Consider the following 115,343-nt stretch of genomic DNA (forward strand, 5'->3'; position numbering starts at 1 on the left):
CAATAATCGTTCTGCAACTTCTTTTTTTCTTGGTGGATGAATACTATGTTCTTCACCAATATCTGTTGTTATAGCTATCCCAGAATTTGGAATTAAGTCCAAACACTCCAGTTGAGCTTGTCGCATATTTGCAGTATTGTCTTCCTTTGTTTTGTAAAATTCGTCTCCCTTATAGATATAAGGCGCAATTTGAGCATAATAAATGGGGAAATTATAATCGCCCCAACGCTCACGCCAGTCTTTCACCATTGCTGGGAAGAGTCTTTTGTAAAAATCAGGATCTTGTCTATTCGCCTCGCCTTGATACCATAACACCCCTTTTATTTTGTAAGGAATTATTGGGTTTATCATCGCATTAAAAAGTAAAACAGGAGAACGTTGCACATGTTTACTTGTAACGATTTTATTTGGCGCCTCCTTTTTAAATTTTTCTATAATACTAGTGCTCATCCAAGCCTCAATTGTACTACCTCCCCAAGAGGAATGAATAAGACCTACAGGGACATCTAAAATTTCTTGTAGTTCCTTTCCAAAAAAGTAAGCCACCGCACTAAAGTCTGCAACAGTTTCGGGTGAAGCCCCTTGCCATCCGCTAAAATCCTTAACATCTTTTAAAGGCGTTTTAGATGCTGTTTTGTGCACAGTAAACACACGTAAATTAGGATTATTTGCATGCAGTATGGCTTTAGCACCACCAAATGTTGGCTGACCGGTATACCCTTTAAGCGACTGAAACATGTTAGACTGACCAGAACATAACCACACCTCGCCAAATAAAATATTACTTAAAATAATATTCGATGCTTTATTTTTTATTGTAATCGTCTGAGGTGATTTACTATTTGTTGTTTTTACTTGAACACTCCAATTTCCAGAATCATTCGCTTTTACATCTAATTTATTTGATAACCAACTAGCCTCTAACGAAAAGGTTTCATTAGCATCTGCCCAACCCCATATCTGTATGGTAGCATCTCTTTGAAGCACCATGTTTGAAGATACGATTGCAGGTAGTTTTACCTCAGCTTTTACAGACTGTGTAATCACAGAAAATATCAAGGGAATAAGGAAAACTGTTATTTGGTTGGTTTTCATAATTGATTTTAATTTGGAAACTTAGCTCTAATTTTATCTAAAGATAGGTTATGGATGCTTCCTACATGGGTGTGCTGTTTTGAGGTATCTGGCTCATAAGTACCATCTTGTACTTGCCCACCTATTTTTTGGTAGGCCTCTCTAAAGCTCTGACCCTCCACCACTAATGTATTTATATTATCTACCGTGAACAAGTATTTATATTTATCATCATTCAAATCAATATCTTTTACAATAACTTGCTGAATGGCGTAGTTAAAAATATCTAAAATGTCTTTTAATTCCTCAAAAGCAGCAATCATATTTTCTTTTAATAACTGAAAATCTCTGTGATACCCGCTCGGTAAATTATTAGTGATTAACACCATTTCAGACTGTAATGCTTGTATTTTGTTGCACTTACCACGAATCAACTCAAACACATCGGGGTTTTTTTTATGTGGCATAATGCTACTCCCAGTAGTTAACTCGTCTGGGAAAGTGACAAAGCCAAAATTCTGACTCATATACAAACACACATCCATTGCAAATCTTGATAACGTATTCGATAAACTTCCTAAAGCTGCGGCTATAGTGCGCTCGTTTTTACCCCGACCCATTTGAGCAGCCACCACGTTATATCTTAGCGTAGCAAAACCCATTTCTTTAGTAGTTAATTCTCTATCGATAGGAAATGAACTCCCATAACCAGCAGCCGAACCTAGTGGATTTTGGTCCACCGTTTTTAAGGCAGCATTTAGTAAATACACATCATCAATCATTAACTCAGCATAGGCCGAAAACCATAATCCAAAGGATGACGGCATAGCCACTTGTAAATGTGTGTAGCCAGGCAACAATTTATCTTTATGCGTTTCAGCTAAATCTAAAAGCGTATCAAACAATGTTTTAACTTTAGATTGTACTACCTGTAAATTCTCTTTATAATATAAATGACAAGCCACTAAAACCTGGTCGTTTCTAGAGCGTGCGGTGTGGATTTTTTTACCAACCTCTCCCAAAGATTTGGTTAATTCGAACTCTATTTTAGAGTGTACATCTTCAAATTGAGTATCAATTTCAAACGTACCTTCCTCAATTTGTTGCGCCAACACCTCTAAACCTCCCAAAAGTTGTTCTAATTCTTCGGAAGTTAAAATACCAATGCTCTGTAGCATTTTTGCATGCGCTTTGGATGCGATGACATCGTACTTTGCTATATGAATATCAATTTCACGGTCGTTGCCAACTGTAAATTGCTCTATTTTATTGTCTATTGATATGCCTTTATCCCAGAGTTTCATAAATTTCTGCGAAAGCAGAAATCTCTACTTTCTATTTTAATTAATATTTTATTTCAACAAGGTCTCAAAAAACCTTGCATGACTTTTGGTCTTTTTTGATTCCTGCCTTCACGGGAATAACAGAGTTTTCTATTTATTTTATCTCATTTATGTAAAGCTAACTACCTAATGGCAACTTACTTTCTACTATGAGATTCCTGCATGCGCAGGAATTATTACCCGTTCCAATAATTCAATATATATTGTAATGCCTTCTTCTATTTCTTTTAAATAAATAAATTCATCTGCACTATGTGAACGCGTACTATCTCCAGGACCTAATTTTAAACTAGGGCAGGATAATACGGCTTGGTCTGATAATGTTGGTGACCCGTACGTGCTTCGTCCCATAGCAACACCTGCCTTTACGAGTGCATGGTCTGTTGGTATAGAAGACGAATTTAATCTTAAACTACGCGGTTTAATGCTTGTTACTGGTGCTTCTTTTTGTAAAATTTCGGCAATTTCGGCATTACTGTATGCATCATTAACACGCACATCTATCACTAAACTTAAATCGGCTGGTACGGCATTGTGTTGTTTCCCTGCGTTTATCTGACTTACGGTTAACTTAACATCACCTAAAGCTTCGGAGCTTTTATCAAACTTGTAATCTTTAAACCACTGCAAAGTGTCAATTGCTTTGTAAATCACATTGTCGTCGTTAGGATGTGCTGCATGACTTGGCGTACCTTTTAAAACAGCATCGAATACCACAAGACCTTTTTCAGCGACAGCTAAATTCATCAATGTTGGCTCTCCCACTATAGCTACATCTATATTAGGAATGATTGACAGCACACTATTCAATCCATTCGGACCGCTACTTTCTTCTTCTGCGGATGCAACAATTACCAAATTGTATTTTAAATTTTCATGCTTGTAATAATATGTAAATGTTGCTATCAGAGATACCAAACATCCGCCGGCGTCATTGCTGCCTAAACCATATAACTTCCCATCTTCAACAATCGCCTTAAATGGGTCTTTTGTGTATGCCGAGTTTGGTTTTACTGTATCATGATGTGAATTTAAGAGTAAGGTTGGCTTACCTTCCTCAAAATGCTTATTAACAGCCCAAACATTGTTCTGTGTTCTATTATAATCTATGTTATAACGTTTGAACCACTCTTCAACATGAGAAGCAGTTTGGTCTTCTTCTGAAGAAAAAGACTGGGTTTCAATCAACTGCTTTAAAAGAGCAATAGCCTCAGATGTTAATTGCTGTATCATAAATATAAAGTGGTGAACTTTTGTTCTTTATTACTTATTACAGATGGATTTCCAATAATCACTCGAGACACACCTTGTTCTAATGCGTTAAAACAATTCTCTAGTTTAGGAAGCATACCATCATGGAATACGCCATCATCTTTTAATGTTTCATAAGTTCCTGAATCCATATGTTGGATAACAGAATCATCATTATCAACCGACATCAATACACCATTCTTCTCAAAACAGTAGGTCAATTCAATTTTATATAATTTTGAAAGACCAATAGCAAGCTCAGAGGCAATAGTATCTGCATTGGTATTTAATAATTGTCCGTTACCATCGTGAGTTATAGCACAAAATACAGGTGAAAAATCCGCCTGAATTAGTTTATCTATAGATTGGTGCGCCACTTGTTTTACATCCCCCACGAACCCATAGTCAATCTCCTTTACCGGTCTTTTATCAGATTTAATACTGTTTAAATCGGCACCTGTCAATCCTATGGCTTCCACATCTAAAGCCTGTAATCTAGCTACAATATTCTTGTTTACCAACCCTCCATAAACCATAGTAATCACCTCAAGTGTGTCGGCATCTGTTATGCGTCTACCATTCACCATTTTAGATTCAATACCCAATTTGGCAGCCACACTAGTAGCGCGTTTTCCTCCACCATGAACTAAAATCTTCTTTCCTTCAAGATTGGAAAAGTTTTCCAGAAAAGTTTTTAAAGCATCTTTATCTTCAATAACATTCCCTCCAATTTTTACTATGGATAGTTTTTCCTTAGCCATTTCCCAATAGTTTTTTAAGTACTAATTGTGCCGCATAGGTTCTATTATTGGCCTGCTCAATCACTATTGAACTATCGCTATCTAATACAGCATCTTCAACAACTACATTTCGTCTTACTGGTAAACAGTGCATGAACTTGGCATTGCCTATTTTATCTTTTGTAATCATCCAATTAGGGTCAGTATTTACAACCTTACCATAATCTTCATAGGAGCTCCAGTTTTTAGTATAAACGAAATCTGCATCTTTGAATGCTTCTTCTTGATTATGATAAATTGGCGTATCTCCAGTTATTTCAGGATTTAAATCATACCCCTCTGGATTGGCTATTACAAACTCCACGTCCATTTTTTTCATAGCTTGGGTAAAACTGTTTGCCACAGCATGTGGTAGTGGTTTAATATGTGGTGCCCAACTTAATACTACCTTTGGCTTTGCTTTTGTTGCATGTTCTGAAATGGTCAACGCATCTGTTAAGCCTTGTAATGGATGTCCTGTGGCACTTTCCATATTTACAATTGGTACTGAGGCATGTTCCATAAAAGCATTCATCACTTGTTCGCTTTCGTCTTTGGCTTTATCAGTTAGCGTTGGAAATGCACGTACCGCTATGATATCACAATACTGAGAAACAACAGCCGCCGCTTCTTTAACATGTTCGGCGGTGTTACCGTTCATAATTGTTCCATCTTCAAACTCTAATCCCCAAGCATCGCCAGACACATTCATTACAATAGGATTCATCCCCAAATTCAAAGCCGCTTTTTGTGTACTTAAACGCGTGCGTAAACTAGAATTAAAAAATAACAGACCAAGTGTTTTGTCTTTTCCTAAAGTTATATGTTTTAAAGGATTTGTTTTCAAAGCCTTTGCCTCTTCAATCCAAGTGTTAATATTATCAATATCGTTTATGGATGTGTAATGTTTCATCTTATTCTTTTTATTTATGATGAGATGCTAAAATAAATTCAGCATGACATTTCATATCATTTTATCTTAGTAAACGGCACGTTGTCTTCCATAGCATTGATTATAAAATCATCTTCTAGCCCGTTTACAATCCATGTTTCTACATTAGCGTCTTTGGCAACATGTGCTGCTTCAATTTTACTTTGCATACCGCCACTACCGTGAGAGGATTTTGAACTTACCACTTCATCTGCCAATTCACTAAAATCAGTAACCTCTTTAATGGTTTTAGGGGTTCTGTTTTCTATGGATGCCTTGGTATAAATTCCGTTAGTATTGGTAGCAATGATAAATAAATCGGCATTCAATAATGATGCGGTTAAAGCCCCTAGCTTATCATTATCGCCAAATTTAATCTCATCGGTGGCTACCGTATCATTTTCATTGATAATAGGTATGTAATTGTTATTGACTAATACGTTAATGGTGTTTGTAATATTCACCTTGCTTTCTTCTTTTTCAAAATCTGAATACGACAACAAACACTGCGAGGTTAATAACCCATATTCCCTAAAAATTTCCTGATATATACGTATGAGATGCGGCTGACCAATCGAAGCCAAAGCCTGCTTAACAAACACCTCTTCTTGCTTACTCTCTAACTTTACAAATTGTTTTGCTACGGCAATTGCCCCAGAACTCACAATAATGAACTCGCAGGTATCTTGAAGTCTCGCTATCTGATTTGCAATGTCTTCAATCTTACCTCTGGAAATATTATCAGTTTCCTTGGTTAGGGTATTAGACCCCATTTTTAGTAATATGCGTTTCTTTTTTTTCATATTAGCTGTTGCTAAATTCTAAGAATACCCATTTAAGGTTTAACGAATTTGTCCGTTACCGTGAACATACCATTTATTAGTAACCAAATGTTGTAAACCAATAGGTCCACGTTGGTGTAATTTATCGGTACTGATGGCTAACTCGCCTCCTAAACCAAACTCAAAACCATCTGTGAAACGTGTAGATGCATTATGGTAAACTGCACCACAGTCTACTGCCATCATAAAGTTTTCAGCAACAGCATTATCATTTGTTACAATAGTAGCAGAATGTCCACCACTGTATTTGTTAATCATCTCTATAGCTGTTTGCGCATTTTCTATACTGCCTATTACTATTTTATAATCTAAAAACTCTTCATACCAAATGGCATCGTTATCTATTTGATTTACACTGTTATAATCACTAAGTGAAGCATCTCCTAAAATTTCAACATTATGAGATTCTAAACGTGCTATTAAATCGTTAACAAACTGTGTTTTATTTGGTAAATCGTTATCAATAATAACTTTATCTACAGCATTGCAACCTGATACTTTCTGTGTTTTACCATTCACTATAATATCTAAAGCCATAGTAGCTTCAACATTTTTGTGGATATACACAAAATTATTACCACGCCCACTCACAATAACTGGACATTTAGCATTTAGTTTTACAAATTCAATTAAACGCTCGCCACCACGTGGCACTATTAAATCTAAATTTTGAGTTGGATTTTCTAAAAAAGCTTGTGTTTCTGTACGATTATAGTTTAGATATTCTACCCAATCTGTACTTACTCCATTATCTTTTAAAGCTTTATGCCAAAGGTTTACAATAGCTAAATTAGAATTTAGAGATTCTTTACCTCCTTTTAATAAAATTTTATTCCCAGATTTAAATGCAATTCCTCCAGCCTCAATAGTTACATCTGGCCTAGATTCGTAAATAATCATCACGGTACCAAACGATGCTGTTTTATTATAAATCTGCATGCCATTGTCGTGCGTAAAACGGAAACGTTCTACTCCCACAGGGTCTTCTAATTCAGATAATTGACGTAAGGACTCAACCATACCGTCTATTTTAGCATCATCAACTTTTAAACGGTCTCGCATTGCTAAATCGCCTCCTGCATAGGCATCCATATCTATTTTATTAGCATCCAAAATAGTATCCGCATGTTCTTTTACCAATGTTTTCATGGTCTTTAACACTGCATTCCGTTTATCTATGCTTAGTATCTCGTTCATTTTTAATAGTATTTTACAAGTAACTATAGGTTATACAGTTGCTTCAATTTTAACTAAAGCTTTTTTTAAAGCCTCAAAAAACTGGTCTACATGCTGTGTTTCAATATTTAATGGCGGCAAAATTCGCAACACCTTTTTATTTGCTGCACCTCCTGTAAATATCTTATAATTATAAATTAAATCTTTGCGTAGGTCTCCCACTTCAAAATCAAACTCCAAGCCTAGCATTAAGCCTCTTCCTTTTATTTGTTTTATCTGCAGCATTGCCTTTGCTTTTTCAATAAAATAAGCTCCCATCTCGTTGACATTATCTATTAGATTTTCGTCTTCAATGGTATTTAAAACGGCTAAACCAGCAGCACACGCTAAGTGATTCCCCCCAAATGTAGTGCCCAACATGCCATATTTTGCTTCGATATCTGGATGGATTAAAACACCACCTATTGGGAATCCATTCCCCATACCTTTGGCAATGGAAATAACATCTGGTGTAACATTATAATGCTGAAACGTAAAGAATTTACCAGAACGCCCGTAACCAGACTGCACTTCATCTGCGATAAACATGGTATTGTTCGCCTTACAAAGTACATCTACTTGCTCGAAAAACTCTCTAGTACCTTGGTCTAAACCACCAACACCTTGAATAAACTCCACAATAACCGCGCAAACATCGCCTTTTTCGAGCTCTCTTTTTACACCTTCAACATCATTTAATTCTAAAAAAGTTACTTTTTGTTGTGCGTTTAACGGCGCTACGGCATTTGGATTATCGGTTGCTGCGACAGCGGCTGATGTACGTCCATGAAATCCATTTCTAAAAGCCAGTACACGAGCCTTCCCTGTTTTAAACGAGGCTACTTTCAAGGCATTTTCATTAGCCTCGGCTCCAGAATTACAAAAGAATAATTGATAATCTTTACAACCAGAAAGCTGTTCTAATTTGTCAGCTAATTGTTTTTGTAACGGATTTTGAATAGCATTAGAATAAAACCCTAAGGTTTCAACTTGTGTTGTAACTGCCTTTACATAATTTGGATGTGCATGCCCAATAGAAATCACCGCATGTCCTCCGTAAAGGTCTAAATACTCAGTTCCTTGGTCATCATATACATGAATGCCTTTGCCCGAAACTGGTGTTACATTATATAATGGATAAACGTCAAATAATGGCATTTTAACTCTTTTTTAATTGATTAATTTTCTCAAACGATGCCGTAATTCCTTGAATTAAGGCAGAGCTCAGTCCTTTGTGCTCCATTTCATTTAAGCCTGCGATAGTACATCCACTTGGTGTGGTAACCCTATCAATTTCTGCTTCTGGGTGCCTACCGGATTCTTTAAGTAAACTAGCAGCACCATAGCAGGTTTGTAACGCTAAATTATGAGCTTCGTCAGCTTCAAAACCTAACTGAATTGCACCTTGAGTTGTCGCACGCACAAGGCGCATCCAAAATGCAATACCACTGGCGCAAATTACAGTAGCAGCCTGTATTTGTTCCTCAGGGATTACCATTGTTGTTCCTAGCTGATTAAAAATACTTTTCGCTAATTCAAGCTTCAACTGCCCCGCATCATTAGCCGATAAACAGGTCATGGACTTCCCTATGGAAATCGCCGTATTTGGCATCACACGAATAATATGTTTATCATCGCCTATAATACTTTCAATTTTAGCTATTGAAAACCCTGCAGCCACCGACATTATTACATGGTCTTCGGTAATTAAAGGTTCTAATTCCTTTAAAACACCTTCAATATGTCGCGGCTGAAGTGCAAAAATCACAATATCACTATTCTCTACAGCCGTGGCGTTGCTGTTTGTGATTTTCACATAATCTTCATCTACAAAGGCATTGACTTGTGCCGTATTTCTATCACTTAAATACAACGATGTAAACGACTTATTTTTAATAAGCCCTTTTGCAATTGAGCTTCCTAAATTCCCGGTTCCAATGATGGCTATTTTCATAATACTAAAAAGAAGCCTCCCCCAACCCCTCCAAAGGAGGGGGAGTACTTACTCATATTTTAAAATTATTATATTCATTTTTAAGCCTTTCAGCTTTTTTTTCATTTTCAACTCTACTCAGACGTAACACTCCGCATGAGTAAAATCCCTCCCCTTCGGGGAGGTTAGGTGGGGCTAAAAATAAGTTCCTTTCAAACCTAAGCCCATAGTTTCTTCCAATCCAAACATTAAATTCATATTCTGTATGGCTTGTCCAGAAGCGCCCTTTAGTAAATTATCAATCGTACTTGTAATTAATAATTTATCATTATGCTTATGCAAATGCACTAAACACTTGTTGGTGTTTACCACTTGTTTCATATGCAAAAACTCATCCGACACAAATGTAAATTTTGCATCCTCATAAAACGACTTATAAATAGATTTCGCATTGTCTACAGAACCATTAAAATCGGTATAAATAGTCGCAAAAATACCTCTAGAAAAATTACCTCTATTTGGCATAAAAATAATTTCTGAAGAAAAATTGGCTTGCAACTGATGTACCGACTGATTAATCTCGCCTAAATGCTGATGCGTAAATGGTTTGTAGTACGAAAAATTATTATCTCGCCAGGTATAATGCGTTGTAGCAGATAACGAGGTTCCTGCACCAGTGGCACCAGTAACCGCATTAATATGCACATCCTTTTTAAGTAAACCAGCATCAGCCAAAGGCAATAATCCTAACTGAACAGCCGTAGCAAAACACCCAGGATTAGCAATATAATTCGCATTTACAATAGCCTCTTTATTCAATTCTGGTAATCCATATACAAAGGTTTTACCATTAAAAACTTTATCGGCTTCCAATCTAAAATCGTTACCTAAATCAATAATTTTAGTACTATCAGAAAACGTATTAGCCGATAAAAACTTAACCGAATTTCCGTGCCCTAAGCACAGAAATAACACATCTACATTTGGGTTAACAGTATCTGTAAACACACGGTTTAAAGACCCCACCAAATCTTGGTGTACTTTAGAAATTTGATTTCCTGCATTACTTGTACTATACACAAAATCTATCTCCACCTCAGGATGATGCATCAATAATCTAATAAGCTCTCCTGCGGTGTACCCTGCGCCTCCTATTATGCCTACTTTTATATTCTTCATTTCAATTTATAATTCTATTGAGATGCTGAAACGAGTTCAGCATAACAAAACGATTAAGAGTTTACCTGCTGATAAATCTTGTTTTGATTTCCTATTATTTTAATAAATCCTTTAGCATCGTCGGCAGTCCATGCTTTATTTTCTTCGCCATAACTACCAAACTTCGCACTCATTAAATCATGTTCCGATGTGATACCATCTAATGAGAAATGATAAGGCTTTAACGTTACGATAACATCTCCTGAAACTTTTTCTTGACTGTTAGATAAGAACGCTTCAATATCTCGCATTACAGGGTCTAAATACTGCCCTTCGTGTAAATGCATGCCGTAGAAACTAGATAAGTATTCCTTATGTTGCAATTGCCACTTGGTTAGCGTATGCTTTTCTAATAAATGGTGTGCTTTCACAGTAATTAAAGCCGCTGCAGCTTCAAATCCTACACGACCTTTTATACCCACAATGGTATCGCCTACGTGAATATCTCTACCAATAGCATAAGCCGATGCTAAATCATTCAATTTTTCAATATTTACCTCTGGTGCATTAGTTGTGCCATTCAAGGCTACAACCTCGCCTTTTTCAAAAGTTAAAGTTACTTTTTCCTCGCCTTCTTTTTCTAATTGCGATGGATACGCTTCACTTGGTAATGGCTTTTCAGAAGTCAATGTTTCTGCACCACCTACACTCGTACCCCACAACCCTTTGTTTACAGAGTATTGCGCTTTTTCCCAAGACATATCAATACCATTAGCCTTTAAATAATCTATCTCTTCTTGTCTTGATAGTTTTTGGTCTCTTATTGGCGTGATGATTTTAATACCAGGTGCCAGCGTTTGAAAAATCATATCAAAACGCACTTGGTCGTTTCCAGCACCAGTACTTCCGTGGGCAATGTATTCAGCATCAATACTTTTGGCGTATTCAATAATTTCAATAGCTTGTACAATACGCTCAGCACTTACAGACAATGGGTAGGTGTTGTTTTTCAATACGTTACCAAAAATTAAATACTTCACTACCTTTTGGTAAAAGGTTGCTACAGCATCAATATTTTTATAGGTAGACACACCCATTTTATAGGCATTACTTTCAATGTGTTTAATTTCGTCTTGTGTAAAACCTCCTGTGTTTACACTTACCGCATGCACATCGTATTCTTTGGATAAACTTACCGCACAATACGATGTATCTAATCCGCCACTGTAGGCTATTACTAATTTTTTCATGAATTTGTTTTAACTAATATTTTTGAGAATCTTATTAAACTGATTGATTTTAGATTCGAAATATGGATTAACGTAATACTTATATTTAAACTCATCCCTCAATTTCCCTAATTTCTCAAGTGTTTCAATTAAAACAGGAGATAAGTCTTTTAATGTAATAAACTTCATGCCTAACAACTCATTATTTAGATGCACAGTTTTATCTTGGGCTATTGAAATAAGAAATGCTTTTGAAAATTTTTTGGTCAACGCATCCATTAGTAACAACCCTAGATTGTGATTTCTATAGGTTTTATGAATCCATAGAGAGGAACGCTCGTACACAGAGTGTTTTTCTATGGTATGTCTGTGTGCGAAGATATGACCAACAATCTCGGCATCTTTCATAATTAAAAAGCAACCATTTTTCAACCTATCATGTAACATCCCAACACTGGCATGATACATGGCAGGAAGATTTTTAGTTCTTTCTGAAATGACCTGTAATTGTGTTCTGGAAATGTCGTGTGTAAAAACAACTACCAATCCTTTTTCTTTACAAAAGGTTGTTGCTTCTAGCAGCGCTTTATTAATGCTTTTTTCCAATGTCGTTTCCATGTTTAGTTGCTGTTTTTTGCAAAACATTTTTTATTTCAACAGTTAACCTTAAACCAACAGTTTTAGGTTGAAAATTATAATTCTGTCAAAAGTTTCCTTTTTAGGGAACAATTTTAATACTTCAATAAATAACGAAAATCGCGAAAGTGAATTACTTTCTTAAATAGATACACCCCACTAGGGGCGTGTTTGAGGAAAACGCACAACAACTGCTTCAGCATTTGCAACTGAAACATAAGAGATAAAAGATATGTTGTTTTCTGTTTTCACTGAATAACCATCTTAACTATTAACTCTAAATCGTCGGCGTGAGCCCCTTTCGTTAATATGAGGGGCAAAATTACAACTTATTATGAATTTAGCAACTTATAACTGTAAAAAATAAAATCTACGAAAATAAAAATTGTTTTAATCCAACGCTCTAATCCAAATATTTCTATAACTAACGCGACTGTTATCGCCATGGTCTTGTAACATTAAAGGTAGTTTACCATGTGGCTTGTACTTTGGTAAACCTATATAAGCTACAGCTCCTTGTATTTCAAAATTATCCTGAATTAACACACCGTTGTGTAATACTGTAATCGTTGCTTCTTTGATCACACGTCCTAAATCATTAAACCTTGGTGCGTGAAAAATAATATCGTAAGTATTCCAATCGCCGCTTGCAACTGACGCTTTTACCAATGGCACCGATTGTTTGTATATGGCTCCAACCTGTCCGTTAACATAAGTATTGTTGTTGTTATTATCTAAAATTTGAACTTCATATTGCCCTTGTAAGAACACGCCACTATTAGCACGGTGTTGTCCGTCTCCTTGAATATCCTTTGGCGATTTCCATTCTATGTGTAATTGTACGCTCCCAAATTGTTGCTTGGTTTGAATGTCTCCAGACTTATCTTTAACCGTCATTGAACCATCTTCATTTAAAATCCATTGTACGGTACTACCATCTTTTACGTGTTCCCAAGCTTCAAAATTGCTACCATCAAAAAGTACAATGGCATCACTAGGTGCTCCGTTTTGCCCTTTTGGATTTACTGTTGGCGGTACAGGTTTATATAGCTCTGTCTCTTCAGGAGTTTTGGGTTCTTCTTTATTGAGAGCTTTTTCTTTGGCTAACTTTTCACTTTTATCTTCAAGCAAAAAGTTACAGGAACTTATTGCAAGCAGTAATAGCAATAAGGGCAGAATTCGCTTAAAAACCATGGCTTAGATTCCTAGTATACTTTTTAAATAATCTTCATCTATATCGCCACCAGCAAAATCATCAAAACTTCTTGTAGCGGCTTCAATAATATGTTTTTGAATGAAAGGCGCGCCTTCCCTTGCGCCTTGTTCTGAGGATTTAATACAACACTCCCATTCCATAACCGCCCATAAATCGAGTCCGTATTTGGTTAATTTTGAAAAAATGGCACTAAAATCTACCTGTCCATCTCCCAAACTTCTAAAGCGTCCTGCTCTATCTTTCCAATCGGCATAACCACCATACACACCTTGTCGTCCTGTGGGGTTAAACTCAGCATCTTTTACATGAAACGCTCTAATACGCTCATGATAAATATCAACAAACTGCAAATAATCCAGTTGCTGTAACACAAAATGACTTGGGTCGTATAATAGATTCGCTCTTGAATGATTCCCACTAGCTTCTAAAAAACGCTCGTACGACACACCATCGTGCAAATCTTCGCCTGGATGAATTTCATAACACACATCTACGCCACAGTCATCAAAATGATTTAAAATAGGCAACCACCTTTTAGCCAACTCTTTAAAACCCATATCTACCAAACCAGTTGGTCGTTGTGGCCAAGGGTATACAGTATGCCACATCAGGGCTCCAGAGAAGGTCGCATGTGCATTTAAACCCAATCTCTTACTGGCAGTTCCAGATTTTTTTACAAAATCTATCGCCCATTCGGTTCTGGTTTTAGGATTGCCTCGAACAGCTTCTGGAGCAAAACCATCAAACATGGTGTCATAGGCTGGGTTTACAGCAACTAATTGCCCTTGTAAATGGGTAGATAATTCCGTGATTTCTAATCCATAAGACTGTACTTTTCCTTTAAGCTCGTCGCAATAGGTTTGACTTTCCGCTGCTTTATCAATATCTATTAAGCTAGATTCCCATGTGGGTATTTGTACGCCTTTGTATCCTAAATCGGCAGCCCATTTACACATACCGTCTAAACTATTAAATGGTGCTTCGCTACCTGCAAATTGTGCTAAAAATACCGCTGGTCCTTTTATTGTTTTCATAAATTCTTTATACCAAAAGCCCCACCTAACCTCCCAAAAGGGGAAGAACTGAGTACTTGATTATTATTTTCTTTTATATCCTTAACTGGCTTTAACTAATATTTCTCTTCGAAAAGCTCTATTTCTTAATCCTCTTAAAGAGGGAAATACAATCTCCAAGACCTGTCAGGTTTTAAAACCTTACAGGTCTGTGGTAGCTAAATCTTCGTCCAATTAGCATTGTTCTTATCACTTTCTACAGCAGCGTAAATAAATTTCATGCCACGCACACCATCTGCAATAGTTGGATAATCTGGATTTTCAATAGTTTCCCCTTCTTTTATGGCTGTTAAGTGCAATGCGAAATTCTTATATATCGTAGCGAACGCTTCCAGATAACCTTCGGGATGTCCTGCTGGAATCCTACAAACCGCCAAAGCTTCGTCGTGCAAACCGTTACCGTTCGGTGTATAAGTTGTTTTAGGTGCCTCTAGCCAACGCGCTGTTAGTTCATTTGGATTTTCTTGATACCATTCTATACTACCTTTTGTACCATATACTTTAATGCCCAAATTGTTTTCTTCACCCAGTGCTATTTGTGAAATAGAGATTGTGCCTTTTGCACCATTTTCCATACGTATCAACATATTGCCATCGTCATCCAAAACTCTGCCTTCTCCAAAGCGTCCTAAATCGGCTGCAATTTCTTCAATTTTTAAGCCTGTAATGTATTCTATCAAGTTTTCAGCATGTGTACCAATATCGCCTAAAGCACCTCCGATTCCTGAACGCTTAGGGTCTACCCGCCATGCAGCTTGTTTTTGTTCGGTTTTTTCTAATGATGTAGATAACCATCCTTGCAAATATTGCGCTTGTATTTTTCTAATGATACCTAGTTCGCCTTTAGCCACCATAGCTTTGGCTTGTTTTACCATAGAATTCCCCGTATAATTATGGGTTAGCGCAAATAATTTTCCGCTTTTAGCAACTACGTCTTGTAATGCTTCAGCCTCCTCTAAAGTTAAGGTTACTGGTTTATCGCACACCACATGAAAACCATTCTCTAAAGCCAATTTTGCAGGTGGAAAATGCATGTGATTTGGCGTTACGATGGCTACAAAGTCCATTCTAACATCTTCGGGGAGTGCTTTCTCCTTTACAATCATTTCTTCAAATGTTCCATAGCATCTTGTTTCATCTAGACCTAATGCTATCCCAGAAGTAATCGATTTTTCGGCAGTGCTACTAAAGGCACCGCACACCAACTCAATCATCCCATCTATGCCTGCAGCTTTTCTATGCACATCGCCGATAAAAGAGCCAGTACCACCCCCGACCATTCCCATTCTTAATTTTCTACTCATAAATAATTTATACTTCTGAAGTTTTATATTTTTTTCTCATATAAATATGCAATCCCAAAAATGCCACAATTAATATAGCTGGTAAAATAGACATGGTTTGTAATGCCTCGGCAGCATTAGCATCATCCATAAGTTTTCCCATAACAGGTAATACTAGAGACACAGAAAACATACCCGCACCTCCCATAATGGAGAGTCCAAGGGCACCCGTTTCTGGCAAATACTCTGCCACAAACCCAAGCATTGTAGGCCAAAAGAACGTAACGCCTACAGCAAAAACCGCTGCTGCTACAAAGGTCATTCCGCCACTGGTAATTGTTAACAACCACAACCCTATAAAGGTAAAAAAAGCCGAATATAATAACATCCCCGAAGGACTTAACTTATGCACGACTTGTCCGGCAGAAAGTCGTCCCAAAGCCATAATACCATTAATAAACGCCAACACCAATAAAGGTGCGGTTACCGATTCTTTTAGCAAGGATTCTATACGCTGCGTAGTCCCTAATTCTGAAGCGGCCGTTAAAAACATACAGGCTACCATAAATAGAAATAAAGGTTTTAATACGCTAGAGAACATTTTTTTATTGCTTATGCCCATTTGCACACGTTCGGTAACAGGAATCTTTTGTCCCCAAAACAACACCCCATAAATAACAAGCGGAATGAATAATGTTCCTACCATAACTTGCCAGCTTAACCCTAAAACATCCATAACTAGCCAACCTACGAGCGCCCCAATAACGATACCTCCTGGAAACCATACGTGAAATCGGTTTAGCATTTTGGTTTTTTCGTCCGGATACATTGAAGCCACCATAGGATTTAAAGCGGCTTCCACAAAACCATTTCCTATACCTATAAATAAGGTTGCTATAAATAGTGAGGTCATAGAATCTGCCATTAGCGTTAATACAATTCCAATAGCGTGGGTTATAAACGCCATCCAAGTAATTTTTTTGATACCCAATAAATCCACCAAAGGCCCACCAATAACCATAGCAATAGTAAACCCAAAAAAGGCTGGCGCAAAGGCATAACCTATTTGCTCTAGTGTTAAGCCTACACCTTCAGGACCAAAAACCGTTTCTAATCTTGCCCTAATAGCAAAGGTCATGGCAGTCGTAATTAAAGCCAAACAACTCCCGAGGAATAACCTATTCTTATTAATCGTTTCCATTTATATTTAGTTTAGTTAGTTGTATGTTAAGCAAGTTGTCTTCCTACTTTCTTTAACAAGTCTCGCGTTGCAGTAATACCTGCTTCTTCAGTCATACCACGGCCTTCAAACTCAATACCCACAAAGCCTGTATACCCAACTTCCTTAACTAGCTTCATTAATCTTAAGTAGTCTAGTCTCGTTTCGTTTCCTTCTGCATCAAAATGATATGATTTTGCACTTACTGCTTTTGCAAACGGTAATAGTTCTTTCACGCCTTTGTAGGTGTCATAGGCCTCCAGACAGTTTCTATCTTTGTCTTTTTGGATACAGAAATTACCAAAATCTGGCAATGTCCCACAATTTTCATGTTTTATTTGAGAGAACACCTGTGTCATCCACTCGCCATTTGAAGAAAACCCACCATGATTTTCCACTAAAACATTGATATTGGAACCCTTTGCAAATTCAGATAATTTAGACAACGAATCTATACTGGCCTTAACAGCCTCATCCCTATCGATACCGCCTGCAAGATTTACACGAATTGCATGACAGCCTAAAAAGTGAGCCGCTTCTACCCATTTGTAATGATTTTCAATAGCCTTTAAACGCTTTGGAGTATCTGCGTCGGCCAAATTCCCCTCGCCATCAATCATTATCAAAACGTTTTGTTGGCCTTCGGCATTGGCTCTAGCATTCATTTCTTTTAAGTAAGACCTGTTTTTGGCCTTATCTTTGAAAAAACTATTAACATATTCTACACCTTCACAATCAAAATATCGTGCTTTTGCAGCAAACTCTAAATTATCCATAGTACCATTACGCAACGAACGATTAAACGACCATTGTGCCAATGAAATTTTAAAATGCCATGCAGGATTTTCTATTACTGCCGTAGACGCTTCATTATTCTTGTTTCTATTTTTGCAAGAAGAGAGCCCTAATAGCGACAACGCCAATCCTGTTTGACCTGTTTTATAAATAAATTCACGTCTTTTCATTAATACAAATTTAGATGTGTTGGTAAACACGTGAAAATATGTAAATATTAATCACGTCCTGTTTATTTTTATTCAGTGAAAGATTTTGAACACAATTTACAATTCAGGATAATCGGCAAGCGATTGCTTTTTACTATATAACTCCCTATACTCGTTTGGAGAACACTTTTCATGCTTCCTAAACACAGTGGAAAAGTATTGACTTGTGGAGAACCCACACATATAAGCCACCTCTGCAACAGTCAGGTTTTCGTTCTTGAGCAACACTTCTTTAGACATCTTCAACCTGCACATGGTTAAATACCGCATTGGTGTTAAATTAGTCAATTGCTTGCAATGGTGTGTAAACCTAGTGAGGCCAACACCTGCAGACCGTGACATTTTACTTATCGTCCAGTTTTCAGCTAGGTTTTTATCCAGCTCCTTTAAAAAGTAAGCCACACTTCTAGAGCTATCGGTTAAAGATTCATTAAATTCAATTTTTTCGTTATCCAACAAGTCTAAAATCAATATGAGAAGATAGTTTATTAAAAGGCGTATCCTAGAGGCATTACTGCCATTCTCATCGGTATTAACAGCCATATTAATCCGCTTAAAACAGTCTCGCATTCTTTGATCTGTTTTCAATATCGATTTCTCATTTTGCCTTAAAAACTTGGTCAACCGAGAAAGATCAGCTTCCGTAAGGGTAATCCAATCTGGCCAAACCCAGTCTTGGTGGGGTCTACGTACCCCCAAATCTATAATAACCCAATAAAATTTCCCCATACCTATGTGCGGATTCCCAACTTTATGCGCTTCCCAAGGACGCGTTATAGTTAAATGATTTGGCGTTAACAACACCTCCTTGTTTTCTTGAGAATACGGCATAGAACCTGATTCCAAAAAGTGAAATTCTATCCCTTCATTTCTATGCCAATCCAAACCCCAATCCTGTGGTTCGTTGGCATCCCAATACCCTATACTGTTCAACCCGACAGTATTATCGTCTAACCTGTCGCCAGGATATGTATGACGCGCCAATGCCTTGAATTTTAATTTCTTTCTCCTAAAAGCATCAATTAGCGGCAAACACGTATCTGCATGATAGACCACACCTCCGGCCTCATAAGGCTCTATCTGTTGTATATTTATTTTCACTGAAATATTTTAGACAATTAACCTGTGTAAATTAGTTATTTTTCCGAATACTATAAAGAAACTAAGAGTTTTCTATTGATTCTCATATTTCTTTTTATACTTTCTACCAAATTAATAACACAACCTGCTATGGCAAACAAGTAAATTTATGAGCATAAATAATTCTGTAAAAACATTAAGTAAGTACGACGCTATCGTTATAGGAACAGGTATAACGGGGGGATGGGCCGCAAAGGAATTGTGCGAAAACGGACTTACAACTCTGGTACTGGAAAGAGGTAGAATGGTAGAACATATTAAAGACTATCCTACAGCACATCTAGACCCTTGGGATATGGAACTTCACGGTGAACCCACAGCCGAAGAACTTGCTCAACAATTCAAGCAAGCCAGAACAAGCTATGTGGTTAAAAAAGATTCCAGACATTGGTTTGTTAATGACCTAGAACACCCTTATAACGAGAAAAAAAGATTTGATTGGATGAGAGGATATCACGTTGGTGGACGCTCGATTATGTGGGGCAGGCAATCTTACCGATTAAGCGATTTGGACTTTGAAGCCAACATAAAAGATGGTCACGGAGTCGACTGGCCAATTCGCTATAAAGACTTAGAACCTTGGTACAGTTACGTAGAGCGTTATGTTGGCATTAGCGGAGAGGCATTGGGTCTGCCACAATTACCCGATAGTGTTTTTGAACCTCCTATGGAACTTAATTGTGTTGAAGAACATCTTAAAGCTGAAATGGCAAAAAACCAAGGACGTATTTTAACTATCGGAAGAGTTGCTAATGATACAGGAAGCACTCCTCGCGAAGGACGAGGCAAATGCCAATTTAGAGCAAGATGCAGGCGTGGATGCCCTTATGGTGGGTATTTTAGCAGTAATGCGTCTACACTACCTGCTGCTGCCCGTACTGGAAACATGACTTTGAGACCTCATTCTATTGCCTATGAAATTGTGTATGATGATACACATAAAAAAGCAACAGGCGTTAAAATAATTGATGCAGAAACCAAAGAAAAATTAGAGTTTGAAGCCGACATTATTTTCTGTTGCGCTTCTGCCATTGCATCGGCTTCTATCTTAATGCAATCGAAATCTTCCCGATTTCCAAACGGATTGGGTAATGATTCTGGAGAATTAGGTCACAACATAATGGATCACCATTTAGGATCAGGGGCTTCTGGAACTATTGACGGTTTTGATGACAAATACTATAAAGGACGAAGACCCAATGGCATCTACATTCCTCGTTTTAGAAACCTGGGCGACAAAGCTAGCGAACAAAAAGCATTTTTAAGAGGGTATGGCTATCAAGGCGGAGCAGGAAGACGAGGTATTTTTGAACACGTAGCAGAACTTGGTTATGGTGCAGATTTTAAAGAAAAATTACTAGAACCTGGACCATGGCGTATGGGGCTTGGCGGCTTTGGTGAGTGCCTTCCTTATCACGAGAATAAAATGACTTTGGATTATGAAAAATTAGACCAATGGGGGTTACCAACAATAACGTTTGATGCTGAGTGGAAAGAAAACGAAATAAACATGCGCAAAGATATCGTTGAGCAAGCAGCCATAATGCTAGAAAAGGCGGGTTTTAAAAATATTCAAACCTTTAATAGAAAAAACGCCCCAGGTATAGGGATTCACGAGATGGGAACTGCTAGAATGGGTCGAGACCCTAAAACATCGGTACTCAATAAGTACAATCAAATTCACAGTGTAACCAATGTATATGTAACTGATGGCGCCTGTATGACCTCAGCAGGGTGTCAAAATCCTTCATTAACCTATATGGCAATAACTGCCCGAGCAGCAAATCATGCTGTTAAACAATTTAAAACCAAACACTCATGAAACGTAGAGATGCCATAAAACAAATTGGTTTAACACTTGGGTATTCTGCCATTGCACCTAGTGCTTTAAGTATTTTACAAAGCTGTACGAATGATACCGAAACATGGACTCCCATTTTCTTTTCTATTGAAGAAAGTATAGTCATTACCAAATTAGTAGATTTTATACTACCAAAAACCCAATCTACACCGGGAGCTTTAGATGTTAATATCCCTGAATTTTTAGATCTTTATGCATCCAAAGTTTATGACATTGAAGCCAAGGAGAAGTACAGCAAAGGTATAAACAGCATCATGGAGGAATTACCAATTCCTGAATCTGGAGCTAAAGATTTAACTAACGAAGACTACACGACTATATTGGACAAGTATTTAAAACCTTCAAAAGAGGAAGAAATCTTATTTAAAAAAGAAAAAAACCTTGTATTCAAATCCTTGGTAAACTTAAGAAACCAAACGGTTTGGGCTTTTAAAACCAGTGAATTGGTTGGGGAAACCATTCTAGCCTATGACCCTATCCCTGCTGTACAAAAGGGTTGCATCTCTATTGAAGAAACCAATGGCAAAGCCTGGTCTTTATAAAAAGAAACATCACACCTACTATGAGACACTTCAAAAACACTTTATTAATACTCTTTATAACATTAACATGCTATTCCTGTAAAACCAATGAAGAAAAAAAAGACTGGGTAACATTATTTAACGGAAAGAATCTTGAAGGTTGGACCCCAAAAATAATGGGTTATGAATTCGGTGACAATTACAAAAACACATTTATCGTTGAAGATGGCCTATTAAAAGTTTCTTATAAAGCCTACGATTCTTTTAACAATGCCTTCGGACATCTATTCTACAAAACACCATATAGCAACTACAAATTTAGAATGGATTATCGATTTACAGGTCAACAAGTTTCTGGAGGTAAGGCTTGGGCACTCAGAAATAGTGGCATTATGATTCATTGTGAAGACCCAAAGGGCATGGAGATAAACCAAAACTTTCCTGTTTGTATTGAAGTCCAATTACTTGGCGGAAATGGTCTAGATGAACGCCCCACAGGAAATTTATGCACACCCGGAACACACGTGTTTTACAAAGATTCCTTAATTACTGAGCACATTATAAAATCATCATCAAAAACCTTTCATGGTGAGCAATGGGTAAATGTTGAAATTGAGGTTAGAAACGATTCCATTATCAAACACTTTATAAATGGCAAAGAGGTTTTACATTACACAAAACCACATATTGGAGGTGGTGCGGTAAACACAGGAGATAAATGGAAACCAAAAGAAAACCAACCCTTAAAAGACGGTTATATTTCACTACAGAGTGAAAGTCATCCAGTGGAGTTTAAGAATATTGAATTATTGGAGTTGAAATAAAACTCACATCTAGCTTAACTGAAACAGATAGTTTAACCAATTACAAATCTGTCAAGACAAATTAACAAAATCAATTATTGATATATCAATATATTTGTTATATTTGTACTTATAAATTTTCATTCATGAAAAAGATAGAAGATGTTATATTATTTCAAATAGACTTAACTAGCAAGGTTTCTAAACAGTACTCACAAAAAGAATTCAACAAAAACAAACTAGGGATTACTGTAGAGCAGTGGATTATACTGAAAATTATTTCAGAATCATCAAACCTTTCACAAAGAGATATAGCTGAAAAATCTTATCGTGATACCGCTTCAATAACACGTACTATTGATTTATTAGAGAAAAAGGAACTTCTGTTGAGAAAATCATTACCTAATAATAGAAGAACCTACCACGTATGTTTAACAAAAAAAGGACAACAGTTTATTGACAATAATATGAAACTCATACAATCTCACAGAAATAAAAGCATAGAAAATCTTACTACAGATGAGCTCAATCTTTTGAGCAATCTATTATTGAAAATTAGAAAAAACATGGCATAATATTTTTTTAATATATAAATTGATATATCAATAATTGATTTTATACCAAATATATAATAACTAAAGTGTGTATTGAAATGACGAAAAGTTGTTCTAAGAAAACAATCCCAAAAGAATAGAAAATTGACGAATCATAAAAAAATTACTATCCAAAAAAAAAAAAAATAAACTAATACGTCTTTAACTAGAGCTGTAAACTTAGCAAGAAAAGAGCTGCTTGTAGAAATATAAATAATAGCAAAAACAAAAAACAGATAATGATGAAACAAATAATGACAATGCTTATGGCATTACTTACTGCGGCTTGTAATGCCCAAGAAAATGAAAATAAAAGCATCACCAAAAATAAAATGACTGTAAGTTGGCATTTCAAAAATGACAGAATACACTTTGAAATGGCCGCTCCTACTAGCGGTTGGGTAACTATAGGTTTCAATACAAAAACTGGAATTTCAGGAGCGTATTTACTTATGGGAAATGTGGTTAAAGACAAAGTTAATCTTGTTGAATATTACACAAAAAGTCCAGGCAACTATGACCCAATATCAAAATTTGGAGTTAATCCACAAGTTGAAAATATTGAAGGTAAAGAACAGTTTCGTAAAACTACCATTAGATTTTCACTTCCAACAACTTCAATAAGTAAATATCAAAAAGACCTGTCAGAAGGCATGAAGTATTATATGATTATGGCATATAGTCAAGAGGATGATTTTCAGCATCACTCTATCATGAGAACATCAGTTAACGTTAAACTTTAAAAAAATTATGAAGGAAATGAATTATCATTAATCAAATTATTTAACAAAAAAGAGTATTAATTAATAAAAACAAAATTATAATGAAATCAATAAAAAAAATCGTTTTGACTTGTTTCATATTTTCTGCTTTGTGTTGCAGTTCTCAAAATTCAGAACTTGAAAATATAAAAGAAGTAATTACAGCCTTTGCAAAAGCAGGAGACAAAAATGATTCGCAAGAATTGGCTATGTATTTAGATGATAATTATCGAATAGTTATGAATCGTCTATTTGGAAGTGAGTCTGTTGTTATTATGGACAAATCTACATATCTTAAAAAAATTGAATCAAAAGAATTTGGAGGAGACAAACGTCAATTAAACTTCGAAAACATTACAATTAACGGTTCATCTGCAAGCGTCAAGGTAACCTTTAAAGGAGAAAAAATGACATTTGTTGCTATTCTTTGTTTAATACAGAATAAAGAAGGAAAATGGAAACTTGTGAGTGATATCCCTGTAATAAAATAAGGTACATTAAAACCTTAGGAAAGTGCAAATCTTTAGATTTGCACTTTTTTTACTTTAAAAATGAAATGTTAGTTTTTAGTAAGCTCCTTTTCATACTCTAACCGTAAACAACCCAAAATAAAACGAATAAAAAAAGACTGTCTCGAGACAGTCTTTTTTTGATATTTATCGATTTGGAAATTAGAGACCAAAAACCTCTTTTACCTTGTCTACATAATCTAATTTTTCCCAAGTAAACAGTTCAACATCTAGAGTTATACTCTCTCCATTTCCTTGAGTAAAAGTTTTGGAAACTACCTCGTTAGTTCTTCCCATATGCCCGTAAGCAGCTGTTTCACTATACATAGGCGAACGTAATTTTAATCGTTGCTCTATAGCATAAGGACGCATATCGAATATTTGAGATACTTTTTCAGCAATTTCACCATCAGTTAAGTCAACATTAGCCGACCCATAGGTTTCAATAAAAATACCCATTGGCTCAACAACTCCAATAGCGTAACTTACTTGAACTAAAATCTCATCAGCCACACCTGCTGCAACCAAGTTTTTAGCAATATGACGTGTCGCATATGCAGCACTTCTATCTACCTTACTAGGATCTTTTCCAGAAAAAGCCCCACCTCCGTGAGCACCTTTTCCGCCGTAAGTATCAACAATAATTTTTCTTCCTGTTAATCCTGTATCACCATGTGGTCCACCTATAACAAATTTTCCTGTTGGATTAATATGATATTTAATGTCATCATTGAACAACGCCTGAGTAGCTTCCGGTAACTGAGCCACTACTCTAGGGATTAAAATATTTTTTATATCCTCCCTAATTTTGTTTAACATGGTATCATCATCAGCAAAATCGTCATGTTGAGTAGACACAACAACCGCATCAATTCTTTGAGGCACATTGTCATCGCTATATTCTATAGTCACCTGACTTTTAGAATCTGGTCTTAAATAAGTAATATCTTTATTTTCACGGCGTAGCTCCGCCAATTCTTTAAGAATTCTGTGTGATAAATCTAATGCCAATGGCATGTAGTTTTTGGTTTCATTTGTAGCATAACCAAACATCATCCCTTGATCCCCAGCACCTTGCTCTTCTTTGGTTGCACGATCAACACCTTGGTTGATATCTGGAGATTGCGGATGAATGGCAGAGAATACGCCACAGGAATTCCCGTCGAACATATATTCCCCTTTCGTATAACCAATCTTATTGATAGTTTCTCTAGCTATTTTTTGTACGTCTAAATAGGTGGTAGATTTTACTTCTCCAGCAAGAACAACTTGCCCGGTTGTTACCAAAGTTTCACAAGCTACTTTAGAATCTGTATCAAAAGCTAAAAAATTATCGATTAGCGCATCACTAATTTGATCTGCTACTTTATCCGGATGTCCCTCTGAAACACTTTCCGAAGTAAATAAATATGACATTTTTTTGGGTTTTTTTGAGTAGGATTTGACGAATACGTCTCAGGGAGTTTTCACTGCCTTTAGCATTTTTATTCTGAATTAATTTGAGAGCTTTTCAATTCAAATATCGTATCAGAAGAGGTTGCAATCAGTCAAATCTTTCCTCTGTTATTACATGGGCTAAAATATGAAAATTCTTTATAAAACAATAAAAATTTCTATTTTTTTATCGATTAAAGTATATTTTTTATCGACAAAGTGATTGTTTTTAATACAAATATTGAATTACAAAAATTTAATTATTTGATTTACAGAAGATTATATAAAAAACACAAAATAAAAATGCGAAACACGAATTTATTAAGAAGATTTCAAAAATAGGTATTACTCTATTCTAATTTTATTAAAATCGATTTTAATTTTTACTTTTTACTGATTTTGATAGTCAGAAATTAATATGTAATTGAAAAATTGTTCATTAACAAAACCACCTCAACTCAAGTCTATTGATATTCCCTAAAACAGTAATTAATTTTTGATGAAATCCAATATTTTGTTTCTCCGAACAAATCTTGGTAATTTTTCAATATTTTTTTTCAGTATTGAACATCATAAAAAAAACAAGTTATAACACTGTAAAACAGTATATTAACAAACTTTTGCCCCCTATGAATTTAACCTACAAATTCACTAAAAAAATAACTAAATAAGCTAAAGGTTTATTTTCGTTTGTTGAAAATCAGCATATTTTACTAAAACTCTTAAAATTGCTGGCATATCATCAAAAAAACCGAATAAGATTTAAAATTATTTATAAGAAACATGAGCGAACTTAACAAATACAGCAAAACAGTTACTCAAAACCCATCTCAGCCTGCATCACAGGCAATGTTGTACGCTACAGGTATGACCGAGGAAGACTTAAAAAAACCTCAAATCGCTATTGGTAGCACAGGATACGATGGAAATCCATGCAACATGCACCTTAACGATATTGCTGCCGAAATTAAAAAGCAAATAAATAAAACGGGGCAAGTTGGATTAACTTTTGGAACCATTGGTGTTTCAGACGGTATATCTATGGGGACACCAGGTATGAAGTACTCTTTAGCTTCTAGAGACATTATTGCAGATTCTATGGAGACTGTAGTAAACGGTATGGCTTACGATGGCTTAATTGGTGTTGTTGGTTGTGATAAAAATATGCCAGGAGCTGTAATAGCCATGTTAAGACTTAACAGACCATCCATTATGGTTTATGGTGGAAGTGTCGCTTCTGGAAAATATAAAGGCCGCAAATTAAATATCGTTTCGGCTTTCGAGGCATTAGGTCAAAAAATAGCTGGTGAAATCGACGAGGCTGAATACAAGGAAATAATTAAAAAATCTATTCCTGGAGCAGGAGCCTGTGGAGGCATGTATACCGCTAACACCATGGCATCCTCTATAGAATGTATGGGTATGGCTTTACCTTATAACTCTTCAATCCCAGCAGTCAACCCAAGTAAACTAACCGAGGCTGAGCGCACTGCCCAAGCCATGAAAAACCTTTTGGAATTAGACTTAAAACCAAAAGATATAGTTACTAAGAAATCTATAGAAAACGCGATTACTTTAGTTAATGCACTTGGCGGTTCAACTAATGCTGTACTACACTATTTGGCTATCGCTTACGCCGCCGATATAGAATTTACATTAGAAGATTTTCAGAGAATTAGTGACAAAACGCCTCTAATTGGTGACCTGAAGCCTTCTGGGAAATACTTAATGGAAGACGTTCATGGTATTGGAGGAACTCCAAAAATTATGAAGTACTTACTCGAAAAAGGATTTTTACATGGTGACTGTATGACTGTTACTGGTAAAACTTTGGCTGAAAACCTTGCAGATGTAGAAGCTATGGAATTCGAAGAGCAAGATGTTCTATATAGCACAGACAAAGCCTTGAAATCTTCTGGAAACTTACAAATCTTAAAAGGTAACCTTGCTGAAGAAGGCGCCGTAGCCAAAATATCTGGAAAAGAAGGTTTAACATTCGAAGGGAAAGCAGTTGTTTATAACAGCGAACAAGAAGCAAACGACGGAATTTCTAATGGCGAAGTAGAAAAAGGCAATGTAGTCGTCATTAGGTATGTAGGTCCTAAAGGAGGACCTGGTATGCCAGAAATGCTAAAACCAACCTCTATGATTATGGGGGCTGGTTTAGGAAAGTCTGTAGCATTAATTACAGATGGGCGTTTTTCTGGAGGAACACACGGCTTTGTTGTAGGCCACGTTACCCCAGAAGCTCAAGTTGGAGGCGCTATAGCTTTAGTTGAAACAGGGGATACAATCACTATCGATGCCGTTGACAACAGCATTACGCTTAATGTTTCAGAAGAAGAACTAGCAGAGAGAAAATCCAAATGGCAAGCTCCAACATTAAAATTCAATAAAGGAATATTATTCAAATATGCACGCTCTGTAGCATCGGCTTCAGAAGGGTGTGTTACCGATAAATATTAAAATCATATAATGCCTGCACGCTATATTACAGGCAAAAAGTTATAAAAAATGAATACTGAAACCAAGGAAACCAATAAAACGGCTACTATTAAAACAGAACGTATCACAGGATGTGAAGCCATCATTAGATGTTTGATAGAAGAAGGCGTGGATATTTTATACGGCTACCCAGGCGGTGCCATTATGCCGGTTTACGATGAGCTATTCAAATACCAAGACAAAATTCACCATGTCTTAACACGTCATGAACAAGGTGCTGCACATGCCGCACAAGGTTATGCCAGAATATCTGGAAAAGTAGGAGTCGCCATGGCTACATCTGGCCCAGGAGCTACAAACCTAGTTACAGGAATTGCAGATGCACAAATCGATTCTACACCTTTGGTATGTATTACAGGACAGGTTTTCTCTCATTTATTGGGTAGTGATGCATTTCAAGAAACCGATATTGTGGGTATTTCCACACCTGTAACAAAATGGAACCACCAAGTGACCAGAGCCGAAGATATACCAGAGGTTATGGCCAAGGCTTTTTATCTCGCAAGAAGCGGTAGACCAGGACCTGTTTTAGTCGATATTACTAAAGATGCACAGGTTCAGGAATTTGACTTTTCATATAAGAAATGTACCAGTGTAAGAAGTTACAAACCCGTTCCAAAAACAGATATTAACGCGGTTAAGTCAGCTGCAGAATTAATAAACAATGCCAAAAAACCATTTATAGTTTGGGGACAAGGCGTTATCTTGGGTAAAGCCGAAGAAGAATTAAAGGCGGTAGTTGAAAAATCTGGAGTTCCAGCAGCATGGACTATTTTAGGTGCTTCTGCCATTCCTACGTCTCATCCGCTTAATGTTGGTATGGTAGGTATGCATGGTAATTATGCGCCAAATAAACTCACTAACGAATGTGATGTTCTAATTGCTATTGGTATGCGTTTCGATGATCGTGTTACCGGGAGTTTGAATACTTATGCCAAACAGGCTAAAATCATACATTTCGATATAGATCCTGCCGAAATCGATAAAAACGTAAAGACCGATGTTGCTGTACTTGGCGATTCTAAAGAAAGCTTAGCCTTACTGTTAGATGAATTGAACGAGAACTCACATGAGGCATGGCATCAGGAGTTTAAGGATTTATATAAGATTGAGTACGAAAAGGTCATTAAAGACGACATCCTTCCTGAAAAAGAGGGCTTGACCATGGGTGAGGTTCTTAGGGAAATCAACACGCACAGTAAAGGAGATGCAGCTATCGTTTCAGATGTTGGTCAGCACCAAATGATCGCTTGCCGTTATGCCGAATTCAATAAAACCAAAAGTAATATTACTTCTGGCGGCTTGGGCACCATGGGATTTGCCTTACCAGCAGCCATAGGCGCTAAAATGGCAGCACCAGAGCGTGAGGTCGTTGCTATTATTGGAGACGGAGGTTATCAAATGAACATCCAAGAACTTGGCACCATTTTCCAACAAAAAGTACCGGTAAAAATTGTAGTTTTGAACAATGAATTTTTAGGTATGGTTCGCCAATGGCAACAGCTGTTTTTCGATAAACGCTATGCGTCTACAGAAATGACCAATCCAGATTTTGTAACCATTGCAAAAGGATATAGCATTGAAGCCAAACGTGTAACAAAACGCGAAGAATTAGCAGATGCCGTAAAGGAAATGATTGCTTCTAAATCATCTTACTTCTTAGAAGTATGTGTAGAAAAAGAAGATAATGTTTTCCCGATGATTCCATCAGGTGCCTCGGTATCTGATGTTAGATTAAGCTAAAGAAGAATAAAGAACCAAGACAAAAGAATAAAGAGATAGAAATCGGATAGTAAAAATCTTTTCTCTTTTCATCTTTTCTCTAATATCTTTTAAAAAATGAACGAAGAAATAAGAACATTTACATTTTCAGTATATACCGAAAACACGATTGGTTTATTAAACCGTATTTCGGCTATCTTTCAACGTAGACACATTAATATTGAAAGTCTCACGACTTCACAATCTGAAATTGAAAACGTTAATCGTTTTGTTATTGTGGTTGAAATGACTGAAACGCAAGCGAAGAAAATCGTTGGACAAATAGAAAAACAGGTAGAGGTCATCAAGGCCTACTACCATACAGATTCTGAAACTATTTTTACAGAATCCTGCATGTTCAAAATTAAGTCTGAATTATTATTCGAAGAACCTCAAATTCAAAATATCATTAAAGAAAGTAATACCAGAATCGTAACGGTAAACAAAGAATTTTTTGTTTTGGAAAAATCTGGAAGACGCCATGAAATCGAAGCCTTACGAAGAGATTTAAATGCTTTTGGCATCATGCAGTTTGTGCGTTCTGGTAGAATTGCCGTTACAAAAGACGAAATGAAAATTTCCGAATTATTATCAGAAATTAAAAGTTAAACAAAAAATCAAACAAGCACCCTTCTTTGGGTAAAATCAAGTATTAAAACAAGAACATAATTACAATGGAAAATTATTTTAACACACTTACATTAGCCGGTAAATTAGACCAACTGTCTAAATGTAGATTCATGGATGCATCAGAGTTTGCAGATGGAGTTAATGCATTAAAAGGCAAAAAAGTAGTAATAGTAGGTTGTGGAGCCCAAGGGTTAAACCAAGGCTTAAACATGAGAGATTCTGGATTAGATATTTCTTACGCATTAAGAGGAGCAGCAATTCAAGAAAAAAGAGCTTCTTTTGTTAATGCTACTGAAAACGGATTTAACGTTGGGACTTACGAAGAATTAATTCCAACAGCAGATTTAGTTTGTAATCTTACTCCAGATAAACAACACACCAATGTTGTAAATGCTGTAATGCCTTTAATGAAAAAAGGTGCTACATTATCATACTCTCATGGTTTTAATATTGTTGAAGAAGGCATGAAAATCCGTGAGGATATCACCGTTATTATGTGTGCTCCTAAATGTCCGGGATCTGAGGTTCGCGAGGAATACAAAAGAGGATTTGGAGTACCTACCTTAATCGCTGTTCACCCAGATAACGATCCAGAAGGAAAAGGTTGGGCACAAGCTAAGGCTTACGCTGTTGCTACTGGAGGAGATAGAGCTGGTGTACTAGAATCATCTTTCGTTGCCGAAGTAAAGAGTGACTTAATGGGTGAGCAAACCATTCTTTGTGGTTTATTACAAACAGGTTCTATTCTATGTTTCGACAAAATGGTTGAAAAAGGAATCGACGCTGGTTATGCTTCCAAATTAATTCAGTACGGTTGGGAAACTATCACAGAAGGTTTGAAATACGGTGGTGTTACAAACATGATGGATAGATTGTCTAACCCTGCTAAAATCAAGGCATTTGAATTATCTGAAGAATTAAAAGACATTATGCGTCCATTATTCCAAAAGCATATGGATGACATTATGGAAGGTGTATTCTCAAGTACAATGATGGCAGATTGGGCTAACGACGATGCTAACTTATTAGGATGGAGAGCCGCTACAGCCGAAACTAATTTTGAAAAAACTCCTGCTGGAGATGTTGAGATTTCAGAGCAAGAATACTACGATAACGGTGTATTAATGGTAGCCCTTGTAAGAGCTGGTGTAGAATTAGCTTTCGAAGCTATGGTTGAGTCTGGAATTATCGACGAGTCTGCTTACTACGAGTCTTTACACGAAACGCCTTTAATTGCTAACACGATTGCTAGAAAGAAATTATACGAAATGAACCGTGTTATTTCTGATACTGCTGAGTACGGATGTTATTTATTCGACCATGCTTGTAAGCCTTTACTAGAAGACTTCATGAAAGGTATCGATGTAGATGTAATTGGTAAACCTTACGCTAAAGATAATGGTGAAGGTGTGGATAACGCCAAATTAATCGAGGTAAATGCTGCGTTAAGAGCACACCCAGTTGAAAAAATTGGAACGTTCTTAAGAGAGTCTATGACTGCAATGAAGCCTATCGTTTAAGAATTATATATTTTAAATATAGAACCTCATGAGTCTTAGATTCATGAGGTTTTTTGTTTTTATAGATTTAATAATAATGCAATTATGTAACTTGCATTTACCAAATAAAACAACGCGGATGAGCAACAAAACTTCTACTTACTTTCCAGATTTAAATGATGTAAAGCAAGCCGCAGAAACGATTAAAAAAGTATCGGCGGTAACACCATTGAGTTATGGCACAAGGTATTCTAATTCATTTAACGCCAACATATACTTTAAAAGAGAAGATTTACAACAAGTACGTTCTTATAAAATTAGAGGCGCTTACAACAAAATAAGTTCCCTTTCTGTAAAAGATTCCGAAAACGGCGTGGTTTGCGCTAGCGCCGGAAATCATGCGCAAGGGGTGGCATTATCTTGTAAATTATTGCAGATTAGGGGTACCATTTACATGCCCACACCAACACCCAAGCAAAAGGTAGAACAGGTTAAAATGTTTGGAGGCGCGTTTATTGAAATACAATTGGTGGGCGACACGTTTGACGATGCCTACCATGCTGCAATGACCGAAGTACAAGACACAGGAAAGACCTTTATTCATCCTTTTAACGACAAAAAGGTTATTGAAGGGCAGGCTACTATTGGATTGGAAATTATAGAACAAGCCGAAGCCCCTATCGATTATATTTTTATACCCGTTGGTGGCGGCGGATTGGCAGCAGGATTATCATCAGTGTTTAAAACACTTTCCCCTAGCACAAAAATTATAGGCGTAGAACCAGAAGGAGCACCTTCCATGTCGGTTTCCATAAAAAACAACAAGAATACCGAGCTAAAAAAAATTGAAAAATTTGTTGATGGAGCAGCCGTAAAGCGCGTTGGCGATTTAACCTTTCCTATCTGCAAAAAAAATTTAGATGCTATCATTACCGTTCCAGAGGGTAAAGTGTGTGAAACTATTTTAGAACTCTATAACAAAGATGCTATTGTAGTAGAGCCTGCTGGTGCGCTTAGCATTGCTGCCTTAGACTTTTATGCTAACGCTATTAAAGGCAAAAACGTGGTTTGTCTGGTAAGCGGGAGTAATAATGATATTACCAGAACTTCCGAAATCCAAGAACGTGCCTTGCTATATGCCAACTTAAAACATTATTTTATCATAAAGTTTCCGCAACGTGCCGGAGCGTTAAAAGAGTTCGTAGTCGACATTTTGGGAGAGAACGACGATATTACCTATTTCGAGTACGCCAAAAAGACCAACCGGGAAAATGGCTCGGCGGTTGTGGGCATTCAGTTAAAATCATCAAAAGATTTAGAGCCTTTAATCTCTAAAATGAAAGCCCATAATTTTTATGGCGATTACCTTAACGACAAACCTGATTTATTTCAGTTCTTAGTGTAGTTGTAATTTTTCACTGAAAAATTATGCACACAATTATATCCATTCATGGTTATATTTAAAAACTCTAAAAAAAAACAAGTATAAAAAATTATTCAAAATGAACAATCTAAAAACTATTGCTGCTTCCTTTATCATATTTAGTTTATTAATAAGCTGTGGTGGCGAAAAGAAAAAAGAAAAAGAAGGGTTTTCGTATGAAAATAGTACTTCTGAAAAAACCAACACGACCCAAAATACCGATGTAGCTAATATTGTTATTTCAAGTGATGACCTAATGAAGTACGACAAAACAGAAATTAGGGCCAAAGCAGGGCAAAACGTTAAGCTTACACTTCGCCACAAAGGAAAGGCCGATATTAACGTTATGGGACATAATGTAGTAATCTTAAAAAAAGGTGTAGATATTAATGCTTTTGCTTCTAAGGCGGCAATAGCAAGAGATACCGAGTATATCCCAACCGATGCTAAAGACGATATTATCGCCCATACAAAACTAATTGGTGGCGGACAAACCACCGCTATTGAGTTTGAAGCACCTGCTGCAGGAACTTACGATTTTATCTGTAGTTTCCCCGGCCATTATGGGGTTATGAAAGGGAAGTTTATTGTGCAATAAACCAAACTTAAAACCATACAAAAAAGAGACTCGTTTTGTGTCTCTTTTTTTTGGTGTTTATTGATTTTGTAAAAAATTTCGACTACTTTCGTTTGTAGAAGATATGACACTTAGAAATGTCATATATCCAAAAGTTGTAATCTATTTTGAAAAAACACATATGAAAAAAATAATCATAACATTTATCCCATTATTTACATTGTTAACTTTCTCTTGTAGTTCTGACGATAAAAATAATGAACCTGTATCTGTAATTGGAACATGGCACCTGGAATATACTCAATTTAATGATGAAGAACCTATGTATCCAGATAATGACAACATCCTAACTATTAATAACGACAACACTTATAACCACATTAATGAACCTTACTTCAATCATTCAAGTACTTGGGAAATGCAGGATGAAAAAACCATAAGGATTAATCAATGGGAAGAAGGCCTTGATAGAAATTTCACACTTAATGGTTTAACAAATGAAAGTCTTGTAATCCCTTTAACCTTTTCAAGTGATGGAGATATATTATATTATCATTATAAACGATAAATAAATGTGGGTTAATGGATTTATTAAATGGAAAACAAATGATTTAATACCTCATAAGTTGCTTTTCAAACACGGAAAAATTCAAGAAGTAGAAAACAAGAACTTTAAAGGAATAAAAGCATTGGAAACCAATTCAACATTAGCCGATAATTTTGAAATATTTAAAACTTATAAGAGAGACAAATCGAATAATCATTGCAAGTATTACATAAAAAAATCGGTAGATGAAGAAGTATTTTTAATCTTTTTAAAAATAAATATTTCCCAATATTGGAAGCTTAAATGGCAATTGAAAGAGTGGTTAATACAGTCCAAAGATTTTAAACTAGAAATTCTAAAATTTCTGGCAATTGCACTTTTAGCATATTTAATAGGGAAATTAAGTTAAATAAAATGAAAAAACGTTATACAAGCCGTATATAAAAAGACAATGAAATTATCAGACTTTAATGAATCCGTTGAACGACTTTTCAAACTGAAGATTGATAGGGATACAAATCATTATCAATACTATAGATTTGATGAACTTGAAATAAGACTAAAAAAGAAACTTTATCGCGAAACTTGTGAAAAGCTTGATGCTTTTACAACGATTGAAGGTTACGAACTTTTTTCTCCAAAATACTATGAAGTTTCATTAAGTCAAGGTTCGCGAATATATTATGGCGGTAGAGATGAGATTTATAAAAAGGACAACGTAAATGGACTAGATTACTTCTTAAAATCCCCTTCTAACGAATACTTGGTCTTCTTTATTAAGAATTTAATCGAGTTAGCAAATTCTGAAGGGTTAGGCAGACCACCTTTAACGCTTAATCGGCTAAGAAATAGAATGTATTACCGAAACAAAGAGAATGAAACTCTTGAACTGTTTGAGGTTCTTAAAGAATCAATTCCAAGATTTCAAACTTTACAAATATCTTCTCAAAACGAGAAGAATCTTAAAGATTTTGAAAGCAATACTTCTTCGTTTCTTTTCACACTTGGCTTTAATACAGACCTTTCTTTTCTTCCTACAAATATTACAGAAGATTTTAGCCGTACAATAAGGATAGGGAGGATAAGAAGAGCCAGTATAGATGACATTGAAGCACCTAAGCGAAAGTATCTTCAAGACTTAATATTATTCTATCAAAAAGGAATCTCAGCCGAAAGTGCTGACTTACAGTTTCTTTCATTCTACCATATCTTAGAACACTTCTTTGAGAAAATATACAATGAAGAACTTATCCAATCAGTACAAGACAAACTAACCGCACCTTCTTTTTCATACAAAAGATCAAAAGACCTTAATAGTTTAATCAAAGTCATTCAGGATAAGTTAAAATATAAGAATGAAGAATTTCAGATTAACGAACCAGAAGCTTTACGACTAGTTCTAGACAAGTTCATTGAAGACTTTGAAGAAATAAAACAAGAAATAAAAACCTATGATGAAAAGCTTCTAGATTACTACAAGACCAATGAAGTTTCTTTTTCAAAAGGCAATAAAGTGAACTTTAATGAAGAGCGACAGTCAATCCTTAAAAACCTAAGGGAAAGAATTTATAAGACCCGAAATTCTATTGTTCATAGCAAGGAAACAGACAAGACAAAATATCTTCCATTTAAACACGATAAAGAGCTATCACATGAGATAATTCTAATGCGAATAATTGCAGAAAAAATCGTTATTGGTAGTTCACAAGAATTATAAAAAATACACTGTATAACTTAAGATGGACATAAAACATAGGTCGGCATTGATTTACACAAATTTCGGTTTGTAGAAAACTTAGTCTCGGCTGACAAGTTCACTTCCACAAAGCAAACTTAGTTTCCTATCCGCGACCATTAAACAAACACCCCGTTTTACCATAGCGCGTTTAATTCTCTCAACCACACAAAACCGCAACTGGCTTATAATTATGAATTCTCCGTAAAGTCCGGTATTGGATAGGCACGTTCTACACCTAGCGTAACGCACAAAGAACAAGAGGTTTTATCTTATGGAACAAAGGTATCGGCGTTTTCAAAAATTAAAATAAACCCTTTTATCGCCGACAAAACATTCTTCGAAAACCACACATTAGATGTTGCCAACTGGATGATCATCATTCAGCTGTTTAAAGAACTATCTATTGAGGCTTCGAGGTATAATACGAATATGCAGTTAAATTAATGGTGCGTTTTTCTTTTGGGGAAAGCGCAGGATTGTATATCCTTTCGTCCCAATCCTGAAAATGAAACGAACATGAATTTTATTCATTTCAAATTCAACAAGTTATTGAATAAAATTTATGAGAGTTCCTGAATGTATTATAATTTTTTGAAAATTTAGAAATCAAAAAATTATAAACAGATGAAAAGCTTCACTGCTACCGCAGTTTACTTTTTTTGTTTAAAAATATGCTTTGAAGTAAACTCCAGCATATTTTTAAACAAAAAAAGTCTACACAATCGTGTAGACTTTTCGAGTTAATGTGGGAAGAGCAGGATTCGAACCTGCGAAGGTAAAAACCAACAGATTTACAGTCTGTCCTCGTTGGCCGCTTGAGTATCTTCCCAAAACCGAGCGCAAATATATTATTGTTGAATATTTTTACCAAAGAAAAAAGAGATTACTTTAACGTGAGTTCAGCTTAAATTCAACATAAAGAATAGCAAAAAGTTCAATAAAAATAAGTACTTGTCACCTTGAGCATTTCTGAAATGAAATATATTTTCATTGAAAGTACCTCGCGAAGCTAATCGAAAGGCATCCAAATAACGTTATTTAAACTAGGTTTCGACTACGCTCAACCTGACAACAGTTAATAACTTGCTGATTTTCAAAAATAAAAGCAAAATTTCATTGAACTCAAGTTACTTTATTGATTTTTCTCAAAGCTGGCAAGACCTATTTGGTGTCATGCTGAACTCGTTTCAGCATCTCATCTTAATCATTAAAAACGAAGCAACCGTTTACCTCCTAACAAGGAGTAAGTAAGAGAGATGTAAAAAAAATTATAACTCGTAACGCAACCTAAACGTCACAAATCTGGGCTGAATAAAGTACTCTATCGCACTTACAGAAACATTACCGGCATTACTCCTATTTTGACTTTTTGTATCTAAAATATTAGTAGCCCTAACTTCAAATTCCCATTTGCTATCTTGGTCTTTTCTGTAAGACAACGATGCATTCCAAAACTCAAAACTATTTATGGTTTTTTCTTCATCGCTGAAATTATTATAGCTATAATCGGTCTTAAAGGTAAATTTCTTTAAAATTAAAGCATCGAACTCAACCGATGGCGCTCGTGTAAAAAACTTAGTTCTATTGGCACCTTGGTCATTATCTTGAATTGTATGTCTGTAACCAATTTCAAAATTGGGCGCTTCCCTAAAATTGGTACTTAAACTGGTTCTGTAGGTGTAGGTGTAATTTTCGTTTACAGAGCGCACCGAGTTAATAATCTGGTTAAACTTAGCATAATTGAAGTTTCCGTTTACCCGAGCTTTAAACTTTCCTACAGTCTTTTCTATTCTACCTGAAGCACTAGCGTTTTCATCGGCAAAATCTGAATTAAAAGGTGAAATAACACGTACCACGCTGCCAGGCTGAAACTGTGATGTTGTTCTTATACGATCTATGGTTTTAGAATAGCTCAACCTTCCCACAACATTGGTATAATTAAACATATTAAAACTGAAATACGATAAATTAACATTATGAGCTAGGGCACTTTCTAGTTCTTGTTCTCCAGAATACAGCGCATTGTAATTGTTTAAAACTAAACCGCGTGCCAATTGATTTACATCTGTAAAATTGGTAGACATGCGATAGTTGAAAATAATCTGCTCACTATTTTTTAACTGAATACGTGTATTAAAATCTGGTAAAAGCCTAAAAAAGTTATCGGTGTAGCTTACATTAAACTGGTTGTTTTTTGCACTGTAGGCATGGGCAGAAACCCCAGGCCTAAACGTAAATATCCCTAGTTTTAATCTGTAATGTAATCCCAAATACACATCACTAAACGTGTAATTAATGGCGTTGCCATCTAGTGCGTTTGGTATATTCGTACTTGACTGTAATCTATCGCCATTATCTAAATACTGAAAGATATTTGAGTTAAAATCCTGCTCACTATAAATTGTTCCTAAAGTGAAGTTTAAATCACTTTTGGTATTTAGAACATTCCAGTAATCTATCTTCGCATCCAGTTGATTGGACTTTACGCGTTTTTCTTGCGCAATATTATAGTCTATTTGTGCATTTTCTAACCCCAAAGCATTAGCCGTATTTTCGTAATTGGCTTTATCCTCGAGAATAGCGTTGTAAAAGGGGTCTTCATCCTGAAATAAATGCTGCACTTCGAGAGCAAAAATGTTATTATCGTTTAACGTGTAATAATAATTAAGATTCTGATTTATACTAAAGGGTGTTATGGTCTCGTTCTGGTCGATATCACCAATTACAGAAGACACAAAAATTTGATTTTGAGATTCTTTTGATGTTCTTGCCAACACATCATAATCCAACTGATTATTTACATTGGGTTTGTAATTGGCACTCAGTTTTAACATGCCCAAATCGCTTCTCTGCGTAGTATTACTCTCGGTATCTTCGTCTGGAACATTCAAATCTGGGTTTGTAAACGTAATAGAGCGGTTCTCTTGTAAATCGGTTCTACTATTAGAAAAAATGGCAAACCCGCTAAAATCTAGAGTCTTTTTTGGTGCATAACTAAAATTGGCTGCCCCAAACTTGGTATTGATGTATTTAGCTCGGTTATTTTGAAGCGTTAAAAACCCAATATCATTACTACCTAAATCAATGTTCGTTCCACTGCTCCTGCTGGGCGACCTAAAACCTCCTGTAAATTTAAAATAGTCTCTACGTGTAAAAGCCACCTCGCCAATATTATTTAAATCCCCAATAAGGTTTATACTATATTCTGGGCTATAATAAAACAACTTAGGCTGAGCCAAGAACAAGGTTTCATCTGGCGAATCACCAATGCCTCCAGTAACCGTTCCAAACCAGAATTTCTTTTTGCCTTCTTTCAGTTTTATATTTATGGCAATGTTATCTTGGTTATTGGTTACACCTCTTAACTGACTAACCTCAGCATAATTTTTAAGAACTTCAACTTTATCAACGGCATTAGCCGGAATATTTTCTACGGCCAGTTTAGAATCACCATCAAAGAAATCTTTTCCCTCTACCATAACCTTTCCAACCGTTTTACCTTCCACCTCAATCTCACCATCGTCGTTAAGCTCTACTCCGGGCAGCTTTTTTAAAACATCTCCTAATTTCCGTTCGGTACCAGATTTAAAAGAATCGGCGTTATATACAATGGTATCACCCTTAACGGTTACGGGCATTTCGTAAACAAGTTCTACAGCTTCAAGAGCATTATCAACTTGCAATGTGAAATTTTTAATCACAGGCGCGTCCTTAGTTTCCAGACTCGCTTGGGCTGTTTTCATACCAACGTAACTTACTTGAATGGTATAGGCTGTATTTTTTTCTACAGATAGCTTATAACGCCCTTCGTTATTTGTGATACCATAGGCATCCAATTTTTGTGTTGCTTGGTTTATAGCTATAACATTTGCTAACTCTAGCGGTGTGCCTATACTATCCTTTACGGTACCCTCAAGCCTAATTTGAGCAAAAGTATACCCAACCGTAAAAAGAAGTATTAGTAGAAGATATTGTTTCATGGAAATTATTCGGTTTTATAATGCACAAGCAGCTCGTAAGCACAATGCAAAACTGGTTAGTTAAATTACCTGTGAGTTTATGATGTGTTATAAGGGTTAGCCTCGGCCACGACCTCCGCCACCTGGACGGCCACCACCTCTTCTAAAGTTTTCGCGCATTTCTTGCATTTTCTTTTTTGATATCTCATCGAACTCAGCACGGCTTACTTCTTTACCTTTTGATGGCACTTTAATACCTTCTTTCTCCTTAGGATTCATGACTATCTTAGAACACAGTATTGTGGTTCTCCCTTCGTTAACTTCAAGAATTAAACCCGGCAATCCCCAATAATCACTTGGACCTTGACTTACCGGAATCTGAGGCGTATACCAAACCACAACCTCAATCTCATCGAGCTTAGGCTCTGGTTGCTCTTCTGGTTGTTCTTCTCCTGGTCTGGGTCTTCTAAAATTAACATCCAAACCATATTTTATCTTTTTGCCTATGGCCTTGAAACAGGTGTATTGACCAATTTGTTTAGTTTCTCCGGTCATTTTCCATTCAAAAGAAGGAATGGAATCTTTGATTAAAAACTTTTTACCGAAAACTTCACGTTCTTGCAAGAAACTGCGATTCTGAATATTTTTATATTGGTTACCATCCACGAAGTTTCCCATCATCATGGTTCGGAAACCACCGCCACCGCCGCCCGGTGCGTCTAGTGTTTCTTCTTCCTTATAAATAGATTCTGATTTATTAAACGTTAGAATAAACGTTTTTTCGAGAGCGCTTTTTATTCTAGCAGCTATACGCTTTTTTTGCTCTTCATCCATGCCCGGCCTACCAAAGTTGGCCATGTCTATCGTGGTTTTAGATTTGTAATACGCCTTTCCTTGAAAATCTTGCGCTACTATTGAGTTAGACATCAATAGTACAATGAATAGCATCGCGATTTTTAATGGTAATTGTTTCATCTATGGATTTGTTAATTGGTTAATCTAGATTATAATGCTAAGACCAAAATACAAATTCATAGTTTAAATCGTAGACGTTAATTTTTAGTTAAATAAAAATGCGAAGCTTATCGAGTACTCCTGCCTATTCTATTTTCTCTAAACTCTCGCATCTTTTTGAAGATGATATCGACGTACTCATTTTTTGAGACGTATTTACCTTTTTCCGGAATTTCAATCTTGTTTTTTTCCTTAGGGTTGATAACCACCTTAGAACATAAAACAGTGGTGCCGTTGTAGCTAACCTCTAAAATGAGACCAGGCAAACCCCAAAATTCTGAAGGCCCATGGCTGACAGGTATTTTTGGTGTATACCATGCTACTATTTGAGTCATTTCAATGTCCTCGGGTTTCTGGTCTCCTTCATTATTTTCTGAAGATGTCGCTGCCTCTTTATTCGCATCTCGCTTTCTCATTTTACTCCAAGAAAAAGACCACCATTCTAAATCTGAACTAGGAATTAAACATACCGCTTTGTAACAAGTATAGTTTCCAATAGTTTTGGTTTCAGTACCAAGGTTCCAGTTAAATTTTTGAATGTTATCGTCGATTACAAATCGTTTACCATAAAACTCCTGCTGCTGTACAATCTTGTTATCCTTAACATTTTTATATTGTGTACCTGCCCTAAAGTTTTTCCCCCAAGAATCTGTTGCTCCAGAAATAGCATCGAGCACCTCTTCTTCTTTGTATGTAGATTCTGTTTTGTTAAAAGTTAGAACAAACGTTTTCTCCAATCTGTTTTTCAGTCGGGCTGCTATTTGCTTTTTTTGTTGCTGACTCATTGTAGCTCCCCATCTGCCAAGTTCTAAGGCAGACTTAGATTGGTAATAGGCTTTGCCTTGAAACTCCTGACCATGTATACAAACTGAACCTAACAGAACGATACAAAAGGAGATTATTTTTAGAACAGATTTCATGAGAGTTAGATTTTTTTGTTTAACAAATATACTAAATTATTAAACAAAATATAAGCCATGGGGTTAAACTAAACTTCAATAAGCAATTTTTTTTAAGTCTACCTTATACCTTATTACAGAAAAATTGGTTTGATTTTTGTAATTTTCAAGCAACAATGAAACATCTATTTTTTTTATTTTTTCTATTTCCTTTTTTTGTATTCGCTCAAAAAAGTATTGATACAGCACTTTTAAAAACCACTGAATTTACCAGTGATAAAATTATTGCCATAGATAATTTTGGAACTGTTTTTTATTTACAAGAAAATACTATCTACAGAAAAACAACTTCAGAGACACTATCTTACAATAATTTACAATTGGGTGAAGTAACATCGGCCAACGCTTTCAACCCTCTGAAAATAAATTTATTTTATCACGATTTTAATACCATTATTATACTCGATAATAGGTTAGCAGAAATTTTCAGGATTGACTTCAACAGAATTCTTCCCTACAAGAACGTAACCCATGTTTCTGCAGGCTTTGACAACACGCTGTGGCTTTTTAATCAAGACAATCAACAGCTAGAATTATACAATTATAAAAATAACACTACACAGGCCAGGTCATTACCCATTCAAAATAAAATTCTAGACCTGGTTAGTAATTACAACAACGTTTGGCTGTTAACCGAAGACTATATTTACGAGTATAATTACTTTGGAAACCTAGTCAGTAAAACAAAAAACCAAGGATATTCTGAGCTTATTGAGAACAATGGAAATCTCATTTTAAAAAAACAAAACGCGTTGTACTACCAAGGAAAAAACGATAACGAAGCCACTTTAATTACACTACCAAATTTGTTGATAAATCAGTTTTTTGTAACCAATGAAACCTTGTATATTTACCAGAATCAAAAACTACAACAATTTCAATTAAAAATAAATTAAGTATGCATATTGCAATTGCCGGAAATATTGGAGCTGGAAAAACAACCTTAACCAAATTACTCGCGAAGCATTATAAATGGGAGGCCCAATTAGAAGATGTTGTAGACAACCCTTATCTAGATGACTTTTACAACCAAATGGAACGCTGGAGTTTTAATCTTCAAGTGTACTTTTTAAATAGCAGATTCCGCCAAGTATTACAAATTAGGGAAAGCGGCAAAGACATTATACAAGACCGAACAATATATGAAGATGCTCATATTTTTGCACCCAATTTGCACGCTATGGGCCTAATGACCAATAGAGATTTTGAAAATTATAAATCGCTTTTCGATTTAATGGAGTCTTTAGTTAAAGGTCCCGATCTATTAATCTACCTAAGAAGTTCTATCCCTAATTTAGTATCTCAAATTCACAAAAGAGGAAGAGACTACGAAAACTCTATTAGTATCGATTATTTGAGCAGACTAAACGAACGCTACGAAGCGTGGATTCATGGCTATAAGAATGGAAAATTGGTAATTATCGATGTAGACAACTTAAACTTTGTGGACAACCCAGAAGATTTAGGAAGTGTGATTAATACCATCGATGCCGAGATAAATGGTCTATTTTAAAAATAGAATTTAAAGCATAATAAAAAACCACGCCTTTCGGCGTGGTTTTTAGTTTTAGTTAGTTTTGATTTAGTTTAGTTCACTTAAAATTGCTATTTATTTAACTCTTTTTAATTGTATTAATATGCGCTTTCACTTCAGTTTCAGTCCCTTCAAAAGTTTGATAACTGGTTGATTCCTCACCATTTTCAACGGTTACAATAGTTACAACCGCTTTTGCTGTACCATCATCATTTGTAGTCATATCTACTTTCACTTCCTTGGTGATTTCAACCATTTCAACATCGGGAGCATTTTCGTTATAAGCTTGTACAGCCTCATCTGACACCAAACTAGGTGCAATAACCAAAGCAACAACACTCATTAATTTTAATAAAATGTTTAATGAAGGTCCTGAGGTATCTTTAAAAGGATCACCTACAGTATCTCCAACAACTGCCGCTTTATGAGCATCTGTCCCTTTTCTACCTTGCTCCTCAATAGTTTTTTTAGCATTATCCCAAGCGCCACCTGCATTAGACTGGAAAATAGCCATTAAAACACCACAGGTTGTTACACCAGCCAATAAACCTCCTAGCATTTCTGCTCCTCCAATAAATCCAACGGCAACAGGAACAGCAATCGCCAATAAACCTGGTAATACCATTTCCTTGATAGAAGCTTTTGTAGAAATATCGACACACTTATCGTATTCAGCAACACCGTTTGCCGCATCAAATATCTTTCTATCAGCATCTGAAGCTTTACTCATATCAGAATCATATTTTCTCATGATTTCTAAAGCTGCTTTTAACTGAGGAATATCCCTAAACTGTCTACGCACCTCTTCAATCATGGCCATTGCAGCTCTACCAACAGCATTCATTGACAACGCAGAAAACACAAATGGCAACATACCACCTACTAGTAATCCGGCCATAATTTTTGGTTGGGAAACATCAATAGACTCTACCCCTGCAGTTTCCATGAAAGCTGCGAACAAAGCCAACGCCGTTAAGGCTGCAGAAGCAATAGCAAACCCTTTTCCAATAGCAGCAGTAGTATTTCCAACAGCATCTAATTTATCTGTACGCTCTCTTACCTCACTTGGCAACTCGGCCATTTCGGCAATACCACCAGCATTATCAGAAATTGGTCCGTAAGCGTCGACTGCCAATTGAATACCTGTATTTGCAAGCATTCCCACAGCGGCAATTGCGATACCATATAATCCGGCAAAATGATGCGACACTAAAATTGCAGCAGCTATTAAAATGATAGGAAACATAGTCGACATCATCCCTATACCTAAACCAGCAATAATATTAGTTGCAGCTCCAGTTTCAGATTGGTTAACTATCGAATTTACTGGTTTTGTCCCTGTCCCTGTATAATATTCAGTTACCTTCCCTACGGCTAATCCAGCTATTAAACCAGCTAAAACCGCATAAAACACACCTATGGAACCATGTTCAAAACTTGAGGTTCCAGCTAACATGATATCAATGATGAAGTATGAAGCCACTACCATTAGTCCGGCAGAACCAAACTCTCCAATATTTAGGGCTTTGTGGGGAGAACCGCCATCTTTTACCCTAACAAAGAAGGTTCCTATTATGGACATAACAATTCCTATAGCTGCTAATACCAATGGCAAATAGACTGCTCCTAGGCCGTCAAAATCACCTGTTGTGATTAGTGCCCCAAGAACCATTGTACCAATAATTGAACCTACATAAGACTCAAATAAATCGGCACCCATTCCAGCAACATCACCTACATTATCACCAACATTATCTGCAATAGTAGCAGGATTTAACGGGTGATCTTCAGGAATACCTGCTTCTACTTTACCTACTAAGTCTGCACCTACATCGGCAGCTTTAGTGTAAATACCACCACCAACACGAGCAAACAACGCAATAGATGATGCCCCGAGTGAGAATCCAGACAGCACGTTGAGCACTTCTGTGATACCCCATCCTTGCGCACTGTAGACCATAAACAATCCACTTAATCCTAAAACCCCAAGACCTACAACACCAAGTCCCATAACTGCTCCACCAGCAAAAGCTACTTCTAGCGCCTTGCCCAAAGAATTTCTAGCAGCACTTGTAGTTCTTACATTGGCCTTGGTTGCTACTTTCATTCCAATAAAACCAGCTAAAGCAGAACAAATGGCACCTACTATAAATGAAACAGCGACCATACCATTAGACCCATCTTCACTACTTCCTTTAAAATACAAAAGAACTGCAACTGCAATTACAAAAACTGATAATATTTTATACTCTGCTTTTAGGAAAGACATAGCTCCATCAGCTATATTCTTTGCAATTACTTTCATGGTTTCTGTACCTTCATCTTGTTTGGATACCCATGCACTTTTTATAAAAACAAAAGCTAAAGCTAAGACTCCAAAAAGCGGTAAAAAATCTACAATAAATTCCATATTCTATTTAGTTGGTTTATAGTTAATACTTTTTTATAAGTCGCTAAAAATAGGAAAATAAAATTGATAAAAAAACCCCTTTAAATTAAATATTTTACACTAAATAACAGCTCAAATTACAGTATTGATAAAACTATGATTTATGTTATGTTTTTTCTTGGTTTTTACAAATGAAACTCGGGTGGTGACAAAAAAAACACAATCTACTGAACACCAATTATTTCAACAAAAAAAAGCCATCTTTACAGATGGCTTGAATATTTCAATGGAATATAGTATTCTAGATAACAAATGTTCGTTTTTTCTTGTGTTCGCTATTTTCGTATCGTTCAACACATTCGTGGTAAATCTTAACAGCTTCCTCAGCATTACCCCAACCGCCAACATCGACTTTCTTCTTTTCTAAATCCTTGTATACTTGGAAAAAATGCTCGATTTCCTTCAGCCTGTGTGGGTTTAAATCTGAAATATCAGATTTATTGCTCCATATTGGATCAGAAACTGGAACGCATATTAATTTTTCATCAGGACCTTTTTCATCAGCCATGTGGAAAACACCTATTGGTCTCACCTCCATTACTACCATAGGGTAAGTTGGTTGATGACCCAAAACAAGAATATCTAATGGATCCATATCTAAAGCTAGAGTTTCTGGAACAAATCCATAATCCCCTGGATACATCATTGATGAGAACAACATTCTATCAAAGCGTATCTTGTGTAGTGTAAAATCGTATTCGTATTTATTTCTACTTCCTTTAGGTATTTCAATTAACACATCAAAGGTTACATCATTCTTTTCTAAGTCTTTCTTCTTGGTCATAGTTAAGTATTTGGTTGACAAATGTACTGAAGAACTTAACCATTAACAACATAATATACTATGCTTACTTAATTTTTATGAAAGCCTAACATTAACTTAACTTAAACTACAAATTGTTAAAAAAAATGACTATTTATTAGTATATTGTAAGCATTTTACGACTACGACTAACTCTTTACAATATGCGACTTATTTTAACAACGCTTGTTGCTTTATTCCTATGTGCAAATTTGAGTGCACAAAACCAGCCTTGGCAAGGCAAGTTTGAACCTATTGATAATTTGATTGCACCACCAAACACTTACAGAACAGCAAGTGGTGCTCCTGGAAAAGATTATTGGCAACAACGTGCTAATTACAAAATAAAGGCCGAATTAGATGAGGTTAACAACACCGTACACGGAGAAGAAACAATCACTTACTTTAACAACTCACCAGATGAACTTAGCTATGTATGGATTCAACTGGAACAAAATGTAAACAAGAAGGGAAATGAAGATTTTGGCTCCATTAATAACAATATGAGAGACGGCATGAACGCGCGACAACTCCAGTTTTTAACTCGAGCCATAAACTTTCCTGCTGGTTATACTATAAAATATGTTAAAGATGGCAATAGCAACAACTTGAAATCTATGGTAAACAATACCATGATGAAAGTAAAGCTTAACACCAGCCTACAGCCCAATACTTCAACCACCATACAAATAGCATGGTCCTACCATATAACCGACCGCAGCATGTTTCTTTTATCTCGTGAAGGCTATGAGCACTTTCCAGAAGATGATAATACGGTTTACCTTATGGCACATTGGTTCCCAAGGATGGCTGTATATAATGATACTGAAGGTTGGCAAAATCAGCAGTTTCAAAAGCTAGGTGAATTTGCGTTAGAGTTTGGGAATTATGATGTTACTATAACAGTTCCTCAAGACCATATTGTAGCCTCTACGGGAACACTTCAAAATCCAGAATCTGTACTAACCAGAAAACAAAGACAGAGACTAAAAGAAGCGGAAAAGTCTTTTGAAAAACCGGTAATGATTATTACCAGAGAAGAAGCTGAGGCCAATGAAAAAGAAAAAACTACAAAGAAAAAAACCTGGAAATTCAAGGCAGAAAATGTTAGAGACTTCGCTTTTGCTTCATCCAGAAAATTCTTGTGGGACGCTCAAAACGTAAAATTACCAACAAATAATGTTATGGCAATGTCTTTTTACCCCAAAGAGGGTCTACCTGTTTGGAAAGAAGAATCCACAAAAGCTATAATGCATGCACTCGAAGTCTATTCTGAAGCGACTTTCGATTATCCCTACCCCGTATGTATTTCTGTAAACACCTCTAATATAGGTATGGAATTCCCAATGATAAGTTTTAACGGCGGAAGACCAAAGAATGGAAAAATGAGCAAAGGTGCAAAAGCCGGTATGATTGGCACTATTATTCATGAGGTTGGACATAACTGGTTTCCTATGATTGTGAGTTCGGATGAGCGCAAATGGATGTGGATGGACGAGGGCCTAAACACCTTTCTACACCAACGCACCGTTGCAGAGCGCTATCCAGATTTTAACAGTACTACCCCAAAAAGTATTGTGCCGTTTATGAGTGGCGACAAAAACATTTTACGCCCCATTATGACTACTTCAGACAATGAATTGTTAAGTCAATTTAGCGCCAATTTTTACCTGAAGCCAACCGTAGGCCTCCAAATGTTGAGAAACTCCATTGTAGGCAAAGAACTATTCGACGAAGCCTTTAAAGAATATGCAAATCGTTGGAAATACAAACACCCTAATCCCGGAGATTTATTTAGAACTTTAGAAGACGCTACAGCGGTAGATCTGGACTGGTTCTTTAGAGGTTGGTTTTTTACAACAGACCATGTAGATATTGAACTAGCCGATGTAAAATGGTTTAAAATATACGAGGAGAACAAAAATATTGAAGAACAACGAAAATCCTACAAGATGGAAATAGAGGCAGATGGGAAGACAAGTAATGCCAAAGACTTTTCTAATGGTCCTGAAACGATTAAAATGTCCAAAACACCAGATGCAGTTTATGGTGGTTTCCTATCACGTATAGACGAAGAGGAGGTGAAAAAACAACTTTCTGGAAAAAATATTTACGAAATCACTATTAAAAACAAAGGTGGTCTGGTTATGCCGGTAACTATTGAATGGGTTTACAGTGACGGCAGCAAAGAAATTGACCGTCTACCTGCTGATGTTTGGAGAAGAAATGAATATGAAATCAAGAAAACTTTTGTTAAAGAAAAAGAAGTAGTCGAAGTAAACTTAGACCCTAATTTTGAATTTGCAGATACTGACACAGCAAATAATAGTTTTCCAAAAACTAGTTCGAAATCTGAATTTGATTCGTTTAAAAGCAAAAACTAATTTATTTTTTATTGAAATAATCTTGGTATTCTTTCTTTCCCTTATCTGTTAGGTAGGGATAAATTCCTTGTGTCATGGTATTAAAATGTTCATCAATGGCATTCAAAGTGAGTTTTTTATCTTGAGTTTGGGCAGCAGACATCCAAAAGTCTGATATAATATGACCACGCCTGTAAAGGTTCAAGTATTCGTTAGGCAACTCTTCTTCTCTAATTATACCATCATTTTTTAATCCATTTAATAGTGAGGCAAACTGTGTTTCCCTAACTTTAAGAAGCGTAATATAATGCGTTTTAATTTTTTCATTTTGCCTCAAAATAGAAGCAAAATCTAAAAAAAAGAAGCGATGCTCATAAAAACAGAACATCATACTTTTTGATATTGTCATAAAACCTTCCAAAAGATGTTTATGATTATTACTTTTAAGAATCACCTCATCAATGTTTTGAACTAATTTAAAATACAAGGCTTCCAAGATTTCATGTCGTTTTTTAAAATGATAATTTAGGTTGCCCTGGCTAATACCCATTTTAGAAGCAATTGTTCTAAGGGTAACCTCAGAAAGCCCTTCGTTATTAAATAATTCTAATGCTGTTTCTAAAATAACATCTCTGGTTTTCATATAACAAATATACCGTTTTAGTAAACTTGACCTATTTATTAAAAATTAGTACATTTGACCTAATTTAGAAACCATGAAAATAAGAGAAGAGACAATACCAAACACAAACGCTATCAAATCGGCACTATCAAAAATTGATTTTAAGGATACTTTTGCCACAACCAATAAAACAGACGACTTAAAAACAATTTCAAATTTAATATTTGGAACTTTTCCAGGTTGGATTGGGTTTTTAATGAAACTTCGGAATACGCTTGTTAAACCTTTTGGATTAAAAGTAGACATGCCAGAAGATTACAACATCGACTTTAAAGTAGGAGGTTACTCTGGTTTTTTTAAAATTTACAATATTCTTGACAACGAGCTTATTCTGGGCGCAGACGATAAGCACCTTAATTTTAGAGTAAGTATCCTTGATTCGTCCGAGCCAAGTTTTAATATAAAAGTAACCACTCTAGTAGAATACAATAATTTTTTTGGTAAGACATATATGGTCATTGTTGCTCCATTTCATCGTATTGTGGTTAAAAGCATGGTGAAACGAGCCTATAATGTTGATTCTCATTAGAGAATCCTAAAAAAACGAAGCAAAGCCCACATAAATATATGCAGGCTCTGCCCCAAACTAACTATAACAAAAACAAACTATTTACTATTATTCGCCTTGGCCTAAAGAAAATGCTCTCTTTCCGTTAAATTCATAGAGGTTTTCAGTTTTAATAATATCCAAACCTGTATTATGTAATTTTGAAAGCAACGCCAAAACTTGTTCGAATTCTACTGGTTTATATACTGGCTCTTGTGTTTCTATGTCAGCATCTACAGCTACAAAGCGACACCTCCAATGATCTGTACAATAGGTCTCCTTTAATCCCTTGGGATACACTTTAACACCTCTATTGGTAATCATTTTCAACTTTAATTTAAATGCATTTATACCTGAAAGTATGCCCCCTATTTCCTCTGGATTTGAACCTTTCCAATCGATAAACACATCAACTCCAAGCAACTGCTTCTTCGCCTCTTTTCTTTTGTATTCAGGAATAAAAATCTCACCTGTACCACTAGTAAGCTTACTAACGCCTAATTTTCTGGGCGTCTCACCTAAGCGTTCAATAATGGCATCAGCAAACTCGCTAGTTGACACTTTTTTTATGCTGAATTTATTATTATAAATATCGGCTGTGTGGTAGCCTTCTTCTAATGTAGTTAACCAAGCATTTTTAATTTTATCGGCTACATCGGACTGACCTATGTATGCCAACATATTAATTGCAGCATTTATAAGCCCAGATGGGTTAGCGATATTTTTACCCGCAATATCGGGAGCAGATCCGTGTATGGCTTCGAACATAGCTATGTTCTTTCCAATATTTGCAGAACCAGCCATACCAACAGAGCCTCCAATTTCTGCCGCAATATCAGATATGATATCTCCGTAAAGATTTGATGTAACAATAACATCGTAGCGTTCTGGATGTGCGGCTAGATGCGCTGCACCAATGTCAATAATTTGAGACTCATTAATAATATCTGGATATTCTGAAGCTATTTCAATAAACACCTTGTGGAAAAGTCCATCGGTTAGCTTCATGATATTATCTTTAATCATACAGGTCACTTTCTTTCTACCAAAAGCTCTTGCATATTCAAAAGCATAACGTATAATACGCTCACAACCGGGTCTAGTTATTAGCTTTAAACACTGTACCACATCATCGGTTTGTTGGTGTTCTATACCGGCATATAAATCCTCTTCATTTTCCCTTACTATTACTACGTCCATGTTTGGAAAGTTGGTATGCACGTATGGATGTAAAGCTGCCACTGGACGCACATTGGCAAAAAGCCCTAAAGATTTGCGCAAAGTTACATTTAAACTCTTGTACCCTTTTCCTTGAGGTGTAGTAACGGGTGCTTTCAAGATTATTTTGGTATCACCTATGGTTTCCCAAGCCTCTGTGGTAATACCGGATGTGTTTCCAGACAAGTAAACCTTTTCCCCTAGTTCAATATAATTAGGTTCTATGTTAGCTCCTGCCTCCCTAAGAATTTTAAGTGTAGCATCCATAATCTCCGGACCTATACCATCACCTTGAGCAATTGCTATCTTTACTTTATTAAGTGTATTTCCTTTTTTAAAACTACCGTTTAATGCTTTTACTTCCATGATCGATTTTTTTTCTGAAGTAAAATTAAAACAATAAAATCATATATTTTTATTTATATTTTTTATAAAAAACATTAATTTTTTTTATGAAAATATTAAAGTTCAAGTGATTTAAAACACCTCTTCAGCTTCAATAATTATAACAAGGAATTAACATTCTTAGAATACATCTTAATTATATTGGCCACTAAAAAATAAAACCAATGAATTCAAGTAAATTATTTAAAGCCCTAATGATAGTAATATTCTCAATAAACTTCTGTACCGGTCAAGAAACTGAAAAACAAGCATTAGCAAAACTTTCATTCATGATGGGGAATTGGTCGGGAACGTCTACAGAGTACTCCGTTAAAAACACCACTAGAGTTAAAGTACAGGAAAGTGTTAATTATATACTTGGAGGAAATGCTATAGCAATAGATGTGACATCTTCCAGCTTAGATTTACATACCATTATAACTTACAGTGTTAAAGACAGTTGCTTCTATTATCAACCGTTTAATAAAACTGGTGCCGGCAAATACAAGGGTAAATTTGTTGACGGTAAATTTTTAGTAACCTTCAACCCAAAGAACAAACTAACTTTTGAAAAAACAAAAAAAGGAGAATTTCATGAATATGGAGAAACGCTAATAAAGGGAAAATGGATTAAATACTTTGAAGATATACTAATGCCAGCCCCATCAAACAACTACACGCCTGTTAAAAAAAATAAGATAACCAGAGAACATATCGACCCCATAACAGCTTTAACCAACGTAGTGGCAATAGACCATGAAAACCATAAAACAATTTATATTGCAGGCCAAGTAGGAACTGGAAAGACCAAGGAAATGCAACTAGAAACCGCTTATAAAGCTATTGAAAAACGCTTGGCACAAGCTGGCGCAACATTCGCCGATTTAGTTGAAATGAAAATATACATAGTAGATTATGACCCCGACAAAGATCTAGACATGTTTTTCAAAGTAAGAAAAAAACTCTACGGAAATATTAAGATGCCTCCAAACGTATTTATCGGAATCTCTTCTTTATACAGCAAAGAAAAATTAATTGAACTATCTGGAACTGCCATTGTTATTAAATAAGTGAATCACAAATAATTACTTAGAATAAAATGAAACATCAATCAATACAATCAGAAATTACCAAAAACATAGCTTTAATTATCTGCTTCTTACTTTCAATTCCTGTTCTGGGACAAGATACCAATGGAAAAATAATGAAAAAAGAAAGAATAGATGCTAATCCAAATTGGGACTACTCTCAAGCTGTAAAGATTACAGACTTTTCCGAATTATTATTCATAAGTGGGCAAATCCCTGAAAACGAACAAAATGAAGTACCAAAGACTATTAAAGAACAATGTAAATATGCATGGGCTAATGTAGAGAAACAGCTAAAAAATGCTAATATGACAGCCGAAAACTTAGTTAAGGTGAATTTTTTTGTGTCGGACAGAAAGTATCTACCTGTAGTTTATCGACTTAGACAAAATAAGCTTCAAGACATTAAACCTGCTCTAACAATTGTAATTACTGGAATATATAGAGAGGAATGGCTTTTAGAAATTGAAGCCATAGCCGCAAGGTAAAATATTAAAAATTAAAACCAAATGCCCCGGTTACCCCAAACTTCCTAGATCCGGGATTATCCAAATAGTTACCCCTGAAGTTAAAATCTATTCTAAACACTTTAAAAATATTACCAATACCCAAACTGTATTCGTAATAGGGTTCTTTGTTTGGAGCAATAAGCTCTAAATTGGCAGGATTGCTAGGCACATTACTTAAGGCTATATTTTCTTGAGATAAGTCTCCCCAAACTCCTCGAATGCTAACGATTTCACGTAAATTTAATTTTCTTAAAAATGGTATTCTAGAAAACAACCTCCCGTTAAAGTTATGTTGCAGGTGAAATGAAGCATACGTATCTGAAACAAATTCATAGAAATCCAACTGAGAGAAGGTGTTGTAAATTGAAAAGAATGTTTGGTTACCAGGTATAACACTCAACAAACCAAGAGGTACTTCTCCAAAAGTTTTTCCAGTTTCAATAGAGGTTGTTAACCTTCCAAAACCACCCAACTGCCACGGTTGCACATAAGAAAACTGCAACTTAGTATAATCAAAATCGCTTTTGAACATATTTCTACCCCCTCTACTAATTTGGGCAAAAACACGGGCATAATCATCGTTAGCATCCAGACGCTCTACACCAAATCCTGTGGTTTTTCGGCCAGGAAAATAAAATACAGATGCCGAAGTTTCAAATTGTTTAATCTCAGACTCAACTCCTGTAGGCGTATTGTAATCCAAACTAAAGGTTGGAGAGGCCGATTCTAGTGTTCGATAATTAGCACCTAATCTAAGTATAAGATTTCTAAAGGGTTCTGCTTCTATAGCAAAACTTGTAAGGTTTATTGTAGTTAATTTGTCGTTAGACCCATTGCCTACCACAGCAGAAGAAGCTAAACTCCTTCCTAAAACATCAGTGCTTGTGGTTAAGCTAGCCCCAATTTGTTCTACATCTCTTCTGTTTCCGCCAGAGACTATTAGTCTACTTTTCTTGTCTAAGAGTACTTTTCCTGAAATACCATACTTAAATTTATCATCTCTAAAACCATAGGCTAAAAAGCCCTCTAATCGCCATAAATCGTTTCTTCCAAAATAAGTTCTTCCCCCGGTTCGTAATCGCAACCCTTCTACATCGTTAAAGCCAAAAGTGGAAAAAATAGGTCCATAATCCAATGGTAATGTATTGAACTCTATGTATCCAGATGATAAAATACTTCCTAAGTTATAGAGTCGCTTAAACTTTTTAACAGTGGTTAAGGTATCAAGCATTTTGTAAACACCTTTTTCATCTTTATTAAGTGCCTCGAGTCTGTTCTGCTCCCAAAAGGCATCATCTCTATCGTAAACATCTTGGTCGTAATTGTACACTTCGGCGTCATAGAATTTCTTATCCTTTTCCAAATCGAAAGTATAATTATCGTAAAGTGTAGTGCGCTTACCATAAACACCTCTTGATTGCTCCTTTTTACTGAATGCGAAATCGGACATCATATAATCCCGTTTCACTAAAAAGAGTGAATCGTTGAGCACATCAAACTCCTGTTCGATATAAATTTCTTTAACCCAATTTATGTTAGCACTCTTTGAGGCCTGTAGATTAATTTCCTTAACAGCGTAGGTGGTGTCGGCAACCCAAAAATCTCCTTTAAAGGTGAGTTCATTTTTTCTTCGGGGATAGTAAATAATATTGAAACACCATTTATTGTCAATAAAAGCACTATCGGTTAAAACGTAGTTGTAAGTGTTAATTCCGGTTCTTGATAAAGGACTTACAAAACTCTTGTCAAAGAACTTTAAATAATTGTCGTACACATTGAAATCGGAATACAAATCATCAACAAAATCAATGATTACTTGATTATCACTAAAGCCAGAATTCTTATTACCCTTCAAAACTTCCTTCTGTTTATTAATGCTGTTATCGCCATAAACTCTTGATGCTGCCTCGTTTATAAACATAGGCAAATAGGTTTTACCTGTTACCCTGGAGGTATCCACTTCATTAAATACAAACTCCATACCTTTGAACAACCGACTTTTTATAAGAGCACTATCTATGGTATTAATGTCGAATTCAACTTTTTCGTATTTATCGTATTCATACTGTTTAAAGCGCTTTAACCCGTTTTCTCTTTTGTTTTCCCATATCTTTCTAAGAATGTCTATGGCAGGGTTGTTTTTTTTAGATTGCTTACCGGTAGTTAGAACCACAGCATCTAGTTGGGCAGCCTCCTCTTTTAAAATGAATTCTAAATTGTAGTTAACTTTTTTATTTAGAGGGAATATTAAAGTTTCATATCCTATAAATGAGATTACAAGTGCGTCCCAATTTTCTTCAGACTCTAAATAAAACCTCCCATCTTCGTTTGTTATAGTTCCCTGAGTAGACCCTTGAAAAATGACATTAGCAAAAGCAATTGGTTCATTGTCTTCATCAAAGACCAATCCGCTAACTTTAGTCTGAGATAGAGCTAAGCCAACAACTGCTAAGAAAAGAACAAAAAATAGTTTTATTTTCATTTAAAACTCTGATTCTAATAATAAAGACCTAACATTAATCCGTAGGTTGCATAAAGTCCTGAAAAAGTCTTTCTAATTACCTTTTGGATACAAAAAAACTCCATCAACAATGTGTTAATGAAGTTTCTATAACGTAAAAAAATATTTTTTATTGATACAAAACTTTCTTCACCGCTTTTATCACATCCTCGCTATTTGGTAACCATTCTTTCAATAGAACTGGAGAATATGGTGCAGGTGTATCAGCTGTGTTTAGTTTAATTACTGGAGCATCTAAGTAATCGAATGCTTCAGATTGCACTAAGTATGTAATTTCCGTAGCCACATTACCAAATGGCCAAGCTTCTTCCAGCACGACTAATCTATTTGTTTTTTTAACAGACTCTACAATAGCTTTTCTGTCCATTGGACGAACAGTACGCAAATCGATAATTTCACATGAAATATCTTCTTTGGCTAATTCATCGGCTGCTTTATAAGCCTCTTTAATAATCTTTCCGAAAGACACGATAGTTACATCATCTCCTTTTCTTTTAATATCTGCAACACCAATTGGGATTAAATATTCACCTTCTGGAACTTCGCCTTTATCACCGTACATTTGCTCACTTTCCATGAAAATAACGGGATCATCATCACGGATAGCAGATTTCAATAATCCTTTGGCATCAGCAGGATTTGATGGCACAACAACTTTTAATCCTGGCGTATTTGCAAACCAGTTTTCAAAAGCTTGTGAGTGTGTTGCCCCTAATTGACCGGCAGATGCTGTTGGCCCACGGAATACAATAGGACATTTAAATTGCCCACCAGACATTTGCCTGATTTTAGCTGCGTTGTTTATAATTTGATCAATTCCAACTAAAGAGAAATTAAAAGTCATGTACTCTACTATAGGCCTATTTCCTGTCATGGTCGAACCCACGGCAATACCTGCAAAACCTAGCTCAGCGATTGGCGTATCTATAACACGTTTTGGACCAAACTCGTCTAACATACCTTTAGAAGCCTTGTAAGCCCCATTGTATTCTGCTACTTCTTCACCCATTAAATACACGCTCTCATCCCTGCGCATTTCTTCGCTCATGGCCTCACATACAGCCTCTCTAAATTGAATTGTCTTCATTTATATTGTTTTGTTCGAGATGCAAAAATAGTAATTATTGCCAATAAACAGAACATAAAACCAACAGTAAAAGCACCTCTAGATGAACAATTGATAATTTTGTAGAATTATTACATCTTTTATGAATAATTGATATTTAAATAATCTGGAATTTATTTTATTTATTCTCATATTGAGTAAGAAATACATTATAAATTCTCAAAAAAATCTCAATTAAATCCTATTTTCTTAAGTTTTAAGAAAATTTTATTATGCGCGCATAGTATTTTTTAGAAATAAAATAATTACCTTCGTAACCACAAAAAAATTGTCCTTTTTAAACGCAAAATTCTATGAATGTTTTAGTGTGTATAAGTCATGTTCCAGACACGACTTCAAAAATAAATTTCACCGATAACGATTCAAAATTCGACACAAACGGTGTACAGTTCATAATCAATCCAAACGATGAATTTGGATTAACTCGTGCCATGTGGCTCAAAGAAAAACAAGGTGCAAAAGTCACTGTTGCCAGTGTTGGTGGTCCTGAAACTGAACCTACACTAAGAAAAGCACTTGCCATTGGAGCCGATGAAGCTATTCGTGTAAATACAGAAGCTAAAGATGGATTTACAGTTGCCAAACAACTTGCTGAAGTTGTTAAAAATGGAGGATTTGATCTTGTTATCGCTGGGAGAGAATCCATAGACTATAACGGTGGTATGGTACCAGGGATGATAGCTGGTTTGTTAGATGCCAATTTTGTAAACAACTGCATCGCTCTTGAAGTTGAAGGCAATACGGCCAAGGCTACCAGAGAAATCGATGGTGGAAAAGAAACTGTATCAACAGTTTTACCGTTGGTTATTGGTGGACAAAAAGGACTAGTAGAAGAAAGCGATTTGCGAATCCCCAACATGAGAGGCATTATGATGGCTCGAAAAAAACCGTTATCAGTTGTAGAACCTGTGGACAGCAACAACAAAACCACATCTATAAAGTTTGAAAAACCAGCGCCCAAAGGCGATGTGAAATTGGTAAGCGAAGATAATCTAGACGAATTAATTAGTTTACTCCACAACGAAGCTAAAGTAATCTAGCACATGCTAATCATTCCGAACTGTTATACTGAGCGTAGTCGAAGTGATGTTTCGGAGTCAATAAAAAATCATTAAATGAGATCCTGAAACCAGTTCAGGATGACAAAAATTAAAGTTTTATGTCAGTTTTAGTATATACAGAATCAGATCAAGGAACATTTAAAAAAGGAGCTTTAGAAGTAGCTTCTTATGCCAAAGCAGTTGCAAATCAGTTAGGGACTACAGTTACAGCTGTCTCCATTAATGCTGAAGACACCTCAGAATTGGGAAATTACGGCGTAGACAAAGTATTGAGCGTTTCCAACTCTGATCTAGAGGCATTTAATGCAAAAACTTATGCAAACATTATAGAACAAGCCGCTGAAAAAGAAAGTGCACAAGTTATTGTTTTAAGTTCTAGTGCAGACAGTAAATATCTAGCACCTCTTTTAGCCGTTGGCTTAAATGCTGGTTATGCCTCAAATGTGATTGAAGCCCCTAGCAGCACATCTCCTTTTTCTGTTAAAAGAAATGCTTTTACAAACAAGGCTTTTGAAATAGCTCAAATAAATACAGACGTTAAGGTTATAGGTGTATCTAGCAATGCTTTTGGGTTGATTGAATCTTCAGGAAGCGCTACTGCTGAAGACTTTTCACCAGCAATCCCTGAATCAAAAATTACAGTTGAATCTGTAGATAAGGCCACAGACAAAGTAACCATAGCCGATGCCGATATTGTTGTATCTGGAGGACGCGGATTAAAAGGTCCAGAAAACTGGGGGCTAATAGAAGAACTAGCTGACGTTTTGGGTGCCGCAACCGCATGTTCTAAACCTGTTTCAGACTTAGGCTGGAGACCACATTCTGAACACGTAGGGCAAACAGGAAAACCTGTAGCGTCTAATCTTTATATTGCCATAGGTATATCTGGAGCTATACAGCATTTAGCTGGGGTTAACGCGTCTAAAACTAAAGTCGTAATAAATACAGACCCAGAAGCACCTTTCTTCAAAGCCGCAGAATATGGAGTGGTTGGAGACGCTTTTAAAGTCGTACCAGAACTCATCGAAAAATTAAAAGTTTTTAAGGCTCAGCAATAATTTTTTTTATACCTTGTATATTTAATTATTCCTGGTGAATTGACCCAATTTACCTAAATATTAAATGTGCAGTTGGTAAATTCCAAATTAAAGTAGTTCTTTGTGCTTTTATAAATTATGAGCTTAGTACGGTTAAATATAAAGGGCATCTCTTATAGCCAAACACAAAATGGTGCCTATGCCCTAATATTAAATGAAGTTGACGGAGACCGCAAACTCCCTATAGTAATTGGTGCTTTTGAAGCACAATCCATAGCAATTGCACTTGAAAAAGAAATCCGTCCACCAAGACCTCTTACTCACGATTTATTCAAGAATTTTGCTGATAGATTTGATGTCATTGTAAAACAAGTTATTATACACAAACTAGTAGATGGTGTCTTTTTTTCAAGTTTAATTTGCGAACGTGATAAAATCGAGGAAATTATTGATGCAAGAACCAGTGATGCTATTGCCCTTGCTCTAAGATTTGAAGCACCTATTTTCACATATAAGAATATTCTGGACAAGGCTGGCATTTATTTAAAGGTAAACCCTTCTAGCGATGATGAAAACGAAACTAAAGAAGACAGCATATTAATGGACGATGTTATGGCAGGTGAGCTAGAGCCAGCGATTAGAGACAATTACGGCGATAAATCTATAGATGAATTAGAAAAATTACTTGACGAGGCTGTCGCCAATGAAGACTATGAAAAGGCAGCACATATAAGAGACGAAATCTCCAAACGAAAATAATGTGCTTACTATGAAACAACTTTTTCTGTCATTTCTTGTCTTTTTTTTGGTTTTTTCAACTTCAACATTAGCACAGGGAACAGAAAAAGAAACTTTGCAGGAAGCTACTGTTTCAGTTAACGAACAGACAACAGTTAGCACAACTCCTGATACTACCAATACTACACTTGTTAACCATAAAACTAATTGTTCTATAATTCCAAGTGAAGGCTTTTCTTTAAAAAGTCTTTGGCGCGGTGTTTTAGGAATGATATCACTGGTATTTATAGCCTTTCTCTTTAGTAGCAATAGAAAAGCAATCAATTGGAGAATTGTAGGCATAGGTTTAGGGTTTCAATTACTTATAGCTATTGGTGTTTTAAAAGTTGAATTTGTAAAGGCCATCTTTGAATTTATTGGAGGCCTTTTTGTTCAAGTCTTAGAATTTACAAGAGCTGGAAGTAAATTCCTTTTTGAAGGTTTAGTAGTTGATATGGACACTTTTGGATTCATTTTTGCCTTTCAAGTTTTACCAACTATTATTTTCTTTTCGGCATTAACCTCTGTTCTATATTATTTAGGAATTATTCAAATTGTTGTAAAAGGATTTGGATGGCTACTATCTAAACTTTTAAAAATATCAGGAGCCGAAAGTTTAAGTGTTGCAGGCAATATCTTTTTGGGTCAAACTGAAGCTCCACTTTTAATAAAGGCTTATTTAGAAAAGATGAATAAGTCTGAAATGCTCTTGGTTATGATTGGAGGTATGGCAACCGTAGCAGGAGCTGTTTTAGCAGCCTACATAGGGTTCTTAGGTGGTGACGACCCAGAGCTAAGATTATTTTACGCAAAACATTTATTGGCAGCATCTGTAATGGCGGCACCAGGCGCCATTGTGATTTCAAAAATATTATATCCTCAGACTGAAAGTGTAAATACCGAAGTAAAAGTTTCACAAGATAAAATCGGTTCTAATTTTTTGGACGCTATTGCTAATGGGACAACCGAAGGATTAAAATTAGCTGTAAACGTTGGAGCAATGTTACTGGTTTTTGTTGCCTTCATCGCAATGTTTAACTTTATATTCTTGAAGGTTGGTCATTACTCTGGAATCAATGATTGGATAGTTGCTAATACAAGATATGACAGCTTATCATTAGAGTTTCTTTTGGGTTATGCCTTTGCTCCGCTAATGTGGCTTATTGGTGTTGCCAAAGAAGACATGGCACTTATGGGGCAGCTGCTTGGGATTAAATTAGCCGCCAGTGAATTTATAGGTTATATTCAATTGGCGGACTTAAAAAATGTTGCAAGTGCAACCCATCTTAAATTTGAAAAGTCGGTTATTATGGCAACCTACATGCTTTGTGGATTTGCCAATTTTGCCTCAATAGGAATTCAAATTGGAGGTATAGGTTCTTTAGCTCCAGGACAACGTAAAGTCTTATCTCACTTTGGAATGAAAGCCTTAATTGGTGGAACTATCGCTTCTTTGGTATCGGCTACTATTGCAGGCATGATTATAGGCTAAAATTCGCGCTATTAGAGAAACTTTCCTATATTTCATAGCATCTTAAACCGTTAATAACTTTTTGATATTATCCGCTTTAAGATGAAATATTTAAACACTCTTTTTCTTTAAATTCGTTGCTGCTATCATCATACTGATTGCTGCTTATTTTTAACTTATTATGAGATTCCTGTTCTCACAGGAATAATGCCTATGAAACAGTATCACGACTTAGTAAGACATGTATTAGAAAATGGAAATGAAAAGGGCGACCGTACAGGTACCGGAACAAAAAGTGTTTTCGGTTACCAAATGCGATTCGATTTAAATGAGGGTTTCCCAATGGTCACAACCAAGAAGTTGCACCTAAAATCTATCATTTATGAATTATTATGGTTTTTAAAAGGTGATACTAACATTAAGTACTTAACAGATAACGGTGTTAGAATCTGGAATGAGTGGGCTGATGAAAACGGTGATTTAGGACCGGTTTATGGACATCAATGGCGTAACTGGAACAGTGATGAAATAGACCAAATAAAAGAGGTTATTGAGACACTCAAAAAAAACCCGAATAGCCGTAGAATGTTAGTGTCTGCCTGGAACCCATCTGTTTTACCTGATACTTCGATTTCGTTTGGGGAAAATGTTGCCAACGGAAAAGCAGCGTTACCTCCCTGTCATGCCTTTTTCCAGTTTTACGTAGCAGATGGAAAGCTCTCTTGCCAATTATACCAACGTAGTGCAGATATCTTTTTGGGTGTTCCATTTAACATTGCATCCTATGCGTTATTTACCTTAATGATGGCTCAAGTTTGCGGTTACGAAGCTGGTGAATTTATACATACTTTTGGCGATGCCCACATTTACAGTAACCATTATGAGCAACTAGAACTACAATTATCAAGAGAACCTAGGCCATTACCGAAAATGGTTTTAAACCCTGAGATTAAAGATATTTTCGATTTTAAATTTGAGGATTTCACCTTATTAAATTACGATCCACACCCGCACATAAAAGGTGTTGTGGCCGTTTAGTACTTTGTGAAAATATTATTTATTTCACAAAAAATGCTTGTTTTTTTAATGTCTCAATAAATAAATTAGGCAAAAGTCTACATTTTCCATATCTTGTTAGGTGTTTTCTATTAACCAAAAACTAAGCATATTGTGAAAAAAAAATTACTTCTAGCAGGCTCACTTGTTTTCTGCGCTGTTATTGCATTAATAACAATACTTTATTCATCAGATGAAAGCAATAAAGTTGTTAAAATTGAGCGAAAGACTATCAATCCCACTCAAAAAGGAAAGAAAAAAACACTTGAAGAACGTGCCTTGTATAACGAGGCTCGTGACTTATATGAGTTTTATAGACAGGTTAACCCCAATACAGGAATTGTATCTAAGACTGATAAGAGCAGAGAATTTAAACAAGCACGAAGTACTAAATTAAGGACTTACAATAGCTTAAGTGCAAAAGTACCTCAAGCAACCTATATTAGTCGCGGACCAAGTAACTTTGGTGGTAGAACTCGGGCTCTTGTTGTTGATAGAAGTGATAATACTGGTAATACAATTATTGCCGGTGGTGTTAGCGGCGGTGTTTTCCGTACTACTGATGGTGGAGCAACATGGACCAAGGTTTCCTCAAATGATGAAATACACAACGTTACTTCTATTGTTCAAGACCCAAGAGCAGGCCAAGAAAACACTTGGTACTATGGCACAGGTGAAGGCTTAGGAAACTCAACTTCAAAAAGTGGTGCTTTTTACTTAGGTCAAGGTATTTGGAAATCTACAGACGGTGGTATTACATGGTCCCAATTACCGTCCACAAGTAGTACTCAAACGAGTTTTGATAGTTTCTTTGATATCGTATACAGGTTAGCCGTTCATCCAACAACCGGTGACCTATATGCAGCTTTGCTGGGAAGAATTCGCCGCTTTAACGGTTCAAGTTGGATTACAGAAATTGACAATGGTTCTTCTGGAGCTTCCACAAATCAGGCAACAGATATTGTTATCACCACAGGAGGACGTGTCTATGTTTCTTTTTCAGGTGTAGACGACGCTTCAGTTGAAGGTGTATGGACATCCGCAACAGGAATTGAGGCGACAGGTGCTTGGTCTAGAATAAACGCAGCTGATTTCACCCCTGCTGGCAGAGTTGTAATGGCTATAGCGCCATCTAATGAAGATATACTGTATGTATTATTCGATAATGGTACTACTTCAGATTGTAGTGGAACCGAAGCTGTTGAAGCTGGACTTTGGCAATGGAACCAGTCCACAACGACATTTACTGACTACACAAGTAAATTGCCAGATGAGTCTGGCTGCTCGGACGGTAATGATCCTTTTGCTATTCAGGGGGGCTATGACCTTGTTGTTAGTGTTAAACCAGATGATGAAGATTTTGTGATTATTGGTGGTACTAATGCATACAAGATAGCAGACATCACAACCGATGCTACATTCACACGTATTGGCGGTTACGCATCTTCTGCTGGTTATTCTTTATACCTAAATCACCATCCCGATATTCACTCCTTGGTTTTTAGTCCCTTTAATGATAATATTCTTTTTACGGGAACAGATGGTGGTGTTCACAGAACAAATAATATTACAGATGCCACCGTTGCATGGACCAGTTTAAATAACGGATACCAAACATTTCAGTTTTACCACATAAATATCAATCCTGATATCAGTTCCAATTTTGTTATTGGAGGCTCTCAAGACAACGGAACTACTGTAGGAGGAACACCATTAAATGGAACTTTAACGGCTCATAGCGCTGCAACTGGTGGTGATGGTGGCGCCGCTGCACTTTTTAATGATGCAGGTTGCTCACTTGGTTTTTTCTCAAGTGTTCAAAATGGTCAGTTATATCGCTATTGTGATGGCTACACTGAAATAACACCTCGCATTACAGCACCAGAAATAGGCCCTCCTGCTGTTGAAGAGGTATTATACCCCAGTCAGTTTGTAACGTATTACCATTCAGACCCAGACAATAATAATGCTCTTTATTATGCATCAAACGATAAGCTATTGAGAACGACCGATGCACTTAATGTCACACAAGATACATGGACCGATTTAGGAAGTACCTCAACGTTTACTCACACAGATAATTTTCAAATATTCTCCACGACCAGAGGCACATACAGTGCGGCTACAAGTTATTTGTTAATGGGTGGAGATACTGGTCACATATACAGACTAGACGACCCACAAAATGCTGCAAGCATTGCTTCTGCGATTGATATTACTCCCCCTACTGCTTCAACCACTTTTCCATCTATTGTAACAGGACTGGCCATTCATCCAACTAATAGAGATATTGTTTTAGCAACATATTCTAACTATGGGATTAATAGTATATACTTGACTACAAATGCCACTTCGGCTACACCAACTTGGACTTTAGTAGAACGTAACCTATCGCTACACTCCATAAGGTCTGCAGCTATAACTGAAGTTTCTGGTGAGGTATTATATTTTGTTGGTACTGCACGAGGCTTGTACAGCTCCACAGACCCAACAACTACAGATTGGGTTAGAGAAGGTTCATCTACAATTGGATTCGCAGTGGTGAGCTCGTTGGCTTACAGACCAGCTGATAGTAAATTACTCGTCGGCACACATGGAAACGGTATGTTTGAGGCCACCATAACTGATGTTCTTAGTATTGAAGATGTAAACAATATCAGTAACGAAATTTCTCTTTATCCGAACCCTGTGACAACAAGATTAAATCTTAAAACATCGTTTTACTCAAAAACATTTGATTACAATATCATCAATGTCTCTGGTCAAATAATATCTAGAGGTGTAGCAACACCGGATGATGGCATAGATGTTTCGGCACTCAGTAAAGGGGTTTACTTTCTAAATTTAAAATTTGAAGACAAAACAGGAACTAAAAAGTTTATTAAAAATTAATTGCCATGTGATTACATAAAAAAAGTGCTTCCTAAAGGAAGCACTTTTTTTATGTAAATTTTTATATACTACTAAACAGTTATTACACTGTTTTCAGCTCCTGCAAAATCATTCCATGCATAAGAATCTGCTGCAGAATCGTTAACATATTCTCCATCTACTAGGTACTTGAACTCATAAGAACTATCCTTATCTAAATCTATAGTCCCTTTAAAAGTACCATTTTTTAATTTTTTTAGAGGAGCCTTTTTTGCGTTCCATTCGTTAAAACTCCCTACTACAGAAACCTTTTTTGCTTCTTCAGCTTCTATAGAAAAAGTAACTTTACATACTGGTTTAGTCTTTAAGTATTGTTTTTTAATTGCCATGATTTTAAATTTTTGCGTGTTGTTTTATGGTACAAATTTATAAAAGATATCGCTATGCGTATACAATATCCTTAACTAACCTATCAGAATTATTAATTTGGTAATATAGAATAACAATATTTTAAAGTATGAGAAAATTTTATGTAAAAAAATATGGTATCATCAACAAAAAAACATAGCCTTTGAAGCTGATTTTCAGGCATTTTAAAACTAAAACGTTTTCGAAAACAAGCACCTGAACAACAAAATATAAAAAACGGCAATTATAAAATATTAACTTTACATTTCTTATTTTGCAAGCATGTTCGGAAAGAAGAAAAACACGCCCCAAATAGATAAAGACCAATTAGAATTAATTGAAAATGCACTAAGGCGAATTAGGCAAAAAAAACGCCTTTACATTCACTTTGTTTTATTTTTATTGGGTGCCGTTTTTTTAATCATAGCCAACACGGTTTTAGGTATAGGTGAAAGTTTCATGCCTTTTGCTATGAATTGGTTTGTATTGGCTATTCTAGCTTGGTTATTCCTGTTGCTATATCACGCTTTTAATGTTTTTGTAACACATAAATTTATGGGTAAGGCTTGGGAACAGAAACAATTGAACAAACTTGTAACTGCTCAAAAAGAACGTATAGAAAAAATAAAGAACGAACTAAAAAAAGAAGCGCCCCACATTGCCGAAAGTGAAATTTATAACGAAGAGATTGCAATCAAAAGTAAATCTTCGGTAATAACCATTATAGTTGCTGCTGCAGAAAATAATACTATTGGGAAAGATAACAAGTTAATCTGGCACCTCAGCAATGATTTAAAACGATTTAAAGCGCTAACAAACGGTCATCATATCATTATGGGACGTAAGACTTTTGAAAGCTTCCCTAAACCTTTACCCAACAGAACACATATTGTCATTACAAGACAAACCGATTATAAAGCTCCTGAAGGTGTCATTATTGTAAATAGTTTAGAGGCTGCCATTACTGAAGCAAAAAGCGATGAACAACCTTTTATAATAGGAGGAGGCGAGATTTACAAGCAAGCGATGACCATAGCTGATAAAATTGAACTTACCAGAGTTCACGAAACCTTTGAAGGTGATGCCTTTTTCCCTGAAATAGACACGAATGTATGGAAAGAAACAGCAAACGAATTTCATAAGAAAGATAACAATCACGATTATGAGTTTTCATTTATTACTTATATAAGAAAACAACTAGTTTAATCGGGATTCCAGAATTTCCATAGTTTTTTTAAAGTGTGATATAAATAGTTTGGTCTCATCAAAAGTATAGCGAGCAAAACCTATCCTAATCCCATTATGCCCTATATTGGCCATATCGTAGCGTTTAAGTTCGGCAAACAATAGCTTATGCGTTTTAGCTTCCTCTTCTACTTCATCCCAAGAATATTTTTTATCTAAAGTTACCCAAACCGCCATACCGCCTTTGGGTATTTCAAAGGCAACATATCTATCCAGTTCATCTTTCAGGAGTTTACAGAAATAATCTCTGCGCTCTTTGTAAATCTTCATCACCTTTCTTACGTGTCTATCTAAAGCACCTTCCTTTATAAATTTAGCAAATGTAATCTGTAAAAAGGCATCCCCTTGTCGATCTACAAAACGTCTCAATTTGGCAGCTTCATCTACAAAATCTTTAGAGGCTACCAAATAACCCACCCTAAAAACAGGAGCAACAGTTTTACAAAAAGATCCCACATAAATTACATTACCAGAAACGTCGTGGCTGGCCAATGGTAAAATAGGAGTATGGTTATAGTTAAAATCGTAGTCATAGTCGTCTTCAACAATGGCAAACTTATAGGCTTTTGCTAGGTTTAATAATTGTAATCGCTTCTGGGCAGACATGGTAATAGTGGTGGGGTGATGATGATGAGATGTTGTGTAAACTGCTTTAACAGGATTGATTTTACACAACTTTTCTATCGCGTTAATATCCAGACCATCATCTTCTACGCTCACTCTTAAAATAGTAGCGTTAGAAAATTCGAAAGTAGTATCAGAAGAACTGTAATTTGTTTCGCCAACAATAATACACCCACCATTTCCAAACAATATTTGAGCCGACAAAAACATCCCCATTTGGCTTCCTCTTGTAATCATAATATTTTCAACAGATACATTAAGTCCTCTGGTTTCATTTAAATAGTTGACTAATGTTTCCCTAAGCTCTAAATTGCCGTAAGTCGTGCCATAAGATGCATGCTTAAAATTGCTTTTTTTACCTAAAACCCGTCTGTAAATCATTCCTATTTCAGAGAAAGGCGTGAGGCGCTCATCATTTATTCCATCGTTTACGTATAAATATGATTCGTCATGATCTTGAGGAAAGCTCCTATCTAAAGATTCATCTCTTATGAATGAAAAACCAGCTAATGTTGTATCTAAATTTTCGTGTGGCTCGTTCAATTTTTGTTGCTGTAGTTCTGGCAAATCAGCATGAATAAATGTGCCACTTTGAGGTATGCTTTCAGCCCAGCCCTGCAAAACCAGTTCTTCATAACATGCTACAACTGTTTTTCGGTGCACTCCCAACAAATTAGCTAGCGTTCTACTTCCCGGTAATTTTGCTTTGGGCATTAATGTCCGACTTTTTATAAGCTGAATAAATTGGTTTGTCAATTGAATAAATAAAGGGGTTTTACTGTCCCTGCTTAAATGGATCGTCGTTTTATAAGGAATCATGACTGGACTATTTTAAAAATGAATTCTGGATTATCTCAATACACCATAAAGCTACTAATTTTGTTATAAACAATCGGAAACAACAGTTATAATGAACACCTACAATACATCAAAAACGAATAAAGTAATAAGAGGTTCTAACCGTGCTACTTATGACAAAGACACGATTGACAGCATTATCGAAGCAGGGTTTATTGGTTATGTTAGCTACCTCTTTGAGGATACTCCTATTACAATTCCGATGGCCTATGGCAAAATTGAAGATAAAATCTACTTACACGGTTCCTTAAAAAACAGAATGCTTTTATCAATTTTAGAAAACGAACAAATGAGTATGACCATTATGCATTTAGACGGTCTGGTATTAACACGTTCCGGATTTCATCACTCCGTTAACTACCGGTCTGTCACTGTTTTTGGGAAGGCTACTAAAGTTGAAAAACCTAAACTTAAAACAGCTGCCTTAAAATGCGTTATTGACCAAATGATTCCTAAAAGGTGGGACACGCTGCGCCCCATGACAGATAAAGAATTAAAGTCAACATTGGTTATTGAGGTTAGGATTAATAACGCTTCTGCTAAAGTACGAGCAGAAGGAGCCATTGATGAAAAATCTGATTTAGAACTCCCTATTTGGGCTGGAGTTATTCCCATAAAACAAATAGCAGAAGTTCCAATCTCTGATAACTCAGTACTAGAAAACATAAAGGTTCCTAAACATGTTTTGGATTATTATTACCAAAATAGAAACTAATTAGTATTTTGCATGATAAGTAATTTTACCAACATGCAAAATCAACAATATGGTTATTAGGAGGCTTGGTTTAGGTTTTTTACTGTTAGGGGTTTTCTTTTCCTGTAAGACACCTCAACAAAATCCAAACCCTATAAAATTAGATACAACTTACGAAGACCAGTGGATTGACAAAGATGAAAATGAAAATTACACTGCTCGCCATGAATGTTCTTTTGTTCAGGCTGGAAACAGATTTTACATGTTTGGAGGGCGTGAATCTGCTGAAAAATTAGAGATTTACGACTTTACACATAATACTTGGAAAGTCGCACAAAATAAGGCTCCAAAACAATTTAATCATTTCCAAGCGACGTTCTACAAAGGGTTTATTTGGGTTATAGGAGCTTTTAAAACCAATAAATTCCCAAGAGAAATTCCAGAAGATAATGTTTGGTTATATTTCCCGCCAACCGACACATGGATTAAAGGTCCTGAAATTCCTAAAGAAAGAAGACGAGGTGGTGCGGGTTTAGTTGTATACGAGGACAAATTCTATGTTGTGGGAGGAAATACAAGAGGGCACGACGGGGGTTATGTGAATTGGTTCGATGAATACGACCCAGAAAAAAACATATGGACTATTTTAGATGATGCCTCACAGGCACGAGATCACTTTAGTGCTGCTGTTATAGACCATAAATTATATGCCGCAGCAGGAAGACAATCTGGAGGTTTTGGCGGCGTTTTCGCTCCATTGGTTAAAATTGTTGACGTCTTTGATTTTAAAACGAAAACATGGTCTACATTAAAAAAAGATATCCCAACACCTCGTGCGGCTCCGGGAGTTGCCGTTCTTAACAAAGAACTATTTGTTATGGGTGGTGAAGGCGAGAAAAAAGGACCTGCCTATAAAGTTGTTGAGGCTTACAATACTAAGACAGATAATTGGGAAGACAAAGCCGATATGCATTATCCAAGACATGGCACTCAAGCTATTTTGTCTGGTAAAGGAATCTATATCACCGGAGGTTCACCAAAACGCGGAGGCGGCAGACAACTTAACATGGAGGTATATAATGAAGATAGACCTCATGGACAACAAATAAAGGCATCTTACCTTGCTGGCCCAGAAAAATTCAAAATAGATAAGGGAACTTCAGCAAAAATTGAAATTAAAAATAAAGCTGGAAATACTGCTAGCTTTATCAACTCTATTGAATTAACCGGTAAAAACGCTAGTGCCTTCAAAATTGAATCCATTTATGATTTAACCCTTGTTGACGTTAACATCAGCTTCAGTATTGCATTAAAACATAGTTCTCAAAAACAGGGAGAAACGGCTAATTTAGAAATCACGTATAACGGGAATTCTAAAAAAATCATTACCCTAGTAAGTCACTAAAAAAACATGTACTTTTGCCTCACTAAAATTTAATAATAATGAACGCATATATATTTCCGGGTCAAGGCGCACAATTCTCAGGAATGGGTTTAGACCTTTATGAAAACTCTGCACAAGCACAAGAACTTTTCGAAAAAGCCAATGATATTTTAGGTTTTAATATAACAGATATTATGTTCGAGGGTTCTGCAGACGATTTAAAACAAACCAAAGTTACACAACCTGCCATATTTTTACACTCGGTAATATTAGCAAAAACTCTTGGTGATAGCTTTAAACCAGACATGGTAGCAGGGCATTCACTTGGAGAATTTTCTGCACTTGTTGCCAATGGTACCTTAAATTTTGAGGATGGACTAAAATTAGTATCGCAACGTGCTATGGCCATGCAAAAAGCTTGCGAACTAAAGCCTAGCACCATGGCTGCTGTTTTAGGCTTAGAAGACCATGTTGTAGAAAACGTTTGTAATAATACAGATGGTGTTGTTGTTGCTGCGAACTATAATTGTCCGGGACAATTAGTTATTTCTGGAGAAATTGAAGCGATTAATACTGCTTGTGAAACCTTAAAGGAAGAAGGTGCTCGTCGTGCTTTAGTATTACCTGTTGGAGGCGCATTTCATTCGCCTTTAATGGAACCTGCCCGCGAAGAATTAGCAGCTGCCATAGAAAACACATCTTTCAATAAACCTAACTGCCCGATTTATCAGAATGTAACGGCTTCTGCTGTTACCGATGAAACTGCTATTAAAACTAATTTAATATCTCAATTAACTGCACCTGTTCGATGGACACAATCTGTTCAACAAATGATAGAAGATGGCGCTACTTTATTCACTGAAGTTGGCCCAGGTAAAGTTTTACAGGGCTTAGTTAAGAAAATAAATAGAGCTTCTGAAACAGCTTCTGCAACTTTTGAAGGAAATTTATAAATGAAGATGTCACGTCGTTCTATATTTATACTAGCAACCATCATTGGCACCATAGCCCTAGACCAAATAACTAAGGTTTGGGTCCGAGCTAACGTAGAACTATACACTGAAAAAAGACCTATTATTGGAGAATACTTCACCCTAATGAATGTTGAAAACAAAGGCGCATTCCTTGGCATGGGAAGTGAACTCAACACTACATTGAGAATCATTTTACTAATGATACTTCCTGTTGTTGTCTTAGGATTTGTACTGCGCTATGTGTTTAAAGATAAAAATTTAGATAATTGGTCACTTTTTGCGTTCTCTGCTATTATTGGTGGTGGTGTAGCCAATGTTTTTGATAGAATAGTATTCAAGAAAGTAACCGACTTTTGGTTTATAGATTTAGGAGACCCCTTTAAAACAGGGGTATTTAATGTAGCCGATGTGTTTGTGACCACCGGAATGATTATTCTCGTGTTTACCATTTTACTCAAGAAAAAACCTAAAAATATAGAAAAAGCCGATTAATAATTAATCGGCTTTTTCTATATTTTACTGAAGAGTATTTTACCTAAACACCTCTTACTTTTTTTTCCCAGTTCCAAGCTGAAAGCATAGCATCATCTAAAGTCAACTCGGTTTGCCAACCTAATTCTTCTTTTGCCTTTTTAGTATCGGCATAAGCAGAAATAACATCGCCTTCTCTTCTTCCTACTATTTTATAGTTTAACTTTTCACCTGATACCTTCTCGAAAGAATTCACAACTTCTAATACAGAACTACCTTTACCAGTACCCAAATTAAAAGTCTCGTAGTTATCTTTATTTGCTCCATTAAGTAATCTTTGTAAGGCAATTACATGAGCCTTTGCCAAATCTACCACATGAATATAGTCGCGTATACAAGTCCCATCTGGTGTAGGATAGTCGTCTCCAAAAACAGATAATTGCTCACGAATCCCAGCAGCGGTTTGGGTAATAAAGGGTACTAAATTCTGAGGAACACCAATTGGCAACTCTCCAATTTCAATAGATTTATGTGCACCAACCGGATTAAAGTAGCGTAAAGCAATTGCTTTTAAATTTGGTGTAATTTTACATATATCTTTAATTATCTCTTCCCCAATTTGCTTTGTGTTTCCATAAGGAGATTCAGCGGGTTTTACAGGAGCGTTTTCAGTAATTGGCATTTTATCTGCCTGTCCATAAACGGTACAGGAAGAGCTAAAAATAAAACTTGCCTCAGGCAAATTCTTCAACTCTTTTAATATATAAACCAGTGTACTTATATTGTTTTCGTAATACAATAATGGCTTTTCAACACTTTCACCTACTGCCTTACTAGCTGCAAAATGAATAACCCCTTTAAGGTCATTATGTCTTTTAAAGAAATCTTCAACTAGCTGTTTTTCCTTTAAATCAATTTTTTCAAAAATCGGTGTCTTACCTGTTATCGCAGTAATACCATCAAGGACATTTTCGGATGAATTCGATAAATCATCTATAATAACAACTTCAAAGCCTGCTTCTTGTAATTCTACAACGGTGTGTGAGCCAATAAACCCCAAACCACCTGTGACTAAAATTTTATCCATTTACAAATTTTAAAACGGTTGATGTAATATATTCTATTTGTTCATTATCAAGCTCGGTATGCATTGGTAATGAAATTACTTCTTTTACTAACCTATTGGTAACCTCAAAATCAGCTTCATTATATCTATCATCGGCGTAGGCTTTTTGTTTATGCAAAGGAATAGGGTAATAAACGCCACATGGTATTCCCTTCTCATTTAGGTGAGCAGCTAAAGCGTCTCGGTCAACAGCCTTTACTTTGAGTGTATACTGATGAAATACATGACAATCACAATTATCGCACATAACCTCACATGATTTTGAGATAATCGGTATAATTATCTTTTCATTCCCAGCAAAAGCAGCATTATACTTTTTTGCAGCATTTTGCCTCGCTTTATTGTAACTATCTAAGTTGGGCAATTTAGCATCTAATACAGCTGCTTGTATACTATCCAATCTTGAGTTTACCCCAACAACATCATGATGATATCTTACATACATACCATGATTTACAATACCTCTTACCGTTTTAGCCAATTCATCATTATTTGTGAAAATCGCACCACCATCTCCGTAGCAACCTAAGTTCTTGGAAGGAAAAAATGATGTAGCTCCAATATCTCCTATTGTTCCTGCTTTAACCTTTTTTCCATTTTCAAATGTATAATTAGCCCCAATAGCTTGTGCATTATCTTCTATTACGAATAGGTCATGTTCTTTTGCAATGTCCATAATTGCTTCCATATTTGCACATTGACCAAATAGATGAACAGGTACTATAGCCTTCGTTCTTGGTGTTATGGCATTTTTAACTGCCTGAATGTTTATATTGAAGTCGTCTTCATTAACATCGACCAAAACAGGAGTTAGGTTTAATAAAGCAATAACCTCAACAGTAGCAGCGAAAGTGAAATCTGCAGTTATAACCTCATCTCCTGGCTTTAGACCAAGACCCATCATGGCTATTTGTAAAGCATCGGTACCATTAGCACAGGGAATAACATGCTTTACACCTAGATACTCCTCTAAGTTTTTCTGAAATTCATGAACCTTGGGTCCATTAATAAATGCTGTGGTTTCAATAACTTCTTGTATGGAAGGATTTACAACGTCTTTTATACCGCTGTACTGACCTTTAAGGTCAACCATTTGAATTTTCTTCATCTTCAAAAATTAGAACTCCTGTTAATACAAATACAAACAGAAACGAGGAGCTTGCGTATCACGAAATTACAAAAATTAGAATAGCTAAACCAACGAATTTATTCAAAGAAATGTATTTTAGCAATAAACATTTAATATTGAGTTTTCTTTATAATATTGGCATAAGATTAGCAGGGTTTGGTTTAAAATGCCTTTCGCCTTTTAATGACAAAATCAACAAGGGCGTTACTGGAAGAAGAAAAACGTTTAAGAGTCTTAAAAGCAACCTAAATAGCGAACACAAAACACTTTGGTTTCATTGTGCTTCTTTGGGAGAATACGAACAGGGGTTACCTATTTTTAAAGAACTAAAAACACTTTGTTTTGATTATAAAATTGTCCTTAGCTTTTTTTCTCCCTCAGGTTTCGAAATACAAAAAGTCAACCCAATAACAGATATAGTAGTCTATCTTCCTTTAGACACAAAAAATAATGCTAAAAAGTTTCTAGATATTGTTAAACCTGAACTAACAGTTTTTGTCAAGTATGATATTTGGCCCAATTTACTAAACGAACTAAGAAAAAGGCAGCTCAGAGCCATTTTAGTTTCAGCCAGCTTCAGAAAAAACCAACCCTATTTTAAGTTTTATGGAAACACCTTAAAGAAAGCTTTGTTTTCTTTTGAACACATTTTTACTCAAAATGAATCTTCAAAACTATTACTAGAATCTATTAATTATAATAAAGTTAGTGTTTCTGGAGACACTCGTTTTGACCGTGTCACTGCACAATTAGACCAAGATAACACCTTAGGTTTTGTTGAAGAATTTAAAAATAATAGGCTATGTGTAGTTGCCGGGAGCACCTGGCCAGAAGGTGAGGCTTTTTTTGTTGACTATATTAACAACACAAAACATAATAACACAAAATTCATTATTGCTCCTCATAACATCAAGGCCAACCAAATTAACAACTTGAAAAGTAGAATAAACGTTCCTACAGTATTATTCTCTGAAAAAGAAAACAACAACAAACTCAAAGATGCTCAAGTACTTATAGTGGACACCATAGGTATTCTTTCTAAAATTTATAATTATGCTGATATTGCTTATGTTGGAGGTGCTTTAGGAAATACTGGCCTTCATAACACATTGGAACCAGCCGTTTTTGGTGTCCCGATAATTATTGGTGGCAATCACATGAAGTTCCCCGAAGCAAAGGCTATGCTTGATAAGGGCGGTATGTTTTCAATCCTCAACTTAAGCAGCTTTATTAGTATCCTTGACAAATTAATTGAGAATAGTGACTTTCGTAAAAAAAGCGGGTCTAAAAACTTAGAATATATTAAAGAAAATAAGGGAGCAACAATCCAGATTATGAACTATTTACGTAAATAGTATAAATTTTCATATTTCCTTTTTTATATTCAAGGAAAATCAAATTAATTAACACTAAAAATCAAGTCATGAGAAAATTAGTTTTAAGTTCAGTTTTTTTATTAACCCTTGCTGTAATGTTTACATCATGTAGGGATACAAAAAAGGCAGAAGAGACAAAAGATGCTGTTGAACAGGTCGTTGAAAAAGCAGGTAACGAAGCGAAAGAAGCAGCTGAGAAAGTTGAGGAAGTTGCTAAAGATGCTGCTGAAAAGGTAGAAGAGGTTGTAGAAGAGGCTGTAGATACAGCGGGCGATGCAGCTAAAGATGCCATTGATGCTGCTGGTGAAGCTGTAGACAACGCTGCTGATGCTGCTAAAAATAAAGTTAAAGAAGTAAGCGGACACTAAAACCACTTATTTATATTTAAAACAGAAAAGCAGCTCAATAAGCTGCTTTTCTGTTTTAAAAAAATCTCATAACAAAAAAAGCCTTACTCAATCGAGCAAGGCTTTTGTACTGAAGGCGGGACTTGAACCCGCACGGCCCAAGGGCCATTGGATTTTAAGTCCAACGTGTCTACCAATTCCACCACTTCAGCAACTTGGTATTTTGAACTTAAGAAAGTATCAGAGCGAAAGACGGGATTTGAACCCGCGACCCTCACCTTGGCAAGGTGATGCTCTACCCCTGAGCTACTTTCGCAGTCTTTTTTATGAACAACCAATCTTTCGATTGAGACCAAAACGAAATTATTTTACCGTTCTAGCGGGTGCAAATTTAAAATATTTCTAATAAATGCAAAGGGTTTTATTAAAATAAATGTAATTTATTTTAGGCACGTCTTTTTTTAACCAACATGCGTTTTATCTCATTGAGTTTCATTAGTGCCTCAACCGGTGTAAGTGTATCAATATCAGTATGTAAAATTTCTTCCTTGATGTTTTCTAGGAGCGGGTCATCTAAATTGAAAAAACTTAGTTGCATTTCGTTATTTAGAGATTTAACCTTATCAGTAAGCTCTTCACTAGAATGAGAATGCTCTAACTTCTTCAAGATTTTATTCGCCCGATGTAAAACCTGTTGTGGCATCCCTGCCATTTTAGCTACATGAATTCCGAAACTATGGGCACTTCCCCCTTCTACAAGCTTTCTTAAAAATAACACATTATCCTTTAACTCTTTTACCGAAACATTGAAATTCCTTATGCGTTCAAACGTTTCGGTCATTTCATTGAGTTCATGATAATGTGTAGCAAAAAGTGTTTTAGGTTTGGCTGGATGTTCGTGCAAATATTCACTAATAGCCCAAGCAATGGAAATACCGTCATAAGTACTAGTACCCCTCCCAATTTCATCTAACAGCACTAAACTTCTATCTGATATGTTATTAAGAATTGAAGCGGTTTCATTCATTTCTACCATAAAAGTCGACTCTCCCATAGAGATATTATCACTGGCCCCCACTCTGGTAAATATTTTATCAATAAGCCCGATTTTAGCAGAATCTGCAGGCACAAAACTTCCTATTTGAGCTAATAAAACAATTAAGGCCGTTTGTCTCAATATAGCGGACTTACCCGACATGTTGGGCCCAGTAATCATTATAATCTGCTGAGTCGTTCTGTCCAAAAAAACATCATTGGCAATATAAGCCTCGCCTATGGGTAATTGTTTTTCAATGACTGGATGCCTGCCGTTTTTAATATCTAGATCAAAAGACTCATCCAGTACAGGATATGTATATTTATGATCTTTAGCCAATTGAGCAAACCCACAAAGACAATCTAACTGACCTATTAAATGGGCATTCTGTTGAACAGCCTTTATATACTGACTCATCCAAACTACCAAGTCTGCAAACAACTCCTGCTCTAGAGCTTGAATCCTGTCTTCGGCACCAAGGATCTTGGCTTCATATTCTTTTAATTCTTCAGTAATATAACGCTCGGCATTAACTAAGGTCTGCTTTCTAATCCACTCCTCTGGTACTTTATCTTTATGAGTATTGCGAACTTCAATATAATACCCAAACACATTATTTGAAGCTATTTTTAATGAAGGAATACCAGTACGTTCACTTTCACGTTCTAGCATGTTATCTAGATAATCTTTTCCAGATTTAGAAAGCCCTCTAAGCTCATCTAGTTCTTTAGAAAACCCTTCAGCAATAGTATTCCCTTTTAAAACGTTAACGGGAGCATCTTCTTTAAGGGTTTCTTTTATTTTCTCTCTAAGTAAATCACAGCTTTGTAAATTATCGCCAATAGTTCTAAGCGATTCATTTTGGCAACTAATTGCCATTGCTTTGATAGGTACAATGGCATCTAATGAATTTTTTAATTGAATTACTTCTCTAGGATTCACTTTTGCAGTAGCAATTTTAGAAATAAGACGTTCTAAATCACCAATATGCTTGATATGATTTTGGATATTTTGAAGTGCCTCTGAGTTTTTAGTTAAAAAATCTACCACTTCATGACGAAGCCTAATTTTATCTAAACTCTTTAAAGGTAAAGCCAACCAACGTTTTAACATACGCCCTCCCATAGGAGAGATAGTCTTATCTATAACATTTAAAAGCGTAACTGCATTATTATTCGTAGAATGATAAAGTTCTAGATTTCTAATAGTAAATTTATCCATCCAAACATAATCATCTTCAGCAATTCTAGAAATAGAAGTGATATGCTGCAATTTATGGTGCTGTGTTTCTCCCAAATAGTGTAGAACCGACCCCGAAGCAATTATTCCTTCGTATAAATCTTCTACCCCAAATCCTTTAAGTGTTTTAGTATCGAAATGCTTGGTAAGTGTTTCATAGGCATAATCAGTTTGATACACCCAGTCTTCCAAGAAGAACGTATGAAAATCATCACCAAAAGTTTCATGGAAAAGATTACGCTTTTGTTTGGAAACCAAGACCTCGCTTGGGCTAAAATTTTGAAGTAATTTGTCAATATATTCAGCATTGCCCTGAGAGGTTAAAAACTCACCCGTAGAAATATCCAAAAAAGAAATACCGATATATTTTTTATCAAAATAAACCGAACACAAAAAATTATTGGACTTAGAAACCAACACTTCATCATTAAGAGCAACACCAGGAGTCACTAATTCCGTAACACCTCGCTTTACAATTTTCTTGGTTAATTTAGGGTCTTCCAACTGATCGCATATAGCAACACGCTCGCCTGCTTTAACAAGTTTAGGCAAATAGGTGTTTAGGGAATGATGAGGAAAACCAGCTAATTCTGTTTCGCTTTCGCTACCTGCGCCTCTCTTGGTTAAAATAATCCCTAAAATCCCTGCTGTTTTAACAGCATCTTGACCAAAGGTTTCGTAGAAATCACCAACTCTAAACAACAATAAAGCATCTGGGTACTTTGCCTTTATAGCATTGTACTGTTTCATTAATGGAGTTTCTTTCTTTGCCAAAAGTGTAGTAGATTTTATTTGATATTAAAAAGCTGCAAGCACGCTAATGTAAATATTATTTGTGCTTTTATAAACTCTAATAAGTACAAGTTATCTACAATTAAGAGGAGATTTTAACAAAAAAAGCCTCTAATTGTTATTAGAGGCTTTTACCGTTATTGAATTATAGTATTGCACTAATCTTGTGCAACTTTATCATTATTTATATTTCCAGGGTTATTTCTATACCAATCCACATTAGCTAAACCACCTGAAGCAGCCCAAATACCGAAGAAATTATAGGCTTCGATTATTGTTACACGTTCATTTGGAACCTTAAAATCGTAAGCAACGTTAATCCCCCAAGGCAAACCAGTTTCGGTTACATAATTCCCATCAGCATCTTTTATACCACCAATATCCGTACCTAAAGTTGTTCTGCTTTTAAAAGGTAAATGTATTTCTCTATCCCTTTCTTTATTCACAATTACAAAAGGATTAAATGGTACTGACCCCAAGCTATTTAAATTTATTGGCTGAGCCAGATTAATTGATACGGTAACTTCGTTTCCAAGCATGGATCTAGCATCATCGAAGATAACAAACACAGCATTGTTTTGCTCAGACTCGGTACCGTTGGCGTTTAAATTAATATACGCTTGCTTTAAATCCAAACCAGTAACACTCTCTATTTGCGCAGGTGATAATGATTCAATCTCTAAACCAAAACCATTGGTGAAACCAGCGCCAGTGGCCTTGACATTATATGTAAAGTCTATTTGAACGACATCATTGTCAGAATTTAAAATAGTTTTAAATCTATACCTAAGCGCAACATCATTAAAATCGTAATCACCTGTATGCGGCCATAAATCCTCGAAAGCAAAAGTACCCCAGCCGTTTTCACTTGGTGCAAAAACATCAAAGGCTTTTTCAGGGTCATCTGGGTAAGCATCATCGGTATCGGTAACGCCATCACCATCGGTATCAGGAGCTTGATTATCAGCTACTGGTTTTAAGATGGCTAAATCATCTATAGAATAGTTCAAACTACTGCTATTGTTTGCTGATGAACCATATTCATATTGCCAGTCACCAGTTTGCAAGTTCATGGTCATTATGTTAGAACTAAAAAACTTATCCTCGGCTAACCAAAGCTTACCGGAAGAGTCAAAAGCCATACCTGTTAACCAAAATGGTATTGTTTCATTACTTAATTCGGTACTATCATATTCATTATTCTGATTTAAATCTAAGCGATGTACTCCAGAAATAGAGGACATATATAACACTCCTTCAGAATCGAAAGCTATATCTCCAAACCAAGGAATAAAAATTCCGTTGATGGTTCTTGTTTCTGTAACAACCCCGCTATTAGGGTCTATTAAATGCACTTGATTTCTATCTGACATGTACAGGAGTTCGTCATCTGAGTTAAAGTCCATACGATATCCTCGCACACCTAAGTTCGCTATATTTTCCCAAGAATTATTCTCTATAGAATATTTCATTAAAATATACGGCCAACTTCTGCCAACAGCGTACAATACTTTTTCCTCCTGATCTATAGCACAAGAATTACTACCTGCTGGCATATATGAAAGCAATGCTGATGCGCCCGTTGAAACATCTATTTGAAATAATTCGCCGTTACCATTAACACTATAGAAAAGATCTGCAGCATTGTTCTTAAGAGCACTTTTACCTGTTGAACCAGAACTAAAAAAGTTTACCTGACCATTGTTTATATCTACTATATCTGATGAGTAACGTAAATAATCTTTTCTTCTTAAATAAAGTTTGCTAAAATGACTAGGTATCGTAATGGTTTTGTCAATTCTTCCACCTTTTGTAACCCCATTGAAAATGAGCTTATCTAAAATCCCGTTTTTAAAGACTGAGTCTGTGACAGTTTCACCCTCTTCGTTTTCGAAAGTTTCCACCCTAACAAATTGTTTCTCGTCCGAATAGGCATAGATATCATATTTAACATTATCCTGAACATCGTTAATCACCACTCTTACTTCTTGCTGAGTGTTAAAACTAAATCCTGTTGGAATATTTAGGTTATCTATGGGGTCTTCTGATACCGGAGTTTCAGTATCTTGACTTTCTTCAGTTCTAAAGTCTTCAATTTCTTGTGTTACATCACATGAGCTTAGTAGTACAAAAACCAAACACACTGCTATTAACTTGGGGACAATTAATTTCATTGTTGAGAGTATTTTTAGCAAATAAACGTCGAAATTTGCATTTCGTCGGTTTTTTAAGATAAAATTCTCTCAAATAATTTTTATTTTTTCGATGAACGGTTAAAAAAAGAAGAAAAAACCTATTTAATAAAAGATGTTTTCTTTCACTAGTTTTTAATTTTGTCTAAATTCCTGTGTCCTGGGTTGTCTTTATACCAATCTGCTTTACTAGCTCCACCAGATGTTGCCCATTGATTAAAATAGTTATAAGCTTCATTAACTCTTATACCTTCTTTTGGAACCTTAAAGTCATGTACAACATTTATGGCCCAAGGCAATCCTGTATCCGATAGATAATTACCATCAGCATCTTTAGGAAATCCGCCTTGAACTTGTATAAGGTTATCTCCTAATGAAGTAGGGTTTTTTGTTGGTAAATGTACTTCTTTCGCTCTCTCAGCATTTACGATTATAAAAGGATTGAATGGAGCAACACCAAGCACATTAGTACTTATTGGTTGAGTAAACTTTATAGAAACAGTAGTTTCTTGCCCTACCATCGCATGTACATTATCGAAAGGTATAATTACAGCATTATCTTGTCCGCTTTCTGTTCCATTAGCACTAATATTTATATAGCCTTCATTAAGAACTGCTCCAGTTACACTCTCAACCAGCGAAGGCGAAAGATTTTCTATTTCGAATCCAAAACCATTCTTAAAACCAGCACCATTAGCTTTAACTGTATAAATAAAATCTAATTGAACAGCTAAATTTTGAGCATTTAAAATAGCAATACATTTATAGTTCAATGCCACATCATTGAAATCATAATCTCCGGTATACGGCCATAAATCCTCAAAGGCTAAAGTTCCCCATCCATACTTACTTGGCGTAAAGACTTCGAACGCTTTTTCAGAGTCGTTAGGAAATTCATCTTCAACATCAATAATCCCATCGTTATCTGTATCGGTCTGGTCTATCACATCAGAATACACTCTAAAGGTGGTTAAGTCGTTAATCGTTCTTCCAAAATTTGAATTATTGTTGGCTCCAGCACCCCAATTAATTTGCCATCCTCCGGTAACGGTATCCATTACAATTAAATCTGAACTACCGCCGTTACTTGCTAACCATAATTCTTGATTTGAATCGAAGGTCATCGAAGTCGGGTTAAATGGTAAATTATCTGCACTAATACGAGATGCCTGATACACATTGTTTTGATCTAACTCTAAACTATAAAGTCCAGAAAACGAACATAAATATAATGTTCCATCTTCTGCAAAAGCTAAATCTCCTCCAGCAGTTAAGTGCAACCCATTAATATCCCATGTATTTACTGTTTGTCCTGTATCTGTATTTATCGTGTAAAGTTTGTCTCCAGTTGAAAAATAAAGCAATCCATCGTTAGGATTAAAATCTAACCTAGGACCACCATTACGATAATTGGCTACGGTTTCCCAAGTATTGTCCTCTATTGAATATTTCATTAAAGGGTGAGGATTACTTCTACCTATAGAATAAAGCACTTTATTTTCCTGATCTATGGCACAGGTATAACTTCCCATTGGCATATCGGATAAGTAAACCAAACTACCCGTAAGCGGGTCTACCTGAAATAATTCTGCAGAACCATTTACACAGTATAGATAATCTGTAACACCTGCTGTTTGGTTTTTTCCATATAGTGAATTTTTACCTGATATATCCGTATAATTAAAATTAACTTCGTTATTGTAAACACTTTCAATTGAAGCTGAATACTTATAACCTTCTTTTCTTCTTATGTAAAGTTTATTAAAATGATTTGGCAAACTAATTATCTGACTGAGTTTGCCATTATTAATAGCTCCTGTAAAAATTAGATTATCTAAAACACCCGATTTAAAAACCGAATCTGTAACAGTAACACCCTCTTCATTTTCATAAGTCTCTATTCCAGCGAAATATTTTTCATCAGAATAAGCAAACACATCGTACTTCACAAAATTCTCATTATCGTTAATTGTGACAAGAACTTCTTTGTGCGTTCTAAAGTCGAAGCCCTCGGGAATATCCAAAAACTCTATTTCCCTATCTTCTACTTCTACTTCAAAATTTTCAATATCCTTTGTAACATCACATGAAAATACTACAACAAAAAAAGAGAGAAAAATAGCAATACGATTTAGAAAAATTCGTTTCATGGGGCTGAAATTAAGATTAACAATTATAGCTTTTGTACTACAAATTAACCAAATATACTCAAATAAATGAATAAAAACTTACAAAATAGCGTTTTTATGTCGCTTAAAAGCTATTTAGTATCGACGAAATACATTTTTATGCTTTTGAAGTGCTAAGCCTCTATGAAAACAAAAACTTTGTATTTCTTTGCATAATCTACTGCCATTATGAGAAAATTAAGAAATAGTGAATTAAACAGATTAAGCATAGAAGAATTTAAAACTAGCAGAAAGATTCCTCTAATAATTATTCTGGACAATATTAGAAGTTTGAATAATATCGGTTCGGTATTTAGAACAAGTGACGCCTTTTTAGTTAAAAAAATCTATCTCTGTGGCATAACAGCTACACCTCCTCACAAAGATATTCATAAAACAGCTTTGGGGAGCACAGAATCTGTGGATTGGGAATATGTAAAAGACACCTATACCCTTGTTGAAAAACTAAAATCTGACGGCACAAAGGTATGTGCTATTGAGCAAGCAGAAAACGCTACCATGCTCAATGATTTCCTTCCTACAACCAACACAACCTACGCTTTAATATTTGGTAATGAGGTAAAAGGGGTACAGCAAAATGTTGTTTCAGCTTGTAATAGTGTTATTGAAATTCCTCAATTTGGAACCAAACACTCCTTAAATATCTCTGTTAGTTGCGGTGTTGTGGTTTGGGATTTCTTTTGTAAAATAACAGATGAGCTTAGCTAGTGGTAAAAAAGTGTAAAAAACCTTGGCCAACTAAAGATGCTATGAGTCAAATCTATGAAAAGCATCTTTGGGGCGGTAAAGACCATGACTTTTATTCAGGATACGGTTCTCACGACTCAGCTATTGTTGAGCCTTACGTTAATAAAGTAAGTGAGTTTTTAAAATCTTTCGATACCCCGCTAACCGTTTGCGATTTGGGGTGTGGTGATTTTAATGTAGGTCATCGTCTGATTAAATATTCTAAAAAATACATTGCTATAGATATCGTGGACTCTCTAGTTACACGAAATAAACAATTGTTTAATAACCCAAAACTTGAGTTTCTTTGCCTGGACATTTCAAAAGATAATCTCCCTGAGGCAGACTGCATTATTTTAAGGCAAGTATTACAGCATTTATCCAACAACGAAATACATAAAATCGTAAAGAAACTTAAAACTTATAAATATGTTATCGTTACTGAACATATTCCTAATGAAACTTTCATCCCAAATAAGGATATCATTTCAGGACAAGGTATAAGACTGAAGCAAAACAGTGGTATAAATTTAACAGAGGCTCCTTTTTATTTCAAAATTAAAGCCATCAAGATACTTGATGACTTTGTTTTGAAAAATAATTTAGGTCGAATTGTTACCTGTTTATACTTACAATTTTGAACAGCATCTATTTAACAGTGTAAATAACTGATTATAATTTCTATTTGGTAATCTATATTCTAAACATTGCAGCCGTAGGTTCAAGCCCTAAATAAGCCATTCCCGCTTGATTCATCCAATGTGGCTGTATAATTCCATGTTGAAGAACCGCATGTAAATCTCGATTTGCTCTTTCAATTGGAGATTGGGTATATAGAGCAGCAGTACCAGCCACAGAAAAGACGTTAGATAATGTAGCCTTAGCCGTAGTAGCTGCCTTGTAGGATGAAGACCAAACATCAGCAAGCTGTTTATCGCTGTATTGTTCTTTATTAAGAGAGAGTTCCCATATTTTATTAACAGAACCGTGCAACTGATTTCTAGCGGCTGCCAAAGCAGATACTCCATCTGCAACAGCAGCTTGAACAGTAGCACGATCTCTTAAATCTGGATTTTTTCCTGGAGTAACTCTTTCGTACCCCATTTTAATTAAATCATTAAGACCTGATTGTGCTAAACCTAGCGCTATAGACGCATTACCGGCAGCGTTAATACAGCCTATTGGTAATCTACTGTACGCATTATCAATCGCTACGGGCGAGTCAAAATCAACAGCAAACCTTTTCTCAACAAATAAATCTTTGACTTTTACATTGTGACTCCCAGTACCTCTCAAGGCTTGTACGTTCCATGTATCAATGATTTCAATTTTTTCTTTAGAAATAAAGAAAAGTCTCATTTCCACTCCTCTACTGGACTTTTTTGGCACTCCATCTTGCGTAACAATACAACGTAAAGCCAACCAGCTAGATAACTCACAACCTGACACAAGTGTCCATTCACCATTCATTATATATCCATCTGTTGTTTCCTCAGCAAAACCTTCAGGGCGAGCTGAATTTGCATAAACATGGTTCGGATTACTGTACACTTCGTTCATGGTACTTTCATCTAAAAAACGTCCAAAAGTACAAGCCAGATGATTATTCCAAGTAAGCCAACCTGCAGAACCTTCTGCACTAGCTAAAACCTCGAATGTTTTTAATACTTCAACAGGATTATCTTCCCACCCTCCTAGGTGTTTGGGCAAACCCATTCTAAAAAGTTTTTTGGAAACAATTTTATCGACTACATCAGAAGCTAGTTTTCTAGATTTCTCTGTTTCATCTCTGTTAGAAATAGCAATTGGACATATCTCTTTAGCCTCTACTGAAGGCAAGGTTTCTGTTAAAAGTGATTTGGAAGACATAAATTTGATATTAGTAGATTTTTAATATTTTAATAATACCCAGTTTATTTAATCATATTAGTAGATTGTTGTGGGTATAACAAAATTAAATTTTTAAAATTAAAACGAATGATATTTTTGGCTCAAATACCAAAATACAAGTTAATTAACCTTTGGAACTAAATTATTTAAAAACCTACATTTTAGGTGTTTAGTAAAAAACTTAGATGTATTTAAAATATTCACTTACACACATATCTCATTTAACAACCACAAATAGTCTTCTCTACATTTCACGAAATCTTTATCTGAAATATCAATGATTTTCACATTAAAATCTGGTTGAGATTTCAAAAAACTTAAATAACCACTATTTATTTTTTCTAGATAGGAATCCTCTATATCCTGCTCAAAGTCTCTACCTCTATTTTTTATATTTTCTTGTAAGCGCACAGTATTTTGATAAAGATATATGTACAGTTCGGGTTTCGAAATATCCTTATACATTAAATGGAACAACTTGCGGTAAAGCTTGAACTCATCTTCTTGTAAGGTTATTTTAGAGAAGATAAGCGACTTAAAAACATCATAATCGCTAATTATAAAATCCTTAAATAAATCCAATTGGGATAAATCATCTGAAATCTGCTGATACCTATCAGCTAAAAAAGACATTTCTAACGGGAAAGCATATCTAGAGGCATCTTTATAAAACTTTGGTAAAAATGGGTTGTCGGCAAAACGTTCTAAAATAAGTTTAGCATTAAAATCTTGAGAAATCATGGTAGCTAAACTCGTTTTCCCTGCACCTATATTTCCTTCTATTGCAATGTAATTGTACCTTGAGAAATTAAAAGACTTTCGCGGGTTTTTCAACCAAATTTTTATGGGCTCTAAAACCGATTTATCTTCAGACTCATCCAATAACTCAGATACCGTCTTACCTATCTTTGGATGTTTTATGTTTGCCCCTATATCGTTAAGTGGCAGTAAAACAAATCTTCTTTTTTCTATTTCAGGGTGAGGTACTTTTAGTGTTTTGGTATTAATTATTTCATTTCCAGCAAAAAGGACATCCAAATCGATTGTTCGTGCTTCATACCCTGTACCTTCACTCCTGGAACGCCCAAGGTCCTTTTCAATTTTCAATAAAGTTTTTAAAACTTCTTGAGGCTTCAAGTAACTATCTAAAACCAAACAAGCGTTTAAAAAATCATCACCCTCAAAACCAAAGGCAGGGGATTTATAAACTTTCGAAATCAGCTTAATGTTTCCAACTTCGGCATATATGGCATTTACCGCTAACTGTAAGTTCTGGATCTTGTCCCCCTTGTTGCTACCCAACGCAATGTAAAAAGTAGTTGCTTGCACCATAGAACAGCCAAAATAAGAAAAAGTAAATGGTTTCCTTTATATTTACAAAAGGTATTTATTCACAATTACATGACTTTAAAAGACAAACTAGCTGCCCAAAGAATCTATATGCTTCTTGGGGCACTTTTCATTACATCTTTGGTGGTTTCGAACCTTATCTTCCAAAAATTTTTTTATTGGTATCCTCTAGACATCGAAATTTTTGGTAGTAAATTATTTGAAATATCTGTTGGTATTCTCCCTTACCCCATCACCTTTTTAATCACTGATTTAATCAGTGAAATATATGGTAAGAAACGGGCAAACCAAGTTGTAGTAACTGGTATTTTCGCATCTTTTTTTTCACTTTTAATTGTTTTTTCATCTAGCTTAGTTCCCGCTACATCATGGTCACCCGTTAATAACGAAATGTTTACTACGGTTTTTGGCAATACAATATTAGCGGTTTTTGCTAGTATGATGGCTTATCTCTTTGCTCAGTTTGTGGATATCCAGATATATCATTTTTGGAAAAGCCTCACCAAGGGTAAGCACTTATGGTTACGCAATAACTTTTCCACTTGGTTTTCGCAATTTGTAGACACATTTACTGTAGTTGGACTTTTGTGCTTATTCAATATAATTACTTGGGATAAATTTTTAGGCCTTTTAATGAGCGGCTTCTTATTTAAGGTTTTAGTCGCTGCTTGCGACACACCTTTTCTATACCTAGGTGTTTATCTTTTCAGAAAACGTTTCAAACTCAAAATCAACGAAGAGATAGATTTGCTTTAATATGGTTTACTTGTGATTATTTCTCAAGTAACTTTGAACCAAACGGTTTTGTCTGCCGTATATTTATTTAAAATGCATTCTTTATGAAACGAATTTTTAAAATAGTGGGAATTTCGATTCTTTCTATAGTCATTCTTCTTATTGCAATCCCTTTTGCTTTTCAGTCTCAAATATCAGAAATCGTTAAACGTTACATTAACAAAAACCTAAATGCAAAAGTAGAGTTTAGTGACATTAGTTTAAGTTTCATTAATAACTTCCCGCAAGCTAGTGTAAAGGTTTCAGATTTAACAATTACCAATTTTGAACCATTTAAAGACGAAATATTAGCAACCGCTAAAAATATTTCGTTAACCATGCCCATTAAAGAACTTTTTAAAAATGCAGATGAAGACCCCATAATAATAAACGCCTTTAAAATTGATGATGCGCTACTAACTTTAAAAACCGATAAATTCGGAAATACGAATTACGACATTGTAAAAACAGATAGCACTAACGCAACAACTGCTCAAAAAAACACTGGTTTTTCATTTAGCATAGAAGACTATAGCATTAACAATAGTGTCTTAACCTATTTAGACGAATCTTCGAATATGCTAATCTATCTTTCTGAATTAAATCATAGTGGTCATGGTACTTTCTCTGCCGAAACCTCTGAAATGAATACCGAAAGCAAGGCCAATCTTAGTTTCTCTATGGATAACGTCAACTATTTAGAGAATAATACGCTGACTTTAGATGCGGTTATTGGCTTAGATTTAGAGAAAAGCCTATACACTTTTAAAGACAATATTGGTTTTATTAACAAACTACCCATAGAATTTGACGGCTCTGTCCAGCAACTGGAAGAAGGACAGCTTTTAGACATAACTTTTGTTAATCCGCAAGCATCGTTTAAAGATTTCCTTGCCATTATGCCAAAAGCATATACCGAAGATTTAGATAAAATCGAAACAACTGGAAACTTTAATGTTAATGGCACTATAAAAGGCCTGAATTCTAATGAGACCATTCCCAATTTAGATATAAATATAACCTCTAATAATGCATCATTTAAATATCCAAACCTCCCAAAACAAGTGGAGCGAATAGCTATTAATGCCTCTTTAAAAAACAACACAGGTACACCAAAAGACACCTATATCGATATTAAAACATTAAACTTTAAAATCGATGAAGATGTTTTTAAATCTTCTGCCATGTTAAAAGATGTTACCGATAATATGCTGGTAAATGCTAACGTTGATGGCACTTTAAACTTAGCCAACATTACTAAAGTTTATCCTATAGCGTTTGATAAAACCCTAAGCGGTATTTTAAAAGGCAATATCAATACGGTTTTTGATATGAATGCTCTAGAAAACAATACCTACGAGCGCATTAAAACCAAAGGTGCTGTAAGTATAAATGATTTTGTTTTTTCTTCAGAAGACATTGTAAACCCCATCCATATCACTTCGGCCAATATGACCTTTAATCCTAAAGTGGTGTCCTTAAATAAATTTGAAGCCAAAACGGGCGAAAGTGATTTAAATGCCACAGGAAATATTGAAAATTTATTGGGCTTTCTGTTAAGCAATAATACGCTTAAAGGCACATTTAATGTAAAATCGAATCTGTTTAAGGTTAGTGACTTTATGACCGAAGACAAAACTATTGCCAAAGACAATAAAACGACCGGCAACGAAGAATCGTTGAGAATTCCAGAATTTTTAGATTGTACTATCCGAGCAAATGCTAAAACTGTTATTTATGACAATTTAAATTTAAAGGATGTAACCGGTACTCTAGTCATAAAAGACCAAGCAGCTAATTTTCAAGAAGTCACCTCAGCCTTGTTTGATGGCTCTCTGGCTCTTATTGGAAACGTATCAACAAAGGATAAAACACCGACTTTTGATTTAAATCTGGGTATTGCAGGTTTCGATATTGCCCAATCTTTTAACAATATGGAACTCCTTCAGAATCTTGCTCCAATAGCAAAACTTTTCCAGGGCAAGTTAAATTCTACTTTACACTTTTCTGGAAATCTAGACCATGAGTTTTCTCCAGAACTATCCTCAATATCTGGGATGGCTTTGGCAGAACTATTAACCACCAAAATCAATACCGATAATGCTGAACTATTCAAAGCCCTAGAAAGCCAATTCACTTTTATAGATTTTGATAAGTTAGATTTAAAAAACGTAAAAACGCAACTCGAATTTAAAGATGGTGCCGTAGGCACAAAACCTTTCAAACTCTATTATGAAGACATCGCTATTGATGTTTCGGGAAATCACAAGTTTGACAAAAGCTTAGATTACAAAGCCGTTTTCAATATTCCTGCTAAATATTTAGGAAGTGACATAAATCGCTTAATTGGTAAAATAAATTCTGAAGAAACCAATAATATTACAGTCCCTGTAACGGCAAATATTACTGGTCGGTATTCAGCTCCTAACATTAAAACCGACTTAAAGGCTTCTGTATCTAGCCTTACCAAACAGTTGATTGAAATTGAAAAACAAAAACTACTTAACCAAGGAAAGGATAAGGCTAAAGATGTATTGAAAGACTTCCTAAACAATAACACTAAAAGTACTGATTCAATTTTAGAAAAGAATCCCGAAGTAAAAACAGACTCTTCGATGACTATTACAGATGGCGTTAAAACAATTTTAAACGGTCTTCTGAAAAAAAATAAGAAACCTTAAAAGTGCTTTAAAACTTACTTTTTTGATTTTAAAAACAGATTAAAAGTTTTTTTTACCGTTCATCGACACTTTTTGTCGATTCGAAGACCAAAACAATCATTTTAAAGAATGCGATGTGGTGTTGTCTAATTAAATGTGCATCTTGCCGGGGAAAACCCTATTTAAGAACCAATAGCACAACTTAAAAATGAAATCTCTCAAAAATTTTATAGTTATTCTCATTACTATAAACCTATTCTCTTGTCAGCTAGGCGAGTTTGAAGATATTCCACAAGACCAAAATATAGATACTGAAGACAAAACACTTGGTGACTTTAATTTTAGCTCAATATTTAATTGGGAAAATACCCAAGACACTCAGATAGCCATCAACACAAAAGATAATGCTGGTAATGCCATAAAAAATGTTAGAGTGAGTGTTTGGAGCGACTTTGAGGAAGAAGAAGGCATCGAAATTATTAATGGTGTTACCAATGACCAAGGAGAATTTAACATCGTATACGAATTTAGTGCAGACATAACCGAAGTAGTCCTAAAAACTAACTTTATTGGTTTTGTACCAGAAATAAAAGTACCTGTTACAAACGGAAGCATAAGTCACACTTTTGGCGGAATTAAAGAAAGTCATTCTGGCAAGATTTCTAAACAAAATGCTATTTACGGCAAAATAGAAAACACCCTTAAGAGTACATTCAGCGCTAATGTCAACATTAATTATTTGGGAACCTTCGACAACAATGGTGTTCCCAATTACTTAGAACCTGAAAGAGATTATATAAGTGGTGATTTTTTAAATAGTGTCAATGCTGCACTTCCAGAGCGAAATCCAGTACCAACATATCATCCTGAATATTTAGAGACTCGAAACCAACACAACCTAATCATTACCGATGAGGCAGAAGTTTGGGTGACCTTTGTTTCTGAAGGCGCTGGATATAAGAACGTTCTTGCTTACTATACCTACGATAGAGATTTTCCGCCTCAATCACCTGAAGACATCACAGACTGTTACGTAATTTTTCCAAATACATCGTTTGCAGGTTCTGGAGGTGGTTTATATTCTGGAGACAAAGTTTCTTTAGGAACCTTCTCTGAGGGTACAGTTATTGGTTGGATGCTCATGAGAAATGGTTGGAAATCATCTAGCCAAACGCCGACTGAGGGTTTAGGGTTATTATATTCGAATTTAGAATTAAATCCGGAACCAAATATTGAGCACCGTCAACACTCTGTGCTTTTGTACGAAGAAGAAAATGATGTTTTCTTAATAGGATTTGAAGATTTAATAAGACCGGGAGGTGATAACGATTTTAATGATGCTATTTTTTACGCAACAGCCAACCCTATAGAAAACGTTCAAATTGAAGATATATTAATTGCCAATCCTGAACCTCTGGATGCTGATAGCGATAATATTTTTGATAGTTTCGACGACTATCCTCTAGACGCTACAATGGCTTTTAACAATTATTACCCAGGCAAGGATTTATTCGGCACATTGGCCTTTGAGGACAACTGGCCATCGCAAGCCGATTACGATTTTAACGACCTCGTTATAGATTACAACTTCAACTCTATAACAGACAATAACAACGATATTGTTTCTATAGAAGGCAAATTTGTTGTAAGAGCTATAGGAGCCAGTTTCGAGAACGGTTTTGGGTTCACACTAGACAATATTGCGCCTGCCTCTATCGCCTCTGTAACTGGAACTCAATATACCGAGAACTACATTCAAACCAATGCAAATGGTACTGAAGCCGGACAAAGCAGCGCTACAATTATTATATTTGATAATGCATGGGAACATGGTTACAGTAACACAAGACAGGAACATGGTTTTATCGATACCGATACGATTTCTGTTAAAATAGATTTTGTTACTCCAATTAGCGCTACTAGTCTCGACCAAGCCCCTTTTAACCCATTCATTATTGTAAATAAGGAAAGAGGTCGAGAAATTCACCTTGCCGACCACGCACCTAGTGACTTGGTAGACACCTCCTTTTTTGGGTATTCAAAAGATAATACCATACCAGGAAGTGGCACGTATTATAAAACCAGTGAGAACTTACCTTGGGGGCTTAACTTCCCAAGTAAATTCGATTACCCAATAGAACAAGCCAATTTAGACGAGGGCCACTTAAACTTTATACCATGGGCATTAAGTGAAGGGCAAATCTTTAAAAACTGGTACAAAAATGAAGAAGGATACAGGGATCACTCAAAAATCTACCAAGATTAATTAGACTTTATAAATAACATAATTCTATATAATTCAGCTTTTGGTGTAAGCTTTAGTAATTTGTTGCTACAAATGCTGCATGATAGTTTTATACTTGTTCTTAGGTTTAATGACCGCCATTATCGGCGCGGTACCTTTAGGCGCTAGTAATATTGCAGTTATAAACACGTCTATAAAACAAAGCTCTAAACAGGCTTTGAAAATTGCACTAGCAGCTGGAATAGCAGAAGTTATCTTATCGCTTTATGCACTGCATTACAATGTAGCCATAACACACTTTTTTGAAAGCAACCTGATTATCCAGGTCAGTATCGCTATCATACTATTGCTTCTGGGGGCTTATTTATTTTTCAGAAAACCCAAACAAAAGTCTAAGATTAAGCCATTAAAATATAAATACGTTACTGGTTTTGTACTAGGTCTATTGAACCCACCGGTACTTATCTACTGGGTTTTGGTATATGGTTTTGTAAGCAGCCTGGGAGAGAGCATAATGCTTTCTGTTAAATCAACTTTTACGGTGCTCTTTTTCTTCTTTGCCGGTGTATATATAGGGAAATTTTTTACGCTTACACTCTACAGTAAGTTTAGTACACTTATTAAAAGTAAATTTCAGAATATAAATTTTGTAGTAGACAAAATAACAGCTGTCTTGATAACATTATTGGGTACAATGCAAACTATAAAACTTTATGTCTTCAATTAGAATGAGATTTTTACAACAATTCCCTCATTTGCCCTTACATTGAAAACTGTTTCATCCTCAAAAATTAAATACTGACCTTTAACTCCTACTAACTTACCTGTGTAAGTTTGAGCTTTTACAATATTTAAACTTTTTGGCTTTTCAGGGTACTGGCTTACTGGAAACTGCAAATTAGTCTCAGTGTTGTACTCTATAAAATAATCGATAACCTCATGTGGTATAAAATCTTTAAGACGTTGTCGCCACTCTTGTAAATCTTCGTCTTCTATATCGTGCTTTAACATTTTACGCCAATTCGTTTTATCAGAAACCTGTTCTTTTAGAGCAACTTCAGTTATCCCCGCAAGATATCGGTTAGGCACTTCAATAATCTCAATGGCTTCATGAGCCCCCTGATCAATCCATCGCGTTGGTACTTGACTCTTTCTTGTTACCCCAACTTTTACATTACTGGAATTAGCCAAATACACAATATGAGGTTGTAATTGTGCATTTTTTTCAAATTCCAAGTCGCGGTCTTCAATACCCAAATGCGCTTTGCTAAGTTCTGGTCTCATAACCCAATCGGCAGCTTGTGGCACTTCAAAAAAACATTGTTTATCAAAACCCTGACGGTAAATTGGCTTATCTTCCCCACAATTTAAACATTGGTATTTTACAAACTCCATTGTTATAGTTTTATTTAACAACTGATTCATATTAATAAAATCATTTTCAAACACTAAATAATATTGAATAGGGCTTGCAAACTCCGACTTCATTTTTGTTAAAACACCTTGATAGAACATGAAAAAAAAATGTTATTTTTAAAACCTTAAAGATAGCATAAATATGCCAATCCCTTTAGTAAATTCTATCGCATCCTGGTTCCTGAAGAAGCGTTTCCATCAAATTGAATTATTTTTAAAATACCCGAACGAAGTCCAGATAGAGCTGCTTCACAACTTGGTAGATTATGCTAAAAACACTGAGTTTGGAAAAAAATACGACTTCGCTTCTATTAAAAATTACGAAACCTTTGCCGAACGTATTCCCATAATGAATTATGATGGGTGGCAGGACATTATTAACCGCTCCAGACAGGGAGAAAACAATATTTTTTGGCCAAGCCCTATAAAATGGTTTGCAAAGTCGAGTGGAACCACCAGAGCTAAAAGCAAGTTTATTCCTGTTAGTGAAGAATCGTTAGAAGATTGCCATTACGCAGCAAGTAAAGACTTGCTTTGCATGTATCTTAACAACAATGAAAATTCGCAATTATTTACTGGTAAAAGTTTACGTTTGGGAGGAAGTAAGGAACTCTATAAAGAAAACGGAACTGTCTTTGGGGATTTATCTGCCATCTTAATTGACAATATGCCTTTTTGGGCCGAGTTTAGTAGCACTCCAAGTAACAAAGTGTCTTTAATGAGCGACTGGGAGCACAAAATGCAAGCTATTGTAGACGAAACTATAAACGAAAACGTAACGAGCTTAGCGGGCGTTCCTTCATGGATGTTAGTATTACTCAATAATGTCTTAGAAACATCTGGGAAGGGAAATCTTTTCGAAATTTGGCCTAATTTGGAAGTTTACTTTCACGGCGGCGTGAGCTTTACACCCTACAAAGACCAATACAAAAAAATCCTTCCGCAAAAGCATTTTAGGTACTACGAAATATATAATGCTTCTGAAGGTTTTTTTGCCATACAAGACCAAAACAATTCTAACGAATTATTGCTCATGTTAGATTATGGTATTTTCTACGAATTTATACCTATGGACATATACGCAAGTTCTGAAGAAAAAGCGATTCCTTTAAGTGAGGTTAAACTAAATGTTAACTATGCTGTTATCATCACAACCAATTCAGGACTTTGGCGTTATAAGATAGGGGATACTGTGAGGTTTACTTCCCTAAGTCCTTATAGAATTAGAATTTCTGGAAGAACAAAACACCATATTAATGTGTTTGGCGAAGAGCTCATAATAGAAAATGCCGAAGAAGCTCTAAAGAAAGTATGCAAAAGGACAAAAGCTGAAATTGTAGATTTTACTGCAGCCCCCATTTTTATGCAGGATAAAGAGAAAGGTGCCCATGAGTGGCTCATAGAATTTAAAACACTTCCCAAGGACATCGATTACTTTAATGAGTTATTCGACAATGCTCTAAAAGCCCTGAATTCCGATTATGAAGCTAAACGCTATAACAATATAACACTAAATAAACCCAAAATAAATATTGCAAGACATCAGCTGTTCCATGATTGGCTAAAACAGAACAATAAACTTGGCGGCCAACACAAAGTCCCTAGATTATCGAATACAAGAGATTATATGGACGAGCTTCTAAAGCTAAATTCTTAAAACTACATAAATACCGATTAAATGTAAGCACTAAAGTTTTTAAACGAGTATTTTGCCTAGTCATCCAAAAGGCTAAATATGACTTTGAGGAACTCACAAATTACTCTACATTTACTCCAGTTCTAAACAAAATGAAATTATTCCATAATGTTTATTATTGATTAATATATTCCATAAAAAAAGAAAAGCCACGCTATTTGCGTGGCTTTTCTTTTGTATACCTTTTGTACAACTTATTAAGATACTGCTTTAAGTTTCTTAAGGGTCGTTTTGGTTAATTTATCTTCTGCATATATTTTGGTTACATTGAGCTTCTTCTCATCAGAGCTTGGTAATTCAAACATGGCATCTGTTAGAATTTCTTCACAAAGCGAACGTAAACCTCTAGCTCCAAGCTTGTACTCTATAGCTTTATCTACAATAAACTCAAGAGCACCATCTGTGATGGTAAACTCAATATCATCCATCGAAAACAACTTAGCATATTGCTTGATTATAGCATTTTTAGGCTCTGTTAATATGGCCCTTAGTGTTTTAGAATCTAAAGGATCCATATGGGTAAGTACGGGTAATCTACCAATAATCTCAGGAATTAACCCAAAGTCCTTTAAATCCTTAGGAATAATGTACTGTAATAAATTATCTTGGTCTATTACCTCATCAGATTTAGAAGCACTGTAACCTACAGCCTGCATGTTAAGGCGTTTTGTGATGACTCTTTCAATACCATCAAAAGCACCACCTGCTATAAATAAAATATTTTCAGTATTTACTTCTATGAATTTCTGATCAGGATGTTTTCTTCCTCCTTTTGGCGGAACATTTACAACCGTACCCTCCAATAGTTTAAGTAGAGCTTGCTGTACTCCCTCTCCGGAAACATCTCTTGTAATGGAAGGGTTATCGCTTTTGCGAGCAATCTTGTCGATTTCATCAATGAAAACGATACCTTTTTCTGCTTTTTCAAGATTATAATCTGCTGCTTGTAACAAACGCGTTAGAATACTTTCTACATCCTCGCCAACATAACCTGCTTCAGTCAACACAGTAGCATCTACAATTGCTAGAGGCACATTTAACATTCTAGCAATGGTTTTTGCCATTAATGTTTTTCCTGTACCGGTTTGCCCAACCATAACGATATTACTTTTTTGAATATCAATATCATCTTTAGATGGTGGTTGCAATAAACGCTTGTAGTGATTATAAACTGCCACAGACATTACCTTTTTAGTAACATCTTGACCTATAATATACTCATCTAAAAACGCTTTAATCTGCTGTGGTTTACGAAGTTTTAATTCTGCAGACAAGTCACTGCTGTCGTTTTGTTTGGATTCTTCAAGTACAATACCATAAGCCTGCTCTATACATCTATCACATATATGCGCATCTAAACCTGCTATTAACAGATTAGTTTCAGACTTTTTTCTGCCACAAAACGAGCATTCTAATTCTTCTTTTGCCATTAATCTAATTCTATTTTCAAGGTGAATTAATCGTAAATACCTTTGCTACAATTAATTAAAATTACGAATTTTTATTTAATTCCTAGATAAAATCTCGTCGATCATACCATATTCCTTGGCCTTATCGGCTTTCATCCAGTAATCTCTATCACTATCTTCGTAGATTTTGTCGTAATCCTGCCCTGAATGCTTACTAATAATTTTATAGAGTTCTTCTTTTAAAATAAGAATTTCTCTAGCTGTAATTTCAATGTCACTTGCTTGACCTTGAGCCCCACCTAACGGTTGATGAATCATCACTCTTGAGTGAGTAAGACCACTTCGCTTTCCTTTTTCACCTGCACACAATAAAACGGCTCCCATGGACGCAGCCATACCAGTACAAATGGTTGCTACATCTGGCTTAATAAACTGCATGGTATCATAAATCCCTAGACCGGCATAAACACTACCTCCGGGAGAATTGATGTAAATCTGGATATCCTTGTTGGGATCGGTACTTTCTAAAAACAATAACTGCGCCTGGATAATGTTGGCCACCTGATCGTTTATCGCTGTACCCATAAAAATGATACGATCCATCATTAAACGTGAGAACACATCAAAAATGGCAATGTTCATCTGGCGCTCTTCAATAATATTTGGAGTTAAGTTAGTGGGGTACATACTACTTATTATTTTATTGTAGTAAGTACTGCTAATACCTTGGTCTTTTATTGCGAATTTCTCAAACTCTTTAGCGTAATCCATAGAATTTTTTGCTTTTTTATAAAATTAAACCCTTGATTTACATCAAGATAAAAATAAAACCTGCTTTTTTTGGCTTTCTTTTTTAGACAAAAAAGCGCTTAAATCAGCAGATTTAAGCGCTAAATATAGTGAATTATTCAATTACTTATTTATCACCGTAAACTTCTTTAACAAAGTTTTCGTAACTCAATTCTTTTACTTTAAGATTTGCTTTTTCTTTGTAAATCCCAAGTAATTTTTGACTTATTAATTGTTCTGAAATTCTTCTTGCTTCATCTTGGTTTGATAAAACACGAGCTGCAATACCATCTAGTTCTTCATCTGAAGGATTCATCTGCCCAAATTGAGCCATTTGCCCTTTTATCATTTCTCTAGCATGATTTTTAATATCATCCATAGTTACTTTGATATCGTTCTCCTCAATTAACTTTCCTTCTATTAATTGGTATCGTAAGCTCTTTTCAGACTTCTCATACTCTTCTTTAGCTTGAGTTTCATCCAATTCTTTTTCTCCAGCTGTTGCCATCCATTTTGTTAAGAATTCAGCAGGTAAATCGAATTTTGTGTTTTCCACTAAATACTCGGTAACATCATTTAAAAGCTTTTGATCTGCTTGTTGAACAAATTGCTTTTCGGCGTCTTCTTTTATTTTATCTTTTAGCTCTGTAACTGTTTTTACTGTACCCTCACCAAAAAGTTTATCGAACAACTCTTGATCTAAATCGGCCAATTCCCTTTTATTAATTTCAGAAACGGTAAAGGTTACTTCAATATCCAATCCATGAACATCATCATGCCCCAACTTTAAAGCATGCATTAACTCATGCTCATCATCATAAAGTCCTTTGGTTTTTAGGGTAATAACATCGCCTACTTTAGCACCAATAAATTTTTTCTCGGTAGCTTTTCCTTTAAATTTATCGAGGGTAAGCGTTACGGTGTTATCTATTTCTTTTTCAAGGTTTTCGAACGTCCCTGTAATTTCACTATCCTTTTCTACTGTATCTTGGGATACTAATTTACCATACTGACTTTGAATGCGCTCAATTTGCTCATCAATCATTTTATCATCAGCAATAATATTGTATTGCGTAATGGCTTTTTTACCCTTAAGCTTTACTTCAAACTCTGGCGCTAAACCTAATTCAAATTCAAAAGAAAAAGAATCAGAATCCCAATTGATATCATCTTGAGGTTTTGGTAATGGTTGCCCTAATACGTCTAACTTCTCTTCGGTTAAGTATTTGTTTAAAGCATCTTGTAGTAGCTTGTTTACCTCATCTACCAATACAGCTTTTCCATATTGTCTTTTCACCATACCCATAGGCACGTGCCCTTTTCTAAACCCAGGAATATTTGCTGTTTTACGGTAATCTGATAAGATTTTCTCAACTTTATCGCTATAATCTTCTTTAGCAATATCAACTTTCACCACCGCATTTAATGCATCAACGTTTTCTCTTGTAATGTTCATTTTAAAATGATATATAGCCCTTAAGGCAATTAACAGTTTTTATCTAACCAAAATTGGGATGCAAAAATAATATATTTTTACATCCCAACAAAGTTTTTAATATGCTGATTATAAGGCTATTTTTTATCTTCTGTTAACAGTGAATGTAATATGGATTGTAACACTGAAAGTAAAATACTAAAAAGCACAGCCACCCATATACTACTTACCGAAAAACCATCAATTAATTTATCTGCTAGAAGTATAATTAAAGCATTGATTATTAACAAGAATAAGCCTAAGGTCAACACCGTAATGGGCAAGGTGAAAATAACCAAAATTGGTTTCACAAAAAGATTTAATACCGACAAAACCACAGCCACTATAACTGCAGTGATGTAACCATCGACAGATACACCATTGAGTACATGGGCGATTACAAATACAGCAAGGGCGTTTATTAAAAGTTTGATAATGAGTTTCATTGGTTTAAATTAAGAAAAAATAATGAATTCATCCACCAAACTACTGTACTTTAAAGACAATAGGTATTGAGAAAGGAACTGCAACAGGTTTTCCCAATCGCGTTCCTGGTAAAATCTTTGGAAGACCTTCCATTACCTTTTAGGTCTCAGAAACCAGAAGTCTACTGTTAGATTTTACTTTTACATTTGTTACGTTTCCTACTTCGCTTACTTCAAAAAAAACAATTACACGTTGCTCACTTCCTTTAGTTAAACTTGAGTTTTTCAATAGTTTTGAATTAAATTGCCCCAAAATATATTTAGAAATCTTAGAACTGAAACAAGCTCTTCTATTTTTAAATCCTAGATTTTTTTCGCAACCCGGATAAACAGGAACAGTTTCTATAGCACCATTTGGCTGATTTACCTTTTCTAAAGTTACCAAATCAGTATTTCTAATTCTACCTTTCTTGTATTTTAAAAGATTGATCTGCTTTCCTGAAGTATCGTATTCTTTCCAAACGCCATGAAATTCATCATTGAGAAAATGACCTTCCCAGTGTAAATATCCAGTTTCATAGAACCGCTTTTCAATACCATTTTGTTTATCCTCAGAATTAACACCTTCTAGCCTAAGGTTTCCATTTCTAAAAAATTGCCTATAAACACCGTGCTTATATCCGTTTAGATAAGCGATTTCCCATTCAATTTCACCAGTATCGAAATAACTTCTCCATATTCCGTTAAGTTCCTGTTCAATGTAGTTTCCCTCTGATTTTAACACACCACTTTTGTAATATTCCCTGGCATATCCGTCACAAACCTCCTTCTCAAAAAACAAACTACCTGTTTCGTAAAACTCTTGATACAACAGTATTTCGTTTTTCTTGAATCTTTTTGATTTCACAGCACCACTCTTGTAAAAAGACATTCTAGCGTCTTTTAATTCACCTTGTGAATAGCCATACACCCTTTCTAACTCACCGGTCTCATAAAACGATTTCCACTGACCATGTTTCTTGTTGTTTCTATAAAAACCTGAAATTTTAAGGACACCATTACTGTAAAACTCAGAATACGCGCCATTTTCTATTGGTTCCTGAGAAATAGCCGAGAAAGGAATTAAAACACCTATAACGAGAAAAAAGAATATACACTTCATATGTCTATGTTGATACAAAATGTGAATATAAGAATTTTCTTAAAATTTTAAACAATAAAGCCTACAACTGCCTCAAAAAAATCTTTCGGATTCTCTGCATGCAACCAATGCCCTGAATTAGTTATTGTTACAATATTTGCCTTTGGAAATTGGTTTAAAATAAGCCGCTCATCTTCAGCCCCAATATATTCCGAACGGTCGCCTTTAAGGAATAAGGCATCCCCTTTAAATTTTAAATATGATGGTAACGACTCACCAATTTCGGCAACCTCAGCTTTTAAGACATCTAAGTTAATACGTAACCCCAATGTTCCTTTTTCGACCCAATATAAATTTTTGAGTAGAAATTGGCGGGTACCAAAATCGGTGACATGTGCTGCCAGAACTTTATCGGCTTCGCCTCTACTTTTGATAATTTCAAAATCCAATGCACTTAGGCCTTCCAGAATGGCATCGTGGTGTACTGGATAAAATCTAGGAGAAATATCGGCTACCAATAATTTAGAAACCAATTCGGGATTTAGACTGGAAAACAACATAGCGGTTTTACCTCCCATAGAATGCCCAAGCAATATTATATCCTCTAAGTTATGAGCGTTGCAGTAATTTTTCAAGTCTTCGGCAAGTAATTCATAACTAAAATCGTTATCCCAGAAACTACGTCCGTGATTACGCTGATCCACCAAATGCACTTCAAAACCCAGTTCGCTAAATTGACGCCCAAGTGTTTTCCAATTGTCGCTCATACCAAGAAAGCCATGTAGAATTACAAATGGCTTTCCTTCTCCAATAATGTTTGAATGTAATAGCATATAAGCCTCCTTTAATCCCTCCAAAGGAGGAAAACTGTTAGTTTAATATTTTAAAAATTGCCCGTTGTTAATACGTTTGAGTATTCCCTTCCATTTGGGAAGGACTAAGGATGGGCTTTTAGTTTCCTCAGATACATTTGAATAACATTCTCGACACCCAAATACAAACTTTCAGCGACCAAAGCATGACCAATAGACACTTCTAACAATCCAGGAATGTTATTCTTAAAAAACTCAATATTATCTAAAGACAAATCATGACCAGCATTAACACCCAACCCTAAATCGTTGGCCAGCTTAGCAGCATCTGTATAAGATTTCACTGCATATTTATTTCCCAATCCATATTGATGCGCAAAAGACTCTGTATACAACTCTATTCTGTCTGTTCCCGTTGCTTTAGCGCCTTCTATTTGCTTTAGAACAGGATCTACAAAAATGGAGGTTCTAATTCCATTTTGCTGAAACTCCTTAATAACATCTATTAAAAAATCCTTGTGCTTAATGGTATCCCAACCCGCATTACTCGTAATGGCATCTTCTGCATCGGGCACCAAAGTGACTTGCGTTGGTTTAACCTCTAATACCAAATCCATGAAAGATTGTATAGGGTTCCCTTCAATATTGTATTCTGTGTAAACCACAGGTTTTAAATCACGCGCATCTTGATAGCGAATATGGCGTTCATCTGGTCTTGGGTGAATGGTCACCCCTTCTGCTCCAAACCTCTGAACATCTTTTGCAAACTCTACTACATTTGGAACATCCCCACCACGAGAATTTCTTAATGTCGCAATCTTATTGATATTTACACTTAACTTTGTCATGAATTATTTTTTTCAGAGACAAAAGTATGTGAATTTTTTAATTAATTTGCAAAGGATATCAAAGCCATATGAAACTTTCACAATATATCATTAACGACATAAAACCGGTAGACAGCTCAAGCAAAGTTGGCGACCTACAGGCACTTTTTAATCAGCTTACATATTCTCATATTCCCGTGAAAGATACCAATGGGTATTTTATGGGATTACTTTTTGAAACCGATGTACATTGTTTTGAAAGTGACAAACCTGTTAGCGAATATTTATACGCTGTAGAAGACTTTTTTGTTAGAGACAACACACTATGGTTAGATGTTTTAGAAGCTTTTGCTAAAAACTCAGCCAATATCATGCCTGTTTTAGATGAAAAAAACAATTACCTTGGATATTATGAGCTTAAGGACATCATCGGGCTTTTTAACGAATCGCCATTTTTTCATTCGGCCGGATCGGTTCTGGTTGTTGAAAAAGGCATAAACGACTACTCTTTCAGTGAGATTAGTCAGATTGTAGAGTCTAATAATGGCAGGTTGCTGGGTGCTTTTGTCTCTCAAATTAAAAATGATGTTGTTCAAGTAACTTTAAAAGTAAGCAACACCAACCTTAACGAAATTATCCAGACCTACCGAAGATATAGCTACAATATAGTTTCAAATCATGTAGACGACAGCTATTACAAGAGCCTTAAAGACCGTTCTGATTATTTGAATAAATATTTAAACATGTAATTTGGAAATAACCATCACAAAACCATTTCCAAACTAAAAAAACAGTAGATGAAAATAGCCATATTTGGCCGATATAATAACAAGAACACCATTGATTCACTAGAAAGGTTACTTCACTTTTTCAAAGGAAAAGATATTGAGGTGCTTATTGAATCTGAATTTCTTCGTCTTATCGAATCTGAAACTTCTAGCAAGGACTTACATAGCTTATTCGGCACTTATGACACTTTAGACGAATCGTTCGAAATCCTTATAAGCATGGGAGGTGATGGCACCATTTTAAGAGCAATCCCCTCTGTTAAGGACCTAAATATCCCAATCATTGGAATCAATACCGGCCGACTTGGTTTTCTTGCCACCATTAGAATTGATGATATAGAGAGAGCGGTTCAGAATATGTTAGATGGTAAATACGTCATCTCCGAACGCACACTGTTATCCATAGAAACAGTTCCCGAAAATAAAGAAGTAAAGGCCTTGAATTTTGCGCTTAACGAAATAGCCGTAAGCAGAAAAAATACGACATCGATGATTACAGTTGAAACTCATCTGGATGGAGAGTTTCTCACCTCATATTGGAGTGACGGTCTTATTGTTTCAACACCTACTGGGTCTACTGGCTACTCATTAAGTTGCGGGGGGCCCGTTATTACACCCGGAGCAAACAGTTTTGTACTTACACCCATAGCACCACATAATCTTAGTGCAAGACCACTTGTAATTCCTGATTCTACCGAAATACAATTAAGCGTTAGTGGTCGTGAAAAACAGCATTTAGTATCGATGGATTCCAGAATTGCAACTTTAGACAATGAAACCATAATTAAAATAAGAAAAGCAGACTTTAAGATTAAGATGATCGACCTACTGGACGAGAGTTTTCTTAAAACGCTTAGAAATAAAATGCTTTGGGGAGAAGACAAACGCAATTAACCCTTGTACTACAATAATTTAGTGTAAATGTTGTTTAAAACTAATACAATTTAGCCCAAATTACATTTGGCTTGTCTTATTTATTATATTTGCAAACTTTTGAACATCAATGAAGCGTTTTACCATATTAGTATTAAGCATTTTAAGCATACATTTTGCCCATTCTCAAATTAACGAAATAGGGCTATATCTTGGTGGCAGTAATTTAATTGGTGATGTTGGTTCTACTGAGTATATTTCCCCTAATCAACTCGCTATTGGAGGGCTGTATAAATGGAATCGAAGCAAAAGACACTCATATCGGGCATCTCTAATTTTCACCAAACTGGAAGCCATGGATATTGATTCTGATGACCCCAGACGTATTCAAAGAGGACTTCAATTCTCTAGCAATATAACTGAATTATCGCTTGGAATGGAGTTGACTTTTAAAGATTTCAACCTACATTCTGAAAGGAAGATAGGAACACCTTATCTACATTCTGGAATTACAGCTGCTAAACATGATAATTACTATTTTGTAAATGGTGTCCAAATTTCTGAAAACACATCAAGTTGGGCTTTGGGCATACCCATGACCTTGGGTTACAAAGCAACTTTTATTGAAAACATTGTTTTTGGAATTGAAATTGGCGCTCGGTATACATTTTCCGATGAAATAGACGGGAGTGTCCCCAGTGATCCAAATAACGAACAATTTAGTTTTGGAAATATAAACAACAACGACTGGTATGTATTCTCTGGAATCACACTAACATATACCTTTGGTGAAAACCCCTGTTATTGCATAGAGTAAAATGGAACTAAAAGAACATATACTAAGTAATAAACTTCCCAACCATATAGCTATTATTATGGATGGCAATGGCCGTTGGGCTAAGCAGAAAGGTATGCTTAGGGCTTTTGGCCATGAAAACGGCACTAAATCTGTTAGAAGAACTGTAGAGGCTTGCGCAGAACTTGGTGTTAAAAATTTAACGCTTTATGCATTCTCTACTGAAAATTGGAACAGGCCAAAATTAGAAGTTCAGACACTAATGAAACTTTTAATATCGTCACTAAAAAAAGAAATTAAAACGCTTCAAGACAACAATATAAAACTTGCTGCCATTGGCAACTTAAACCTTTTACCTTCAAAGGTTTACAAAGAGCTATTTGAGGTTATCGAAAAAACAAAAGATAACGATACAATGACACTAACTTTAGCGCTTAGTTATGGCTCTAGAGAAGAAATACTAAATACTGTTAAAGAGATTAGTATTAAAGTTAAAAATAATATAATTTCGCCCGACAATATTGACGAATCAATTATAAATGAGCATCTTTACACGCAAAGTTTACCAGATGTAGACTTGCTTATTAGAACTAGCGGAGAACAACGCATAAGTAATTTTTTACTATGGCAAATTGCCTATGCAGAATTATATTTTACTAGTGTACTTTGGCCAGATTTTACACAAGAGCATTTGTACGAAGCTATTATTGAATATCAAAAAAGAGAGAGAAGATTTGGGAAAACAAGTGAACAACTTAACTAGTATTTTACCTTACAAAAAACATATACAGCTTTGTTTAACCATCCTACTTTTTATGGTAAGTTGCTTAAATCTTCAGGCACAAGACCTACCATTTAATACCAACAAAAAATATAAAGTAGGAGACATAACAGTTTCAGGTAGCACCACTTTTGGAGACAAAACAATAATCAACTATTCTGGCATAAGAAAGGGGCAAGAAATCAACATCCCTGGAGAAGAAATTGGAAATGCCATTAAAAAACTATGGGGCACCAAGCTCTTCAACAATATTGAAGTTTTTGTTACAAACATTGAAAACAATACAGCGTATCTTCAAATTAAACTTTCAGATTTACCGCAGCTTAACGAATTAAAAGTAAATGGTGTAAAACCAAGTAGAGTTCCTGACATCGTTAGCGACAACAAGTTAAACAAAGGAACGAAAGTAACCCAGAACCTTATCACAAATACCATAAACTTCTTAACCAGAAAATATAGAAAAGAGGGGTTCTTGAATACTAAAGTAAACATAAACACCATAGAGGTTAAAGACTCCGTTCAAACCGCTAGGGTAAATATGGTTTTAAATATAGATAAGGGAGAGAAAGTAAAGATTAAGGATATTGTTTTTAATGGTAACAATGCAATGAAAGATAAGGCTTTGAGAAAAGCCATGAAAAGCACCAAAAAAATAAATAGAATAAGAGTACTAAAACGCTCTAAATTTATAGACTCGGCCTATCAAGCAGATTTAACCAGTGTAGTAGATAAGTTTAAGGAATATGGATATAGAGACGCTAGAATTGTATCGGACTCTATTATATACAATGACGATAAAACCATTTCACTTCAAATAAATGTCAACGAAGGTGAACTCTACACTTTTGGAGACATCAAATTTATTGGAAATACAGTTTATAGCGATAAGCAACTACACAATCTATTACGAATTAACAAAGGGGACACCTACAATGGGGTACTCTTACAAAAACGTATCGCAGATAACTCAAAACCTGATGCTAGTGACATAACCAACCTTTACCAAAACAATGGTTATTTATTCTCAACTATACGACAGGTAGAAACCAGTGCTGATAACAACGTAATTGACATGGAAATTAGAATTACCGAAGGTAAAGCGGCACATTTTAATAAAGTATCGGTTGTTGGTAACGATAAAACAAACGACCATGTAATTTACAGGATGTTAAAAACAAGGCCTGGACAATTATATAGTAAAGCCAATGTGGTTAGAACGGTTCGTGAGCTTGGTCAATTAGGATTCTTTGATGCCCAAGAAATTGCACCTAATTTCAATAATCCTAATCCAGTTGAGGGCACTATAGATATGGAATATTCTGTAAAGGAAACAGGATCTAGCCAAATTGAACTTCAAGGTGGTTATGGTGGCGGTGGTTTTATCGGTACTTTAGGATTGTCTTTCAATAACTTTTCTATGAAAGACATTTTCAAAAAAGAAGCCTACAAGCCAATTCCAATGGGAGATGGACAAAGTTTATCTCTACGTTTACAGGCTAGTAGATTCTTTCAAACTTACAGCTTTCAATTCTCTGAACCTTGGTTAGGCGGGAAAAAGCCTGTTCAATTTTCAACATCTATATCCCATACAAAGCAGTTTTTATTCGATTTTGTAAATAGAAGAGCAGATAAGAGTAGAAGTTTTAACATTACAGGAGTTACATTCGGACTTGCAAAACGATTAACAGTTCCTGATGAATATTTCACCCTATCCAATGCCATTAGTTTTCAGCGTTATGATTTAAACAACTACAACACTGGCCTCTTTACTTTTGGAGATGGTTTCTCTAATAATTTATCTTATAGTATTGGTTTAACACGAGATAATACAAGGTTTGACCCAATTTTCCCCACTGGAGGTTCTAAGTTTTCTACTACTTTAAAATTTTCATTCCCTTACTCGTTAATTAATGGCGTAGACTACACGGCTTTAAGAGAGGAACGTGAGCAAAATGAAGGCATAACAAGAAATGTAACCAGCTCACCTTTAGAAGTGGAAAATGCCAACAGTAGAATCTCTGAAATCGACCAAGAACGCTTTAAATGGTTAGAGTTTTACAAAGTAAACTTTAAAGGCGAGTGGTATAACGAAATAGCTAAAAACCTTGTATTGAGACCCCTAGTTGAATTTGGGTTCTTGGGTGCTTATAACAATGACAGAGGTGCCATACCTTTTGAGAGGTTTTTTGTGGGAGGAGATGGTTTAGGACAATTTAGCTTAGATGGAAGGCAGGCTGTTCAATTACGTGGTTACCCAAATCAATCCCTAGCGCCTTTCAATCAAACCACTGGTCAAGTTTTTAATGATGGAGCAACCATTTACAATAAATTTTCTTTAGAACTACGTTACCCTATTACTTTAAAGGCTTCTGCTAAAATTTATGCCCTAGGGTTCCTAGAAGCTGGTAATTCTTGGAACAACTTTAAAGATTACAATCCTTTTAATGTAAATAGATCTGCAGGGTTAGGTGTTAGAATCTTTATGCCTGCGTTTGGTTTACTAGGAATAGATTTTGGACATGGATTTGACCCTTTACCTGGACAAGTTGAGAAACACGGATGGGAAACTCACTTCATAATTGGACAACAGTTTTAAGGACTAAAAAAAATTTGGCACGATATTTTCTAACTACTTAATAATGTTTTGCAGAATAATTAAAATTTTTAATGTTAAATTTCGTTAATTTTGAGAATTCAGTGACTAAAACCTAAACAAAGGAATATGCGAAACAAAGTTCTTTTTTTATTGATATTAATATTACTAAGCGGATCCCTTTTTGCTCAAAGAGGTGTTAGGGTGGCCTACATCGATACAGAATACATTTTAGAAAATGTTCCAGAGTACCAGGAAGCCGTAAACCAGTTAAATCAAAAAGCAGATAACTGGAAGAATGAAATTGAGGTTAAGCTAAATGAAATTGAACAGAAACGAAAAGACCTTAGTAATGAAAAAGCATTATTGACTAAAGAGCTTATCGAGGAGCGTGAAGAAGATATTTACTTTGAGGAAAAAGAAATACTAGATTATCAGCAAAAGCGATTTGGACCCAATGGTGATTTGTTCATACAGCAGAAACAACTAATGCAACCTGTTCAAGATCAAATATTCGCCGCAGTTCAAGATATAGCTACCACAAGAAAGTATGATTTTATTTTCGACAAATCCTCTGATGACACAACAATGCTCTTTTCGGCAAAGCAATATGATATAAGCGAAACCGTAATAAGAAGTATTACAAGAACCTCGAAAAGAAACCAAGCTAAATCTAAAGCCGAACGTAAAGCAGCGGAGGCCGAAGAATTGGTTCCAGAAGTAAACCTAGAACAGGAGGCTAGAGAAAAAGCCCTAGAGGAAAAGAAAAAAGCTAGAGAGAGTGTTATAGAAAAAGCCAGACAAGAGAAATTAGCGGCACGTGAAGCCAAAGTTAAAGCTGCTGAAGCTAAGCGTTTAAAAATTATTGAAGACCGCGAAAAGGCTAGACAAGCTAAATTAGATGCCAGAACAACACCTCAAAGCTCAACAGACAAGCCTACTGAAGCTAAAACTGAGCCTGAGACTAAAACTGAGACAAAAACAAAAGAACAGCTTTTAGAAGAAAACAGACAAAAAAAATTAGCTGAACGCGAGGCTAGAATTAAAGCACTGGAAGAGAAAAAGAAAAAAATACTAGAAGACAGACAAAAGGCTCTAGAAGAAAGAAAAAGAATTAGAGACAGTATAAACAAAAATTAATAATTTATAACACATTTAACTATTTTAAAATGAAACACTTAAAAACTATTTTATTAGCAACGGCAGTATGTATAGGAAGTATTAGTTTTTCTCAAGCGCAAAGTAAAGTTGCTCACATAAATACACAAGAATTAATTGCTGCGATGCCAGAGATGAAAGCGGCTCAAAAAGAAATACAGGCTTTACAAAAAACTTATGAAACAGATTACCAAGCCTCTGTTACTGAGTTTCAAAATAAAGCAAAACAGTATGATGCCGAAAGTGCAACAAAAACAGATGAAGAAAACGCAAAAAGAGTACAGGAGATACAAGGTATGCAGCAAAATATCCAGCAATTTCAGGCTGATGCAGCGCAAAATATCAGAAAAAAAGAAATCGATTTGCTACAACCTATTACAGAAAAAGCGAAAGCTGCTATCTTGAAAGTAGGAAGAGCTCAAGGTTTTGACTATGTCTTAGATTCATCTCAAGGTGTAGCTATTCTAGCAGACGGTAAAAACTTGCTTGATGATGTTAAAAAAGAACTAGGAATTTAATTTTTCCAAAAAGGTTCTCATTAATAGAATCTCACAATTAATAAAATATTTTAAAAGCTGCTTTATTGAATAAAGCAGCTTTTTTATTTATCCTTAAGTATTCGAAAATCACAAATAAGTTGATAATATTCAATATTTTTAGAGCCTATGAACAAACAACCCATTGGTATTTTTGACTCCGGTGTTGGAGGGACTTCTATTTGGAAAGAAATTCATAAACTCTTACCAAATGAGCATACTATGTATTTGGCAGATAGCGCAAATGCACCCTATGGCCCTAAAGGAAAAGAAATCATTACCAATTTATGTATTAAGAATACCGAGTTACTTTTAGATAAAGGGTGCAAACTTATTGTTGTTGCTTGTAACACAGCTACAACAAACGCTATAGACTACTTAAGAGCGAATTACCCTGTTCCTTTTATTGGTATTGAGCCAGCTATAAAACCGGCTGCCCTTCAAACACAAACTAACGCCATTGGTATATTGGCGACCTACGGCACTTTAAGCAGTGAACTGTTTTCGAAAACCTCAGGAAAATTTGCCGCTAATATAAATGTCATAGAACAAGATGGCGATGGTATTGTTGACCTTATAGAAAGTGGAAATTTATACTCTGAAGAAATGACTGCGCTCTTAAAAAAGTATTTAACCCCCATGATTAGTGCCAATATAGATTATTTGGTTTTAGGATGTTCTCATTATCCTTATCTAATACCTATTTTAAAGAACATACTACCACAAAAGGTAAAAATAATTGACTCTGGTGAAGCTGTAGCCAGACAGACTAAAGCTATTTTAGAACAAAACGGATTATTAAATACAGAAAGCAAGTCTTCTGAAATTGAGTTTTTTACCAACGGAAACCCTGAGGTATTAAGTAACCTTTTAGGTACAGATTTTAATGTTACTTATCTAGGTTTTTAAAATTAAACTGTTTTTCCGGGGAAGGCAGGTCTATGAATGTAAAGCACAAACTTAGTGTAGCTTTAACATAAAAATGTATTACGTTCCATTTATCTAAAGCTAAAGGCTTTAATAAAACTTTTCTGCATTAAAATTCAAACCTTAAAACAACAGAATAAATCTGGATTCCTGCCTACGCAGGAATGACACTGAGTTCATAGTTAGACCTGAAGCGATAACCTCAGTAGACCCTGAAACTAGTTCAGGGAGACAAGATTGTTATTTAAACCAACTAGAATATTTAATATAGGCATCAGCAATACGATTGATTTCTCCAGATATTAATTCCTCACTTATATCTTTTATCTTTTTTGCAGGAACACCAGCATAAATACTTCCTGCCTCTACTTTTGTGTTTTTAGATAACACCGCACCTGCTGCTATAATAGAATTACTTTCAATAATGCAGCCATCCATAAGAACAGCTCCCATGCCTATAAGGACATTGTCATGTATTGTACAGCCATGTACTATGGCATTATGGCCAATAGAGACATTATTCCCAATCTCTGTAGCGGCACTTTTGTATGTTCCGTGGATTACAACGCCATCTTGTATATTGACCTTATTACCCATCTTGATATAATTTACATCACCGCGAACCACCGCACTAAACCAAACACTACATGCTTCTCCCATAACAACATCTCCTACAATGGTAGCATTGGGTGCTACAAAACAATCTTCTGGTATTTTTGGTGAGACTCCTTTTACTGGTAAAATAACTGGCATAACATTTCCTTTTTTGTCATTCCTGCGAAGGCAGAAATCTATTAATTCAACTTATGTAGATTCCTCATCAAGTGCAAGATGAAAAAACTATTTGAAATACGATAACAAATCAGACTTCTTGGATGATGAAACCATAACTTCTTTGCCATTGCTCAAAATAACGCTGCCCCCTTTTCCTTTTACGTATTTCACCACTTCATTTACATTGACCAAATAGCTCTTATGTACCCTAGCAAAACTATGACCTTTTAGGGCTTCTTCAAAATACTTAAGTGTTTTACTAACTACCTTCTTTTTGTTATTATCTAAATATATCTCGGTATAGTTGTCGTCTGCTTTACAGTATAAAATGTCTGAGGTGTTTAGAATTTCAAAACCGTCAAGCTGAGGAATAGTTATTTTACCATCCACATTATTTGCTTTTGGAATCAAAACTTGGTCTTGAAGGGCATTTTCCTTGATTTTAATTTCGGTTACATAGTCTACAGCCTTTATAAGTTCATCTATAGAAATGGGTTTCATTAAATAGTAAGAAGCATGGGCATTTAAAGCCTCGATGGCATAATGATTATAAGCGGTTACAAATATTGTTTCAAAATCTATATCGCCTACTTTATCCAAAAGATCAAATGCATTTCCATAGGGCATCTCCACATCTAAAAACACCAAATCCAATTCATGGTTTCTAATTAAAATCATGGCCTCATCGACGTTTTCGGCCTCTCCCAGAATAGCTATATTAGGACAATATTTAGCTAAGTAGTTCTTTAAGATAGCTCTACTTGTTTGCTCGTCTTCGACGATAATGGCATTAAGTTTCATTTAATCTTTTTTTATTGTTACAACAACCTTTGTTCCAGGATCTTCTCCTTTTTGGAAATCACTAACCTGAACATCGACTTTGTCCTTATACATTTCGTTTAAAATATGGACCCGCTTCTTTATATTGACCATACCTTTTGAATTTTGCTTTTTTTGGTTTTGGGTCTTTAAATCTTTTGAGCGTTTTCTTCCAATGCCATCATCTGTTATAGTTATGCAAATTTCATCAGAAGATGTTTGCGCAATCGCAATCTCTAAATACCCTTTTGTTTTTTTATATCGCAATCCGTGCCAAACGGCATTCTCTATGTAGGGTTGTAATAGCATTGGCGGTATAACAAAATCCTTAACCCTTATATTATTGTCTACCTTAATGTTATAATCGAACTTATCCTTAAACCTAAAATGCTCGAGTTTGGTGTAAAGTTGTAAGAGTTCAATTTCCTTTTCTAAGGTTATAAAATCCTCTTCACTATTCTCTAAAACGGCGCGCATAAGTGATGAAAAATCGGAAAGATATTTATTGGCCGTACGCTCATCGTTAGACGCAATAAAGCTATTCACAGAATTGAGGGCATTAAAAATAAAGTGAGGATTCATTTGGCTTCTCAAAGATTTTAATGCCAATAAATTATTTGCTAGTCGTTGTTGGCGGATATTTTTTATCATTAAAAAGGCAGCGACCAATAACAATAAAAGCCCACCAAAAAGTGAATAAATAAGCAACTTTTGCCTTTTAGATTGTTCGGTCGTTAGCCTATACTCTGTTTCGGCTAATGCCTTTTGACTCTCCAAACTAGATATTCTATTTTGTTTGGTCACCAATTCTTTACTAAATCTGGAGGCCCTGGCAATTTCTTGTTCTTTCAAAATATAAGCCTTATCTACCAACTCTACATAACTCTGGTAAGCCAGTAGTGCTTTATCGAACTGCCCTGAGCTTTCATAGACTTCAGACAATTTTCTAGTTGCATCTTTTTGAACAATCAAATCCTTTCGCTTATCGGCTTCCTCTATACTTTGCTCAAGGTAGTTAATGGCATTTGACACATCATTTTGAAATGCATAAGCCCTACCGATTTTATAGGTTTGTTTTTGTAGCGTTAAGGCACTCTCATTATTAACTAGAGAATCTTTCTCAATATCTTCAATATCCTCGAGAGCCTGCTTTCTAAGTTCTATTTCTGTGGAATAATTGGAATTCCTGCTTTCAAAATCGGCTACCTTAACTTTTTCCTGCAAGGCACGTTTCTTGTTCTCGCCTTTGGCTAAACGTAATGAATTGGAAAAAAAATCCTGGGCCTCGCTAACCTCACCTTTTAGGTTGTAAACCTCAGCTATTTTAGAATTTAAATCGGTAACCTTAGGTGTAATAAGATGTTTTTGGGCTACCTGAAGCCCTTCTTGATAGGTTTGGACCGACTCGTCGTATTTTTGAATGGCCATGTAGACATCTCCCAAACCTTCATAAAGCACTACTAATTGATAATTAGACAAATTTCTTTTATCAATATCATTATATAACCGCATACTCTCCTGAAAATTCTTATTCTCTCTGAGTGCCTTACCCAGTTTTAATCTCACCTCATTAGAGTCGTTGTCATCGAGACTGGTCTTGTAATTAGAAACCGCTAAATCGTACTGTTTCCAATACATATTTATATCACCTAAGACCTCGTACG

The 115,343-nt window shown here is 35.5% G+C and carries 97 protein-coding genes and 3 tRNA genes (2 of these 100 running past the window's edge); 49 read left to right on the top strand and 51 right to left on the bottom strand.

From position 1 onward, the window contains the following. From M0214_RS03750 to M0214_RS03835, 18 genes are all read right to left on the bottom strand, one after another. Positions 1-1,095, bottom strand: the 5' portion of a protein-coding gene (locus M0214_RS03750) for a sialate O-acetylesterase (protein ID WP_248724133.1). It extends 375 nt beyond the left edge of the window; only the first 1,095 of its 1,470 coding nucleotides appear in the window; its start codon is at positions 1,093-1,095; its stop codon lies off the left edge, out of view. An 8-nt stretch (positions 1,096-1,103) separates the two neighbouring features. Then, a complete protein-coding gene (argH, locus tag M0214_RS03755; protein ID WP_248724134.1) occupies positions 1,104-2,378 on the bottom strand; it encodes an argininosuccinate lyase in 1,275 nt (424 codons plus the stop codon). A gap of 186 nt (positions 2,379-2,564) precedes the next feature. Further along, positions 2,565-3,650 carry a M20 family metallo-hydrolase gene (locus M0214_RS03760; protein ID WP_248724135.1) on the bottom strand — a complete coding sequence of 362 codons (1,086 nt, stop codon included), beginning with the start codon at positions 3,648-3,650 and terminating at the stop codon, positions 2,565-2,567. Beyond that, a complete protein-coding gene (argB, locus tag M0214_RS03765) occupies positions 3,647-4,429 on the bottom strand; it encodes an acetylglutamate kinase (protein WP_248724136.1) in 783 nt (260 codons plus the stop codon). The genes M0214_RS03760 and argB overlap by 4 nt, the downstream gene beginning before the upstream one ends. Continuing rightward, entirely contained in the window at positions 4,422-5,360 is a 939-nt protein-coding gene (locus M0214_RS03770) for an N-acetylornithine carbamoyltransferase (protein ID WP_248724137.1), read from the bottom strand. The genes argB and M0214_RS03770 overlap by 8 nt, the downstream gene beginning before the upstream one ends. Before the next feature lie 56 nt (positions 5,361-5,416). Next, positions 5,417-6,181, bottom strand: a complete 765-nt coding sequence (gene proB / locus M0214_RS03775) for a glutamate 5-kinase (RefSeq protein WP_248724138.1) — start codon at positions 6,179-6,181, stop codon at positions 5,417-5,419. A gap of 39 nt (positions 6,182-6,220) precedes the next feature. Further along, the gene (locus M0214_RS03780; RefSeq protein ID WP_248724139.1) at positions 6,221-7,417 is read right to left on the bottom strand and encodes a glutamate-5-semialdehyde dehydrogenase; all 1,197 of its coding nucleotides are present in this window, start codon (positions 7,415-7,417) and stop codon (positions 6,221-6,223) included. Between the two features lie 30 nt (positions 7,418-7,447). Continuing rightward, positions 7,448-8,593, bottom strand: a complete 1,146-nt coding sequence (locus M0214_RS03785) for an aspartate aminotransferase family protein (protein WP_248724140.1) — start codon at positions 8,591-8,593, stop codon at positions 7,448-7,450. Between the two features lies 1 nt (position 8,594). Next, positions 8,595-9,389, bottom strand: a complete 795-nt coding sequence (gene proC, locus M0214_RS03790) for a pyrroline-5-carboxylate reductase (RefSeq protein ID WP_248724141.1) — start codon at positions 9,387-9,389, stop codon at positions 8,595-8,597. 174 nt (positions 9,390-9,563) lie between these two features. Beyond that, positions 9,564-10,547 carry an N-acetyl-gamma-glutamyl-phosphate reductase gene (gene argC, locus M0214_RS03795; protein ID WP_248724142.1) on the bottom strand — a complete coding sequence of 328 codons (984 nt, stop codon included), beginning with the start codon at positions 10,545-10,547 and terminating at the stop codon, positions 9,564-9,566. A 53-nt stretch (positions 10,548-10,600) separates the two neighbouring features. Further along, positions 10,601-11,776, bottom strand: coding sequence for an argininosuccinate synthase (locus tag M0214_RS03800; protein WP_248724143.1), 1,176 nt, complete (start codon positions 11,774-11,776; stop codon positions 10,601-10,603). A 9-nt stretch (positions 11,777-11,785) separates the two neighbouring features. After that, positions 11,786-12,373, bottom strand: coding sequence for a GNAT family N-acetyltransferase (locus M0214_RS03805; RefSeq protein WP_248724144.1), 588 nt, complete (start codon positions 12,371-12,373; stop codon positions 11,786-11,788). 408 nt (positions 12,374-12,781) lie between these two features. Beyond that, complete coding sequence (locus M0214_RS03810) at positions 12,782-13,585, bottom strand: DUF1080 domain-containing protein (RefSeq protein ID WP_371873532.1); 804 nt, start codon at positions 13,583-13,585, stop codon at positions 12,782-12,784. Between the two features lie 3 nt (positions 13,586-13,588). After that, complete coding sequence (locus M0214_RS03815; protein ID WP_248724146.1) at positions 13,589-14,641, bottom strand: sugar phosphate isomerase/epimerase; 1,053 nt, start codon at positions 14,639-14,641, stop codon at positions 13,589-13,591. A 197-nt stretch (positions 14,642-14,838) separates the two neighbouring features. Continuing rightward, on the bottom strand, positions 14,839-15,984 hold the full coding sequence (locus tag M0214_RS03820; RefSeq protein ID WP_248724147.1) for a Gfo/Idh/MocA family protein: 1,146 nt from the start codon (positions 15,982-15,984) through the stop codon (positions 14,839-14,841). Positions 15,985-15,991: 7 nt separating this feature from the next. Then, positions 15,992-17,164: a sugar MFS transporter gene (locus M0214_RS03825; protein WP_248724148.1), complete on the bottom strand. Its 1,173-nt coding sequence runs from the start codon at positions 17,162-17,164 to the stop codon at positions 15,992-15,994. A gap of 26 nt (positions 17,165-17,190) precedes the next feature. Continuing rightward, a complete protein-coding gene (locus M0214_RS03830; RefSeq protein WP_248724149.1) occupies positions 17,191-18,147 on the bottom strand; it encodes a sugar phosphate isomerase/epimerase in 957 nt (318 codons plus the stop codon). A 96-nt stretch (positions 18,148-18,243) separates the two neighbouring features. Further along, positions 18,244-19,287 (bottom strand): helix-turn-helix transcriptional regulator, encoded by a 1,044-nt coding sequence (locus tag M0214_RS03835; RefSeq protein WP_248724150.1) that lies wholly within the window; start codon positions 19,285-19,287, stop codon positions 18,244-18,246. Positions 19,288-19,435: 148 nt separating this feature from the next. Here M0214_RS03835 and M0214_RS03840 point away from each other — a divergent pair, with 148 nt between their 5' ends. The 6 genes from M0214_RS03840 (at position 19,436) to M0214_RS03865 (ending at position 24,356) form a co-directional block, all read left to right on the top strand. Then, entirely contained in the window at positions 19,436-21,148 is a 1,713-nt protein-coding gene (locus M0214_RS03840; protein ID WP_248724151.1) for a GMC oxidoreductase, read from the top strand. Then, positions 21,145-21,729: a gluconate 2-dehydrogenase subunit 3 family protein gene (locus M0214_RS03845; protein ID WP_248724152.1), complete on the top strand. Its 585-nt coding sequence runs from the start codon at positions 21,145-21,147 to the stop codon at positions 21,727-21,729. Before M0214_RS03840 ends, M0214_RS03845 begins: the two co-directional genes overlap by 4 nt. A gap of 20 nt (positions 21,730-21,749) precedes the next feature. Then, a complete protein-coding gene (locus M0214_RS03850; RefSeq protein ID WP_248724153.1) occupies positions 21,750-22,532 on the top strand; it encodes a DUF1080 domain-containing protein in 783 nt (260 codons plus the stop codon). A gap of 125 nt (positions 22,533-22,657) precedes the next feature. After that, a complete protein-coding gene (locus M0214_RS03855; protein ID WP_248724154.1) occupies positions 22,658-23,086 on the top strand; it encodes a MarR family transcriptional regulator in 429 nt (142 codons plus the stop codon). Between the two features lie 257 nt (positions 23,087-23,343). Further along, positions 23,344-23,847: a DOMON domain-containing protein gene (locus tag M0214_RS03860; RefSeq protein ID WP_248724155.1), complete on the top strand. Its 504-nt coding sequence runs from the start codon at positions 23,344-23,346 to the stop codon at positions 23,845-23,847. An 80-nt stretch (positions 23,848-23,927) separates the two neighbouring features. Next, positions 23,928-24,356 carry a nuclear transport factor 2 family protein gene (locus tag M0214_RS03865; RefSeq protein ID WP_248724156.1) on the top strand — a complete coding sequence of 143 codons (429 nt, stop codon included), beginning with the start codon at positions 23,928-23,930 and terminating at the stop codon, positions 24,354-24,356. Positions 24,357-24,536: 180 nt separating this feature from the next. Here M0214_RS03865 and metK read toward each other — a convergent pair whose 3' ends face one another. Then, on the bottom strand, positions 24,537-25,790 hold the full coding sequence (metK, locus tag M0214_RS03870; protein WP_248724157.1) for a methionine adenosyltransferase: 1,254 nt from the start codon (positions 25,788-25,790) through the stop codon (positions 24,537-24,539). An 801-nt stretch (positions 25,791-26,591) separates the two neighbouring features. Here metK and ilvD point away from each other — a divergent pair. The 9 genes from ilvD (at position 26,592) to M0214_RS03915 (ending at position 36,467) form a co-directional block, all read left to right on the top strand. Further along, a complete protein-coding gene (gene ilvD, locus M0214_RS03875) occupies positions 26,592-28,274 on the top strand; it encodes a dihydroxy-acid dehydratase (RefSeq protein WP_248724158.1) in 1,683 nt (560 codons plus the stop codon). Positions 28,275-28,322: 48 nt separating this feature from the next. Next, a complete protein-coding gene (gene ilvB / locus M0214_RS03880) occupies positions 28,323-30,056 on the top strand; it encodes a biosynthetic-type acetolactate synthase large subunit (protein ID WP_248724159.1) in 1,734 nt (577 codons plus the stop codon). A 96-nt stretch (positions 30,057-30,152) separates the two neighbouring features. Continuing rightward, positions 30,153-30,683, top strand: coding sequence for an acetolactate synthase small subunit (gene ilvN / locus M0214_RS03885; RefSeq protein ID WP_248724160.1), 531 nt, complete (start codon positions 30,153-30,155; stop codon positions 30,681-30,683). A gap of 65 nt (positions 30,684-30,748) precedes the next feature. Then, entirely contained in the window at positions 30,749-32,224 is a 1,476-nt protein-coding gene (gene ilvC, locus M0214_RS03890; protein WP_248724161.1) for a ketol-acid reductoisomerase, read from the top strand. Positions 32,225-32,342: 118 nt separating this feature from the next. Beyond that, positions 32,343-33,608: a threonine ammonia-lyase IlvA gene (gene ilvA / locus M0214_RS03895; RefSeq protein ID WP_248724162.1), complete on the top strand. Its 1,266-nt coding sequence runs from the start codon at positions 32,343-32,345 to the stop codon at positions 33,606-33,608. Positions 33,609-33,705: 97 nt separating this feature from the next. Beyond that, positions 33,706-34,224 (top strand): plastocyanin/azurin family copper-binding protein, encoded by a 519-nt coding sequence (locus tag M0214_RS03900; RefSeq protein WP_248724163.1) that lies wholly within the window; start codon positions 33,706-33,708, stop codon positions 34,222-34,224. Between the two features lie 160 nt (positions 34,225-34,384). Then, on the top strand, positions 34,385-34,771 hold the full coding sequence (locus tag M0214_RS03905; protein WP_248724164.1) for a hypothetical protein: 387 nt from the start codon (positions 34,385-34,387) through the stop codon (positions 34,769-34,771). A 4-nt stretch (positions 34,772-34,775) separates the two neighbouring features. Further along, positions 34,776-35,159, top strand: a complete 384-nt coding sequence (locus M0214_RS03910) for a hypothetical protein (RefSeq protein WP_248724165.1) — start codon at positions 34,776-34,778, stop codon at positions 35,157-35,159. A 42-nt stretch (positions 35,160-35,201) separates the two neighbouring features. Further along, complete coding sequence (locus tag M0214_RS03915) at positions 35,202-36,467, top strand: hypothetical protein (RefSeq protein WP_248724166.1); 1,266 nt, start codon at positions 35,202-35,204, stop codon at positions 36,465-36,467. 767 nt (positions 36,468-37,234) lie between these two features. On the opposite strand, the gene M0214_RS03920 is transcribed toward M0214_RS03915, so the two are convergent. From M0214_RS03920 to M0214_RS03935, 4 genes are all read right to left on the bottom strand, one after another. Next, positions 37,235-37,317: transfer RNA gene (locus M0214_RS03920), tRNA-Tyr, on the bottom strand. Positions 37,318-37,756: 439 nt separating this feature from the next. Beyond that, the gene (locus M0214_RS03925) at positions 37,757-40,468 is read right to left on the bottom strand and encodes a TonB-dependent receptor (RefSeq protein ID WP_248724167.1); all 2,712 of its coding nucleotides are present in this window, start codon (positions 40,466-40,468) and stop codon (positions 37,757-37,759) included. Between the two features lie 96 nt (positions 40,469-40,564). Next, positions 40,565-41,422, bottom strand: coding sequence for a GLPGLI family protein (locus M0214_RS03930; protein WP_248724168.1), 858 nt, complete (start codon positions 41,420-41,422; stop codon positions 40,565-40,567). 107 nt (positions 41,423-41,529) lie between these two features. Next, the gene (locus tag M0214_RS03935) at positions 41,530-42,381 is read right to left on the bottom strand and encodes a GLPGLI family protein (protein ID WP_248724169.1); all 852 of its coding nucleotides are present in this window, start codon (positions 42,379-42,381) and stop codon (positions 41,530-41,532) included. Positions 42,382-42,536: 155 nt separating this feature from the next. Here M0214_RS03935 and M0214_RS03940 point away from each other — a divergent pair, with 155 nt between their 5' ends. Then, positions 42,537-43,316 (top strand): hypothetical protein, encoded by a 780-nt coding sequence (locus tag M0214_RS03940; RefSeq protein ID WP_248724170.1) that lies wholly within the window; start codon positions 42,537-42,539, stop codon positions 43,314-43,316. A gap of 2 nt (positions 43,317-43,318) precedes the next feature. Beyond that, a complete protein-coding gene (locus M0214_RS03945) occupies positions 43,319-43,933 on the top strand; it encodes a deoxynucleoside kinase (RefSeq protein ID WP_248724171.1) in 615 nt (204 codons plus the stop codon). Positions 43,934-44,033: 100 nt separating this feature from the next. Here M0214_RS03945 and M0214_RS03950 read toward each other — a convergent pair whose 3' ends face one another. Both M0214_RS03950 and M0214_RS03955 read right to left on the bottom strand, forming a co-directional pair. Further along, the gene (locus M0214_RS03950; protein ID WP_248724172.1) at positions 44,034-46,364 is read right to left on the bottom strand and encodes a sodium-translocating pyrophosphatase; all 2,331 of its coding nucleotides are present in this window, start codon (positions 46,362-46,364) and stop codon (positions 44,034-44,036) included. 280 nt (positions 46,365-46,644) lie between these two features. Further along, positions 46,645-47,187, bottom strand: a complete 543-nt coding sequence (locus M0214_RS03955; RefSeq protein ID WP_248724173.1) for an inorganic diphosphatase — start codon at positions 47,185-47,187, stop codon at positions 46,645-46,647. 182 nt (positions 47,188-47,369) lie between these two features. Here M0214_RS03955 and M0214_RS03960 point away from each other — a divergent pair, with 182 nt between their 5' ends. Then, positions 47,370-49,589 carry a M1 family metallopeptidase gene (locus M0214_RS03960; RefSeq protein WP_248724174.1) on the top strand — a complete coding sequence of 740 codons (2,220 nt, stop codon included), beginning with the start codon at positions 47,370-47,372 and terminating at the stop codon, positions 49,587-49,589. Position 49,590: 1 nt separating this feature from the next. On the opposite strand, the gene M0214_RS03965 is transcribed toward M0214_RS03960, so the two are convergent. Further along, on the bottom strand, positions 49,591-50,211 hold the full coding sequence (locus M0214_RS03965; protein WP_248724175.1) for a TetR/AcrR family transcriptional regulator: 621 nt from the start codon (positions 50,209-50,211) through the stop codon (positions 49,591-49,593). A 73-nt stretch (positions 50,212-50,284) separates the two neighbouring features. Between M0214_RS03965 and M0214_RS03970 the strand changes: the two genes are divergently transcribed. After that, a complete protein-coding gene (locus M0214_RS03970; protein ID WP_248724176.1) occupies positions 50,285-50,779 on the top strand; it encodes a DUF2867 domain-containing protein in 495 nt (164 codons plus the stop codon). Positions 50,780-50,866: 87 nt separating this feature from the next. Here the strand turns inward: M0214_RS03970 and M0214_RS03975 are convergent, their stop codons facing one another. Continuing rightward, positions 50,867-52,381 (bottom strand): NADP-dependent isocitrate dehydrogenase, encoded by a 1,515-nt coding sequence (locus M0214_RS03975; protein WP_248724177.1) that lies wholly within the window; start codon positions 52,379-52,381, stop codon positions 50,867-50,869. A gap of 203 nt (positions 52,382-52,584) precedes the next feature. Between M0214_RS03975 and M0214_RS03980 the strand changes: the two genes are divergently transcribed. Together M0214_RS03980 and M0214_RS03985 are read left to right on the top strand one after the other, a co-directional pair. Further along, positions 52,585-53,469 (top strand): RidA family protein, encoded by an 885-nt coding sequence (locus tag M0214_RS03980; protein ID WP_248724178.1) that lies wholly within the window; start codon positions 52,585-52,587, stop codon positions 53,467-53,469. 29 nt (positions 53,470-53,498) lie between these two features. Then, positions 53,499-53,975: a RidA family protein gene (locus tag M0214_RS03985; protein WP_248724179.1), complete on the top strand. Its 477-nt coding sequence runs from the start codon at positions 53,499-53,501 to the stop codon at positions 53,973-53,975. Between the two features lie 4 nt (positions 53,976-53,979). On the opposite strand, the gene M0214_RS03990 is transcribed toward M0214_RS03985, so the two are convergent. Further along, positions 53,980-56,478 carry a DUF5686 family protein gene (locus M0214_RS03990; RefSeq protein ID WP_248724180.1) on the bottom strand — a complete coding sequence of 833 codons (2,499 nt, stop codon included), beginning with the start codon at positions 56,476-56,478 and terminating at the stop codon, positions 53,980-53,982. A gap of 148 nt (positions 56,479-56,626) precedes the next feature. After that, on the bottom strand, positions 56,627-57,604 hold the full coding sequence (locus M0214_RS03995; RefSeq protein WP_248724181.1) for a pyruvate dehydrogenase complex E1 component subunit beta: 978 nt from the start codon (positions 57,602-57,604) through the stop codon (positions 56,627-56,629). A gap of 332 nt (positions 57,605-57,936) precedes the next feature. On the opposite strand from M0214_RS03995, the gene M0214_RS04000 reads away from it, so the two are divergent. The 6 genes from M0214_RS04000 (at position 57,937) to M0214_RS04025 (ending at position 65,937) form a co-directional block, all read left to right on the top strand. Beyond that, the gene (locus M0214_RS04000; RefSeq protein WP_248724182.1) at positions 57,937-58,683 is read left to right on the top strand and encodes an electron transfer flavoprotein subunit beta/FixA family protein; all 747 of its coding nucleotides are present in this window, start codon (positions 57,937-57,939) and stop codon (positions 58,681-58,683) included. Positions 58,684-58,802: 119 nt separating this feature from the next. Then, on the top strand, positions 58,803-59,762 hold the full coding sequence (locus M0214_RS04005) for an electron transfer flavoprotein subunit alpha/FixB family protein (protein WP_248724183.1): 960 nt from the start codon (positions 58,803-58,805) through the stop codon (positions 59,760-59,762). 117 nt (positions 59,763-59,879) lie between these two features. After that, positions 59,880-60,500 (top strand): bifunctional nuclease family protein, encoded by a 621-nt coding sequence (locus M0214_RS04010; RefSeq protein WP_248724184.1) that lies wholly within the window; start codon positions 59,880-59,882, stop codon positions 60,498-60,500. A 10-nt stretch (positions 60,501-60,510) separates the two neighbouring features. After that, complete coding sequence (locus M0214_RS04015) at positions 60,511-62,010, top strand: NupC/NupG family nucleoside CNT transporter (RefSeq protein ID WP_248724185.1); 1,500 nt, start codon at positions 60,511-60,513, stop codon at positions 62,008-62,010. A gap of 192 nt (positions 62,011-62,202) precedes the next feature. Next, complete coding sequence (locus tag M0214_RS04020; protein WP_248724186.1) at positions 62,203-63,027, top strand: thymidylate synthase; 825 nt, start codon at positions 62,203-62,205, stop codon at positions 63,025-63,027. Positions 63,028-63,159: 132 nt separating this feature from the next. Next, the gene (locus M0214_RS04025; RefSeq protein ID WP_248724187.1) at positions 63,160-65,937 is read left to right on the top strand and encodes a T9SS type A sorting domain-containing protein; all 2,778 of its coding nucleotides are present in this window, start codon (positions 63,160-63,162) and stop codon (positions 65,935-65,937) included. A gap of 71 nt (positions 65,938-66,008) precedes the next feature. Here the strand turns inward: M0214_RS04025 and M0214_RS04030 are convergent, their stop codons facing one another. Continuing rightward, positions 66,009-66,305 carry an isoamylase early set domain-containing protein gene (locus M0214_RS04030; RefSeq protein ID WP_248724188.1) on the bottom strand — a complete coding sequence of 99 codons (297 nt, stop codon included), beginning with the start codon at positions 66,303-66,305 and terminating at the stop codon, positions 66,009-66,011. Positions 66,306-66,606: 301 nt separating this feature from the next. Between M0214_RS04030 and M0214_RS04035 the strand changes: the two genes are divergently transcribed. Then, the gene (locus tag M0214_RS04035; protein ID WP_248724189.1) at positions 66,607-67,530 is read left to right on the top strand and encodes a dihydrofolate reductase; all 924 of its coding nucleotides are present in this window, start codon (positions 66,607-66,609) and stop codon (positions 67,528-67,530) included. On the opposite strand, the gene M0214_RS04040 is transcribed toward M0214_RS04035, so the two are convergent. Beyond that, the gene (locus M0214_RS04040; protein WP_256467948.1) at positions 67,522-69,012 is read right to left on the bottom strand and encodes a PLP-dependent aminotransferase family protein; all 1,491 of its coding nucleotides are present in this window, start codon (positions 69,010-69,012) and stop codon (positions 67,522-67,524) included. The two genes, M0214_RS04035 and M0214_RS04040, sit on opposite strands and share 9 nt — an antisense overlap. A 91-nt stretch (positions 69,013-69,103) precedes the next feature. On the opposite strand from M0214_RS04040, the gene M0214_RS04045 reads away from it, so the two are divergent. Genes M0214_RS04045 through lspA form a run of 4 tightly spaced genes read left to right on the top strand, consistent with a single transcriptional unit; the run spans position 69,104 to position 72,595 of the window. Next, positions 69,104-69,766 (top strand): pyridoxamine 5'-phosphate oxidase family protein, encoded by a 663-nt coding sequence (locus tag M0214_RS04045; RefSeq protein WP_248724191.1) that lies wholly within the window; start codon positions 69,104-69,106, stop codon positions 69,764-69,766. 49 nt (positions 69,767-69,815) lie between these two features. Continuing rightward, a complete protein-coding gene (locus M0214_RS04050) occupies positions 69,816-71,150 on the top strand; it encodes a kelch repeat-containing protein (RefSeq protein ID WP_248724192.1) in 1,335 nt (444 codons plus the stop codon). 38 nt (positions 71,151-71,188) lie between these two features. Further along, entirely contained in the window at positions 71,189-72,082 is an 894-nt protein-coding gene (fabD, locus tag M0214_RS04055) for an ACP S-malonyltransferase (protein WP_248724193.1), read from the top strand. Further along, complete coding sequence (gene lspA / locus M0214_RS04060; RefSeq protein WP_248724194.1) at positions 72,083-72,595, top strand: signal peptidase II; 513 nt, start codon at positions 72,083-72,085, stop codon at positions 72,593-72,595. A 43-nt stretch (positions 72,596-72,638) separates the two neighbouring features. Here the strand turns inward: lspA and galE are convergent, their stop codons facing one another. Beyond that, entirely contained in the window at positions 72,639-73,661 is a 1,023-nt protein-coding gene (gene galE, locus M0214_RS04065; protein WP_248724195.1) for a UDP-glucose 4-epimerase GalE, read from the bottom strand. Beyond that, complete coding sequence (locus M0214_RS04070; RefSeq protein ID WP_248724196.1) at positions 73,654-74,808, bottom strand: DegT/DnrJ/EryC1/StrS aminotransferase family protein; 1,155 nt, start codon at positions 74,806-74,808, stop codon at positions 73,654-73,656. The genes galE and M0214_RS04070 overlap by 8 nt, the downstream gene beginning before the upstream one ends. A gap of 137 nt (positions 74,809-74,945) precedes the next feature. On the opposite strand from M0214_RS04070, the gene M0214_RS04075 reads away from it, so the two are divergent. Further along, positions 74,946-76,184 (top strand): 3-deoxy-D-manno-octulosonic acid transferase, encoded by a 1,239-nt coding sequence (locus M0214_RS04075; RefSeq protein ID WP_248724197.1) that lies wholly within the window; start codon positions 74,946-74,948, stop codon positions 76,182-76,184. 68 nt (positions 76,185-76,252) lie between these two features. Continuing rightward, complete coding sequence (locus M0214_RS04080) at positions 76,253-76,573, top strand: hypothetical protein (protein WP_248724198.1); 321 nt, start codon at positions 76,253-76,255, stop codon at positions 76,571-76,573. Positions 76,574-76,680: 107 nt separating this feature from the next. Here the strand turns inward: M0214_RS04080 and M0214_RS04085 are convergent. The 5 genes from M0214_RS04085 to M0214_RS04105 all read right to left on the bottom strand — a co-directional run bounded on the left by M0214_RS04085 (position 76,681) and on the right by M0214_RS04105 (position 83,961). Then, positions 76,681-76,764 (bottom strand) — tRNA-Leu (locus M0214_RS04085). 32 nt (positions 76,765-76,796) lie between these two features. Further along, positions 76,797-76,868 (bottom strand) — tRNA-Gly (locus M0214_RS04090). A 129-nt stretch (positions 76,869-76,997) separates the two neighbouring features. Further along, the gene (gene mutS, locus M0214_RS04095; protein WP_248724928.1) at positions 76,998-79,577 is read right to left on the bottom strand and encodes a DNA mismatch repair protein MutS; all 2,580 of its coding nucleotides are present in this window, start codon (positions 79,575-79,577) and stop codon (positions 76,998-77,000) included. A 200-nt stretch (positions 79,578-79,777) separates the two neighbouring features. Further along, on the bottom strand, positions 79,778-81,793 hold the full coding sequence (locus M0214_RS04100) for an LruC domain-containing protein (protein ID WP_248724199.1): 2,016 nt from the start codon (positions 81,791-81,793) through the stop codon (positions 79,778-79,780). Between the two features lie 146 nt (positions 81,794-81,939). Continuing rightward, positions 81,940-83,961: an LruC domain-containing protein gene (locus M0214_RS04105; protein WP_248724200.1), complete on the bottom strand. Its 2,022-nt coding sequence runs from the start codon at positions 83,959-83,961 to the stop codon at positions 81,940-81,942. A gap of 207 nt (positions 83,962-84,168) precedes the next feature. Here M0214_RS04105 and M0214_RS04110 point away from each other — a divergent pair, with 207 nt between their 5' ends. Together M0214_RS04110 and M0214_RS04115 are read left to right on the top strand one after the other, a co-directional pair. After that, entirely contained in the window at positions 84,169-84,708 is a 540-nt protein-coding gene (locus M0214_RS04110) for an RNA methyltransferase (protein ID WP_248724201.1), read from the top strand. A gap of 41 nt (positions 84,709-84,749) precedes the next feature. After that, a complete protein-coding gene (locus tag M0214_RS04115; RefSeq protein WP_248724202.1) occupies positions 84,750-85,367 on the top strand; it encodes a bifunctional 2-polyprenyl-6-hydroxyphenol methylase/3-demethylubiquinol 3-O-methyltransferase UbiG in 618 nt (205 codons plus the stop codon). A 52-nt stretch (positions 85,368-85,419) separates the two neighbouring features. On the opposite strand, the gene M0214_RS04120 is transcribed toward M0214_RS04115, so the two are convergent. Then, complete coding sequence (locus tag M0214_RS04120; protein ID WP_248724203.1) at positions 85,420-86,595, bottom strand: hypothetical protein; 1,176 nt, start codon at positions 86,593-86,595, stop codon at positions 85,420-85,422. Between the two features lie 225 nt (positions 86,596-86,820). Next, the gene (gene folK / locus M0214_RS04125) at positions 86,821-87,948 is read right to left on the bottom strand and encodes a 2-amino-4-hydroxy-6-hydroxymethyldihydropteridine diphosphokinase (RefSeq protein ID WP_248724204.1); all 1,128 of its coding nucleotides are present in this window, start codon (positions 87,946-87,948) and stop codon (positions 86,821-86,823) included. A gap of 69 nt (positions 87,949-88,017) precedes the next feature. Between folK and M0214_RS04130 the strand changes: the two genes are divergently transcribed. The 4 genes from M0214_RS04130 (at position 88,018) to M0214_RS04145 (ending at position 94,372) form a co-directional block, all read left to right on the top strand. Further along, the gene (locus M0214_RS04130; RefSeq protein WP_248724929.1) at positions 88,018-88,722 is read left to right on the top strand and encodes a queuosine precursor transporter; all 705 of its coding nucleotides are present in this window, start codon (positions 88,018-88,020) and stop codon (positions 88,720-88,722) included. An 83-nt stretch (positions 88,723-88,805) separates the two neighbouring features. Beyond that, a complete protein-coding gene (locus M0214_RS04135) occupies positions 88,806-91,421 on the top strand; it encodes an AsmA family protein (RefSeq protein ID WP_248724205.1) in 2,616 nt (871 codons plus the stop codon). Positions 91,422-91,608: 187 nt separating this feature from the next. Further along, on the top strand, positions 91,609-93,666 hold the full coding sequence (locus tag M0214_RS04140; RefSeq protein ID WP_248724206.1) for an LruC domain-containing protein: 2,058 nt from the start codon (positions 91,609-91,611) through the stop codon (positions 93,664-93,666). Positions 93,667-93,745: 79 nt separating this feature from the next. Further along, on the top strand, positions 93,746-94,372 hold the full coding sequence (locus M0214_RS04145; protein ID WP_248724207.1) for a LysE family transporter: 627 nt from the start codon (positions 93,746-93,748) through the stop codon (positions 94,370-94,372). Here the strand turns inward: M0214_RS04145 and M0214_RS04150 are convergent. Beyond that, on the bottom strand, positions 94,369-95,160 hold the full coding sequence (locus tag M0214_RS04150) for a DUF2797 domain-containing protein (RefSeq protein ID WP_248724208.1): 792 nt from the start codon (positions 95,158-95,160) through the stop codon (positions 94,369-94,371). The genes M0214_RS04145 and M0214_RS04150 overlap by 4 nt on opposite strands. A gap of 43 nt (positions 95,161-95,203) precedes the next feature. Between M0214_RS04150 and M0214_RS04155 the strand changes: the two genes are divergently transcribed. Beyond that, entirely contained in the window at positions 95,204-96,718 is a 1,515-nt protein-coding gene (locus tag M0214_RS04155; RefSeq protein WP_248724209.1) for a GH3 auxin-responsive promoter family protein, read from the top strand. Positions 96,719-96,954: 236 nt separating this feature from the next. Here the strand turns inward: M0214_RS04155 and clpX are convergent, their stop codons facing one another. The 7 genes from clpX to M0214_RS04190 all read right to left on the bottom strand — a co-directional run bounded on the left by clpX (position 96,955) and on the right by M0214_RS04190 (position 103,655). Then, positions 96,955-98,187: an ATP-dependent Clp protease ATP-binding subunit ClpX gene (gene clpX / locus M0214_RS04160; RefSeq protein ID WP_248724210.1), complete on the bottom strand. Its 1,233-nt coding sequence runs from the start codon at positions 98,185-98,187 to the stop codon at positions 96,955-96,957. Positions 98,188-98,262: 75 nt separating this feature from the next. Continuing rightward, positions 98,263-98,937: an ATP-dependent Clp endopeptidase proteolytic subunit ClpP gene (clpP, locus tag M0214_RS04165; RefSeq protein ID WP_248724211.1), complete on the bottom strand. Its 675-nt coding sequence runs from the start codon at positions 98,935-98,937 to the stop codon at positions 98,263-98,265. Between the two features lie 145 nt (positions 98,938-99,082). Next, entirely contained in the window at positions 99,083-100,411 is a 1,329-nt protein-coding gene (gene tig / locus M0214_RS04170) for a trigger factor (RefSeq protein ID WP_248724212.1), read from the bottom strand. A gap of 116 nt (positions 100,412-100,527) precedes the next feature. Further along, the gene (locus M0214_RS04175) at positions 100,528-100,875 is read right to left on the bottom strand and encodes a phage holin family protein (protein WP_248724213.1); all 348 of its coding nucleotides are present in this window, start codon (positions 100,873-100,875) and stop codon (positions 100,528-100,530) included. A 139-nt stretch (positions 100,876-101,014) separates the two neighbouring features. After that, the gene (locus M0214_RS04180) at positions 101,015-102,016 is read right to left on the bottom strand and encodes a toxin-antitoxin system YwqK family antitoxin (protein ID WP_248724214.1); all 1,002 of its coding nucleotides are present in this window, start codon (positions 102,014-102,016) and stop codon (positions 101,015-101,017) included. A gap of 47 nt (positions 102,017-102,063) precedes the next feature. After that, complete coding sequence (locus M0214_RS04185; RefSeq protein WP_248724215.1) at positions 102,064-102,828, bottom strand: alpha/beta fold hydrolase; 765 nt, start codon at positions 102,826-102,828, stop codon at positions 102,064-102,066. Between the two features lie 104 nt (positions 102,829-102,932). Then, a complete protein-coding gene (locus tag M0214_RS04190) occupies positions 102,933-103,655 on the bottom strand; it encodes a pyridoxine 5'-phosphate synthase (protein WP_248724216.1) in 723 nt (240 codons plus the stop codon). Positions 103,656-103,723: 68 nt separating this feature from the next. Between M0214_RS04190 and M0214_RS04195 the strand changes: the two genes are divergently transcribed. The 8 genes from M0214_RS04195 (at position 103,724) to murI (ending at position 112,068) form a co-directional block, all read left to right on the top strand. Continuing rightward, positions 103,724-104,383 carry a CBS domain-containing protein gene (locus tag M0214_RS04195; RefSeq protein ID WP_248724217.1) on the top strand — a complete coding sequence of 220 codons (660 nt, stop codon included), beginning with the start codon at positions 103,724-103,726 and terminating at the stop codon, positions 104,381-104,383. Between the two features lie 48 nt (positions 104,384-104,431). After that, complete coding sequence (locus M0214_RS04200) at positions 104,432-105,316, top strand: NAD kinase (protein WP_248724218.1); 885 nt, start codon at positions 104,432-104,434, stop codon at positions 105,314-105,316. A 109-nt stretch (positions 105,317-105,425) separates the two neighbouring features. Further along, a complete protein-coding gene (locus M0214_RS04205) occupies positions 105,426-106,112 on the top strand; it encodes a DUF6089 family protein (protein WP_248724219.1) in 687 nt (228 codons plus the stop codon). Between the two features lies 1 nt (position 106,113). Next, complete coding sequence (locus tag M0214_RS04210; protein ID WP_248724220.1) at positions 106,114-106,854, top strand: isoprenyl transferase; 741 nt, start codon at positions 106,114-106,116, stop codon at positions 106,852-106,854. 52 nt (positions 106,855-106,906) lie between these two features. Further along, entirely contained in the window at positions 106,907-109,468 is a 2,562-nt protein-coding gene (locus tag M0214_RS04215) for an outer membrane protein assembly factor (RefSeq protein ID WP_248724221.1), read from the top strand. A gap of 126 nt (positions 109,469-109,594) precedes the next feature. Next, entirely contained in the window at positions 109,595-110,605 is a 1,011-nt protein-coding gene (locus M0214_RS04220) for an OmpH family outer membrane protein (RefSeq protein ID WP_248724222.1), read from the top strand. 29 nt (positions 110,606-110,634) lie between these two features. Continuing rightward, entirely contained in the window at positions 110,635-111,141 is a 507-nt protein-coding gene (locus M0214_RS04225) for an OmpH family outer membrane protein (protein WP_248724223.1), read from the top strand. A gap of 147 nt (positions 111,142-111,288) precedes the next feature. Continuing rightward, positions 111,289-112,068 (top strand): glutamate racemase, encoded by a 780-nt coding sequence (gene murI, locus M0214_RS04230; protein WP_248724224.1) that lies wholly within the window; start codon positions 111,289-111,291, stop codon positions 112,066-112,068. A 258-nt stretch (positions 112,069-112,326) separates the two neighbouring features. On the opposite strand, the gene M0214_RS04235 is transcribed toward murI, so the two are convergent. From M0214_RS04235 to M0214_RS04245, 3 genes are all read right to left on the bottom strand, one after another. Then, on the bottom strand, positions 112,327-112,839 hold the full coding sequence (locus M0214_RS04235; protein WP_248724225.1) for a gamma carbonic anhydrase family protein: 513 nt from the start codon (positions 112,837-112,839) through the stop codon (positions 112,327-112,329). 87 nt (positions 112,840-112,926) lie between these two features. Continuing rightward, positions 112,927-113,661 carry a LytTR family DNA-binding domain-containing protein gene (locus M0214_RS04240; protein WP_248724226.1) on the bottom strand — a complete coding sequence of 245 codons (735 nt, stop codon included), beginning with the start codon at positions 113,659-113,661 and terminating at the stop codon, positions 112,927-112,929. Then, positions 113,662-115,343: the 3' portion of a histidine kinase gene (locus tag M0214_RS04245; protein WP_248724227.1), read on the bottom strand. It continues 484 nt past the right edge of the window; only the last 1,682 of its 2,166 coding nucleotides appear in the window; the start codon falls outside the window, past its right edge; the stop codon is at positions 113,662-113,664.

Origin of the sequence: Seonamhaeicola sp. ML3 (assembly GCF_023273855.1) — a bacterium.
Taxonomy (GTDB): Bacteria; Bacteroidota; Bacteroidia; order Flavobacteriales; family Flavobacteriaceae; genus Seonamhaeicola.

Coding starts and splice junctions, on each gene's coding strand:
- argH (WP_248724134.1), bottom strand. CDS start 2,378: ATGAAACTCTGGGATAAAGGCATATCAATAGACAATAAAATAGAGCAA.
- M0214_RS03760 (WP_248724135.1), bottom strand. CDS start 3,650: ATGATACAGCAATTAACATCTGAGGCTATTGCTCTTTTAAAGCAGTTG.
- argB (WP_248724136.1), bottom strand. CDS start 4,429: ATGGCTAAGGAAAAACTATCCATAGTAAAAATTGGAGGGAATGTTATT.
- M0214_RS03770 (WP_248724137.1), bottom strand. CDS start 5,360: ATGAAACATTACACATCCATAAACGATATTGATAATATTAACACTTGG.
- proB (WP_248724138.1), bottom strand. CDS start 6,181: ATGAAAAAAAAGAAACGCATATTACTAAAAATGGGGTCTAATACCCTA.
- M0214_RS03780 (WP_248724139.1), bottom strand. CDS start 7,417: ATGAACGAGATACTAAGCATAGATAAACGGAATGCAGTGTTAAAGACC.
- M0214_RS03785 (WP_248724140.1), bottom strand. CDS start 8,593: ATGCCATTATTTGACGTTTATCCATTATATAATGTAACACCAGTTTCG.
- proC (WP_248724141.1), bottom strand. CDS start 9,389: ATGAAAATAGCCATCATTGGAACCGGGAATTTAGGAAGCTCAATTGCA.
- argC (WP_248724142.1), bottom strand. CDS start 10,547: ATGAAGAATATAAAAGTAGGCATAATAGGAGGCGCAGGGTACACCGCA.
- M0214_RS03800 (WP_248724143.1), bottom strand. CDS start 11,776: ATGAAAAAATTAGTAATAGCCTACAGTGGCGGATTAGATACATCGTAT.
- M0214_RS03805 (WP_248724144.1), bottom strand. CDS start 12,373: ATGGAAACGACATTGGAAAAAAGCATTAATAAAGCGCTGCTAGAAGCA.
- M0214_RS03810 (WP_371873532.1), bottom strand. CDS start 13,585: ATGGTTTTTAAGCGAATTCTGCCCTTATTGCTATTACTGCTTGCAATA.
- M0214_RS03815 (WP_248724146.1), bottom strand. CDS start 14,641: ATGAAAACAATAAAAGGACCAGCGGTATTTTTAGCACAATTTGCAGGT.
- M0214_RS03820 (WP_248724147.1), bottom strand. CDS start 15,984: ATGAGTAGAAAATTAAGAATGGGAATGGTCGGGGGTGGTACTGGCTCT.
- M0214_RS03825 (WP_248724148.1), bottom strand. CDS start 17,164: ATGGAAACGATTAATAAGAATAGGTTATTCCTCGGGAGTTGTTTGGCT.
- M0214_RS03830 (WP_248724149.1), bottom strand. CDS start 18,147: ATGAAAAGACGTGAATTTATTTATAAAACAGGTCAAACAGGATTGGCG.
- M0214_RS03840 (WP_248724151.1), top strand. CDS start 19,436: ATGAGCATAAATAATTCTGTAAAAACATTAAGTAAGTACGACGCTATC.
- M0214_RS03845 (WP_248724152.1), top strand. CDS start 21,145: ATGAAACGTAGAGATGCCATAAAACAAATTGGTTTAACACTTGGGTAT.
- M0214_RS03850 (WP_248724153.1), top strand. CDS start 21,750: ATGAGACACTTCAAAAACACTTTATTAATACTCTTTATAACATTAACA.
- M0214_RS03855 (WP_248724154.1), top strand. CDS start 22,658: ATGAAAAAGATAGAAGATGTTATATTATTTCAAATAGACTTAACTAGC.
- M0214_RS03860 (WP_248724155.1), top strand. CDS start 23,344: ATGATGAAACAAATAATGACAATGCTTATGGCATTACTTACTGCGGCT.
- M0214_RS03865 (WP_248724156.1), top strand. CDS start 23,928: ATGAAATCAATAAAAAAAATCGTTTTGACTTGTTTCATATTTTCTGCT.
- metK (WP_248724157.1), bottom strand. CDS start 25,790: ATGTCATATTTATTTACTTCGGAAAGTGTTTCAGAGGGACATCCGGAT.
- ilvD (WP_248724158.1), top strand. CDS start 26,592: ATGAGCGAACTTAACAAATACAGCAAAACAGTTACTCAAAACCCATCT.
- ilvB (WP_248724159.1), top strand. CDS start 28,323: ATGAATACTGAAACCAAGGAAACCAATAAAACGGCTACTATTAAAACA.
- ilvN (WP_248724160.1), top strand. CDS start 30,153: ATGAACGAAGAAATAAGAACATTTACATTTTCAGTATATACCGAAAAC.
- ilvC (WP_248724161.1), top strand. CDS start 30,749: ATGGAAAATTATTTTAACACACTTACATTAGCCGGTAAATTAGACCAA.
- ilvA (WP_248724162.1), top strand. CDS start 32,343: ATGAGCAACAAAACTTCTACTTACTTTCCAGATTTAAATGATGTAAAG.
- M0214_RS03900 (WP_248724163.1), top strand. CDS start 33,706: ATGAACAATCTAAAAACTATTGCTGCTTCCTTTATCATATTTAGTTTA.
- M0214_RS03905 (WP_248724164.1), top strand. CDS start 34,385: ATGAAAAAAATAATCATAACATTTATCCCATTATTTACATTGTTAACT.
- M0214_RS03910 (WP_248724165.1), top strand. CDS start 34,776: ATGTGGGTTAATGGATTTATTAAATGGAAAACAAATGATTTAATACCT.
- M0214_RS03915 (WP_248724166.1), top strand. CDS start 35,202: ATGAAATTATCAGACTTTAATGAATCCGTTGAACGACTTTTCAAACTG.
- M0214_RS03925 (WP_248724167.1), bottom strand. CDS start 40,468: ATGAAACAATATCTTCTACTAATACTTCTTTTTACGGTTGGGTATACT.
- M0214_RS03930 (WP_248724168.1), bottom strand. CDS start 41,422: ATGAAACAATTACCATTAAAAATCGCGATGCTATTCATTGTACTATTG.
- M0214_RS03935 (WP_248724169.1), bottom strand. CDS start 42,381: ATGAAATCTGTTCTAAAAATAATCTCCTTTTGTATCGTTCTGTTAGGT.
- M0214_RS03940 (WP_248724170.1), top strand. CDS start 42,537: ATGAAACATCTATTTTTTTTATTTTTTCTATTTCCTTTTTTTGTATTC.
- M0214_RS03945 (WP_248724171.1), top strand. CDS start 43,319: ATGCATATTGCAATTGCCGGAAATATTGGAGCTGGAAAAACAACCTTA.
- M0214_RS03950 (WP_248724172.1), bottom strand. CDS start 46,364: ATGGAATTTATTGTAGATTTTTTACCGCTTTTTGGAGTCTTAGCTTTA.
- M0214_RS03955 (WP_248724173.1), bottom strand. CDS start 47,187: ATGACCAAGAAGAAAGACTTAGAAAAGAATGATGTAACCTTTGATGTG.
- M0214_RS03960 (WP_248724174.1), top strand. CDS start 47,370: ATGCGACTTATTTTAACAACGCTTGTTGCTTTATTCCTATGTGCAAAT.
- M0214_RS03965 (WP_248724175.1), bottom strand. CDS start 50,211: ATGAAAACCAGAGATGTTATTTTAGAAACAGCATTAGAATTATTTAAT.
- M0214_RS03970 (WP_248724176.1), top strand. CDS start 50,285: ATGAAAATAAGAGAAGAGACAATACCAAACACAAACGCTATCAAATCG.
- M0214_RS03975 (WP_248724177.1), bottom strand. CDS start 52,381: ATGGAAGTAAAAGCATTAAACGGTAGTTTTAAAAAAGGAAATACACTT.
- M0214_RS03980 (WP_248724178.1), top strand. CDS start 52,585: ATGAATTCAAGTAAATTATTTAAAGCCCTAATGATAGTAATATTCTCA.
- M0214_RS03985 (WP_248724179.1), top strand. CDS start 53,499: ATGAAACATCAATCAATACAATCAGAAATTACCAAAAACATAGCTTTA.
- M0214_RS03990 (WP_248724180.1), bottom strand. CDS start 56,478: ATGAAAATAAAACTATTTTTTGTTCTTTTCTTAGCAGTTGTTGGCTTA.
- M0214_RS03995 (WP_248724181.1), bottom strand. CDS start 57,604: ATGAAGACAATTCAATTTAGAGAGGCTGTATGTGAGGCCATGAGCGAA.
- M0214_RS04000 (WP_248724182.1), top strand. CDS start 57,937: ATGAATGTTTTAGTGTGTATAAGTCATGTTCCAGACACGACTTCAAAA.
- M0214_RS04005 (WP_248724183.1), top strand. CDS start 58,803: ATGTCAGTTTTAGTATATACAGAATCAGATCAAGGAACATTTAAAAAA.
- M0214_RS04010 (WP_248724184.1), top strand. CDS start 59,880: ATGAGCTTAGTACGGTTAAATATAAAGGGCATCTCTTATAGCCAAACA.
- M0214_RS04015 (WP_248724185.1), top strand. CDS start 60,511: ATGAAACAACTTTTTCTGTCATTTCTTGTCTTTTTTTTGGTTTTTTCA.
- M0214_RS04020 (WP_248724186.1), top strand. CDS start 62,203: ATGAAACAGTATCACGACTTAGTAAGACATGTATTAGAAAATGGAAAT.
- M0214_RS04030 (WP_248724188.1), bottom strand. CDS start 66,305: ATGGCAATTAAAAAACAATACTTAAAGACTAAACCAGTATGTAAAGTT.
- M0214_RS04035 (WP_248724189.1), top strand. CDS start 66,607: ATGTTCGGAAAGAAGAAAAACACGCCCCAAATAGATAAAGACCAATTA.
- M0214_RS04040 (WP_256467948.1), bottom strand. CDS start 69,012: ATGATTCCTTATAAAACGACGATCCATTTAAGCAGGGACAGTAAAACC.
- M0214_RS04045 (WP_248724191.1), top strand. CDS start 69,104: ATGAACACCTACAATACATCAAAAACGAATAAAGTAATAAGAGGTTCT.
- M0214_RS04050 (WP_248724192.1), top strand. CDS start 69,816: ATGGTTATTAGGAGGCTTGGTTTAGGTTTTTTACTGTTAGGGGTTTTC.
- fabD (WP_248724193.1), top strand. CDS start 71,189: ATGAACGCATATATATTTCCGGGTCAAGGCGCACAATTCTCAGGAATG.
- lspA (WP_248724194.1), top strand. CDS start 72,083: ATGAAGATGTCACGTCGTTCTATATTTATACTAGCAACCATCATTGGC.
- galE (WP_248724195.1), bottom strand. CDS start 73,661: ATGGATAAAATTTTAGTCACAGGTGGTTTGGGGTTTATTGGCTCACAC.
- M0214_RS04070 (WP_248724196.1), bottom strand. CDS start 74,808: ATGAAGAAAATTCAAATGGTTGACCTTAAAGGTCAGTACAGCGGTATA.
- M0214_RS04080 (WP_248724198.1), top strand. CDS start 76,253: ATGAGAAAATTAGTTTTAAGTTCAGTTTTTTTATTAACCCTTGCTGTA.
- mutS (WP_248724928.1), bottom strand. CDS start 79,577: ATGAAACAGTACAATGCTATAAAGGCAAAGTACCCAGATGCTTTATTG.
- M0214_RS04100 (WP_248724199.1), bottom strand. CDS start 81,793: ATGAAATTAATTGTCCCCAAGTTAATAGCAGTGTGTTTGGTTTTTGTA.
- M0214_RS04105 (WP_248724200.1), bottom strand. CDS start 83,961: ATGAAACGAATTTTTCTAAATCGTATTGCTATTTTTCTCTCTTTTTTT.
- M0214_RS04110 (WP_248724201.1), top strand. CDS start 84,169: ATGAGAAAATTAAGAAATAGTGAATTAAACAGATTAAGCATAGAAGAA.
- M0214_RS04115 (WP_248724202.1), top strand. CDS start 84,750: ATGAGTCAAATCTATGAAAAGCATCTTTGGGGCGGTAAAGACCATGAC.
- M0214_RS04120 (WP_248724203.1), bottom strand. CDS start 86,595: ATGTCTTCCAAATCACTTTTAACAGAAACCTTGCCTTCAGTAGAGGCT.
- folK (WP_248724204.1), bottom strand. CDS start 87,948: ATGGTGCAAGCAACTACTTTTTACATTGCGTTGGGTAGCAACAAGGGG.
- M0214_RS04130 (WP_248724929.1), top strand. CDS start 88,018: ATGACTTTAAAAGACAAACTAGCTGCCCAAAGAATCTATATGCTTCTT.
- M0214_RS04135 (WP_248724205.1), top strand. CDS start 88,806: ATGAAACGAATTTTTAAAATAGTGGGAATTTCGATTCTTTCTATAGTC.
- M0214_RS04140 (WP_248724206.1), top strand. CDS start 91,609: ATGAAATCTCTCAAAAATTTTATAGTTATTCTCATTACTATAAACCTA.
- M0214_RS04145 (WP_248724207.1), top strand. CDS start 93,746: ATGATAGTTTTATACTTGTTCTTAGGTTTAATGACCGCCATTATCGGC.
- M0214_RS04150 (WP_248724208.1), bottom strand. CDS start 95,160: ATGTTCTATCAAGGTGTTTTAACAAAAATGAAGTCGGAGTTTGCAAGC.
- M0214_RS04155 (WP_248724209.1), top strand. CDS start 95,204: ATGCCAATCCCTTTAGTAAATTCTATCGCATCCTGGTTCCTGAAGAAG.
- clpX (WP_248724210.1), bottom strand. CDS start 98,187: ATGGCAAAAGAAGAATTAGAATGCTCGTTTTGTGGCAGAAAAAAGTCT.
- clpP (WP_248724211.1), bottom strand. CDS start 98,937: ATGGATTACGCTAAAGAGTTTGAGAAATTCGCAATAAAAGACCAAGGT.
- tig (WP_248724212.1), bottom strand. CDS start 100,411: ATGAACATTACAAGAGAAAACGTTGATGCATTAAATGCGGTGGTGAAA.
- M0214_RS04175 (WP_248724213.1), bottom strand. CDS start 100,875: ATGAAACTCATTATCAAACTTTTAATAAACGCCCTTGCTGTATTTGTA.
- M0214_RS04180 (WP_248724214.1), bottom strand. CDS start 102,016: ATGAAGTGTATATTCTTTTTTCTCGTTATAGGTGTTTTAATTCCTTTC.
- M0214_RS04185 (WP_248724215.1), bottom strand. CDS start 102,828: ATGCTATTACATTCAAACATTATTGGAGAAGGAAAGCCATTTGTAATT.
- M0214_RS04190 (WP_248724216.1), bottom strand. CDS start 103,655: ATGACAAAGTTAAGTGTAAATATCAATAAGATTGCGACATTAAGAAAT.
- M0214_RS04195 (WP_248724217.1), top strand. CDS start 103,724: ATGAAACTTTCACAATATATCATTAACGACATAAAACCGGTAGACAGC.
- M0214_RS04200 (WP_248724218.1), top strand. CDS start 104,432: ATGAAAATAGCCATATTTGGCCGATATAATAACAAGAACACCATTGAT.
- M0214_RS04205 (WP_248724219.1), top strand. CDS start 105,426: ATGAAGCGTTTTACCATATTAGTATTAAGCATTTTAAGCATACATTTT.
- M0214_RS04210 (WP_248724220.1), top strand. CDS start 106,114: ATGGAACTAAAAGAACATATACTAAGTAATAAACTTCCCAACCATATA.
- M0214_RS04215 (WP_248724221.1), top strand. CDS start 106,907: ATGGTAAGTTGCTTAAATCTTCAGGCACAAGACCTACCATTTAATACC.
- M0214_RS04220 (WP_248724222.1), top strand. CDS start 109,595: ATGCGAAACAAAGTTCTTTTTTTATTGATATTAATATTACTAAGCGGA.
- M0214_RS04225 (WP_248724223.1), top strand. CDS start 110,635: ATGAAACACTTAAAAACTATTTTATTAGCAACGGCAGTATGTATAGGA.
- murI (WP_248724224.1), top strand. CDS start 111,289: ATGAACAAACAACCCATTGGTATTTTTGACTCCGGTGTTGGAGGGACT.
- M0214_RS04235 (WP_248724225.1), bottom strand. CDS start 112,839: ATGCCAGTTATTTTACCAGTAAAAGGAGTCTCACCAAAAATACCAGAA.
- M0214_RS04240 (WP_248724226.1), bottom strand. CDS start 113,661: ATGAAACTTAATGCCATTATCGTCGAAGACGAGCAAACAAGTAGAGCT.